Annotated in this window: 104 protein-coding genes, 1 tRNA gene and 3 pseudogenes; 46 read left to right on the forward strand and 62 right to left on the reverse strand. The window is 46.2% G+C overall.

Going from position 1 to position 114,786, the window contains the following annotated elements; translation table 11 throughout:
• Together QUB56_RS06020 and QUB56_RS06025 are read right to left on the reverse strand one after the other, a co-directional pair.
• Positions 1 to 818: EF-hand domain-containing protein (locus QUB56_RS06020; protein WP_332954050.1), on the reverse strand; the 818-nt coding region annotated here is incomplete at its 3' end.
• A 528-nt stretch (positions 819 to 1,346) separates the two neighbouring features.
• Positions 1,347 to 2,624 (reverse strand): HhoA/HhoB/HtrA family serine endopeptidase, encoded by a 1,278-nt coding sequence (locus QUB56_RS06025; protein ID WP_332954052.1) that lies wholly within the window; start codon positions 2,622 to 2,624, stop codon positions 1,347 to 1,349.
• 632 nt (positions 2,625 to 3,256) lie between these two features.
• Between QUB56_RS06025 and QUB56_RS06030 the strand changes: the two genes are divergently transcribed.
• Positions 3,257 to 4,564, forward strand: a complete 1,308-nt coding sequence (locus QUB56_RS06030; RefSeq protein WP_332954053.1) for a hypothetical protein — start codon at positions 3,257 to 3,259, stop codon at positions 4,562 to 4,564.
• A gap of 70 nt (positions 4,565 to 4,634) precedes the next feature.
• Here the strand turns inward: QUB56_RS06030 and QUB56_RS06035 are convergent, their stop codons facing one another.
• Entirely contained in the window at positions 4,635 to 4,808 is a 174-nt protein-coding gene (locus QUB56_RS06035) for a hypothetical protein (protein ID WP_332954055.1), read from the reverse strand.
• Between the two features lie 138 nt (positions 4,809 to 4,946).
• Here QUB56_RS06035 and QUB56_RS06040 point away from each other — a divergent pair, with 138 nt between their 5' ends.
• Positions 4,947 to 5,300, forward strand: a complete 354-nt coding sequence (locus QUB56_RS06040) for a metal-sensitive transcriptional regulator (RefSeq protein ID WP_332954057.1) — start codon at positions 4,947 to 4,949, stop codon at positions 5,298 to 5,300.
• Between the two features lie 402 nt (positions 5,301 to 5,702).
• Here the strand turns inward: QUB56_RS06040 and QUB56_RS06045 are convergent, their stop codons facing one another.
• Positions 5,703 to 6,140, reverse strand: a complete 438-nt coding sequence (locus QUB56_RS06045; RefSeq protein WP_332946063.1) for a helix-turn-helix domain-containing protein — start codon at positions 6,138 to 6,140, stop codon at positions 5,703 to 5,705.
• Between the two features lie 1,534 nt (positions 6,141 to 7,674).
• On the opposite strand from QUB56_RS06045, the gene QUB56_RS06050 reads away from it, so the two are divergent.
• From QUB56_RS06050 to QUB56_RS06065, 4 genes are all read left to right on the forward strand, one after another.
• Positions 7,675 to 8,319: a pentapeptide repeat-containing protein gene (locus tag QUB56_RS06050; protein WP_332954059.1), complete on the forward strand. Its 645-nt coding sequence runs from the start codon at positions 7,675 to 7,677 to the stop codon at positions 8,317 to 8,319.
• A 543-nt stretch (positions 8,320 to 8,862) separates the two neighbouring features.
• Complete coding sequence (locus tag QUB56_RS06055; protein ID WP_332954060.1) at positions 8,863 to 9,642, forward strand: pentapeptide repeat-containing protein; 780 nt, start codon at positions 8,863 to 8,865, stop codon at positions 9,640 to 9,642.
• A 171-nt stretch (positions 9,643 to 9,813) separates the two neighbouring features.
• Complete coding sequence (locus QUB56_RS06060; RefSeq protein WP_332954062.1) at positions 9,814 to 10,962, forward strand: AAA family ATPase; 1,149 nt, start codon at positions 9,814 to 9,816, stop codon at positions 10,960 to 10,962.
• Positions 10,959 to 11,570, forward strand: a complete 612-nt coding sequence (locus QUB56_RS06065; RefSeq protein ID WP_332954063.1) for a DUF4276 family protein — start codon at positions 10,959 to 10,961, stop codon at positions 11,568 to 11,570. The genes QUB56_RS06060 and QUB56_RS06065 overlap by 4 nt, the downstream gene beginning before the upstream one ends.
• 82 nt (positions 11,571 to 11,652) lie before the next feature.
• Here QUB56_RS06065 and QUB56_RS06070 read toward each other — a convergent pair whose 3' ends face one another.
• From QUB56_RS06070 to speB, 12 genes and pseudogenes are all read right to left on the reverse strand, one after another.
• The gene (locus QUB56_RS06070) at positions 11,653 to 14,658 is read right to left on the reverse strand and encodes a GAF domain-containing protein (protein ID WP_332954064.1); all 3,006 of its coding nucleotides are present in this window, start codon (positions 14,656 to 14,658) and stop codon (positions 11,653 to 11,655) included.
• Between the two features lie 371 nt (positions 14,659 to 15,029).
• The gene (locus QUB56_RS06075) at positions 15,030 to 15,482 is read right to left on the reverse strand and encodes an NADAR family protein (RefSeq protein ID WP_332954066.1); all 453 of its coding nucleotides are present in this window, start codon (positions 15,480 to 15,482) and stop codon (positions 15,030 to 15,032) included.
• A gap of 183 nt (positions 15,483 to 15,665) precedes the next feature.
• Entirely contained in the window at positions 15,666 to 17,069 is a 1,404-nt protein-coding gene (locus tag QUB56_RS06080; RefSeq protein WP_445243314.1) for an RNA-guided endonuclease InsQ/TnpB family protein, read from the reverse strand.
• A 203-nt stretch (positions 17,070 to 17,272) separates the two neighbouring features.
• Complete coding sequence (locus tag QUB56_RS06085; RefSeq protein ID WP_445243315.1) at positions 17,273 to 17,623, reverse strand: NAD(P)-binding protein; 351 nt, start codon at positions 17,621 to 17,623, stop codon at positions 17,273 to 17,275.
• 187 nt (positions 17,624 to 17,810) lie between these two features.
• A complete protein-coding gene (gene frr / locus QUB56_RS06090) occupies positions 17,811 to 18,359 on the reverse strand; it encodes a ribosome recycling factor (RefSeq protein ID WP_332954068.1) in 549 nt (182 codons plus the stop codon).
• The gene (gene pyrH / locus QUB56_RS06095) at positions 18,346 to 19,074 is read right to left on the reverse strand and encodes a UMP kinase (protein WP_216670679.1); all 729 of its coding nucleotides are present in this window, start codon (positions 19,072 to 19,074) and stop codon (positions 18,346 to 18,348) included. Before pyrH ends, frr begins: the two co-directional genes overlap by 14 nt.
• Positions 19,075 to 19,290: 216 nt before the next feature.
• Positions 19,291 to 19,689: a peptide-methionine (R)-S-oxide reductase MsrB gene (msrB, locus tag QUB56_RS06100; protein WP_332954070.1), complete on the reverse strand. Its 399-nt coding sequence runs from the start codon at positions 19,687 to 19,689 to the stop codon at positions 19,291 to 19,293.
• 651 nt (positions 19,690 to 20,340) lie between these two features.
• Positions 20,341 to 20,740, reverse strand: a pseudogene (locus QUB56_RS37135) (sulfate/molybdate ABC transporter ATP-binding protein); the annotation flags it as partial.
• Positions 20,741 to 20,974: 234 nt separating this feature from the next.
• Positions 20,975 to 21,607, reverse strand: a pseudogene (modB, locus tag QUB56_RS37140) (molybdate ABC transporter permease subunit); the annotation flags it as partial.
• Positions 21,608 to 21,677: 70 nt separating this feature from the next.
• Positions 21,678 to 22,484, reverse strand: a complete 807-nt coding sequence (gene modA / locus QUB56_RS06110) for a molybdate ABC transporter substrate-binding protein (protein ID WP_332954074.1) — start codon at positions 22,482 to 22,484, stop codon at positions 21,678 to 21,680.
• A gap of 231 nt (positions 22,485 to 22,715) precedes the next feature.
• On the reverse strand, positions 22,716 to 23,270 hold the full coding sequence (locus QUB56_RS06115) for a thioredoxin family protein (RefSeq protein ID WP_332954076.1): 555 nt from the start codon (positions 23,268 to 23,270) through the stop codon (positions 22,716 to 22,718).
• A gap of 131 nt (positions 23,271 to 23,401) precedes the next feature.
• Entirely contained in the window at positions 23,402 to 24,331 is a 930-nt protein-coding gene (gene speB, locus QUB56_RS06120) for an agmatinase (RefSeq protein WP_332954078.1), read from the reverse strand.
• A 271-nt stretch (positions 24,332 to 24,602) separates the two neighbouring features.
• Between speB and QUB56_RS06125 the strand changes: the two genes are divergently transcribed.
• The gene (locus QUB56_RS06125) at positions 24,603 to 25,517 is read left to right on the forward strand and encodes an alpha/beta fold hydrolase (RefSeq protein WP_332954080.1); all 915 of its coding nucleotides are present in this window, start codon (positions 24,603 to 24,605) and stop codon (positions 25,515 to 25,517) included.
• A 193-nt stretch (positions 25,518 to 25,710) separates the two neighbouring features.
• Here QUB56_RS06125 and QUB56_RS06130 read toward each other — a convergent pair whose 3' ends face one another.
• Together QUB56_RS06130 and QUB56_RS06135 are read right to left on the reverse strand one after the other, a co-directional pair.
• A complete protein-coding gene (locus QUB56_RS06130) occupies positions 25,711 to 26,724 on the reverse strand; it encodes a M10 family metallopeptidase C-terminal domain-containing protein (RefSeq protein ID WP_332954082.1) in 1,014 nt (337 codons plus the stop codon).
• 158 nt (positions 26,725 to 26,882) lie between these two features.
• Positions 26,883 to 27,293, reverse strand: a complete 411-nt coding sequence (locus tag QUB56_RS06135) for a hypothetical protein (protein WP_332954083.1) — start codon at positions 27,291 to 27,293, stop codon at positions 26,883 to 26,885.
• Positions 27,294 to 27,436: 143 nt separating this feature from the next.
• On the opposite strand from QUB56_RS06135, the gene QUB56_RS06140 reads away from it, so the two are divergent.
• The 3 genes from QUB56_RS06140 to QUB56_RS06150 all read left to right on the forward strand — a co-directional run bounded on the left by QUB56_RS06140 (position 27,437) and on the right by QUB56_RS06150 (position 30,225).
• Entirely contained in the window at positions 27,437 to 28,120 is a 684-nt protein-coding gene (locus QUB56_RS06140) for a response regulator transcription factor (protein ID WP_332954085.1), read from the forward strand.
• Entirely contained in the window at positions 28,117 to 29,655 is a 1,539-nt protein-coding gene (locus QUB56_RS06145) for an ATP-binding protein (protein WP_332954087.1), read from the forward strand. Before QUB56_RS06140 ends, QUB56_RS06145 begins: the two co-directional genes overlap by 4 nt.
• A 147-nt stretch (positions 29,656 to 29,802) precedes the next feature.
• Positions 29,803 to 30,225 carry a DUF2809 domain-containing protein gene (locus QUB56_RS06150; protein WP_332954089.1) on the forward strand — a complete coding sequence of 141 codons (423 nt, stop codon included), beginning with the start codon at positions 29,803 to 29,805 and terminating at the stop codon, positions 30,223 to 30,225.
• A 154-nt stretch (positions 30,226 to 30,379) separates the two neighbouring features.
• Here QUB56_RS06150 and QUB56_RS06155 read toward each other — a convergent pair whose 3' ends face one another.
• From QUB56_RS06155 to QUB56_RS06165, 3 genes are all read right to left on the reverse strand, one after another.
• Complete coding sequence (locus QUB56_RS06155; RefSeq protein WP_332954091.1) at positions 30,380 to 30,808, reverse strand: DUF202 domain-containing protein; 429 nt, start codon at positions 30,806 to 30,808, stop codon at positions 30,380 to 30,382.
• A gap of 220 nt (positions 30,809 to 31,028) precedes the next feature.
• Positions 31,029 to 32,444, reverse strand: coding sequence for an LCP family protein (locus QUB56_RS06160; protein ID WP_332954094.1), 1,416 nt, complete (start codon positions 32,442 to 32,444; stop codon positions 31,029 to 31,031).
• Positions 32,445 to 32,548: 104 nt separating this feature from the next.
• Positions 32,549 to 32,923 carry a hypothetical protein gene (locus QUB56_RS06165; protein ID WP_332954095.1) on the reverse strand — a complete coding sequence of 125 codons (375 nt, stop codon included), beginning with the start codon at positions 32,921 to 32,923 and terminating at the stop codon, positions 32,549 to 32,551.
• Between the two features lie 244 nt (positions 32,924 to 33,167).
• Between QUB56_RS06165 and rpe the strand changes: the two genes are divergently transcribed.
• Positions 33,168 to 33,869, forward strand: coding sequence for a ribulose-phosphate 3-epimerase (gene rpe / locus QUB56_RS06170; protein WP_332954222.1), 702 nt, complete (start codon positions 33,168 to 33,170; stop codon positions 33,867 to 33,869).
• 752 nt (positions 33,870 to 34,621) lie between these two features.
• Here the strand turns inward: rpe and QUB56_RS06175 are convergent.
• The 6 genes from QUB56_RS06175 to QUB56_RS06200 form a co-directional block, all read right to left on the reverse strand.
• Positions 34,622 to 38,809 carry a DUF4347 domain-containing protein gene (locus QUB56_RS06175; RefSeq protein WP_332954096.1) on the reverse strand — a complete coding sequence of 1,396 codons (4,188 nt, stop codon included), beginning with the start codon at positions 38,807 to 38,809 and terminating at the stop codon, positions 34,622 to 34,624.
• A 310-nt stretch (positions 38,810 to 39,119) separates the two neighbouring features.
• On the reverse strand, positions 39,120 to 39,902 hold the full coding sequence (locus tag QUB56_RS06180; protein WP_332954098.1) for a DsbA family protein: 783 nt from the start codon (positions 39,900 to 39,902) through the stop codon (positions 39,120 to 39,122).
• A gap of 788 nt (positions 39,903 to 40,690) precedes the next feature.
• Positions 40,691 to 41,203 (reverse strand): hypothetical protein, encoded by a 513-nt coding sequence (locus QUB56_RS06185; protein WP_332954100.1) that lies wholly within the window; start codon positions 41,201 to 41,203, stop codon positions 40,691 to 40,693.
• A 116-nt stretch (positions 41,204 to 41,319) separates the two neighbouring features.
• Positions 41,320 to 41,763 carry a hypothetical protein gene (locus QUB56_RS06190; protein ID WP_332954101.1) on the reverse strand — a complete coding sequence of 148 codons (444 nt, stop codon included), beginning with the start codon at positions 41,761 to 41,763 and terminating at the stop codon, positions 41,320 to 41,322.
• A gap of 78 nt (positions 41,764 to 41,841) precedes the next feature.
• Positions 41,842 to 42,024, reverse strand: a complete 183-nt coding sequence (locus QUB56_RS06195; RefSeq protein WP_006632074.1) for a CsbD family protein — start codon at positions 42,022 to 42,024, stop codon at positions 41,842 to 41,844.
• Positions 42,025 to 42,411: 387 nt separating this feature from the next.
• Positions 42,412 to 42,618: a hypothetical protein gene (locus QUB56_RS06200; protein ID WP_332954104.1), complete on the reverse strand. Its 207-nt coding sequence runs from the start codon at positions 42,616 to 42,618 to the stop codon at positions 42,412 to 42,414.
• A gap of 259 nt (positions 42,619 to 42,877) precedes the next feature.
• On the opposite strand from QUB56_RS06200, the gene QUB56_RS06205 reads away from it, so the two are divergent.
• Positions 42,878 to 43,063: a hypothetical protein gene (locus tag QUB56_RS06205; RefSeq protein ID WP_332954106.1), complete on the forward strand. Its 186-nt coding sequence runs from the start codon at positions 42,878 to 42,880 to the stop codon at positions 43,061 to 43,063.
• Positions 43,064 to 43,238: 175 nt separating this feature from the next.
• Positions 43,239 to 46,082 carry an urea ABC transporter substrate-binding protein gene (gene urtA / locus QUB56_RS06210; protein WP_332954108.1) on the forward strand — a complete coding sequence of 948 codons (2,844 nt, stop codon included), beginning with the start codon at positions 43,239 to 43,241 and terminating at the stop codon, positions 46,080 to 46,082.
• A gap of 375 nt (positions 46,083 to 46,457) precedes the next feature.
• On the opposite strand, the gene QUB56_RS06215 is transcribed toward urtA, so the two are convergent.
• Together QUB56_RS06215 and QUB56_RS06220 are read right to left on the reverse strand one after the other, a co-directional pair.
• Complete coding sequence (locus QUB56_RS06215) at positions 46,458 to 47,150, reverse strand: histidine phosphatase family protein (protein ID WP_332954109.1); 693 nt, start codon at positions 47,148 to 47,150, stop codon at positions 46,458 to 46,460.
• A gap of 292 nt (positions 47,151 to 47,442) precedes the next feature.
• The gene (locus QUB56_RS06220; RefSeq protein WP_332954113.1) at positions 47,443 to 47,925 is read right to left on the reverse strand and encodes a hypothetical protein; all 483 of its coding nucleotides are present in this window, start codon (positions 47,923 to 47,925) and stop codon (positions 47,443 to 47,445) included.
• Between the two features lie 180 nt (positions 47,926 to 48,105).
• On the opposite strand from QUB56_RS06220, the gene uvrB reads away from it, so the two are divergent.
• The 4 genes from uvrB to QUB56_RS06240 are packed head-to-tail and all read left to right on the forward strand — an operon-like array spanning position 48,106 to position 51,074.
• The gene (gene uvrB, locus QUB56_RS06225) at positions 48,106 to 50,118 is read left to right on the forward strand and encodes an excinuclease ABC subunit UvrB (protein ID WP_332954115.1); all 2,013 of its coding nucleotides are present in this window, start codon (positions 48,106 to 48,108) and stop codon (positions 50,116 to 50,118) included.
• Between the two features lie 16 nt (positions 50,119 to 50,134).
• On the forward strand, positions 50,135 to 50,338 hold the full coding sequence (locus QUB56_RS06230; protein WP_445243316.1) for a DUF433 domain-containing protein: 204 nt from the start codon (positions 50,135 to 50,137) through the stop codon (positions 50,336 to 50,338).
• Positions 50,335 to 50,679, forward strand: coding sequence for a DUF6883 domain-containing protein (locus tag QUB56_RS06235; protein ID WP_332954117.1), 345 nt, complete (start codon positions 50,335 to 50,337; stop codon positions 50,677 to 50,679). The genes QUB56_RS06230 and QUB56_RS06235 overlap by 4 nt, the downstream gene beginning before the upstream one ends.
• Positions 50,676 to 51,074 carry a DUF2281 domain-containing protein gene (locus QUB56_RS06240; protein WP_332954118.1) on the forward strand — a complete coding sequence of 133 codons (399 nt, stop codon included), beginning with the start codon at positions 50,676 to 50,678 and terminating at the stop codon, positions 51,072 to 51,074. The genes QUB56_RS06235 and QUB56_RS06240 overlap by 4 nt, the downstream gene beginning before the upstream one ends.
• Here QUB56_RS06240 and QUB56_RS06245 read toward each other — a convergent pair.
• The 5 genes from QUB56_RS06245 to QUB56_RS06265 form a co-directional block, all read right to left on the reverse strand.
• Positions 51,071 to 51,751: a DUF433 domain-containing protein gene (locus QUB56_RS06245; protein ID WP_332954119.1), complete on the reverse strand. Its 681-nt coding sequence runs from the start codon at positions 51,749 to 51,751 to the stop codon at positions 51,071 to 51,073. The two genes, QUB56_RS06240 and QUB56_RS06245, sit on opposite strands and share 4 nt — an antisense overlap.
• An 87-nt stretch (positions 51,752 to 51,838) precedes the next feature.
• Positions 51,839 to 52,174: a hypothetical protein gene (locus QUB56_RS06250; protein WP_332954120.1), complete on the reverse strand. Its 336-nt coding sequence runs from the start codon at positions 52,172 to 52,174 to the stop codon at positions 51,839 to 51,841.
• Between the two features lie 586 nt (positions 52,175 to 52,760).
• Positions 52,761 to 53,288 carry a hypothetical protein gene (locus QUB56_RS06255; RefSeq protein WP_332954123.1) on the reverse strand — a complete coding sequence of 176 codons (528 nt, stop codon included), beginning with the start codon at positions 53,286 to 53,288 and terminating at the stop codon, positions 52,761 to 52,763.
• 19 nt (positions 53,289 to 53,307) lie between these two features.
• Entirely contained in the window at positions 53,308 to 53,724 is a 417-nt protein-coding gene (locus QUB56_RS06260; protein WP_332954126.1) for a hypothetical protein, read from the reverse strand.
• Positions 53,725 to 53,828: 104 nt separating this feature from the next.
• Positions 53,829 to 54,866: an NADP(H)-dependent aldo-keto reductase gene (locus QUB56_RS06265; protein ID WP_332954128.1), complete on the reverse strand. Its 1,038-nt coding sequence runs from the start codon at positions 54,864 to 54,866 to the stop codon at positions 53,829 to 53,831.
• 208 nt (positions 54,867 to 55,074) lie between these two features.
• Between QUB56_RS06265 and QUB56_RS06270 the strand changes: the two genes are divergently transcribed.
• From QUB56_RS06270 to QUB56_RS06290, 5 genes are all read left to right on the forward strand, one after another.
• Positions 55,075 to 56,214 (forward strand): DegT/DnrJ/EryC1/StrS family aminotransferase, encoded by a 1,140-nt coding sequence (locus QUB56_RS06270; RefSeq protein ID WP_332954129.1) that lies wholly within the window; start codon positions 55,075 to 55,077, stop codon positions 56,212 to 56,214.
• A 150-nt stretch (positions 56,215 to 56,364) separates the two neighbouring features.
• On the forward strand, positions 56,365 to 57,240 hold the full coding sequence (crtB, locus tag QUB56_RS06275) for a cyanoexosortase B (protein WP_332954228.1): 876 nt from the start codon (positions 56,365 to 56,367) through the stop codon (positions 57,238 to 57,240).
• Positions 57,240 to 57,959: a cyanoexosortase B system-associated protein gene (locus QUB56_RS06280; RefSeq protein WP_332954130.1), complete on the forward strand. Its 720-nt coding sequence runs from the start codon at positions 57,240 to 57,242 to the stop codon at positions 57,957 to 57,959. The genes crtB and QUB56_RS06280 overlap by 1 nt, the downstream gene beginning before the upstream one ends.
• A gap of 129 nt (positions 57,960 to 58,088) precedes the next feature.
• On the forward strand, positions 58,089 to 59,657 hold the full coding sequence (locus QUB56_RS06285) for a polysaccharide biosynthesis/export family protein (RefSeq protein WP_332954131.1): 1,569 nt from the start codon (positions 58,089 to 58,091) through the stop codon (positions 59,655 to 59,657).
• Positions 59,658 to 59,851: 194 nt separating this feature from the next.
• Positions 59,852 to 62,068 (forward strand): AAA family ATPase, encoded by a 2,217-nt coding sequence (locus tag QUB56_RS06290; protein WP_332954133.1) that lies wholly within the window; start codon positions 59,852 to 59,854, stop codon positions 62,066 to 62,068.
• Positions 62,069 to 62,549: 481 nt separating this feature from the next.
• On the opposite strand, the gene QUB56_RS06295 is transcribed toward QUB56_RS06290, so the two are convergent.
• Together QUB56_RS06295 and QUB56_RS06300 are read right to left on the reverse strand one after the other, a co-directional pair.
• A complete protein-coding gene (locus tag QUB56_RS06295) occupies positions 62,550 to 62,825 on the reverse strand; it encodes a hypothetical protein (RefSeq protein WP_332954134.1) in 276 nt (91 codons plus the stop codon).
• Positions 62,815 to 62,988, reverse strand: a complete 174-nt coding sequence (locus QUB56_RS06300; RefSeq protein ID WP_332954136.1) for a hypothetical protein — start codon at positions 62,986 to 62,988, stop codon at positions 62,815 to 62,817. The genes QUB56_RS06295 and QUB56_RS06300 overlap by 11 nt, the downstream gene beginning before the upstream one ends.
• A gap of 623 nt (positions 62,989 to 63,611) precedes the next feature.
• Between QUB56_RS06300 and lpdA the strand changes: the two genes are divergently transcribed.
• Entirely contained in the window at positions 63,612 to 65,048 is a 1,437-nt protein-coding gene (gene lpdA / locus QUB56_RS06305; RefSeq protein ID WP_332954137.1) for a dihydrolipoyl dehydrogenase, read from the forward strand.
• A 185-nt stretch (positions 65,049 to 65,233) separates the two neighbouring features.
• Here lpdA and QUB56_RS06310 read toward each other — a convergent pair whose 3' ends face one another.
• Both QUB56_RS06310 and QUB56_RS06315 read right to left on the reverse strand, forming a co-directional pair.
• Positions 65,234 to 65,623 (reverse strand): HEPN domain-containing protein, encoded by a 390-nt coding sequence (locus tag QUB56_RS06310; RefSeq protein ID WP_332954139.1) that lies wholly within the window; start codon positions 65,621 to 65,623, stop codon positions 65,234 to 65,236.
• A complete protein-coding gene (locus QUB56_RS06315; protein WP_332954140.1) occupies positions 65,620 to 65,946 on the reverse strand; it encodes a nucleotidyltransferase domain-containing protein in 327 nt (108 codons plus the stop codon). Before QUB56_RS06315 ends, QUB56_RS06310 begins: the two co-directional genes overlap by 4 nt.
• An 86-nt stretch (positions 65,947 to 66,032) precedes the next feature.
• Between QUB56_RS06315 and QUB56_RS06320 the strand changes: the two genes are divergently transcribed.
• Together QUB56_RS06320 and QUB56_RS06325 are read left to right on the forward strand one after the other, a co-directional pair.
• Positions 66,033 to 66,356, forward strand: a complete 324-nt coding sequence (locus QUB56_RS06320) for a hypothetical protein (RefSeq protein WP_332954142.1) — start codon at positions 66,033 to 66,035, stop codon at positions 66,354 to 66,356.
• 16 nt (positions 66,357 to 66,372) lie between these two features.
• Positions 66,373 to 66,831, forward strand: a complete 459-nt coding sequence (locus tag QUB56_RS06325) for an SCO4402 family protein (protein ID WP_332954143.1) — start codon at positions 66,373 to 66,375, stop codon at positions 66,829 to 66,831.
• Here the strand turns inward: QUB56_RS06325 and QUB56_RS06330 are convergent.
• The gene (locus QUB56_RS06330) at positions 66,789 to 67,232 is read right to left on the reverse strand and encodes a hypothetical protein (RefSeq protein ID WP_332954145.1); all 444 of its coding nucleotides are present in this window, start codon (positions 67,230 to 67,232) and stop codon (positions 66,789 to 66,791) included. The two genes, QUB56_RS06325 and QUB56_RS06330, sit on opposite strands and share 43 nt — an antisense overlap.
• A 193-nt stretch (positions 67,233 to 67,425) precedes the next feature.
• Positions 67,426 to 68,514 (reverse strand): hypothetical protein, encoded by a 1,089-nt coding sequence (locus tag QUB56_RS06335; RefSeq protein WP_332954146.1) that lies wholly within the window; start codon positions 68,512 to 68,514, stop codon positions 67,426 to 67,428.
• Positions 68,515 to 68,944: 430 nt separating this feature from the next.
• Here QUB56_RS06335 and QUB56_RS06340 point away from each other — a divergent pair, with 430 nt between their 5' ends.
• Complete coding sequence (locus tag QUB56_RS06340) at positions 68,945 to 70,387, forward strand: NB-ARC domain-containing protein (protein WP_332954148.1); 1,443 nt, start codon at positions 68,945 to 68,947, stop codon at positions 70,385 to 70,387.
• Positions 70,388 to 70,638: 251 nt separating this feature from the next.
• On the opposite strand, the gene QUB56_RS06345 is transcribed toward QUB56_RS06340, so the two are convergent.
• The 3 genes from QUB56_RS06345 to QUB56_RS06355 all read right to left on the reverse strand — a co-directional run bounded on the left by QUB56_RS06345 (position 70,639) and on the right by QUB56_RS06355 (position 71,877).
• Positions 70,639 to 70,998 (reverse strand): DUF5615 family PIN-like protein, encoded by a 360-nt coding sequence (locus QUB56_RS06345; protein ID WP_332954149.1) that lies wholly within the window; start codon positions 70,996 to 70,998, stop codon positions 70,639 to 70,641.
• A 2-nt stretch (positions 70,999 to 71,000) separates the two neighbouring features.
• Positions 71,001 to 71,327: a DUF433 domain-containing protein gene (locus QUB56_RS06350; RefSeq protein WP_332954150.1), complete on the reverse strand. Its 327-nt coding sequence runs from the start codon at positions 71,325 to 71,327 to the stop codon at positions 71,001 to 71,003.
• A 157-nt stretch (positions 71,328 to 71,484) separates the two neighbouring features.
• Positions 71,485 to 71,877: a XisI protein gene (locus QUB56_RS06355; protein WP_332954151.1), complete on the reverse strand. Its 393-nt coding sequence runs from the start codon at positions 71,875 to 71,877 to the stop codon at positions 71,485 to 71,487.
• A 99-nt stretch (positions 71,878 to 71,976) separates the two neighbouring features.
• Here QUB56_RS06355 and QUB56_RS06360 point away from each other — a divergent pair, with 99 nt between their 5' ends.
• Positions 71,977 to 72,201 carry a hypothetical protein gene (locus QUB56_RS06360; protein ID WP_332954152.1) on the forward strand — a complete coding sequence of 75 codons (225 nt, stop codon included), beginning with the start codon at positions 71,977 to 71,979 and terminating at the stop codon, positions 72,199 to 72,201.
• 68 nt (positions 72,202 to 72,269) lie between these two features.
• Entirely contained in the window at positions 72,270 to 73,169 is a 900-nt protein-coding gene (gene trpC / locus QUB56_RS06365; RefSeq protein WP_332954153.1) for an indole-3-glycerol phosphate synthase TrpC, read from the forward strand.
• 162 nt (positions 73,170 to 73,331) lie between these two features.
• Here the strand turns inward: trpC and QUB56_RS06370 are convergent, their stop codons facing one another.
• Positions 73,332 to 73,520, reverse strand: coding sequence for a hypothetical protein (locus QUB56_RS06370; protein ID WP_332954154.1), 189 nt, complete (start codon positions 73,518 to 73,520; stop codon positions 73,332 to 73,334).
• Here QUB56_RS06370 and QUB56_RS06375 point away from each other — a divergent pair.
• Together QUB56_RS06375 and QUB56_RS06380 are read left to right on the forward strand one after the other, a co-directional pair.
• On the forward strand, positions 73,519 to 73,764 hold the full coding sequence (locus QUB56_RS06375) for a DUF5340 domain-containing protein (RefSeq protein WP_006632049.1): 246 nt from the start codon (positions 73,519 to 73,521) through the stop codon (positions 73,762 to 73,764). The two genes, QUB56_RS06370 and QUB56_RS06375, sit on opposite strands and share 2 nt — an antisense overlap.
• 74 nt (positions 73,765 to 73,838) lie before the next feature.
• Entirely contained in the window at positions 73,839 to 74,996 is a 1,158-nt protein-coding gene (locus QUB56_RS06380) for an alanine--glyoxylate aminotransferase family protein (protein WP_332954155.1), read from the forward strand.
• A 55-nt stretch (positions 74,997 to 75,051) separates the two neighbouring features.
• Here QUB56_RS06380 and QUB56_RS06385 read toward each other — a convergent pair whose 3' ends face one another.
• The 3 genes from QUB56_RS06385 to QUB56_RS06395 all read right to left on the reverse strand — a co-directional run bounded on the left by QUB56_RS06385 (position 75,052) and on the right by QUB56_RS06395 (position 76,772).
• The gene (locus tag QUB56_RS06385) at positions 75,052 to 75,267 is read right to left on the reverse strand and encodes a DUF2949 domain-containing protein (RefSeq protein ID WP_332954156.1); all 216 of its coding nucleotides are present in this window, start codon (positions 75,265 to 75,267) and stop codon (positions 75,052 to 75,054) included.
• Positions 75,268 to 75,373: 106 nt separating this feature from the next.
• Positions 75,374 to 75,595 carry a hypothetical protein gene (locus QUB56_RS06390; protein WP_332954157.1) on the reverse strand — a complete coding sequence of 74 codons (222 nt, stop codon included), beginning with the start codon at positions 75,593 to 75,595 and terminating at the stop codon, positions 75,374 to 75,376.
• A 664-nt stretch (positions 75,596 to 76,259) separates the two neighbouring features.
• Positions 76,260 to 76,772, reverse strand: a complete 513-nt coding sequence (locus QUB56_RS06395) for a DUF192 domain-containing protein (RefSeq protein WP_332954158.1) — start codon at positions 76,770 to 76,772, stop codon at positions 76,260 to 76,262.
• 239 nt (positions 76,773 to 77,011) lie between these two features.
• On the opposite strand from QUB56_RS06395, the gene QUB56_RS06400 reads away from it, so the two are divergent.
• Complete coding sequence (locus QUB56_RS06400) at positions 77,012 to 78,226, forward strand: RNA-guided endonuclease TnpB family protein (RefSeq protein ID WP_332954160.1); 1,215 nt, start codon at positions 77,012 to 77,014, stop codon at positions 78,224 to 78,226.
• Between the two features lie 110 nt (positions 78,227 to 78,336).
• On the opposite strand, the gene nblR is transcribed toward QUB56_RS06400, so the two are convergent.
• A complete protein-coding gene (gene nblR / locus QUB56_RS06405) occupies positions 78,337 to 79,032 on the reverse strand; it encodes a response regulator transcription factor NblR (RefSeq protein WP_332954162.1) in 696 nt (231 codons plus the stop codon).
• Positions 79,033 to 79,210: 178 nt separating this feature from the next.
• Between nblR and rbsK the strand changes: the two genes are divergently transcribed.
• A complete protein-coding gene (gene rbsK / locus QUB56_RS06410) occupies positions 79,211 to 80,152 on the forward strand; it encodes a ribokinase (RefSeq protein ID WP_332954164.1) in 942 nt (313 codons plus the stop codon).
• Between the two features lie 132 nt (positions 80,153 to 80,284).
• Here rbsK and QUB56_RS06415 read toward each other — a convergent pair whose 3' ends face one another.
• Complete coding sequence (locus tag QUB56_RS06415) at positions 80,285 to 80,599, reverse strand: TRADD-N-associated membrane domain-containing protein (protein ID WP_332954165.1); 315 nt, start codon at positions 80,597 to 80,599, stop codon at positions 80,285 to 80,287.
• 251 nt (positions 80,600 to 80,850) lie between these two features.
• On the opposite strand from QUB56_RS06415, the gene QUB56_RS06420 reads away from it, so the two are divergent.
• Positions 80,851 to 82,011, forward strand: a complete 1,161-nt coding sequence (locus QUB56_RS06420; protein WP_332954167.1) for an ATP-binding protein — start codon at positions 80,851 to 80,853, stop codon at positions 82,009 to 82,011.
• 252 nt (positions 82,012 to 82,263) lie between these two features.
• Complete coding sequence (locus tag QUB56_RS06425) at positions 82,264 to 83,265, forward strand: AAA family ATPase (protein ID WP_332954168.1); 1,002 nt, start codon at positions 82,264 to 82,266, stop codon at positions 83,263 to 83,265.
• 464 nt (positions 83,266 to 83,729) lie between these two features.
• On the opposite strand, the gene QUB56_RS06430 is transcribed toward QUB56_RS06425, so the two are convergent.
• Positions 83,730 to 85,004, reverse strand: a complete 1,275-nt coding sequence (locus QUB56_RS06430) for a ribulose bisphosphate carboxylase small subunit (RefSeq protein WP_332954170.1) — start codon at positions 85,002 to 85,004, stop codon at positions 83,730 to 83,732.
• Between the two features lie 128 nt (positions 85,005 to 85,132).
• On the opposite strand from QUB56_RS06430, the gene QUB56_RS06435 reads away from it, so the two are divergent.
• From QUB56_RS06435 to QUB56_RS06445, 3 genes are all read left to right on the forward strand, one after another.
• The gene (locus tag QUB56_RS06435) at positions 85,133 to 86,404 is read left to right on the forward strand and encodes an aspartate aminotransferase family protein (RefSeq protein WP_332954171.1); all 1,272 of its coding nucleotides are present in this window, start codon (positions 85,133 to 85,135) and stop codon (positions 86,402 to 86,404) included.
• A 625-nt stretch (positions 86,405 to 87,029) separates the two neighbouring features.
• On the forward strand, positions 87,030 to 88,253 hold the full coding sequence (locus QUB56_RS06440; RefSeq protein WP_332954172.1) for a transposase: 1,224 nt from the start codon (positions 87,030 to 87,032) through the stop codon (positions 88,251 to 88,253).
• A 40-nt stretch (positions 88,254 to 88,293) separates the two neighbouring features.
• Positions 88,294 to 91,950 (forward strand): CHAT domain-containing tetratricopeptide repeat protein, encoded by a 3,657-nt coding sequence (locus QUB56_RS06445; RefSeq protein WP_332954173.1) that lies wholly within the window; start codon positions 88,294 to 88,296, stop codon positions 91,948 to 91,950.
• A 333-nt stretch (positions 91,951 to 92,283) separates the two neighbouring features.
• Here QUB56_RS06445 and QUB56_RS06450 read toward each other — a convergent pair whose 3' ends face one another.
• Both QUB56_RS06450 and gltX read right to left on the reverse strand, forming a co-directional pair.
• Positions 92,284 to 92,718, reverse strand: a complete 435-nt coding sequence (locus QUB56_RS06450; protein WP_332954230.1) for a CAAD domain-containing protein — start codon at positions 92,716 to 92,718, stop codon at positions 92,284 to 92,286.
• 405 nt (positions 92,719 to 93,123) lie between these two features.
• A pseudogene (gene gltX / locus QUB56_RS06455) lies at positions 93,124 to 94,548 on the reverse strand (glutamate--tRNA ligase); the annotation flags it as partial.
• Between the two features lie 364 nt (positions 94,549 to 94,912).
• On the opposite strand from gltX, the gene QUB56_RS06460 reads away from it, so the two are divergent.
• Together QUB56_RS06460 and QUB56_RS06465 are read left to right on the forward strand one after the other, a co-directional pair.
• The gene (locus QUB56_RS06460) at positions 94,913 to 95,410 is read left to right on the forward strand and encodes a DUF393 domain-containing protein (protein WP_332954174.1); all 498 of its coding nucleotides are present in this window, start codon (positions 94,913 to 94,915) and stop codon (positions 95,408 to 95,410) included.
• A gap of 97 nt (positions 95,411 to 95,507) precedes the next feature.
• Complete coding sequence (locus QUB56_RS06465; protein ID WP_332954175.1) at positions 95,508 to 95,717, forward strand: hypothetical protein; 210 nt, start codon at positions 95,508 to 95,510, stop codon at positions 95,715 to 95,717.
• A 58-nt stretch (positions 95,718 to 95,775) separates the two neighbouring features.
• On the opposite strand, the gene QUB56_RS06470 is transcribed toward QUB56_RS06465, so the two are convergent.
• From QUB56_RS06470 to QUB56_RS06485, 4 genes are all read right to left on the reverse strand, one after another.
• The gene (locus QUB56_RS06470) at positions 95,776 to 96,438 is read right to left on the reverse strand and encodes a Uma2 family endonuclease (protein ID WP_332954176.1); all 663 of its coding nucleotides are present in this window, start codon (positions 96,436 to 96,438) and stop codon (positions 95,776 to 95,778) included.
• Positions 96,439 to 96,728: 290 nt separating this feature from the next.
• A tRNA-Asp gene (locus tag QUB56_RS06475) sits at positions 96,729 to 96,802 on the reverse strand.
• Positions 96,803 to 96,858: 56 nt separating this feature from the next.
• On the reverse strand, positions 96,859 to 97,941 hold the full coding sequence (locus QUB56_RS06480) for an esterase-like activity of phytase family protein (RefSeq protein WP_332954177.1): 1,083 nt from the start codon (positions 97,939 to 97,941) through the stop codon (positions 96,859 to 96,861).
• Positions 97,942 to 98,074: 133 nt separating this feature from the next.
• Complete coding sequence (locus QUB56_RS06485; protein ID WP_332954178.1) at positions 98,075 to 99,868, reverse strand: TM0106 family RecB-like putative nuclease; 1,794 nt, start codon at positions 99,866 to 99,868, stop codon at positions 98,075 to 98,077.
• A 160-nt stretch (positions 99,869 to 100,028) separates the two neighbouring features.
• On the opposite strand from QUB56_RS06485, the gene QUB56_RS06490 reads away from it, so the two are divergent.
• The 3 genes from QUB56_RS06490 (at position 100,029) to QUB56_RS06500 (ending at position 102,724) form a co-directional block, all read left to right on the forward strand.
• The gene (locus QUB56_RS06490; RefSeq protein WP_332954179.1) at positions 100,029 to 101,276 is read left to right on the forward strand and encodes an aminotransferase class V-fold PLP-dependent enzyme; all 1,248 of its coding nucleotides are present in this window, start codon (positions 100,029 to 100,031) and stop codon (positions 101,274 to 101,276) included.
• A 321-nt stretch (positions 101,277 to 101,597) separates the two neighbouring features.
• The gene (locus QUB56_RS06495) at positions 101,598 to 102,059 is read left to right on the forward strand and encodes a hypothetical protein (RefSeq protein WP_332954180.1); all 462 of its coding nucleotides are present in this window, start codon (positions 101,598 to 101,600) and stop codon (positions 102,057 to 102,059) included.
• A 2-nt stretch (positions 102,060 to 102,061) separates the two neighbouring features.
• Positions 102,062 to 102,724, forward strand: coding sequence for a hypothetical protein (locus QUB56_RS06500; protein WP_332954181.1), 663 nt, complete (start codon positions 102,062 to 102,064; stop codon positions 102,722 to 102,724).
• 41 nt (positions 102,725 to 102,765) lie between these two features.
• Here the strand turns inward: QUB56_RS06500 and QUB56_RS06505 are convergent, their stop codons facing one another.
• The 4 genes from QUB56_RS06505 to QUB56_RS06520 form a co-directional block, all read right to left on the reverse strand.
• Positions 102,766 to 102,963: a DUF433 domain-containing protein gene (locus QUB56_RS06505; RefSeq protein ID WP_332954183.1), complete on the reverse strand. Its 198-nt coding sequence runs from the start codon at positions 102,961 to 102,963 to the stop codon at positions 102,766 to 102,768.
• Between the two features lie 93 nt (positions 102,964 to 103,056).
• A complete protein-coding gene (mazF, locus tag QUB56_RS06510; RefSeq protein WP_332954184.1) occupies positions 103,057 to 103,401 on the reverse strand; it encodes an endoribonuclease MazF in 345 nt (114 codons plus the stop codon).
• Positions 103,398 to 103,640, reverse strand: coding sequence for an AbrB/MazE/SpoVT family DNA-binding domain-containing protein (locus tag QUB56_RS06515; RefSeq protein WP_332954186.1), 243 nt, complete (start codon positions 103,638 to 103,640; stop codon positions 103,398 to 103,400). Before QUB56_RS06515 ends, mazF begins: the two co-directional genes overlap by 4 nt.
• Positions 103,641 to 103,932: 292 nt before the next feature.
• Positions 103,933 to 105,177 carry a ferrochelatase gene (locus tag QUB56_RS06520; protein ID WP_332954187.1) on the reverse strand — a complete coding sequence of 415 codons (1,245 nt, stop codon included), beginning with the start codon at positions 105,175 to 105,177 and terminating at the stop codon, positions 103,933 to 103,935.
• A 579-nt stretch (positions 105,178 to 105,756) separates the two neighbouring features.
• Here QUB56_RS06520 and QUB56_RS06525 point away from each other — a divergent pair.
• The 4 genes from QUB56_RS06525 to QUB56_RS06540 all read left to right on the forward strand — a co-directional run bounded on the left by QUB56_RS06525 (position 105,757) and on the right by QUB56_RS06540 (position 109,869).
• Positions 105,757 to 106,341 carry a hypothetical protein gene (locus QUB56_RS06525; RefSeq protein WP_332954188.1) on the forward strand — a complete coding sequence of 195 codons (585 nt, stop codon included), beginning with the start codon at positions 105,757 to 105,759 and terminating at the stop codon, positions 106,339 to 106,341.
• Positions 106,334 to 107,059: a DUF3120 domain-containing protein gene (locus tag QUB56_RS06530; protein WP_332954189.1), complete on the forward strand. Its 726-nt coding sequence runs from the start codon at positions 106,334 to 106,336 to the stop codon at positions 107,057 to 107,059. The genes QUB56_RS06525 and QUB56_RS06530 overlap by 8 nt, the downstream gene beginning before the upstream one ends.
• A gap of 393 nt (positions 107,060 to 107,452) precedes the next feature.
• Positions 107,453 to 108,301, forward strand: coding sequence for an alpha/beta hydrolase (locus QUB56_RS06535; RefSeq protein WP_332954190.1), 849 nt, complete (start codon positions 107,453 to 107,455; stop codon positions 108,299 to 108,301).
• A gap of 332 nt (positions 108,302 to 108,633) precedes the next feature.
• Positions 108,634 to 109,869 carry a pentapeptide repeat-containing protein gene (locus QUB56_RS06540; protein ID WP_332954192.1) on the forward strand — a complete coding sequence of 412 codons (1,236 nt, stop codon included), beginning with the start codon at positions 108,634 to 108,636 and terminating at the stop codon, positions 109,867 to 109,869.
• Between the two features lie 1,521 nt (positions 109,870 to 111,390).
• On the opposite strand, the gene QUB56_RS06545 is transcribed toward QUB56_RS06540, so the two are convergent.
• Together QUB56_RS06545 and ggt are read right to left on the reverse strand one after the other, a co-directional pair.
• Complete coding sequence (locus QUB56_RS06545) at positions 111,391 to 112,260, reverse strand: choice-of-anchor L family PEP-CTERM protein (RefSeq protein WP_332954194.1); 870 nt, start codon at positions 112,258 to 112,260, stop codon at positions 111,391 to 111,393.
• Positions 112,261 to 112,738: 478 nt separating this feature from the next.
• On the reverse strand, positions 112,739 to 114,466 hold the full coding sequence (gene ggt / locus QUB56_RS06550) for a gamma-glutamyltransferase (protein WP_332954195.1): 1,728 nt from the start codon (positions 114,464 to 114,466) through the stop codon (positions 112,739 to 112,741).
• Between the last annotated feature and the right edge of the window lie 320 nt (positions 114,467 to 114,786).

The raw sequence follows: 114,786 nt of genomic DNA on the forward strand, positions 1-114,786 counted from the left end.
ACGATTCTGTAGGGCAAGTTTCTCACGCGCAGGTGAGTCTCGTGGTTGGCGGAAAAACTCTCGCGGAAGCTGCGGTAGGCTGCCCCTTGGATCAGACGAAACAAACCAATCTGCATCTGCAAGCGGGAAGTACCGCGCTTCTTCTCACCTTGTGGGTGTTGGGCGAGCAGTTCTTTTAGCCGCGCTATTTCTGGATTGCTATCGGTGGGTGCTTCTTGTAGATTAGGTTCAATAGTGGCAGAAGCTGCCTCGTTGACAGCAGTTGCTGTACTTGCGATCGCAGCGGCTGTACTATCTGAAATCTCGGTTGTCTGTCTACTGACAAGCGGAACCGGCGAGTCTTGATATCCTGTTGCGATCTCTGACTCATCGGGTACGAGTTTGCAGAATTCCTTAAAGTCAATTGAGGCATCGCCGTCATGGTCTACCTCTTTGATGATCTCATCGAGTTCTTGGTCTGTCAGCCCAAACTGGCTCATCACGCCGTGCAGCTCGTCTCTGGTGATTTGACCGCTACCGTTTTCATCAAATACACTAAATGCCATTTTGAGACGACTCTGGCGATCGCCTTGCTGGGACACCATCAGCATTTTGAATTCCTCAAAATCGATACTGCCAGACAAGTCTACGTCCACTTCCTTAATCATGTCGCGCAGCTCGGTTTCGTTAGGACTCTGGCCTAGCGATCGCATCACTTGACCGAGTTCTTCTGATGAAATAGCACCGCTGGTGTCCCCGTCAAATACTTTGAACGCTTCCCATAACTTTGCCACCTCTTCTTCAGTTATGGCTTTTTTTTGAAGCTCCACAGAGGTCATCACTAAATTCTCCCTAATTTTTTTCTTGGCTGTCTATTGATTATGACCAATATACTTTAATTTCTGATGACTTACGCAACTGTTACAAACGAGCGTATGACTCTACATACTTGCCAGCGTCATCCCCATGCTTGGGCGTTTTACTCTGTGAATTAAATAGTTAGACAGCCATCCTTATTTAAGTCGCTCAATAGTTTTCTTTGTTGACCTTTGACAGTTGACTATGAGTCGATAAACACAAAAGTGCGCTGAGAGAGCGAAGATACATCTGGTTACCACTTGACTCAACTTTGTAATTCCGAGGAAGCGCGGATTTGATCCCAAGCGGTTGTAGTACGCTCTAGACTGAAGGGCGAGGGCCTTTTACATCAGCATTTGAGTTAAAAGTAGATGCAATATTCGGTCATAGTTGAGTGAATTTAAATCATTTATGATAGCAATCCTATTTCATTTGTGAACAATTTTTATGGGCAGCAGGCGATCGAGTCGAGGGGGGGGTTTTAACGATGTCCCCCCTTCTCCTTCTAGTTAAAAATCCCTCAGTTGAGCAGTTTTAACCGGAACTTCTTTAATCTGGGCACCGCGGCGCACCTTCAGTTGCAGAATTTGACCGATTTTGCTGTTTTCCACCAAATTTTGCAACTGTTCGGGTTCAGTCACTGCCTCGCCGTCAATTTGAACGATGACATCCCCCTTGCGAACCCCTGCTTCCTCAGCAGGCGTATTTGGCACAACTCGCATCACTAACACCCCTTTCACTTCCGGCACAATCAAAGGAGCATTGGGGTCAGAATTATTCTCTCTGGCCATTTCAGGAGTTAAAGCAATCATCTGAATCCCCAAAAACGGATGGCTGACTTGTTCTCCCTTGGCTAACTGCGCGTAGATGGCCTTGGCTTTGTCGATCGGAATCGCAAAGCCAATACCCATTGCGTCGGCTCGAATCGCCGTGTTGATGCCAATCACTTCTCCTCTGCTGTTTAACAGGGGGCCGCCGGAATTGCCGGGATTGATGGCCGCGTCGGTTTGAATGAAATCGAGCCGCTTGTCGGGAATGCCGACGGCTGCACTGGAGCGTTTGAGGGTGCTGATAATGCCCAAGGTGACGGTGTTGTCAAATCCCAGGGGGTTGCCCACGGCGATCGCCCAATCTCCCACTTTCACCGCGTCGGAATCTCCCAAGGTGGCCGTCGGCAGGTTTAATTGCTTGGTATTAATTTTGACAACAGCCAAATCTGTTACTTCGTCAGTACCTTGGACTTCTCCTGGAAATGTCCTGCCGTCGTTTAAGGTGACAGTCACTCGATCGGCTTTGTCAACTACGTGAGCATTGGTTAAAACAATCCCGCTTTTGTCAATAATGAAGCCGGAACCTTGACCGCGCAAGCGTTCTTGTCTGGGGGTCATGCTGCGCAAATCTTCTCCCAAAAATCTGCGGAAAAAGGGGTCTTCCATTAAGGGATCGATGTTGCGGCTGACAGTGCGCTCGGTATCAATGCGAACAACTGCCGGCCCGACTCGATCGACTGCAGCCGTCACAAAACTGCCCGTATCCGCCGGGAGTTCCGGGCCGCGCAGCGCTAACAGTTGCGGATTCGGGGGGGTGGCTGGGGAACTCTGGAACTGTACTTTCGGCAGGGCTGTTTTGAGCTGTTCCCGAAAGTTTGGCGAGGACTTGATGTCAGTGGCAGAAGCTGGTGCAGGGCTTATTGTCCAAGCATTTAGGGCGATCGTAATTGCTAAAATTAGGGTTAACAGGCGAACTGCGATTCGGGGTGCGGGGCGAGAAAATTTGAACAGTCTCATAGTGTCGCTCTTTGTCAAGCTGAGTTAATTGGGTGCAGGTGTTGTCGCAGGGATTGAATATTCGATCGCGAGCTAGCTCCTAAACATATTTTAATAATCAAACGTAGGTTGAGCAAAGCGAGACTCACCATTCTAAGCTAATAAGATGGGTAAAACCTCAACCGCGTCTACAAGTCATGTAAAGCAAGACTTTCAAATACCTATAATATAGCGGTTCTCAAATGTGGTGAGGTCTGCCCTATGCCCTATGCCAGTGGGTCCTATGCCCCTGGGTCAGATAGTACCTCATCTTACTGAGAAAGGCTATATTTTACGATCGCTCGCTGACCTATACCTTCGGTTCCGATAAGACCGGGGCTAACAGATAATGGGTAAAGTAAGAGTTAGAATAGATTGTCTCTTTAAATTTTAAGCTAAGTTGGTATTAAATTTTAGTTGTTATTGAGGTGCATCTTTCTACTTGACAATCGAATTTCAAAGGTGGTACAAGCCCCCCGATTTATCCGTGGAATCAATCCCACATCTAAAATCTAAAATCCTCAAGAAAGAGCATTTATCCGTGGCGTCAATCTAAAATCTAAAATCTAAAATCTAAAATCGATTGACCAGCCAATTTAAAATAGGCAAAAACTATGAAACCTTATGAACCCAGCAACAAAGTGACGAGTAACGGGCTTAAATGGCTGTTGCTATCCTCGGTGATTGGTGGTCTTGCTATAGGCGGACTTACACATCTGATCTCTTTATCAGTAGCTTACCTGATTGTTGTCTTTCCCTTTGCCATGGGATTTACAGGGGGTAAAGTAATGGTTGTAGCAATCCGCCAAGGAAAGGTAAGAAATCCGGCGATCGCCACCCTTTTTGGGCTACTAACTGGACTGCTCATGTATGGAGCGCTGCATGGTGCAGGATACTGGCAGTTTAAGCAGTCGGTTTCCGAGCAAATAACAAAAGAACTGGAGGCGGCAAGTGGCAACCAATCCAACAATATTATCGATACCTTCCTGCAAGAAAAAACAGGCTCTAAAGGTTTTGTGGGATATTTAAAGCACAATGCCCAGCAAGGAGTAAGTATCGGTCGCTTAAACGCTACAGAAACCACCAATTTGGGTGAGACGGGTACTTGGATTTACTGGCTGATTGAGTTGGCGATAATCGATGTTACGATCGGTGCGATCGCCTACTCTACTGCTAAAAACCCTTTCTGCGAAAACGGGGACCAGTGGTATAAACGCCCGGAACATATTGGCATTGTCAATCCCCAATGCTCTGAAAATTTCTTGAATCTGCTTCAAAACGATCGATTCGGTGAAGCTGGAAAATTGCTCGACCCCTTACAAGGAATCCATCCTGCTAATTTGGAAGTTTACGTGCAACGCTGTCCGTGCTGTAAGTTCAGCGATCCGATCTTGACTGTAAGTTCTATTTCTAAGGATCTCAACGGCAACCCGAAACTGAAGCAAGTCGCCCAGGGCGTGCTTTCTCTTAGCCAGTACAATAAATTCCACGAGGCAGTGACTCAAAACCTTCCCAGGAGTGGAGAACCAAATGCAGTTCCTACTAATGATGATGAAGAAATCAGTCTAGCGCAGCAAGAGCGTTCTAGTATATCCGCCCGCGATCGCTTCGAGTCTCACGATCTGACTGCATCGGCTCAAGCAAAGCTCGTCGAACAACTCTCGCGCTACCCTCTTGTCAAGGAAGCCTATCTGGTACGCAAAACCCTGCAATACTTCCCTGAAAAGCCCTTCTACGTTTTAGGGATTATACGTCGTCGCGGATTCATCGAATCAGAAGAGGCAGAACCCAACTTGCTAAAGAAACTTATGACTGAACTAGCTTTGCCTAACCAAACATGGGTTATTTGCCTGAACAAGGATCGAGCGATGACCAAAATACTTCAGCAAACCGCAGGCCAAGCCATTTATCGGAAAAAATAAGCGGTCAAGTTGGGAAAACGAACGACGAGGCCAGAAACCGGGTTTCTGCGTCGCTCTCGAACCGTAGAAACTAGGATGAGGTAAAGTCGTTCGATCGCACTTCTGAACGGACTGGTTCAGCAAAGCCATGGACAAGCAATGCTGGCGGCGAGTCCCTGGCAACAGTGATATAGTACAAATGTCCGCACATATTAAAATCCACATTTTGCACCATTTGCAAGCCCAGGCTTTCGGGCTTTTCCACAAAAACTCAATTTTCTTGCGGGCAGGACTCTTCTAACCCGCCCTTAAAAAGCCGATCGAGCGCGGTGCCAGCTACCAGTTAAAACCTACTCGAAAATATTCTGAATTCAAACTTTTAAAAATTTCCCTCGTAACCCCAATGATTATATCTGATACTTCTACTGACAAATCCTTGCCCTCAAATTCCCACCACCATCACGGCGATAAATCAGCCCACCCTCACCATCACGATGAAGAATCGATGCGACGGCTGGTCAATCGCTTGTCTCGGATTGAGGGACACGTCCGCGGCATTAAAACAATGGTCCAAGAAAACCGTCCCTGTCCCGAAGTCCTCGTGCAAGTTGCTGCGGTTCGAGGAGCGCTCGATCGCGTAGCGAGAATAATTCTTGACGAACATTTAAGTGAGTGCATCGCCCGAGCCGCGAAAGAAGGCAATATTGATACGGAAATAGAAGAGTTGAAAGCGGCTTTGGATCGGTTTTTACCTTAGCCGTTGCCAATTTTTAAATCGATATAACACAACCTGCAAATTAGACAAAACTTGCAAGTTATGATTTCTGGCGCCTTTTTTAAGCATCTTTCACAAACAGGGGAAAAGCGTCAAATTTTCTCTCCCTCACCCCAATCATCGCAACATCTAATTTACAGCAGATTGCAGGTTTATGAAGTACACCCGCCTATCGCTTAATCCCAGGGACACTCTTGCCCGGCCGTGTCTAAAGCTGCTTCATAAACCAGGGATACGCTGTATATGCTTCGCAGTTTATGAGAGCGAGTGTTGTTCAAAAAGAATGAGTCAGGTTTATCGTGACGAAGAAACTCCTCAAAAGCTTCAAAAGCTGACTGCAAACCATTAGATAATCGGGGATTAATCCGACTTGGTATGAAGTGTCTAGACTTTCGTCAGCTTGGCTTTTAGGTGGTATCTGACTGTTGCGTAAACGGCTTTATAGGAAGCCTCAATGTTGTATTCCTGCTGCAACCACTCTTGAATTTCTCCATAGCTTTTAAAGCCTTTCTGAGGGTCGCTGAGGCGCATTGCCAAACTAGCGCGGGCCAGAGGAGGAATGGCCGGCTTGCGGCCGCCGCTGTGCTTTGTTTCGAGGAGTCCTTCGAGTCCGTAAGAGCGGTACTTTCTCAGCCACCGCTGCACTGTAATGCGGTTTACCCCGATCGTCATTGCCAATTCTTTAACTGTCTTAACATGACAAATTTTGAACAGGTAAAGTGCTTGAATTTTTTGAAAGCCGCTTGCTGTTTTTTGTTCAGTTAACAGGTTTTTTAGTTCTTCACTTGTCTCTGTGATGCTAAGTTTACATACTCCAGCCATGTCAATTTCCTCACGATTCGCGTTCTACAATACCTTTGTTTGACAAGGGAGCAAAATCCGCTCCTCTCCTAAATGCTCGGCTTTTGTTTGCCATGAAGCAATACAAAAGCGCTCTCATTAAACTTTTTCATTCCTGGACGCACTCTGACGATCAGAAACCCGATTATTTTAACCTGGAGCAAGGGTTGCAACGAAGTTTTTGGGAAAAAAACCAGGTTTATGGGTCAGTTTTTTATTTGATGGACAAGGGTCATTGCTAATATTGATAGCCGTTAACCGCTCGACTGTAACATTAGCTGGCATAGGTGACTTTTAAGGAATACCATTTATTCTCTTATTGTTAAATATCTAGCATGGTTTTCCTGGTATTTATTGGTAATTTTTACGAACGTATGGGCGATTTTTAGTCATAAAAAAATTCGGTAAGTGTGAAACGAGGGTCCCTGCATTGGGCCCGCCCGATAAACGACGCGGGCGGTTTCAACCGCCGTGAATTTTTGCATTACACGGGGATTGCTAGAAAAGGTGTAATGAATGTAATGCACTTTCACTCTTGACAATTACCATGGAGAATGGAGCAACCCGCTCACGCACAATCTTTGTTCTTTCGAGCCTAATTGAGAGGGGTGATGTTAGCTTGCGCCAAAGTCTACGGCCGGTACTCTCTCTAGGAGACTGATTTAACCCCATAAATCTGTTTAATCCTAGATTTCGCGATTCCAGGAACTAGGTGAGCATTCCTGGGTAGGTCTTAAACTCTTACCGTTAACGTAGTACCCAAGTTATTGAGTCTGGTCAACTGTGGTTTAAGTCAAAGGCCCGAAGCGAGCGTGTCTTTAGACCTGGGTCGTGGACTAGGTGGTAGCAAACAGGCTTGGTCTTTACACCAGCGAGCGCTTTTTTATACAGACATTCCCTACTCACAGAAGTGAATTTCTGGCTTTCGCTGTGCCAGAAATCCTGATACATCAACACTCTCATCAGCCGCAGCGGGTAGCGCCGAGTGACGTTGCAACCGACATTCACAGCAAGCGGGCAAGTATCTGTGAAACTACTTGGTTTATCGTCAGTTGAGTAAAACACGCTGAGGATGGCATTGTCAATTTTCCAGCATTACAGTACCACTATCGGCTATTTTTTCCCGCTTACTGTGATCGAAAAGGTGGTTTCTCTGTGATACTACTAACATGACTTAGTGATCGTGGTCACACTAATACTCAGTAAGTTCAACTACTCACAAAAAGTTATGACTTCGATCGCACTTTCCACCTAAAATCTTGGGAATTTAGTGAGGAAGTGCGATCGAAATTGTTGTTAAATTTTTAAATGTGAATTTTTAACCGAGGGGAAAAGAGAATGCAGTTTTGTCCTTAACCCTTCCCAAACAATCTAATTTATACTCAAACCTTGCAGATTGAGGGAAGTCTCGCGCTGGGTGTGAATCTTTCAGAACCTAAAATCTAAAATGGCAGAAAATCCGGTGCAACAAGCTTACTGACAGTATTCTTCATTTAAAAGGTGTAGAGAAGCCACAATGAACGTTGACGAACTGCTGAAGCTATACGCAATAGGAGAAAGAAATTTTAGCGGGGTCTACCTGCACGAGGTGTACCTCTACGACGCAGAATTGATTGGAGCCAATCTGTATGAAGCCGACCTGATTGGAGCCAATCTCAGCAAAGCGAAACTCAATAGAGTCAACTTTGGCAAAGCCAACTTGTGCAAGACAAATTTGAGCAAAGCCGACTTAGGTGGAGCGGATCTCACAGAAGCACTTTTAGCTGAAGCTAACTTGCATAGAGCTGAGTTGATGGGAGCGAACCTCAGCAAAGCAGACTTGAGCGGAGCTTCTCTGATACAAGCAACTTTAATTGGAGCCAACATATCTCGGGCAATACTCTCCCGTGCAGACTTGCACGGAGTAAATCTTTACGGAGTAAATTTGCGTAGGGCGGTGCTCACAGAATGCGATTTAATTGGGGCAAACTTGAGCAAAGTAGACCTTAGCGGAGCCGACTTAATGGGGGCGAGCCTAATTAGGGCAGACTTGACAGAAGCGATTTTAAGTGCGTCAGACTTAAGCGGCGCAAACCTGTTGGGAGCAAACCTTACAAAAGTCAACCTGAGCGGAGTATATCTTAAAGGGACAACGATGCCTGACGGCACGATCCACGACTAATTTATCAGAAGATTGGGTTTAAAACCCCGTCCTTGTAGGGCGGCTTTTTCCATTTTTAAGTAAAATAACACCTCCATCTCAACAAATGAATATGGTAGAATAAGCAGATCGGACAAGATTTAAAAACCTACCCCCGGACTGGGGGAAAGTCAACGGCCAAAACATTCACTCTTGAGATATGACTACACACCTATGTGCTTTCCGTGGTCAGCCTGGGAACCCTATTACTAGGGATATTAAGATCGAAATGTCTTAAGAATCCTCGTGCCTTCAGGGCGAGGAGTGTCAAGTATTAAATTTTATGGTTTGCCAGAACCGCGCCTAAAGGGTAATGAGCTTTTCGTTACCCTAATTTATTGGCAGCGAAAGGTTTATTTGACACTAAAGTAAAGCCGATCGCTTCAATGTAGGGTGCTTATGGGGCGCATAACCCCTACATACGGCGAGCGAAAGGATTTGTTGATTAACTCGTGTTATGGTGATTTTTAATTGCTTCGATAAAAGCTATTTTAGAATTAATATTTTGGATTTGGGACGGTTAAAATGAAACTCAGAATCCTCGCTGCTGCAACGCTGCTGCTAAGCGCGATCGCCCCGATCGCTCCTGCACCCGCCGAGAACATCCAACACACGCAACAATTACTAGCCACCCGAGAGTGCCCCAACTGCGACCTCAGCAGTGCAGGCTTAGTTTTAGCCAATTTAACAGGAGCCAATCTCAAAGGTGCTGACTTGAGGTTGGCTAACCTCAGCCGAGCCAACCTCACCGGGGCTGACCTCAGCGGTGCCAACCTCAGCGGCACCAGCCTGTTTGGCGTCAACCTGACGGGGGCAAACCTCAGCGGTGCGAACCTCAGCGGTGCTGACTTGAGAAGTGCCTATCTCAGCGGCGCCAATTTGCTCAACGCGAATTTAACTAACGCGCAACTGCTCGGAGTTAGAGGAATGCCAAGTAATATCGGCACCGCTGAAGACTTCTACCGGTTGGGAGTGCTGGAAGCTCAAGCGGGAAACTACAGAAACGCCATTGATTATTACAATCAAGCCCTGAATCAGAAATCGGATTTAGCCGCCGTTTATTTTGCGCGCAGTATGTCTCGCGCTGACTTGGGAGACTTCGCCGGCGCGGCTCAAGACGCTGCAAGAGCAAACCAACTCTTTGCCGCTCAAGGAAATCCCCAAGGTCAGGAATTGTCAAAGCAGTTAGCCGAAGCAATTGTAGCGCGCCAAAAGCCTACGGAACCCCGCACGGGCGGCGGTGGCAACTTTATGAGTCTTCTGGGCTCGATCGGTTCTGTTCTGGTGAAGTTGATCTTGCCTTAAAGACTTGTAAACGGCCTGCTCCAACGACTTTTCATGCTGCGCCAACCCAAGCGATGCAGAGCGTTTCATACACCCCTCTGGCTTTACTAAAACCTTAATCTCTGTAAGGCAGGTATACTTAGCCTAGTCTCGATATGTGTCTAGGCTAGTTTCACTATTTAAAGACGGAATATGAATAGATTTGAAAATATATCAGTAAGGGGTTTTAGGCGTTTTCAAAATATTGAGCTTGAGATGAGAAATCTCATCGTCATGATTGGTGCCAACGGAGCAGGAAAAACTTCTTTTTTAGATGTTATTTCAATACTAGCCGCTTCAGCAAGTGGAAATTTACAGAATTTATTGCAACTTAAAGGCGGCTTGAATGAAATTTTGACGAGAGGTAAAGTACAAGAACTTGAAATAAAAATTTCAATGCAAGTGCCAAAGGAACAACCTTTGAAGTACAGCTTAACATTGTCACCCAAAGGTTTATCTTATGAAGTTAGAGACGAATCTTTAACACAGCAGAGAAATCCCAACCGAGCTGAACAATTCAAGTATATTGAATCACAAGGTTTGGATATTAAATATTCTCAAGAAGAAAGCAGAGGATTTGTAAGACCGAGTTGGGAGCACAATCCTCTTGAAACATCGCTTTCTCAAGTTCCTAAAATGTATCGCGAACCTGAGAACCTGAGAAAGAGCCTTGCTTCTTGCACATATTATGGAGCACTCGATGTTTCAGAGAAAAGTCCAATCCGTCTACCTCAAGCAATGCGCCCTGCAAAATTGCCGGGAGCCAGCGGTGAAAACCTGGTTTCCTGTCTTTATGACCTTCGGGAGACCGATCGCGACCGTTTTGAAATGGTTGAAAATATCATTTCTGCTGCCTTTCCAGATTTCGAGCGATTAAACTTTCCTCCGGTTGCCGCAGGGATTATGTCTATGACTTGGACAGATAGAAATTTTCCTCAGCCTTTCTATGTCCATGAGTTATCAGAGGGAACGCTGCGTTTCCTCTGGTTGGTTGCCCTGCTTCAAAGTCAAACTTTAACAACCGTCACGTTGCTAGATGAACCAGAAGTTAGCCTGCATCCCGAACTCTTAAGACACTTAGTTTATCTAATGAGAGAAGCTTCAAAACACACTCAACTGATAGTTGCAACACACTCAGATAGACTCATCAGATTTCTTAAGCCAAGCGAAGTTTTGGTCTGTGACCTAGAAGAAGGTGAGGCAAAAATGACGTGGGGTGACACTTTTAATCTGGATAAATGGTTAGAAGATTACAGTCTTGACCAGCTTTGGGCAATGAATATAATGGGTGGCCGCCCATGAAAATTGCTATTTTGGTTGAAGGTGCTACTGAAATGGCATTTAGAGAGAAGCTTCGTGAGTTTCTGCAAAGCCGTTTACAAAAAATGCCCAAACTCCGCTTTATACCACAAGATGGTGGAATTCCCAAGGAAAGGGACCTCAAGCGTCTTGTTGAAAATCTCCTCGATAATGATGGCTATGATGCTGTAATTGCACTTACAGACGTTTATACGGGAAAGCAGCACTTTAAAGATGCCAATGATGCTAAAGAGAAAAGGATGACATGGGTAGATAACAACCCACAATTCTATCCTCACACAGCATCACATGATTTTGAAGCATGGCTTCTTCCCTACTGGACTACTATCCAGAAGCTAGCGAAACACAACCTTTCTGCTCCTAGCGGTTCGGGTTCGCCTGAAACAGTGAATCATCAAAAGCCACCTTCCTATTGGATTAAGGAAATTTTTAGAACAGGAAAATGCAGAAAAGACTATGACAAAGTGAGTGATGGAAAGGCTATTTTGAAAAACAACGATTTGATGATTGCGATTGAAGCTTGTCCAGAGCTAAAAGCTTTTGTGTATCGAATTATATCTCTCTGCAATGAAGAGAAAATAATTCCTTGACGTAAAACCCGCTCGCGGTTAATTACCCGAATTATCAAAGAAGTCGGGTATCTGGGTGTCTTGTTTTTTTAGGTTGTTCTACTTAATTCAGCGGAATCTCGATCCAGAATTCTGTACCCTGACCAGGTAGAGAAACACATTTCAGTACCCCTTGGTGTTTCTCAACTACAATTTGGTAACTGATAGACAGCCCTAAACCCGTGCCCTGACCGACGGGTTTAGTAGTAAAAAACGGATTAAATATGTGAGATATTAACTCTTTGGGGATGCCGTGACCGTTGTCGGCAATGCAAATTCCGACAGTTTTTTCATCGATTAATTGGGTGCGAATCCGAATGCAAGGGTATGGGAAATCAGGAATCAAAAACTCGGTGCTTCCATTTATCTCTACTGGCTCGATAGCCGATTTTTGGGATATTGAATATGTCGCTGCTGCACTTACCCCGAGGGAGGAGGCATTCATAACTCGCTCTCTTTTTCCCATTTCTAGGGCGTCAACGGCATTGCCGATCAGATTCATAAATACCTGATTGAGCGAGCTGGCATAGCATTCTACTAAGGGCAAATTGCCGTATTCTTTGATGATTTTCACCGTGTCGCGATCGGACTGGGCTTTGATCCGGTGCTGCAAAATCAACAGGGTACTCTCGATGCCTTCGTGAATGTCTACGCCTTTCTTTTGAGCTTGATCGCTTCTGGAAAAATTGCGCAAAGATACAACTAACTGGCGGATGCGCTCTACTCCGATTTTCATGGAACCCAAAATTTTGGGCAAATCTTCGGTAAGGAATTCGATGTCGATTTCTTCGGAACACTCGCGAATTTCTGGGTGGGGATTGGGGTAGTGCTGGCGGTAGAGTTCCACCAAGCAGAGCAAATCTTTGGTGTATTCGCTGGCGTGGGACAGATTGCCGTAGATAAAGTTAACGGGGTTATTGATTTCGTGGGCGACTCCTGCCACCAGTTGTCCGAGAGTGGACATTTTCTCGGTTTGAATGAGTTGGGCTTGGGTATTGTGCAGTTCTATGATGGTTTTAGCTAGCTGTTCGGCTTTTACTCGATCGGCAGTTGCTGCATTGAGACTTTCTTGATAAAGTTCTGCTTGGTGAATGGCGATCGCGGCTTGAGCCGCTAAATGTTGCAGCAATTCCTGTTCTGCCGTTTGCCAAACTCTCGGCCCGGAACACTCATGGGCAATCAGCAACCCCCACAATTGGGAATCTTTGCCCATCAGGGGCACAATTAAACTTCCTCTCACCTGCAAATCTTCCAAAAATTCGCGGTGAGAGGGTGTTAAATCATCAGTATAAATATCATTAATTGCTCGCACCCGTCCGGATCGATAAAAGGAGTCTGAGCCTTCGACAAAGAATGCTTGTGGGGTTTTGATACCTAAAATTGACTGCCACTGGCCGCAAACAGCTTCGACAACTACCTCGCCCTGTTTGCCTGGGGCAAATTGGTAGATTACCGTGCGATCGGTATCCAACAAAACTCTGACTTCTCGCACAATAGTTTGCAGTATGATTTTCAAATCCAAGGTGCTGCGAATCTGGTCTCTAACTCGCGTCAATACTTGAGCAAAGTCCAAGGATTTTTGCAATTGGGCGGTGCGTTCTTGAACTTGGCGCTCCAAGTTGGCATTTAGGGCTTGCACTTCTTTATAAAGAACGTACTGCCCAATTGCCGCACAAAATTGGCTGCCTATAGCTAAAGCTTGCTCGATCTCCTCCCACTTCCACTCCGGCGACTGACCTTTTTTGATTTCTCGCCAGACTTCAAAGGATTGTCTGGGAAGCCTTTGTGCAGCGCTGCTATCAAAGCGCCCCGCCCACATTTTTTCGGTATCAATTTCATTGCGAAAAATGGTTAAACAGCCGATTACTTGTTGTTGGTAGTGGATCGGAATTACCAGCAAACCCCTAATTTTAGTAGCTTGGAAACCTGGAACTAAGACTCTAAATAGAGGTTCTTTGTATAAGTCTGTAATTATCCAAAGTGGAAATTGAGAATTATTAATAATTGGTAATGTGAAAATTTCTTCGGTATTTTTGAATCCTTTGGTTAGCCATTGCTGCCAGAGGGGATGAGCTTCGATCTCCTTGACTATTTCCCAGTCTGGAAGGGTCGGTTGTTCTCCTGTGGCGAACAGTTCAAAGGTAGCATCAGTTTGGGCCTTGGCTATGGAAAATGCTCGATCGATCTTGGGAACCGATAACTTTTCACCGTTGATGTTCGGGGGATTGAGATAGAGTCTGCCGCCGCTGCCGCCCAAAGCGGTGACGGTGGCTTCTAAACCTTGTTGCAGTTGAATGTTGGCGTGACCGTACAACAGGGCTGCTATGCGGCTCACGGTAGCTTCCCGGGCGGCTTGAGAGCGGGTTTGTTGGAGGAGGAGGGCGTGGGCGATAGCGCTAGACAATTGATCTGATACTAGCTGAACTACTTCTAAATCTGCTGGTGAAATATTGAGGGGGGTAGAGTGGTGAGACACTAACAGCCCCCACAGTTCGATGTGAATTTTTTGATTGTTTCCTGGATCGTATCGAGTCACGCACGTCGGGGCATCGCAGATATGTGTTTTGCTGTTTTGGGACGCGCTGCTGCGGTGCAAAATCGGCACGACTAAGGAAGATTGCACTCCCATGGCCATCAGGTAAGCTGTGTGGCAAGCATCGAGTTGACGGTACTGGATCTCTTGATTTACTAAAGGTTGACCGGTGTCTGCAGCATCGAGGGGACTCAGGACGATCGTCCCGGAGTTAACATCTATGATTGTCCGCTGGCGCATACTCACATACATCTCTCTGGCGCGCGCGGGAATGTCGTCTGCTGGAAAGTGCAGTCCTTTCAAGGAAGGGAGACGGTTGTTATTAATTGACTCAGCAACAACTTCTCCACTCCCGTCGGCACTAAACCTGTAAATCTTAATGCGATCTGTTTTCAAAAAAGACCGCACTTCGGCTACCGTACTGGTTAAAATATCTTCTAATTCTAGAGATTGGCGGATGCGTTCAGTTATCCGCCGCACCAAAACTTCTCTGTCTAGTTTATGATGTAATTCTTGCGTACTTTCTGTGAATTGCATAAATCTCCTTTTGTAATTAAACAATGATAATAAGAAGTTTTGATGTGCTGTTGGAGCGATCGCACTCAGGCTGAATCAGCCTGAGTTTTGAACTCAACCGATCTGTACAGTTAATCTGTGGCGCACTGGTGAGAGACTACGGGGTATCACATTTGGCGCGCTGGGGTAAGGAAAATCTGCGATCGCGCCGCTTGAGTCCTTGCCTTCAACCTGCAGAGCGACTTAAGCAAATAATAATTATTATTTTAATCCTCTTATAAATTTCTCGCAATATTAAACTCTTACTATCAAAATTATTGATTGTTAGGATAACTTGACATTTGTTGTATAACTTCATATAATGATAATTAACGAAAGAATTTTAGTTTCTATCAGGGTGCAAGGCGCTGACGAATTTCCTGACGCACGCTCATCAGAATTTTACCCAAATGATTTTGACCGGTTCGGTCGCAGCCGCACCCCCAGTAGTAATCGGTTGGCGAATCCTCGACAATCACTTGCTCCCCTGTGGCGAGGAGAATAGCTTGAATGTCTGTATGAGCGAGAAACTTAGTTAAAACTGCTTCGCGCATAATAGGAATTTTCACTGCTTCCCAATCAGCGCGAATCCGGTGGTTCGGATCGCGACCTAATTTGGCGGCTTCTTGAGGAGTCGGTACGGCTCGAATTGTCGCCACTAATCTTTCATCAGTGCTGACAAATTTTTGGGCTTGATAGTAATGTTCCACAGTCAACCAATCTTGACCGTGCAGACTAATCTCGTGGAGTGAAAAATTGGAAAAGCAGCCGTAAGGCTCCTCTACTTTATAAAAATAAATTATCATTAGATTTGAGATTTTATATTTTACAGGATTTAGGTAGAATGTAATTATTCAGGGTGCGCCTCAAGCACCTTACCGCGCTCTTAGTAACGTGTCAAACCACTTTTTGCCTCCCGGAGTATTTGAGATTGATTCTTTGACACTCTCAGGCCTAAAGCCACGCTCGATTCTTAAGATTTTGCAACCTTAATATCCTGAATTTTCAGGTTCCCTTGCCTCACCACGTTTGTTCTGTGAGCGTGGTGATACCTTTTGGGCGTTTGAGTGTCTAGCACTCGGTTCCGCACAGTCCGCACCTACCATTTCCGATGCTCTATCTCTGATGGTTTTTGCAGCGCCAATATCGGCGTGTGAGCTGTGACCCCATTGAGTACAAATGAATTTTTCGTTGTCTCGATTTGACTTGTCAATGTGTTTACATTTCCTGCATTCTTGGCTAGAGTATTTGGGATTAACTTTAATCACAATCTTTCCTTGCTTCGCAGCAAGATACTCATTTTTTAAAGTTAACTTACCCCAACTTGAATCAGAGATTGCGCGATTCAAACCTTTTTTACGAGATTGTCCATTCTTAAGAAATCGTTTTTTTTCGTCAACTTTTACTTTGCATCGACGAATCATCCCAGAGATGTTTAAGTCCTCTAGGGCGATCGCATCAATATTTCTGGATGCAATTTGATTGGCAACTTTCCACTGGTAAGCATCACGCTTATTGGTTGCTTTTTGATGCAAACATCCAACTCTTATTGCCGCTTTCTGGCGAGTTTTACTACCTTTAACTTTACGGTTAACCCGTCGCTGTCTAAATTTTAAGAGTCCCTTGAACTTCTTGCTAGTTCCAAATTTGGGGTTTTCAATTTGAGTCCCATCGTATAGATGAACCAGTTTTATAATCCCTAGATCGCATCCAATAATTTTATTGACTTCACTCAGAGGTTTAACACTTGAATTGGGAACTTCTTTGTCCTCAATTTTAATTGATACATACCAGCCATTTTGCCTTTTCCGAACAGTAGGGGCTTTGATGACATACCCATCGGGAATAGGGCGAGAATTGTAAAAGCGCATCCATCCCACTTTGGGCAAGTAGATTTTACTGCCTTGTATTTTTACGCCCATGACGCAAGTAAAGGATGTAAAATTACTGCGTTTTTTAAACTTGGGAAACCCACGACCTTCAAAAAAGTTTTTGTAGGCAACATCTAACCGTTTAACATTTTGTTGCAGAACGGTTGAATCTATTCCAGCATACCAAGGGCGAGATGCTTTCAAACTTGGTAATGCCGTGATTTGAAGATCGCTGGCACTGCGTCTGGGATTTTTGTTTTTCCCTTCCTTGTCTACTTTTGAATCTTTCCAAGGTTCGCCACTTGCTCCATTTTTGCTAACAAAGCAAGTTAGCGGTGAAACTTCACTACAAGTCTTGATCTCGCAGTAACCGCCTTGGATAAACTGCTGATTATATTGGGTAATTCTGTGGTTTAGACACCAATTATAGTGGCTTCTCAACATATCTACCCAAACAGACATTTTTAAGAATTGTGTTTGATTAGGACGTAACTTGTAGACATAGTTTGTTAGCAATCTCACTCACCTCCTTGTGTATATTTTAAGGTCTTTCGCCGCCTTTAAATATTAAGAATTAAGAAAAATTCACGGGGGATTAAAATCCCCCGTGTCGCTTACATCTCAGGGCTAAAGCCACGCTTGTTTTCCGCTTTCCGACTATTTTTTATAAGGAATTGGGATTTAAGAATATTCCTTCTTCCCTCGGACTTCGTTCTAAAAGGGTATCAGCTTTTTAAGGGCGCGGTTAGCGATATCGGCATAACGCAGTTCGCCGCACAAAATTTTGCGGCTCGACTCAGTAGCAATCGGCAATTTGATGCCCACGGCGAATTTATCTCAACTTTCACCGGGTCTTGCATTTTCCAGGTGTAGGTAATTTTGTTAGCTTTCAGAGAAATAGCGGGCGTCCGGTCAAAATCGAGCAATTGGGCGATCGCCCCTGAAACGCCGCCGCCAGGTTTATTGCGAAGCAGAGACGCTTTTTCTAGAACCAAAACAGAACGTCCCTGCTTTGCGCGGTGATAACCTGCTGTGCTACCTGCCGGGCCTGCACCAACAATCATGCCATCAAACATTTTTGGTTATGGGTAATTGGTTATGGGGAACAGGGAACTAGTAAGTGGTAATTGCTAACTCTTGAAGTGTTAAATCTTGAGTTTTTAACTCATAAATCACAACTCATCGAGCGTCTGGGCGTTGTTAGCGGCCTGCTCTGGGCAATCTCAAAACTATTCTTATTCCCCATGCCAAATTTCCCATTCCCTAAACTGTCGTGATATCTTTCTCTTTCGCTGCCAGAACTTCTTCTATTTTGGCAATGTACTTGTCCGTCAGCTTTTGAATTTTATCTTGCAAGTCCCGCGATTCATCTTTAGAGATATCGCTGCTTTTTTCCTGCTTGCGAATCGAGTCAACGGCATCGCGGCGGATATTGCGAATTGCAACTTTACCTTCTTCAGCAAACTTACCGGCCATTTTGACAAATTCTTGGCGTCTGTCGCTCGTCAGCGGCGGAATGTTCAAGCGAATAACTGAACCGTCATTGTTAGGCACGAGTCCTACATCTGACAGGGAAATCGCTTTTTCGATCGAGTTGAGTGCTGTGCGATCGAACGGTTGAACGGTGATCGTAGTCGCATCCGGCGTGCCGATATTGGCAAGGGATTTGATTGGAGTTGGAGAGCCGTAGTAGTCTACCATGACTCGATCGAGGAGGGAGGCGTTTGCCCGTCCCGTCCGAATAGTATTAAAAGACCGTTGAGTAGCCTCAACTGCCTTTTGCATATGATCTTCTGCATCAGCTAACTTCACAAAAACCTCCGACAAGGGTTCCAATAGATTCTCCCATTACAGCTCGGTAGATGTTGCCCGACACCGAGAGGTCAAATACCATAATAGGAATATTATTTTCTTTGCAAAGGGCGATCGCGGTACTGTCCATCACCCGCAAGTCTTGATTCAAGACGTGTCCGTAGGTGAGGGTTTGATACCTGCGCGCGTTGGGGTTGAGGTGGGGGTCAGAATCGTACACCCCATCTACCTTAGTAGCTTTAAAAATCACCTCTGCATCAATTTCAGCCGCCCGCAGAGCGGCTGTTGTATCCGTAGTAAAAAAAGGATTGCCAGAACCGGCACCAAAAATCACTACTCGTTTTTTTTCGAGGTGGCGAATCGCCCGCCGCCGGATGTAGGGTTCAGCTACTTCTTGCATGGCGATCGCCGATTGCACCCTGGTTGGCACTCCTACTTGTTCCAGGGCATCCTGCAAAGTGATAGCATTCATCACCGTAGCAATCATGCCCACATAATCAGCCGTTGCCCGATCCATCCCTGCCGAAGCAGCTTTCACCCCGCGAAAAATGTTGCCGCCACCGACAACAATAGCGATTTGAATACCTTCGGACACGACTTTGGCTACTTCCTGGGCGATCGACTGAACGACTATCGGATCGATGCCGTAGCCCAAGCTGCCCATCAGCGCTTCACCGCTGAGCTTCAGCAAAACTCGCTGATAAACCATCCCCATGCCGCCACTATTTTTTTACTCTGTTTGCCTCCACCATAAGATACCAGTACAGGTGCATTTTGAACATCAATTGCCCGGAACAGGCATCCGGCTTGTGCTGCAAGAGAATTTGTTTCTGGCGACGGGGCGGAGGTTGGTGAACCGGCCCTCCTAGCCTGTTCCACAACCGGATTAATTTTTTGTGGGGTGGGTACTCTTAGGGGGCCCCTAAAAGACTCAATCCTTGGGAACGAAATTAAGAGCAGCAGAATTCATGCAGTAACGCTGACCGGTCGGTTTGGGCCCGTCGTTAAATACGTGACCGAGATGAGAGTCACAGACAGCACACAGTACCTCCGTGCGGCGCATGAACAAGGTGTTATCCGGCTCACACTTGACATTTTCTTCGCTAACGGGAGCGTAGAAACTCGGCCAACCGGTACCGGAATCGAACTTTGTTTCAGATTTAAATAGCTCTGTGCCGCAGCAAATGCACTTATAAATTCCGGTTTTTTTGTTGTCGTGATATTCGCCGCTAAAAGCTCTTTCTGTCCCTTTTTTGCGGGTGACTTTGAACTGTTCTGGGGTGAGGAGCTGCTTCCATTCTTCTTCGGTTTTTTGAACTTTTTGAGTCATGATTTGATGTTGTGTTAAGATGTATTTAGCTGTTGAGTGTTGGCGGTTAACTGTTAACTGTTGAGTGTTGGCGGTTAACGGTATATTGCTAGTTAACTCATGCCTCCATTAATATTAACCTAATTGGCTCGATCTGAACATACCAGGGAAAAGGATTGTCCTTCATAGCCCTCCACTTTTCCTTAAAAACTTCCGCTTGCAAGTGATAATCTTGGGAATGATTGGGAGGCGAGTGCAATTTGAGATATAATGTCACCCGGTGCGGAGTTTCCACAGTGGAGGCGATCCAACAAGCAAAAGTATTTTCGCGATCGCACCCGCTAACAAAACTCAGTTGATGAGCCCGAATTCCCACAGAAACTAGAGATTTGGGAATTGGTTCGACTACAGTCAGAGTACAGCCCCAGTCGATCGCCTCGACGACAGTTACGGAGATCGGTTTAGCTGCAGAGAAATTCTTACAGCCAGTCAACAGGGCAACAGTGAAATTGCCAGGGCGATCGAAAATGTTCTCTTTGGTATCAAAGGCGATCGGCCTTCCCTCGGCCAACACCAACAGATTTTTGCACACCCGGTAAACTTCCTCTAAATTGTGGCTGACAAACAAAGTAATTCCCCGATAATTAACCAGAGTCTGCATTAACTCCCGTTCCAGTTGACTGCGCAAGTGAGTGTCCAAAGCAGAAAACGGTTCGTCTAACAGCAGCAAATCAGGAGAAGGGGCGATCGCCCTCGCCAAAGCCACCCGCTGCTGTTGGCCCCCCGAAAGTTCGTGCGGGTAGCAGTTTTCCAGTCCCGACATTTGCACCGAAATTAGTTGTTCTTTTACCCGAAGTTTTTGCTCGCCATCAGATAAATGCTGCAAGCCAAACGCAATATTTTGAGCAACACTCAGGTGAGGAAACAAAGCATAGTTTTGGAACAAAAAACCGATGCGGCGGTCCTTAGAAGGTACATTAATGCCCTGTGCTGAGTCAAATAAAACCTTGCCGTTGACTGCAATTTTACCGCTGCTGGGAGTTTCCAAACCAGCGATGCAGCGCAGAGTCATGCTTTTGCCGGAACCCGATGCGCCCAAAATTCCCAGGACCTCCGGACCGATATCGAAGCCAACATCCAAGACCAAGCCCGAGAGAGGTTTAAAAATGTTTAAACAAAGTCCGCTTTCCGGTTGTTTTGTTGTGGACTTTGTGGTAAAACAAGAGGCAGCTTTGGGAAAATTAGATTCCTGTTTTTGGCTCGAATTTAGTTGGGGCGATATCCTTTGTAAATCACTCCAAAAATTAACAGCAGTTAACACGCTCAAAGAAAGACTAAGAATAATCAAAACCCAAATAGCAGCTTGCCTCATATCCCCTGCTTCCACAGCAAAATAAATTGCCATCGGGATAGTTTGAGTTTGTCCGGGAATGTTCCCCGCTAACATCAGCGTCGCGCCGAACTCACCCAAAGCGCGAGCAAATGCCAGAATAGTTCCTGCTAAAATTCCCGGCCATGCTAGCGGCAACATAATTCGCCAAAATACTTGCCACTCCGACGCTCCCAAAGTGCGAGCAGCGTTGAGAAGATTGGCATCAATTTGCTCAAAAGCTCCCAAAGCAGTTTTGTACATGAGGGGAAAGGATACAACTGTGGCAGTAATTGCGGCCGCTTGCCAAGTGAAAATTATAGTTAAGTCGAATTGTAGCAATAATTGACCGATCGCCCCATTTCTCCCAAACAGCAGCAGCAGCAAAAACCCCACTACTGTCGGCGGCAAAACTAAGGGAGAAATGAAAATCCCTTCAATCAAAGCTTTACCTCTAATGCGAGTTAAAAGCATCCACCGAGCAGCGGCTATTCCCATAAAAAAGGTAATAAATGTCGCAATAGCCGAGGATTTTAGAGATATCCAGAGCGGAGAAAAATCAAATTCCATCTATAAATACATCCGCGTTAATCAGCGCTTATCTGCCATCATCAGCGGTAAAAAATCCCTAATTAGTTAGTTATCGCACCATGCCAAATCCGTATTTCTGAAATACTATTTTAGCCCGCTCGCCCGCTAAAAACTCAACAAACGCTTTACCATCAGCAGGATTGCGGCTGCTTTTCATAACTGCTAGGGGATAAACTATTGGCGAGTGCAAATTTGTCGCAGCCGTGGCGCGTACCGCGACTTTTGGCGATGCTTTGGCATCAGTCGCATAAACTATGCCAGCATCAGCGTTACCGCTTTCGACGAATGTCAGCACTTGGCGGACGTTATTTCCTAGCACTAATTTTGGTAAAACTTGCTGCCACAATCCCAGCTTACTTAGCATTTCCTGAGCATATTGTCCGACAGGTACGCTCTTGGGTTCGCCGATCGCAATTTTCTTAATTCTGGCCTCGGTCAACTGTTTAAAATCGCTCAAAACTAAGCCATTTTTAGGAGTAATCAAAACCAGGCGATTTGTCAGCAAATTCCGGCGCGTCTCGTTAAGGAGCAAATTAGCTTGCTGCAAAGCATCCATTTGTTTGGTAGCGGCGCTCAAGAATACATCTACCGGGGCTCCTTGCTGAATTTGCTGCTCTAGAGCACCGGAAGCACCAAAATTATAAGTAATAGTCACATTGGGATTGCTGCCTTGATAAACAGTCTTGATTTTTGCTAAGGCTGGCGACAGACTGATAGCAGCAGATACAGTTAAAGACGTGCGCTGCACGGTCGCGACTGGAGAAACGCTCTGAAATAAGTTCCAACCAATCAGCAGTGCTAGCGCCGCGATGGCTGCGAAAATCAAATTGAGAATGGGTGTATTTTTTAAGTTCACCGAAAATAGTTTTGAATTTTAATTTTGAGTTACTCCGAAACCACTATAAAACTATCTTCTTCTCTTTCTTGCTTTGCGCCGCTTCGCTTACGCGCGGCTTCGCCTAACGCGTCGAAAGCGGTTCGTTAACAGAACTTAGGCGCTACTTAAAGCGAGAAGGTGCGCAGTGCGCACCTACATAATTAGTCCAGGATTATCATCTTCTAAGGACTGATGACTCCTGACTAATGACTACGATCGCCACTTGATAGAACAGCCGATGGCCTCTGTACTCGAAGGCTCTACGGGTTCGCTTTTGAGCAATTGGTCGATCGCACTCCGCAGATAAGACACCGCCACCGCCGGATCGTCGGCGTTGTCGTCAATTAAACCTTTATAGCGCAATCTGCCGTCTTGGTCTAACAAAAAAACCTCCGGCGTTTTAGAAGCCCCAAAACTTTCAGCCACATCTTGAGCAACATCTCGGATGTACGGGAAGTTGAGTTGATTGTTGGCTGCAAAAATTTTCATGTTCTCAAAACTATCGTCGGGATACTGGTTTGGATCGTTTGCATTAATCCCGATTAAAGTAACATCTCGATCTTGAAAATCTGCTTGAAGTTCTTTCATACGATTGAGATACAAATGCACGTAAGGGCAATGATTGCACATAAATATCACCGCAATCGCCCGAAATTTTTCTAAATATCGAGATAAATGGTGAACGTCTTCGTCAACTCCCGGCAGTTCAAAATCGGGAGCATAGCCGTTAATGGGAGTGCCTGTTGTTTCCATTAGTAAACTCATTTTTTGAGGAGGTGAAGAGCAGTTTTGCAAGCATGAAAGATGAAACTGTCAGTGCGAATAAAATTGGCTGTTTTTTGCTTTAGCTTAATTTTAGCCTTGCCAACAGCCTATTTTGATTCGTACTGCGCGATTTATCCCTCGTCTGGCTTTAGCCAACCTTGAGCCAGAGCTTGATATCCAATAAGTTTGTATGCTAATTTGGCAGCGGTAAATTCTGAGACTACAGAATCTAGAACAGGTGCTAATTCCATAATGTCACACCCGATTACTTCGTAGGACTCAAAGATGCGGCGCAAAAATCCGGTGAGGGAATACCAATTTAACCCGCCCGGTTCGGGTGTGCCCACCCCTGGAATTAAAGTCGGATCGATGCCGTCTAAGTCTATAGTCAAAAATACTCGCCCCGTTGTGATGCTGGCAATTGCCCGATCGGCCCAATCCGGTTGAGTAGCGATTTCCCTAGCTCGAATCACGTTTAGCTGTTTTGCTTTAATCAAGTCTGCTTCTTCTTTGCAGATAGCGCGAATCCCGATTTGCAGTGTCGGTAAGCCCATATCTACAATACGCCGCATCACGCAGGCGTGGTTGTGGATCGAGCCTTCGTACTCGTGCCGCAAGTCGCCGTGGGCGTCGATTTGCACGACTGTGAAAGGTTCATCCGGGTATGCTTGGCGATAACCTTCGACAACCCCTGCAGTGATGCTGTGTTCGCCTCCGAGGGAGATGACAAACTTATTTTCCGTAACTAGCTGGTGGACCGAGGCTTGGGTGACTCGCAGCATTTCTGAGGATGAAACCCGTTGACTGTTGCGAGTATCGGCGATCGGCTCTTTTGTATAAATTCCGACATCGTAGCAAACTTCGGAATCTAGTTCTTCGTCGTAGCACTCGAGTTGATGAGAAGCTTCTAGAAGTTTCGCCGGTCCGTTTTCGCACCCCCGGCGGTAAGTGGTGGTAGCTTCGTAGGGAATTGGTAAGATTACTACTTTGGCGGTGTCGTAGTCTGGTACAATTTCAGACCCCAGAAACGGTACGACGGCAGTGGAAACGATCGTTGGCATAAGGGAAATTTCAATAAGGCAAAGAAGTCAGCATCTTTAATCCTGACATAATATCGGCTCTAACTGCAAAGTCAGAACGAATAAGGAAGAAGGAAGAGAAATTAACCGCAGAGAGCGCGCTCGGGCGCTGAGGTTCGAGGGAAAAAAGGCTATTGATTTATGTCCTAGCGGTTACCTCGAATTGCGATACGGTTTTTAGTAATGACTTGAGTCCTTTGCAGCCTTGCATTCATCTAAAATCTAAAATCTAAAATCTAAAATCTAAAATCCCATGACATCTTCTACTCCCACTCCGTCAACAGTTGCTGCACCTCAAACTTGGTTGTGGAAAGGCTTTCCGATTTGCTACCAGGCTGCGGGTTCCCAGGGGCCTGCGGTGGTGTTTGTCCACGGTTTTGGTGCGTCTTGGGGCCACTGGCGCAAGAATTTGCCGGCGCTGGCTGCTGATTGCCGCTGTTATGCGATCGACCTCATCGGTTTTGGCGGTTCTGCTAAACCCCAGCCCAAGCTTGAAATTGACTATACTTTTGAAACTTGGGGACAGCTAATTGCTGATTTTTGTCGGGAAGTTGCGGGCGGACCGGCTTTTTTGGTGGGAAATTCGATCGGCTGTGTGGCAATTATGCAAGCGGCTGTGGATTTTCCCGACATTGCTGAGGGCGTCATTTTACTCAATTGTTCCCTGCGCTTGCTGCACGATCGCAAACGCGCCGAATTGCCTTGGTATCGCAGTTTTGGAGCCCCCCTCGCACAAAAAATTTTAAATGTCAAGTGGATAAGTCAATTATTTTTTAAACAATTAGCAACGCCAAAAACAGTAAAAAAAGTGCTTTTGCAAGCTTATCACCGTCCTGAATCTGTCACCGACGAACTCGTAAATATGCTGCTGGAACCTGCCAAAGACAGCGGCGCAGTAGAAGTATTTGTGGCATTTATCAGTTATTCTCAAGGGCCGCTACCGGAGGATTTGTTGCCGCGTCTGAGCTGTCGGGCTTTGATTTTGTGGGGCACGGACGACCCTTGGGAGCCGATCGCTTTGGGGCGAGAATTAGCAAAGTTTCCGGCTGTTGAAAAGTTTATTCCTTTGGAGGGAGTGGGCCATTGTCCCCAGGATGAAGCGCCGGAATTGGTCAATCCTATTTTACTCGATTGGATTAAAGAGCGATCGGCTTTTGCGGAAAATTAGTGCTTTTGCTCCTTTCATCTGCGTGAATCTGCGTCTATCCATTGTCATCTGCGGTTACCAAATTCTCTTTTTTAACCGCAGATGGGGGCAGATAAACACAGATTCACGCAGATGATTTATATCAATTTCGGTTGCAACATCGGGGATTGACTGTTGACTGGATTTTACTATTCCGATGCTACCGAAATTGATATTACACGAATATGAAACTATCAGGGGTAAACTGACCTTGAATGACAGCTATTTGATCGGATGTACCAGCCAAATTGATGGAGTTACCCACAATATTGTAGTTGGAAAGGCTGCCACGTAACTGAATTCGATCGATTCCTTGTTGAAAATCTTGAATCGATGCAAATCCTGTTCCACTATAGTATGTCTTGGTGGCATCACCGAGCACGAAAATATCTCTACCTCGACCCCCAATCAGCACATCCGTTTCATTGCTTCCCGGTGTAGCACTCAATGGATTTACTCCAATTAGGGTATCATTGCCACGCAAACCAGAGAGTGTATCGTTACCATCTCCTCCTACTAAAGTATTGTTTTGGATGTTTCCGGTAAGGACATCTACATTGGGAGTACCTGTGACATTAAGGAAATTCTCTACAGTCAAATTCAGGGTCCCGATACCGGGTAGATTGTTAACCGCTAAACGATTCTGCGACAAATCCACATTTATAGACGCTGTGCCGCTACCTGTAGAAGCATCGATGGTATTAATCTGTCCTAAAGGAGCAATTATTTGTTCTATATTTTGCAGGGTATCTGTACCTGCTGCGCCTTTATCTACAATACCTCGAGCTTTAATGGTAATGCCATTGCCGAGGGAAAGATAGCTGATTGTGTCTGTGCCTGTTCCTCCATTTATGCTATCTGTGCCGCTACTGCCTAGGATGAAGTTATCTAAACTATCTCCGGTAATATTGTCGTTTCCTGCTGTGGTGCTGATACTGTTAGCTGGCTGAGGGGGTTGAGTTTGGTTTTGGGGAGGTAGAGCAGAAATGGTAAGTTGTGCGCCTTGGTTTTGGGGAGGTGGATTGCCCGGTACTCCTTGATTTTGGGGAGGAAGATTGCCCGGTGCGCCTTGATTTTGCCCTGGTGGATTGCCCGGTATTCTTTGATTTTGGGGAGTATTTCCCGGTGCGCCTTGATTTTGAGGAGGATTGCCCGGTGCATTGATTGAATTAGGAAATAGTGGGGGCATGGTGTAATTACCTCGATGAGTTTTATAAGTTTGATTCAGTTGTCAGGCTAAAGGAATTAATTCTCGATCGCCCTTTGAGTTGGTCGCTACAATCATTAAGCTGGTTCAAGATGGCATTTATCCACGTGCTAGGATTACAGTTTTGTAATGGGGAGAAATTAGGGTTTTTCGGAATTTTGAGGTAGATTACGATCGCCGGGTGGACGCGGTGGAATGCCCAAAAGTTGAATCAACTCTGCTTCGGTGACTCCCAACTTTTTCGCCGCACCGGGAATATCTAAAGGAGGACCCGGCGGTGGGCTGGGCGGGCGATTATTTTCACTTGGTGGTTCGGGCGGTTTGGCGGGTAGCCCCAAAGCTTCGATTAACTCGGCTTCGGTGACTCCTAATTGTTTGGCAGCAGCGGCAAAATCTATACGGGGCGGGTGTCTGCGCTCTTGGCTGGGTTCGGGTTGGCTCTGGGCTAGTACAGTATTAGAATTAGCTGTAGTCCGATCGGGAAAAGTCAAGCTGCTAAACCCCAGCAGCAAGGCTGTAGCAGGTAGTGCGAGCAGTGAAGCAATTTTCATGAGAGTTACGATCGCTAATCCAAAAATGTTGACAGCTGAATTAAACTCCCAAAACATTACCTGCCACACTGCGGATGGATTACAGTTTTGTAATTTAAGTAAATCTATGATGGCGGTATAATCGCAACCGAATCGGTAAATCTATGAATGTTCTATACATTGAAGATGAAGAAAAAATCGCTAATTTTGTTTGTATCGGCTTGAAAGAACAAGGTTTTGTTGTGGATTATTGCGATAATGGCAATGAGGGCTATGGGCGGGCGATGGATAATCAATACGATGCGATCGTCCTGGATATTGTATTGCCGGGAAAAGATGGATTATCTATTCTCAAACATCTGCGAAAGGCTGGACGCAATGTACCCGTGATTTTATTAACTGCTCGCAATGAACTAGACGATCGCATTGAAGGGTTACATCTCGGTGCTGATGACTATTTGGCTAAACCGTTTTTTGTTGAGGAGTTAGTTGCTCGGATTTATGCTGTGGTGCGGCGTGCTGCGGGCGATCGGCAAAATATTCTGAGCGTTGGCCCAGTTAAGCTCGATCGCATTCTCCGAGAAGTTACTTGCGATCGCCATGCGGTAGAACTTACAACTCGCGAGTTTAATCTGTTGGAATATCTAATGCGATCGCCTGGCCGGGTACTCACCCGCACGCAAATCCTCGAACATATCTGGGGTTATGATTTTAATCCGAATACGAATGTGGTAGATGTATGTATTCAACGCATTCGCAAGAAAATTGAACCGATCGGCGGTACAGGATGGATTGAGAGCGTGCGCGGCGTTGGCTATCGGTTTCGCAAACCAGATTCCCCATCGTGAAATTGCAATCTTTTCGCTTTCGCATTGCTCTATCATCTGCTGTTCTAGCAAGTATTGCTCTCATTGGCTTTAGTATTGTTTCGTGGTGGTTGATTTACGATGCTAAGGTCAAGCGTCTTGATGCTGAAATCAAGAATCAGTTAGTCCAATCTACCCGCCCGCAATCGACTCAATGGGATGTTTATAATGATTCTTTGCCATCAGTTTTGGGCATGAATGATGGAAAAACAACCGTGGCTTTGCTGGTGACTGACAGAGATGGTAATTTGCTCTACCGATCGAGCCAGTGGCAAGATGGGATTGATGCCAATTCACTATGGCGATCGCTGCCGCAACCCCCTCCCGATCTTCCCAGAATACCTTTTCAATTAGAACCTCCCCCTCCACCACCTCCACCCTATCTACTACCTCCCCATCGATCCGATTCATTGTCACCGAGAGAAAGAAGACCCCCGCGCGATCGGCTTCCTCAATTCGATCGACCGCATTTTCCTCGAGTTTTCAAAGCTAAACTAGCAACCCAGCGTACTAGCACGGCAGTTTGGCGTGTGGGCGCGACTCATTCTCCTCAGACTCAAATAGCAATCGCTGTTAACTTACAAGCGATCGATCGGGAAATGGCATCGATTCGCAATATCTTTCTATTTTCTATTCCCGTAGTGCTTTTACTCGTGGCCAGTGGAGCTTGGGTCATATCGCGGAGTATGCTATACCCAATTGGGCGACTCACGATGGCTATTCGCAATGTTACGGTACAAGGGCTAGATCGGCGCGTCCCTGTCGGATCAACGGATATAGAGTTTGTAGAATTAATTTTTGTGTTCAATCAAATGTTAGAACGTCTGGAGCGAAGTTTTAAACAAGCTTCTCGTTTTAGTGGAGATGCTGCCCACGAGTTAAAGACTCCGCTGGCAATTTTGCAAGGCCAACTAGAACGGGCTTTGCATCAAGTGGAATCGGGTTCTGAGGCGCAGCAAACCCTGAGTAATTTATTGGATGAAGTGCGCCGTTTGAGTGAAATTACCCGTAAACTTCTCTTACTTTCTCTAGCCGATGCCGGACGTATGGGTTTACATTTGGTTGAGGTGAATATGTCGGCTTTGCTATCGGAAATTGCCGAAGATATGGAGCTGCTAGCACCGCATTTAGATGTGCAAATGGCAATTAATCCCAATTTATATATCAAGGGCGATCGCGATTTGCTGGTGCAGGTTGTGCAAAATCTGGTTGGTAATGCGATTAAATATAATTTACCGAAGGGTTGGCTCAGGTTACAGGCTAACTGTCAGGGAAAAAAAGTAATTGTGAAAATTGTCAATAGTTCTCACGATATTTCTTTGAGCGAGCGCGATCGCATTTTTGAGCGCTTCCATCGCGGCGACTCGACTCAGATCCAAAAAATAGAAGGATCGGGATTGGGGCTAAGCTTAGCAAGGGAAATCGCACGGGCCCACGGCGGCGACATCCAACTAGATGCTGCAATACTTGGTCAAACAGCATTTATACTGAGTTTACCTGTGGGCGATCGCGATTAACCTTATAGTAGTGAAGCAGGACGAGTTATCTTAGCTAAGACTTTGGCTAATTCTGATTTTAAAGTTAGCAGTATTGAAGATGACATTTACTGCTGAGGTTTATCACTTCAACCTGTGACAACAAATGCGTGATTGTCCCCGGAATCAATGACTTCCCCAATTTCTCCCGATCGCCGTTTTTTCAAATATCGAGTTGCTCTGCTAATCAGCATTACTGTCATTATCCCTGTAGGTTATGTAGTGAGATTTTCTCGCGGCCCTGCACCGGAATGGTTCAACGACTTTTTTGGGAGCATAGCCTATGAGGTATTTTGGATTTTGCTGGTAGTTCTGATCTTGCCGCGATTTTCGCAAGTTAAGGCGGCTGTAGCTGTGTGTCTAGCTACTTGCGGAGTAGAGTTTCTCCAACTGTGGACACCTCCGTTTTTACAAGCAATGCGAGCTACTTTACCCGGAAGGCTGATTTTGGGAAATCACTTTACTTGGTCAGATTTTATCTCTTATTTTGTGGGGAGTTTTTTAGGTTGGTTGTGGGTGCGATGGCTTCATTTCACTTGCTTCCGCTTGTAAGTTGTACTGCATTTAAATTGTATATTTCGATGACCAGAGCAAAAGTCAAATGCTCTCCCCATCAGCTCCTCGAACGCGTTAGACAATGTAGATGCACAAAAGCTTAATGATATGGTTGGGGTTATTTTCACTTTAGCTAAGCGATCGGGTTAACTTAGAATTGAGAGTTTTTAGGAGTTGAAGTGGGAGCTATATTTCCGCGCTCTCGCCATAGCAACAACGGAATGCTTAAGGTTCCTAAAATCATCACAACTCCCGTCAGAATCCAAACGAGCACGCGATTGGGGCGATAATCACCTCGCTCAATTTGCCAGAAAACTCGATTATAACGCCATGCTGCTAAGGCAATGACCGCAATGCCAAAAACGACCATACTCAGCCCTAAAGTTTCCGAGTTGAAGAAGGGAGGGGCGGAAACTTCTTTCTGAGTCACTGTAGCTTGAAATTGACGGAGAAATAAACTGAACCGAGAGATTGCCAACCCAAAACCAATTAAAGCCAGTGAAGTTCGCAACCATGCAAGAAACGTGCGTTCATTTGCTTGATGTTCTCGCTGTCGGTCTATTTTAGGACTGTTGTTCATCAACCCTACCTTTATAAAATATCTTAAAATTTCCCTCGTTGATTATGGTTTCAGTTCTGATTGCGGAGGGAAGTATCGGTATGGCGATCGTGATTCATTATCACCAAAAAAGATAGTATCAGTAAATCGACAAAAAAGCGATCGCCTCCATCTCTACCCACAGAAAAGAAGAGGACACAGCATTGCTGTGTCCCTACAAATACTGCGGTTAAAACCCAGTTTAAAAAGACTTAAAGTCCCCGCGAGACAGATTTTTTTTGCTCAGCCAATCCTGACCCAATCTGATTGTCACGTCCGACTGCAAAGAACCGGTACTCTCAACCAGCACATCCCCAAAACCCAAAAACTGCCGAATCGCTTCAGCACCTTTAACATCGCCGTCTTGAGCTACTACAGTAGTTACCTCCAGCGGTTCGGGCCAAGCTTTATAAACCTGAACATTCCGATAGCCAGCGCGAGTCAGAGTATTGACAAAATCTTCAACAGCCGATGGATCTCCGGTACTATCTTGAATCGCCACCTTCAGAAAAGTCGCATCAACATTTTCAATTTGCCAAGTATTTTGGCCGAAGTCAAAATGTTTCGCCACCAGAGTTTCGATGCCATTTTGGTCTGGCAACCAAAAACTAGCCTTGTAATCCTTAGAATCGCTGAATCTGCCGGGAACCATCAACATCTGCACGCTAGCGCGATCGGTTTTAGTAGCAAAACCAGCCAAAGCCACCAATTCTTCTATACTCAAATTTGTGTCAAGGTGAGACTGAATCACCGATAAAATCTTCGGTAGTCGAGACAGTAAACCTATATTAACTTCTTGTTCCACAAAAGCCCGCATCAACAATTGTTGCCGCTGCACCCGCCCGATATCCCCCAAATCGTCGTGCCGGTAAAGCAAATATTGCACGATTTGTTCGCCGTTGAGGTTCTGCTTGCCAGCCTTTAAATCTATATATAAATGCTGGCTTTCATCGGTATACTTCATGTCTTTAGGGACATTAATAGTAATGCCACCAAGTGCATCTACCAAGCTTTTTATGCCTTGAATATTGACTGTGACATACCGGTCAATTCCCACGCCGCCTAAGAGTCCGCTGACTGATTTGGCTGACGAAGCCGGGCCGCCGTAGTAATTGGCTTCGTTGATTTTCACGACACCCCTGCCTTCAACATAGGTGCGGGTGTCTCGCGGAATGGAAAGCACGCTTAACTTTTTATTTTGAGGGTCAAATCTAACCAACAGCATGGTATCGGTTAACCCTTTGAAAGAGTTTTGCCAGACATCGTATCCCTGCTCCTTATCGGGATGGCCGTCGAGGTCTGAACTGAGAACTTTAAGTCCTAAAACTAAAATATTAACTGGGCGAGTCAGCTCCGGCATCTTCATGCTGAGCTTTGCCATGTCGCCTTGAGAAAATACCGCCGCTTCTTCAGGGCTCAACTTTTGTTGCTGAAGTGGCGTTGTGGAAAGGGAGACGGCTAGCAACGCTCCGGCTGTAGCTGAGAGCATGGCTACTCCAGCCAAACCAAAACCAAAACCCAGCCAACGGCCTCGATGGGGCTGGTTCGATTTTTTGGTTGAAGGTTGAGCAGTTGATTGTTGGATAGGGTCTTGATTAGGAATTTTTTGAGCTGGCACTGGCTTCCTCACACACAACAAAAATAAAAAAGATAATGGCAATATGTAGTATCAAGCTGAAGACGCACTCAATCAAGAGGGTAGGGGCTTAAAAGAACCCTAAATTATGATAAATGTTTGCCCACCACTTGCTCGGCTACGCGGCTAATTCCGGGCAACCATAGCGGTTGACGCTTCCAGAGGCGAACCATCAGTCCCACAGCAACGATGAAATAGCTGGTTGTTAGCAGGCTACTCATTAATAACATGGGAAGTGTCGGAGATTCCGCAGAAATCGCTCCAGCTTCTAAAAGAATATGTCCTAAGAGCCAACTAAAAGCAAGGGCAATTGCCAAGCGGCTGACGGCTTTGCGTTCGGGGCTGCCCTGACGACGGTAAAGAGTCCACAGGGCGGGGAAAAAGCCGATGACTGGGATCATTAATACAAACAGACTTGCACGATCGAGTTCAGGATTGTCTAAGGGATCTCTATTTTTCATAATTCGCTACTCAAAATTTGCAGAAGGTCAGATTTTGCACAAAAGTTATTAGTTGGACGTAAAATTTATATCCTAAACCAAAATTGGGATAGCAGGGCTGGTGCGATCGCAAAACTTGTCTGTCAGAGGCAAAATTTTGCGGCACTCCGCCGAGGGCGATCGAGCGTTGGCAACTTTTCGGCCCGGAGAGCCGTATTTTGATAAACTGGATACAGCACAGGACACAGGAGAACAGACGCAAGCCATGACCCAATCCCAAAAACCGATCGTTATTGCTCCATCCATATTATCAGCCGATTTTAGCCGTCTCGGAGAAGAGATTCAGGCTGTCGATCGAGCTGGGGCTGACTGGATTCACGTAGATGTGATGGACGGTCGCTTTGTTCCTAATATTACTATCGGGCCGCTGATTGTTGAGGCAATTCGCCCTGTTACTAGCAAGGTGATCGATGTCCACTTGATGATTGTGGAGCCGGAGAAGTACGTGGAAGACTTCGCTAAGGCTGGTGCTGACATTATTTCGGTTCACGCCGAGCATAATGCTTCGCCTCACTTGCACCGCACCCTCGGCCAAATTCGGGAATTGGGCAAGCAAGCTGGTGTAGTTCTTAATCCTTCGACGCCGCTGGAGTTGATCGAGTACGTGCTGGAACTTTGCGATTTGGTGCTGATTATGAGCGTGAATCCCGGCTTTGGCGGTCAAAGTTTTATCCCGGCGGTGCTCCCGAAAATTCGCCAGTTGCGCAAAATGTGCGACGACAAGGGCCTCGATCCTTGGATTGAGGTGGATGGCGGTTTGAAGGGGAACAATACTTGGCAAGTTCTGGAAGCGGGCGCAAATGCGATCGTGGCTGGTTCTGCTGTGTTTAAGGCCAATGATTACGCAGCGGCGATCGAGGGTATCCGCCACAGCAAGCGTCCGACTCCAGAGTTGGCTGCAGTCTAATCAAAAATTCGATCGTGTCCGGCGAATTACCCACAATCAAAGTGGTTTGTAGTGAGGACTTTAGTCCTTATTGGCTCAAAGATTTAAGAAAAAACTGAACCTCACTACAAACTTATGATGGTTAGATCGCCGGACTTAATAATTGACACTCTCCGTGCACTCATCAGCGGGGATTCTTGGTTCTGGCGACACACCTTAAAACTAGCTATCCTTACGGCAATACTTAAACCAAATACCCGTTCGATTGAACCAAGTATCGAGCCTAATTTAGTTAGTCCCAGAGGATTTTATCTCCCCAAGCGTTCGAGAATTACTTCTTTTGTTCCCGTATGCCCTACGGTACGGTTTAATTTCCAAAAGTTTACTTTTCTGGTTTTAGCTTACGTTAGTTAGCCTAGCTGTTTTTTTCGTAGTTTTCGCCACCCACTAACTATTATTATTTCCCGACCAGTCGTTTGAGCTTGGTGTCTCATGTGTATCGGCGGTTATTCTACCTGTAGTAGACTGTCATTATACTCTATTTTTAATAAAATACAGTGAAATTTGAAAAATAAATATTTAAGTGAGTAAACGCTTATAAGGTAGGCAATTAATTAAAGCCGTCCTATTAAGAAGGGGCTTTAGACCCAATTTCTTGGTAAGCCGATCTAGTTCAGAGAAAATTAAATTTTGAAAAAGGCGATCGTATATTTTGAGTCATATCAAGTCCGATGCAAGATACAATCGGACTTGATATCATTTGGTTGAAATACTTACAGGATTGCAAAATCTGCAACATTAATCAGCCCTGTTGACACATTGCTGAGAGTTGCTAACAGTTGACCAGAATCGGTAACTCGGATCGAAGTAGAATTATTTTCTACAGTAATGCTCAGTTGCGAGAAACTTAAACCGCCTGTCAAGCCGATCGTATCGCGACCATCTTGAAAGTCTAAAATAGTCTCGCGGCCGTTGTCGATACCTAAGATAAATCGATCGTCCCCAGTACCTCCGATCAAAGTATCATTCCCCTCATCTCCAAATAACCAATCCTCCCCAGCACTACCCAGTAAACTGTCTTCATCCTTGCCGCCATAAAGAGTATCGTTTCCAGCATCACCGTTGACGGTATCGGAACCTTCATTCCCAAACAACAAATCGTTGCCCAAACCACCACACATTTGGTCTTGACCGCCAGCGGAGCCGATCGCCAGAGGGCTGCCAATATCCCCGTACATAGTATCTTCTCCGTCGGCACCACAGAGAGTATCGCTGCCCTCATCCCCAAACAGCACGTCGTTGCCCAAGTCTCCCAGGGCCAAATCATCACCCTTGCCGCCACGCACTGTATCGTTGCCATTACCGCCAGAAAGGGAATCTTCGGCTTCTTGCCCGTTGAGGTAATCATCGCCACTGAGGCCAAATAGCAAATCGCGACCTGTAGAATCGATGTCTAAAGGGTTAAGATTACCACCGTATAAGGTGTCGTTACCCTCATCGCCAATTAAAGTATCGCTCTGTTTGTCTCCCAAAATTATGTCGTCATCTTTGCCACCGTAAGCAACATCTTCATTCTCGCCCCCAAAAATTAAATCATCTTTAGCACCCCCGTTGAGGTAATCATCGCCCTCATTGCCAAACAGCACGTCGCTATCTTTGGCAGAGGGAAGAATGGTTAGATTTCCTAGATCGATGCCGAGGTAAGATCCGCCATAAATATTGTCATTGCCAGTAAAGCCAATCTCCAAGTCGTTACCATTTAAGCCGTCGATATTGTCATTGCTAATCGAACCCTCCAGAATGTCGTCGCTTTCTGTACCGTTGGTGGTGCTATTTGTTTGGTTGGGGCCGCGAATAGCAGTCTGGCTGGGAAAGGTTATCTGCTTGCAAATGCAATCTTCGTCTTGAGTTTCCGTTGGAGTCGCCGTCGGAGTTTCCGTTGGAGTTTCCGTTGGAGTTGGAGTCGGCGTTGGAGTTTCCGTTGGAGTCGGCGTTTCCGTTGGAGTCGGAGTTGGAGTTGTTGGCGGAGTTGTTGGCGGAGTTGGAGTCGGAGTTGGAGTCGGCGTTTCCGTTGGAGTCGGAGTTGGAGTCGGAGTTGGAGTCGGCGTTTCCGTTGGAGTCGGTGTCGGTGTCGGTGTCGGCGTTTCCGTTGGAGTCGGAGTTGGAGTCGGAGTTGGAGTCGGAGTTTCCGTTGGAGTTGGAGTTGGAGTTGGAGTCGGAGTTGGAGTCGGCGTTTCCGTTGGAGTCGGAGTTGGAGTTGGAGTTGGAGTTGGAGTTGGAGTTGGAGCTGGAGTTGGAGTTGTTGTCGGCGTTGGAGCTGGAGTTGGAGCTGGAGCTGGAGTTTTTGTCGGCGTTGGAGCTGGAGTTGGAGCTGGAGTTGTTGTCGGCGTTGGAGCTGGAGTTGGAGCTGGAGTTGGTGACACAAAATCGTCATTTACGATCGTAGCAGTGGCCGTGCTGGTGGTGATAGTCGAACTTTCCGGCGCTGCGGTCAAATTTGGGTTGCTGAGGGTGACGGTAATTGTCTCGTCAGGTTCAACTGCGGTTTCGCCCAAGACATCCACAGCAATAGTTTTAGTTGTTTCGTTGGCGGCAAAGGCGATCGTCCCTGTGGCGGTAGTAGCCCCGGCAGCATTGATATTATTGTAGTCTGCGCCGTTGCTCGCGGTACCAGCGATCGCATAATTTACTGTACTCGCTACCCCCGTGCCACCGCTGCGAGTAACGGTGAAGGTGACAAGTTTAGTGCCGGAATTGCCTTCAAGTAAGGAACCTGTGGCTGGATTTGTGAGTGCGATCGCATAAGCAATCGAGTCATTGGCTGCAATAGTCACCGTAGCATTGCTGCTGGCCGGTGCGATCGCATAATTCCCATTTGCCAAGTTCAGTCGCAGCGTTTCTGCCAACTCCGGTATAGCGTCATCAACCGGAGTCAGAATCACATCCACAAAGCTTTGCCCGTTGGGAATAGTGACGGGAAAGGTACTGCCCAGATTGTAGTCAGCAGCAACAGCGGTACTGCTGCCATCAATGGCGAGATTCACCGTCAAATTACCGACTGTGCTATCACTGCGGCTAAGGCGGAAAGTGCCTGTGTCGATCGGGTTTTCCGAGGCTGAATTATCGAACGCGGTGATGCTAACAATCTGCTGTACTTCCACAGCGCCGATGTCAACAGCACTGCCAGAAGGCCGAGTTAAGCCGCGCTGATCCGTAGCAGGTGCGATCGCGCTATTACCCCTGTCAAGAGCAGGGCTTCCAGGGAGTAAGACGTGTGTCTGCGTGGGGCCGCCGTTATTTGCCAGCGCTGCTAGCCCAGGAGTTGGGTTAACAATGTCGCTGCCCGTGCCAAGCGTACCCGTGTTGCCCGTCAGGCTGCCGATCAGATTGTTGTTATTCCCGGTAATGTTGCCTGAAACGTCGGGCTGGATAGTTCCTGCTGCGGTCGAAGCATCTAAGTTACCGGCGATGATGGTATTTCTGAGGGCGATCGTACTAGATTCGGTGAATATGCCACCGCCATTGTCAATGAAGCCGTTGTTGGCGTCTGAGTCGGCCGTGTTATTGGTGATGGTGCTGTTAGCGATCGTTCCCGTAGTACCGCTCCACCAAATAGCACCGCCTTTTTGTACGGCCGTGTTGCCCGAAAGCGTACTGTTAGTGATGTTGAGAGTGCCGTTGCTGTAGATTGCGCCACCTCCGGAAAAAGAACCTGTTGCATCACTTGCTTTGTTGCCGGAGAAAGTGGTGCTAGCGATGGTAAGCGCACCTTCGTTATAAATGCCGCCGCCACCTTGGACCGTCACCTCATTGTTGGTGATACTGCTATTAGTAATGCTGAGTTGGTTCTGGTTTCTGATGCCTGCGCCGCCGAACGCAGTCGCCTTGTTATTGCTGATGATACTGCTGTCAATTGTCCCCAGAGTATTATTGAATATCGCCCCGCCACCGCCCGCTGTATTCAGGGAATTGAAGGTGCTGCCAGTAACGGTCATTTGAATCCCGCTATTGTAGATGGCACCGCCTGCGTTGGCTTGGTTGTTTTGAAAAGTACAGTTGGCGACTGTCAAAGTGCCTTCGTTGAAGATGCCGCCGCCGTTGGCACCTGGGATCTTCCCCCCTGATATAGTCGCGCCGGAGATGCTGAAGGTATTGCCGCCAAGGACGTGAAACACCCGATCGTTCCAATCTGCAGCAGTGTTGATAGTTGTGTTACCAGTGCCTGCACCCGTAATAGTGAGGTTTTTGGTAATGTCGAGGTCGCCAGTCGCGCCCAAGTCTTCGTTCACACCAGCAAGAGTCAGCGTGAAAGTACCCGTCGGCAGATTGATGGTGTCGCCTGTGGCAGAGTAACGAATCGCTTCCCGCAAAGAGATGCCAGCACCTCCGCCCAAAATGCCGTTATCTTCATCGGTGGTAGTCGTGACGTTGATGGTAGCTAAAACGCGATCGTAACTGGCGATCGCATCAAGGGTGAATGCCAAAGGTGTCTCAATCGAACCAATTGTTACTTCTAAATCCCAGTCACCGCCTAAGAAAGCACTTCCTGTCAGGTTTTTGGAAGCAGCGATGTCTGCACCTGTGAGTTGATTGAGGCGTTGCAAGAACGATCGTCCGGCTATCGGTGGGGCGATTTCTGCCGCCACGTTGCAACCGTACAGGAGGATATCGGCTGACGGGGCTAAAGCCTTTTTCCACTGCTGAAGTCGATCGGCATATTCGTCTAGGTTGTCAGAATTTAGCTGAATTGACCCCAGTTGCAAATTTCCAGGCCCGCCGTGAGAAACAATGTGGACAGCGGAAATATCCGTGTAGCTAGCTAATAACTCTGTAATTTGCTCGACTCCATCCCCCGCCCGATCCAGTATAAAAATCTCTTTCCTTGGTTCGGCGCTTGGTGCAAGGCTTTGGTAATCTTCAACGGTTGGGTCAATGAAAACTATTTGCGTAATTTTTTCCACGATCGATTTTCCTCCTAGATGCAAGGGAAATGGAGCTTAAAAGCCGCGATCGTCTTGCCAAAAGAATTCAAATTAGTATTGATAAATAATCATTTGAATCCACTAGCTAGGTTTGGGAAAGCTTGTAAAAGGCAAGATATAATCCTTAAGTCCTAAGCAGCTTAAAGTCTTAATAAGACAACACAAGGAGCAAATTTGTTCCCCGTCGTAAAAATTCGTCAGTAAATATAGCGATCGACCCGATCGCGCATTCGAGCCCCGACTTCTTTAAGAAATCGGGGCTCCGTTCTGTTTTTTCAGGTGGGCTTTCTTATTTGGAGATACTAGCGAGAATGCTTTCCATCTCAGAAAGCTCGATCGCCCCGGAGAAAGTTTGACCGTTGATAATAAAGAAGGGAGTCCCTTGAATGCCCAGTTGTTGAGCGAGTTGCACGTCTTTCTCAATAGCGGCTTCGGCAGCGGGGCTGTTGCGATCGGTGTTGAATTTATCTAATTTTAGATTGAGCTTTTGGGCGATGGATGCGTACAATGGTTCGCCTAACTGTTTCTGCCCTTCAAACAAACCGCTGTAATATTCCCAGAATTTGCCCTGCTGTTGAGCAGCCCAAGCTGCTTTAGCTGCTGGCAGCGCTTGAGGGTGAATTGAAGTCAAGGGAAAATGCTTGTAAGCTAAAGTAACTTTATCCTGGTGTTTTGCCATAAACTGCTTGACAGTATCGTAAGCGCGCGCGCAAAACGGACATTGAAAGTCAGAGAATTCTAAAAGTACAATCTGCTGCGAAGCCGATCCCGTGCTGGGAGAATCCCCGATCGCAGATTTGGGATTACTTTTCATCTCCTTCAAAAATGATTCCTGCGCTGCTTTGAGAGACTGCTGCTGCTGTTGCTGGTACGCTTGTACCGAATCTAAAATTGCTTGGGGGTTTTCGCGGATAATCTGCAAGACTTGCTCTTTCAACTTGGGATCGACTGAATTGCCAGCCGCTGACTGGGCGGGGGAACAACCGATAAATACAAGGCAACCTGCCAGCAGTGCAGCCAAGCAGAAGGCTTGCTGGCTGCGGAGTTTTCGCCAAATAGTGGATAGGTTCATCTTTTTTTTGTCATTCACTGCAACACTTAATCGTACATTTAATTTGGCGGAGTGTCAGGTATACCGAAGTTTAAGGTTGTGCCGCTATTTTTAGCTGCGACCAATAATTAGTCCTTGGCGATCGGTAATTCCTAGTCGGTAATAGGTAATGGGTGTTAATCACCCCAACAGCTACGAACCCAATAATTAAGATTTAAAGCATCGGAATTTAATATAATATTATTTCCCCTCGCAGGACCGCAATCAAAAAGGTTTGTAATCAGGACTTGAGTTTTCCAACAGCCAGTCGATTTTAGATTTTAGATTTTAGATTTAAAAATTGACTCCACAGATGAATCTGGGAGCGGGAAATTAGGTTTAAAATTTTTCGCTTATCAACAGTCAATCGATTTTAGATTTTAGATTTTAGATTTTAGATTGAACTGGTCCCGAGGTCGAGCCTCGCTATGCGATATAAGCGAGGAAGAGCCTCAATTGCGGAGGAAAATTCGAGGCACAGCCTCCTTTCTCTGCGTTATCAGGTAGAGCCTGGAAGTCAAACAACACAGTCATCAGTCATCAGTCATCAGTCATCAGTCATCAGTCATCAGTCATCAGTCAACAGTCAACAGTCAACAGTCATCAGTCAACAGTCAACAGAATTTTATGAGGACTCAAGTCCTCACTACAAAGGCGAGAGCGGTTATTTTACGGGACTAGATATAAAAGATAATAGGGCGATCGCCCGGGCGATCGTCCTTTTATTTGCTGCAGGTATTATCAGCTTTTCGGCTTTTCTGAATCCGAGACTATTTGCGGTTGTTGAGCCATTTAGCAGCAACTATTCCCAAAATACCCGCAACAACTGGATTGCCCAAAAACTTCATCAAACTCGGCTGTTCAGCCAGCACTTCTCGGAAAATATCCGGGTGAGTGTGATAGGTAAACGAGGCCAGCTTGGTAACATCGTCAGCATTCATGCGGCTAGCGTGGTGCGTAGAAAGTCCTAGCTGCTTTTCCAATTTGCGATCGTCCAATCCTCTCTTGCCCAAATGCTTGAAGAATTCCCGCGCCACGTCGTCACGTTCGTTTGGCTTAATTTGGGCGATCGCCTTTTGCAATTCCGGTTCCAACTGAGCCGGCGGGAGGGAGTCGTGATTCAGGGAACGCCCGAATAATTGTTTGCGCTGATCCGGCGAAGTTCTCTGAGCAAAATCGTCAAAATTTTCGTACTCTTCACCCGTTGTCTCGGGCATCATTTCTCGGTTTCCCTGGGCCAAATCCTTCATGATTTGACTCTTATAATTATCGCTGCTACTCATGGTAACTCTCTTCCAATCTACACAACTGTTCCGTCTCTACTTGAGATTTTTTTCCCTTCTAAAAACTGCGGAATATTAAACCGTCGCGCGGCTTTAATTTAAGCTTTCTAACCAGGTCAAGACTTGTATTCAATTTGATTTGATTGCTGGTCGTACTTAGCCGTCAAAATCAGTTTTTTGTCAGGAGCGTAAACCAAAACACTTACATCCTGATTTGGGAAATTGCGGTGAAAACCTTGTGCTAAAGATTTTGCCAAATCTTTCACTTCTGTAGGGCGAACTTGCGGGGTAATTACAACTCCCAATTTATTATTGTCGCGCACGTAAGCATCCTGAACCAGGCCCTGAGCCGTCAATGTTACCCATTTACCAAAATCTTCACCTGCGGCGGTATTGCCACGTTCTAGCTGCGCGTAATTACTCTGACTGCCACCAATTGCTACAGGTACATTACTAGGTTTTTGGGCTGAAACGCTGGGCGCGCAGGCAGTAGTAACGACCAGCATTAATACCAATAGTACGCCTGCAATTATTTTTCGGCTCTGCTGCAATAAACTCACCTTTTTTTCCTCCGTTCAGAAAACATTTGGAATACTTGAAAGGGTCAGGTTGCTCGACCCTCTCAATTAGTATTAGGCTTAGTCTAGTTTCTTTTTGAGCTCATCTTTTACATCCTCGATCGCGTGACCCGCTTCAGCTTTTGCCTGCTTGGCTTTGCCTTCTGCTTTATCCTTCGGGTCGCCAGTAACATTGCCTAGGGCTTCTTGAGCAGCGCCTGCGATGTTGTTGCCAGTTGCCTTTGCTCTATCTTCAGTGCTCATGGGTTTCTCCCTATCTGTATCTAATCAGACATTTTTTACTTAATAAACTCATCATAGGAAACTAGGAGCTGCGTTGCACTCTACCTCTAGGAATAAGAAATGAAGAAAAAATGAAGATGGCAGATGGAAAAGTTATTTTTCACTCTGGGACGGACTGCGACTTTCATACTTACCGGATTTTTTTACCGTTTTTGCTGGCTGCAATGAAGTATTTCTGTGAAAAAACTGGTGGATGGTCATCCCTGCGTTCCAGGCAGTTTTTTTAACACCAAAAATAATTTAAAATTATAAATTTTTATTTAATTCTGCTTTCTACCTTGTGCCTTCAAAAGGCGAGTGTGGGCAAGACCGCATCTTACCCACACCCTCAAAAAAATCCTATTAGTTTTAATCAACCTTCTGATGACATTCTGTATCTACTTTCTGCTGAAGTTCTGCTTTCAACTGTTCAACAGCCCGCATAGTTTGCTCGTCTTTTTGTTTGTGATCGCCGAGGGCTTTTTCTGTTTCCTCTGCCAGCAATGCTTCCTTTGATTTTGGTAGGCTTACTTGATTCTCGCTGCCAGTGTGGGTCGCGTTTTCTTCAATACTCATTTGTCTTGACGCTCATTGTTGGTTAAATTTAGTTTTAACACGGCTAGTTAGAAGCTAACCTTATACTTATAATAACGCCAATAACGAAGCCTTTCCTCTGCCTGAAGATAGATAGGAACTGGGCAATATTTATTACTTTTAAAGTAAGAGAAATTAGGGAGACTTCCATCGGCAGGGATAAAGATAGGGCAAAGGAAGAGGGGGAGAGGGGGAGAGAGGGAGAGGAGGGGAGAGGAAGAAGCCCGGATTTCGACTTGTTATGGCTTTAAAACTTGCCTCTTGCTTGCCCTCAATTTCTCAATTGTCAAAAACCTACCCTGGAGAGGGAGAGCGGGGGGGAGAATTTTTCTGCGGCGCGATCGCAAGAAGTACCTTCAGTCGTTTGTTTGACAAGGCTGTTTCGACATCGGTAAAAGATGAAGAAAGAAATAGACGACAGGTTTAGTGCAGACTTAAGTCAGATGTAGCAGTTTAACCGTTAAAATCAACAGGGTGCAGCAATTTCCAGGTTTTGTGGCGATCGGGTTAAATAATCTGCTAAACAAGAGTTAACCTCAAGGCTAACTTCCTACAGGATCGAACTAAAAATTCTGTTATTAGTAAAAATTACCTAAAACCCTATGGGCGCAAGGAGCAGTAACCCCCTCGAAGCAGCAGGCCCGATTCGCGAGCCGATCAAAATAGGCGTGCTGCATTCACTGACGGGCACGATGTCCATCAGCGAAATTTCTGTAAAAGATGCGACGCTGTTGGCTGTTGAGGAAATTAATGCGGCGGGAGGGGTACTCGGACGCCCCTTGGAAGCCGTTATAGAAGATGGAGCTAGCGATTTGCAGACTTTTGCTCAAAAAGCTAAGCAATTGCTCCTAGAAGCTCAGGTGGCGGTGGTATTTGGCTGTTGGACTTCGGCGAGCCGCAAAGCTGTACAGCCGGCTTTCGAGCACAACAGCGGGTTGCTGTTCTATCCGGTGCAGTATGAAGGGCTAGAACAGTGTCGGAATATTTTCTACACTGGTGCTGCCCCGAACCAACAGATTGTGCCTGGGGTAAATTACTTGCTGGCACAGGGGAAACGGAAAATTTTCCTGTTGGGTTCGGACTATATCTTTCCCCGGACGGCAAATCAGATTGTGAAAGCTCAACTGGCGGCACTGGGGGGAGAGTTGGCGGGGGAAGTGTATCTGCCGCTCGGTTCTAAGGAAGTGGGCGAGGCGATCGCTGATATCTTAGCAGTGAAACCGGATGCTATTCTCAACACTCTCAACGGCGACAGCAATGTGGCTTTTTTCCTTCATCTGCGGGAAACTGGCTTGAAACCCGAGGATTTGCCGGTGATGTCGGTCAGCGTAGCAGAAGAGGAAGTGCGGACGATCGGGCCGTCCAATATTGCCGGACATTTGGTGGTTTGGAACTATTTTCAAACGGTGGATACACCGGAAAATCGTAAATTTGTCAAGGCTTATAAAGCTAGATACGGGCAAGATCGAGTCACGGATGACCCGATCGAAGCTGCTTATTTGGGCGTTTACCTGTGGAAGCAAGCAGTAGAAAAAGCTGGTTCGACAGATGTTGTTAAAGTCAGGGCGGCTGCTAAAAATATTGAGTTTGCAGCGCCCTCGGGCAAGGTAAAAATAGATGCCCAAACGCAGCATACCTGGAAAACAGTGCGGATTGGTAAGGTGAGGTTGGACGGTCAAATTGAGGAGATTTGGAATTCGGGCGCACCGGTGCGGCCAGATCCTTTTCTCAAGAGCTATCCTTGGGCGGCGGCTCTTGCTCCGAGGCGGATGTCTCTGGGAACAGGGGCTTCTTTGATCGGGCTGTTTGTCATCTCGGTAGTGATAACTTGGATGGCGGTGGGAGCCGGGTGGATGGGTTCTGTGGAGATGAAGAACTATTTGCTGACAATAGACGCTGCCTCAGATCCGGCGGCGGGGGTTTCTGAGGCAGCAATCGCGATGCTAGTGCAGCAAACTCTGGCAGTGGTAAGCCGCACTCAGCACTGGCTGCTGGGGGCTTTGGTTTTGAGTGCGATCGCGGGGATAGTGGGTTTTGTGTCGGTGTCGGCAATTATTCGGAATCTCGGTTTGCTGCGGGAAACTGCTGAACTGATGGCAAGCGGTGATTTGACGGCTCGATCGCCTGTTGTTTCTAATGACGCGATCGGGGTGCTATCTTCTACTCTCAATACAATGGCTCAGCAAATTAGCAGTTTGCTCAGCGGTTTGGAAGTACGGCAGCGGCAGCTAGAGGAACGATCGGCCGAATTGGAAGTCACCAAGAATGCTGCCGAAGCTGCCAACCGGGCGAAAAGCTCATTTTTGGCAAATATGACTCACGAGTTGCGGACGCCCTTGAATGCGATTATCGGCTACAGCGAGCTGCTGCAAGAAGAGGCTCTGGAACTCGGCGAAGAAGAGTTTGTGATGGATTTGGCAAGCATTAATATCGCAGGCAAGCAGTTGCTCAACATTATTAGTGACATCCTGGATATTTCTAAAATTGAAGCAGGAAAGATGACTCTTTTCTTGGAGACTTTTGAGGTGTTGAATTTGATCGAGCAGGTTGTCGCTACTGTTCAACCCATGGTAGGGAAAAATGGCAACACTTTGATCGTCAATTGCGATCGCAATATTGGCACGATCTACGCTGATTTGTCGAAGTTGCGCCAAGCGCTGTTGAATTTGGTGAGCAATGCTGCTAAGTTTACCGATCGAGGCAAAATTACGATTAATGTTTGGAAGGAACAAGGGGAAGTTTGGCCTCTCGACAATTCCGAAGATTTCTCGGCAGCTCGTTCTCAGTGTCAAATGCCTTCGATCGTGTTTCAAGTCACCGATACCGGCATCGGCATGACTGAGGATCAGGTGTCGAGGCTGTTCGGAGCTTTCGCCCAAGCGGACGATTCTACTACCCGCAGATACGGCGGCACCGGTTTGGGGCTGACAATTAGCCGGAAGTTTTGCCAGATGATGGGCGGGGACATTACGCTTGAGAGCAAGTTTGATTGCGGTTCTACTTTTACGATCAGGTTGCCGGTGGTGGTGGAAAGCCAGAAAGAAGAAAAAGAGGTGCGATCGAAAGGGCTGGATCTGCCCGCTGATGCTACAGTCTTAGTGATTGACGACGATCCAGACGCGCGGGATTTGATGACCCGCTGCTTGTCGAAACAGGGATTTAGGGTGCGATCGTCGGCTTGCGGTGAAGGGGGGCTGCTGTTGGCTAAGCAGTTGCAGCCAGACGCGATTATTCTGGACGTGATGATGCCGAGTATGGACGGCTGGGCGGTGCTGTCGGCGTTGAAAGCCGATCCGGATTTAGCTGATATTCCGGTGATTATGATAACTTTTTTGGACGACAAAAATCATGGTTTGAAATTGGGAGCGGCGGAGTATTTGAGGAAGCCTTTGGACTACAAGCGTTTTGCTGCTTTATTGAGCAAATATCAGAGTCTCGGGAAGTAGTTATCAAAAATTTGGGTTTAAAACCCTGTCCTTCTAGGACGGCTTTAATTTCTTAAAACTTCTTTCAAAAAGTCCAGTAAGTTCCTATATTTGTCATATACTATAAAAGCCAAGGTTGAATTCCTTTACCATCGTCAAACAGTAATCATATCAATTATGGTTACACGAGCAATATCTGGTTGACTGTTAACTGTTGGCTATTGACTAAAATTATGCTTTCGGGCTTTGCTGAATCACGGTATGAAAATAGAGAAGTTGGAAATTCCGAGGATGTTCTGACGCGCTTGTGTCATTTTTTGTAGATGGAGTCGTTCATACCATAAATCAGCAACGCCTCTCTGGCGTTGGTTGGGCCATGGTTCCAGTGAATGTAGGTTACGAGGGTTGATCGCCTGCATCACTCGCCACAGTTGCATCGGGTGCTAGCGATTCTAGCTCTGGTGGCAGATGATTGGTGATGAAGGAACTCCAATGAGGTATCCCACCTGAATCAAATTCCATCTGCAAAATTGACGCATTCGGTACTGGAAAGCCTCGCGAAAATCCCAAAAGCCGATTCATGGCAACGCCATCAATTACCGTTGGGTTAGCCAAAATCTGCCACAGCATTGCTTTGATAAAAAATCCATGTGAAAAGACAACTACAAAACCGGATTGTTGTTGTAACTGGTTGAGGAAAGTTCGGACTCGTTCCATCAGTTGGACCAAGGATTCGGCGTTGGGTCCATCGACATATTCAGGGTCGCAGCGGTCCCAGTAAGCTTTGCTCAAAGGTTTGCGAGCCTGGGTTGTGGTTGGTTGGTCGAGCTGTAGGCCCAGATAGGTAAATTCCTGAACTTGCCAAACCTCAACGGGTGTATGTGGAAATTGTTCAATCAATGGTTGAGCAGTGAGTTGTGTTCTCAGATAAGGTGAAGTCACAATCAAGTCTGGAGTTTGTTGAACGGCGGTTGGAATACATTTTGATTGTCGATCGCCCAATTCACTTAAGGCATTTTCATGGGGCCCAATAGTTGCCAACCCTGCATTGGATTGACTTTGACCGTGACGAATAATCCAAATAGACACAGTTTGATATTCCCTCTCATTTACGGTAAAAATCACTTCTAGGGTGTTGCTGAATCACGGGATGAAAATAGATAAGTTGGAAGTTCCGAAGATGTTCTGACGCGCTTGTTTCATTTTTTGCAGATTGAGTTCTACCATAAATCAGCAACGGTGATTGTTAAAATTGGCAGGGTTAAATAAATCACTTGAGACGATTCAATTGGTCGAGTGCATTCCCCAAGAAATTCTGTAAAAATGTTTCATTAGTCATTAGTTAACAGCGAAAGACTAATAACTAATGACCAATGACTAATTAATCTAAGAAGCCCATTAATGTCGAGCTATCGTCAATTTCGTTTGAGGCAATAGGGCGGTTTCCTCCCATTGTGGAGTAAACTTCATCAATGTGCAGATTGCTGATGGCAATAGGGCGGGCACCGGACATACTGAACATTTCGCTGACTTGCATGGCGCTAGAGCCGATCGGGCGATTGCCGAGTGTAGCAACCACTTCAAAGTCGCTGGATTCGACCGGGCGATTGCCTACAATGCCGTAGGTTTCGCTGATGTGCAGGGTGCTAATGCCGATCGGGCGGTCCCCCGAGATCGAGACGATCTCGCTGATGGTAAAATCGTCTGGCCCCACGGGGCGGTTGTCATGCAGGTGTGGCGGCTGATAAAGTTGAATTCCTGTTGCTTTGGCATCCGTGGGTTCTGTCGCTTGGCTTTTGGAACCTCCTTTGCCGCGGCGGGCGATCGCTTTGCCTTTGCCTGTACCTGTGCTCCTCGTATCCATAATTCTTTTCCTCGTTTATTGCTGTTGATTGCTGGGTTCGGACAACTGCTTTTGTGAGCTTTCTGCTTTCTATTTCGGCCGATAATTAAAATAATATTACAAACTCTAACTATTTTCTTAAAGAAATTGCCGAAGCTCGGCATTTTTGTTAAGATTTATGGGTAATAGCTACATTTTCCTATGGTAACTGCGGCAGCATCTTTTCAATTGCAAGCGCCCTTCCAGCCCACAGGCGACCAACCGCTAGCGATCGAGCAACTCGTCAAAGGCATCGAAGCGGGCGATCGATTTCAAACCTTACTCGGCGCCACAGGTACGGGCAAAACCTTCTCCATTGCCTCGGTGATTGAAAAAGTTGGCAGACCGACCTTAGTCCTAGCACACAACAAAACCCTGGCAGCCCAACTGTGTAACGAACTGCGAAATTTTTTCCCGAACAATGCAGTCGAATACTTTGTCAGTTATTACGACTACTACCAACCTGAAGCATACATCGCCGTCACGGATACTTTCATTGAGAAGACGGCAGCAATTAACGACGAGATAGATATGCTGCGGCACTCAGCGACGCGATCGCTCTTTGAACGCCGCGACGTAATTGTAGTTGCTTCAATTAGCTGCATCTACGGTTTGGGAATGCCCGCAGAATACCTGAAAGCATCTATCCCTTTGCGAGTAGGAATGCAAGTCAACCAGCGGCAAGTTTTGCGAGATTTAGTGAACGTCCAATACAGCCGCAACGATATAGATTTAGGCAGAGGCAAATTTCGCGTCAAAGGCGATGTTTTGGAAATCGGCCCCGCTTACGAAGATAGAATTATTCGCGTTGAATTCTTCGGCGACGAAATCGATGCGATTCGCTACGTTGACCCGGTAACAGGTAAAATCCTGCAAAGTTCAACGGCTTTAAATATCTATCCAGCGCGCCACTTTGTCACTGCAGAAGATAAATTAGAGGCAGCTTGCCAAGGAATAGAACTCGAATTAGAAGACCGACTGGCAGAATTTGAAAAAGAGGGTAAACTATTAGAAGCTCAGCGGTTGGAACAGCGCACGCGCTACGATTTGGAAATGCTGCGCGAGGTGGGTTACTGCAACGGAGTAGAGAATTATTCGCGGCATTTAGCTGGGAGAAAGGCCGGGGAACCGCCAGAATGTTTGATTGATTATTTCCCCAAAGATTGGATGTTAGTGATAGATGAATCTCACGTCACAGTGCCGCAAATTCGGGGGATGTACAACGGCGACCAAGCTCGCAAAAAAGTATTGATCGAACACGGTTTTCGCTTGCCGAGCGCGGCAGATAACCGCCCTTTAAAAGCCGAGGAATTCTGGGCAAAAGAGAATCAGTGCATCTTTGTTTCTGCAACGCCTGGGGATTGGGAAATGGAGCTATCTGAAGGCAGAGTTGCAGAGCAAGTTATTCGCCCTACCGGAGTAATAGACCCGACAATTTTTGTGCGCCCGACGCAAGGACAAATTGATGATTTGTTGGGGGAAGTGAAGGAGAGAGTAAGTCGGGACGAGCGAGTGTTGGTGACGACTTTAACGAAGCGGATGGCGGAAGATTTAACCGAATATTTGCAGGAAAGGGCGATTAGAGTGCGGTATTTGCACTCGGAAATTCAGTCGATTCAACGCATCGAAATTATCCAAGATTTGCAGGATGGTAAGTTTGATGTGTTGGTTGGTGTTAACTTGCTGCGGGAAGGTTTGGATTTGCCGGAAGTTTCGCTGGTGGTAATTTTGGATGCGGATAAAGAGGGGTTTTTGCGCTCGGGACGTTCGTTGATTCAAACGATTGGAAGGGCGGCGCGGCACGTTCAGGGACAGGCTATTCTGTACGCGGATAATTTGACGGATAGTATGGTTAAGGCGATCGACGAAACGGACCGGCGCCGGGGGATTCAGCTAGCGTACAATAAGATGCACGGGATTACGCCGCAGCCGATCGCGAAAAAGCGATCGAGCAATGCGATTTTGGCATTTTTGGATGTGTCGCGCAAGCTGAATTCTCAGCAGTTGGAGGAGGTTTACGAACAGGTAAACGAGTTATCTTTGGATGAGATTCCTCAGTTAATCGGGCGGTTGGAAGCGCAGATGAAGGCGGCGGCTAAGAAGTTGGAGTTTGAGGAGGCGGGTAAATTGCGCGATCGGATCAAGCATTTGCGGGATAAGCTATTGGGACATTAAGGAAGAGTGGGAGGATATGATGTTCGCTCGCATTACCTTCGATCCAAAAATTATGGGAGGAAGAGCTTGCATTCGAGGAATGCGAATTACTGTGTCTTTGGTAGTGAGTTTAGTAGCAAATGGGATGAGTGTAAAGGAAATCTTGGCAGCTTATCCCTATTTGGAAGCTGAGGATATTAAGGCTAGTCTCCAGTATCAACTCTCAACCTCAATGCTATGAATGCACCCACTCGTTTAGAGTTTCCCATTGCTAAGGCGCAATATCTCTTTAGCAGTGCCACGGAAGCAGGAGTAGGCGGAGATAAGCAGAAATTCTGGCGGGAGGTGATGGGGTTTGAGTCACCGGAGGAGATTCGAGACGCAATTATAGCCCAAATCTCGCTAGAATTGTTACAGCCAGTCGCACAGAATGCCTATGGAAAACGCTACCAAGCTATTATTTTAGTTACAGGGCGATCGGGGGTATCTTGGCAAATACGTACAGGCTGGATTGTTTTATCTGGTGAAGATATTGCTAGATTTGTTACCGCATTTCCTCAACGCTTTGGGAGACAGCAATGAGCAAATTTCAGTTATTGGATGCAGTGACTTTAACCGAAGGAGTCGCCCTCGCTGATGGCGAGATTGCACCGCCACAAACAGCCGGGACAATTGTTGAGGTTTTCAAGAACGGTGAAGCTTATTTAGTAGAATTATTTGGGGGATGGGTGAAAGCAGAAGTTGGCGGGGATTTTGTGCCTGCAACTGAGGATGAACCGGGCGCATTTATGGAAACGATTGGTGTTGAAACAGTTTATCCGCATCAGTTGCAATTAGTAAAATCTGCTGATGAAATGATGGGAGTTCGAGAGCGTTTACAGTCTGTTTTGGATAATTTATCTGACGAGTTAGTGGCTGAAGTTTGCGATTTTGCGGAGTTTTTGCAGGAAAAACAGCAAAAAGTGCGATCGCATTAGGTAGCTGACTCACAAATTTTCTCTACCTTTTTATTGCCAAGGTCGCTCGGGTTTGTTTCTTGAATCCGCCACGCAGCATAGGCTAGAACTTCTTTAAAGTCTTCTTCTTCAAGTTCTGGATAAGTTTGGCGTATTTCTGCTGTCGAATAGTGAGACGCCATCATTGAGATGATAGTTTCAACAGTTATGGGTAAGTTGCGAATGCAAGGTTTTCCCGCCATGAATTGTGAATCGGAGGTAATTCTAGTAAATTGCTGGATATCTTCTTTGCTATTCGTTGCACTTTCATTGTCCAGAATTACCATTCCAACTCCCGGAATAAAACGCACAGGCTTTGTGCCTTCGAGGGGGTCTACATCTCCCCAATCATAGGGGGGAATTTCATTATCGACGAGGTAAAGTTGACGCCAAGGCGATTTTGCCAATGCTTCCTCGGAAACGTCAGGAAAAAATATTAGCACTTCTGCGATACTAACTGGAAAACCATTGAGTTTGCTCAAGCCATCTATAATGGCGGCTAGGACGGATAAGTCTAGATGGTTGAGGTTTTCTGCTTTTTCGATCAGTTGGTATACGGTTTCAGGATTGAGTGTTTCGCCGACAGCTTCGACTAAGTTTTCGGGGGTGAAACCTCGACATTTTAAGTATTCGGCTAGTTGTAAGCGAATTGTACTCATGGGTTTAGTTGAGAAAGATTTTAGGGTGAAGTGCGATCGCCCTTTACCATTGTCCTATTTTTTGGATGGGAAGGGCGATCGGACTTTTTACCAGATTCCTAGCCTTTGGGCTGATTCGCGATCGTCACAATCTGCATTTGATGAACCATCGTTATCCCAGGCATTAGGCTGCCAATCACGTTCGCGACATTGTTTTTTACAAAATTCTAGCTCTTGTTGCCGTTCCAGGTCTTTTTGCTCAAAGGATTTTATAGTTTTATCCTTTGCTTCGTTTTCCTCAAGCAGACGGCGGTACGCTTCCGCCAAAGCGCGGTACGACTCCGCCAAAGCACGGTTCGACTCGGCTAAAGCAGAGAGGGTTTTCTTAGTCTGCCGAAGGTTGGTGTACAACGACTCGCATTGTGGAGTATAATTATGGGACATATATTTCAAAAGTTACGTTAACTTGTGGTGGTCTGAAGTTGAGATGTCAAACCACCGTGAGTTTGCTAGCTAAAGCAAGGCCTCTGTCTGAATCGTTACTTCAGCCGGGCCTTTTCCGTATCAGATATGATTTGCTATTGCAAAAACTACAAGACATTAAAGCGTTGTCTTTCTTACACTTGACAATGTGAGGAAGTTTTGTTTGAGCTTGTATTTTAAGAATTTAACATTCGCTCGGTGAATTGTCAAGCGAAAAATAAGACCGTTTGTTTTCTTTATTACGGAGATTTAAACATCCGATTGCCGACATTCGATGCCGATTTAATCTAATACGCTTGAATAACCGCATATACGGGGCTATGGGTAAAGTGGATGCCAACTCAACTCAATTTGCCGACATCCGATGCCGCTTTAATCTAATAGGCTTGAATAGCGCAGTCTACCGGGCTATGGTAAAATGGATGCCACAATCAACCTAAATCTCTATTAAGAATTGAAACCTGAGTGAATTGATTGCGGGCAGATAGGGCAAGGGTTTCAGAAATATTAAAAAAAGACCGATCGCCCAAAACACCACCCGAACCAACTACTTGCCTAATACCACAGCATCCGTACTGCTAGCAAAAGCCGGACGAATAAATTCCTCCTTCTCTTCCAGCGTGATGTAACCCTTATCTACAGCTAGCTGCATCACTTCCTCAAGAAAACCTCTCAGCGCATCTAATACTTGAGTGCGATCGAACTCAAAATGCTTTTCCCAGCCAGAAGTTCCAAACTTTCTCAAAGTACAGCTAATGCGATCGTCTGTGGGTACTAACTTGATAGTTAGCGTACAACTTTCAGCAAAATCTATTTCTATTGGCTTACCTTGTGACAGTTTCCTAATTTGTTCAGGCAGATTATCGTCCAAAATCATACAGATATCAGGATCTAAAAATACCTGTATTCTCTCATCACCTATTTCTAGTAAAACTCTATGATCGTACTCAAAACAAAAACGCCGGATAGCCATTTCAAAATGAGTAAGTTCTCCCAATGGATCTTCAGGAGGATCTGCGTAATTTTCTAAAAAACGTTCTCCTAATTGAAAATTAAACTTTTGACTGTTATTCATACTCGCTCCTCCTATGTAATTATGAAAAATTTGAACTCTTTACTACAGGATAACCGTACTTCAATGTGCCGTCAGGCTTTCTTTTTATTTTCGCGCAAGTAACACTCTCGGTTATCGTTCCATCAGGATGGTAAACTCTACCGATGGCACGTTGAAAATCAATGATATATTTACCGGAATATTTGGGTATCAATTTCTCGGCATTTACCCAATCATCAGGATTTAACCACTGTCCTTGATCCTTGTTGGTGCTTGTCGATCTTCCCATAAGTTCATGGGGTTTAAGTTGGGGGCCGTGATGACGAGCAATATGGTCGTAAGCTTTTATTGATTTAGGATTGTTCCATTGGGGTTCTGTTCCTCTACCTCTCCATTCACAGCCGCTGCCAACTTCTACGCTTGAGTCTATTATATCCTGTTCTATAATTTCTGCCACTTTGGTATTTTTTTTATTGGTACAACATACATAATATAAAAAAGTGGTAAGTTGGGCGAAGTGAAACGTAGGGTTCGTTACCTCAACCCAACCTACTAATAAACTTACGGTGTCGGATTCGGATACTTAGCGTGTACCGCATTGATTTCCGCTACGATCTCCTTATCCAAATTCACCTCCAAACTACCAATATTTTCTTCCAACTGTTCGAGACTTGTTGCACCGATAATTGTGCTAGTTACAAACCAGCGCGATCGCACATACGCCAAAGCCATCTGCGCCGGACTTATCCCATGTTTCCCCGCAATCTCAACATACGCTTTCACCGCATCATTCAGATTAGTTTTATCGTAACGCTGACCAAATCCAGCGAATAAAGCCAACCTAGAATTTTCGGGAATTCCATTCAAGTATTTACCCGTTAACAGCCCAAACCCCAAAGGACTGTAAGCCATCAATCCCACATTCTTAAAACGGCAAGTTTCTGCTAAATTTAGGTGAAACGTCCGATTGGTCAAACTGAAAGCATTCTGAATCGAAACAACCTTCGGCAAACCGTGTTTTTGGGCCAACGTGCAAAACTCGCAAACTCCCCAAGGCGTCTCATTACTCAAACCCAAATAGCGGATTTTCCCAGCTTTAATTAAATCACCAAATACCTCTAACTGTTCCAAAATCGGCACTGTTTCGCGTTCTTGGGCGATGTCGTAATCCGGCGCGCCAAATAAGGGCACGTAGCGATCGGGCCAGTGGATCTGATAGAGGTCGATGTAGTCAGTTTGCAAGCGCTTCAGGCTGTCATTCAGGGCTTTTTCGACATTTGGGCGATCGATCTGATTTTTCCCTTCCCGAATCCACTTGAATCGAGTGCTTCTGCCCGTCACTTTAGTCGCTATAATGACTTTATCCCGCTGCTGATTCGCCAACCATTCGCCGATATATTCCTCTGTTTTTCCCTGAGTTTCCCGTTTTCCAGGGACGGGATACATTTCTGCCGTATCGATAAAGTTGATTCCTCTATCGATCGCCAAATCGAGCTGCTGGGCTGCTTCTGCAACGGTGTTCTGCTGGCCGTAAGTCATCGTACCCAAACAAATTTCAGATACTGATAAGTCGCTGTCGCCGAGTTTTTTGTATTCCATGATTGCGATTGGTTGCTGCAAAATTCTCTAATTCTATATTACTTAAAAAAAACCTTTAGTTGCTGAATACTAAAAAAGTAAGTGAAGGGCTGCTATTTGGTAAAAGATCTCCCTTTTCTCTCTTTTACTCTGCGCCCTCTGCGGTTAAAAAATTTTAAAAGCTATTTGCCCTTAAATGTTAGTATAAAAAATTATGCCCCGAGAGTTTATGAGTAACCGCCCGCCCAAAGTTCCGTTTGTAAATTTCTCCCTGCAACACCAACCAATCCAATCCCAAATAGCAGAAGCAATTAGAAAAATTATCCAGGAAGGAGACTTTATTTTAGGCCAAGCACTCGCGGAATTTGAAACAGCATTTGCAGCAGCTTCTGGAGTAAAATACGGCGTAGGAGTGGCTTGCGGAACAGATGCGATCGCTCTGGGACTCCAAGCTTGCGGCATTAATCCGGGCGACGAAATTATCATACCCGCTAACACTTTTATCGCCACCGCGATCGCCGTCCTCCAAGCCAAAGCTATACCTATTCTTGTAGATTGCGACCCGGAAACCGCCCTGATTGACCTCACAGCAGCCTCCACAGCAGTTACCTCGAAAACTAAAGCAATTATTCCCGTACACCTCTACGGTCAAATGGTATCGCCCGGGCAGCTTTTAGATTTTGCGAACCGCCACGATTTAATCATATTTGAAGATGCCGCCCAAGCGCACTTAGGCCACAGAGAAGGATACCGCGCGGGTTCCATTGGTAAAGCAGCAGCATTCAGCTTTTATCCCAGCAAAAACCTCGGTTCTTTTGGCGACGGCGGGATGTTAATTACTAACGATGCAAAGGTTGCAGACAAAATGCGAACTCTCCGCAATTACGGAGCACTGAGTAAATATTTACACACAGACATCGGGACAAACAGCCGTCTCGACAATTTGCAAGCCGCCGTGCTCAACGTTAAATTGCCTTACTTAGAAAAATGGAATCGCGATCGCACCGCCGCCGCCCAATACTACGATACTCTACTAGAACCCCTGAAACACAAAGGCATTGTACCGATCGCCAACCACAGTAACAGCGGTCACATTTATCACCTCTATGTAATCCAGATTACTGAGAAAAGCTCGCTCGACCGCAACACCCTTCAGGAAAAACTCGCCCAACACGGCATTCAAACAGGTATACACTATCCCGTACCTTGTCACCTGCAACCCGCCTACCAAAACTTAGGCAATCGGGGCGACTTCCCCCACGCAGAAACCCTGTGCCAACAAATTTTATCATTGCCAATTTATCCCGGATTGAGCAATACTCAGATTGAGGAGGTAGTTGGGGCGATCGCACTATCATTGAATTGCTAATTGTTCATCAAATTTATGCTGCAAGTATTTCAAGCAGTAGGGTGCGGTTCTCAAAGCGTTTTTGTGGAGAATTAACAAATCTTTAACTCACAGTTCAAAACCGCTTTCGCGTTGCGAATCCAGCGCGGCCATCTCAAAACTTCTCAAACCATGCACATCCAGCGCAGAATTCGCATTGTTTTCAAGCGATACCTCCTGGGGGAAGGTATCACGGTACTCCTTGTGCTGCTGTACGCCCCCCTGCTAGTACACTGGTACGACGGCTGGTTGAACAAAAACATCAGCCTCGAACACGAATATTTCAGCCACGGACTAATTGGTTTGCCCTACTCCGCTTATATTGCTTGGACGAACCGAAAGTGCTGGCGCCGCTTGCCCAACTCACCGCATCCTTTGGGAGGCTTTTTGCTGGTACTAGGGACGCTTTTTTATCTGAGTCGCTTGAGCGACTTAGTAAATTTATCCCTGCCAGTAATGCTAGCCAGTATTTGCTTATCTTTAAAAGGAATTCCCGGCTTGCAATTGCAGGCGACGCCGCTTTTATTCGTATTTCTTGCCTCACCAAACCACATTCCTTACCTCATAGAACCCTACGCCTTGCCGTTGCAGCGCTTCATTGCTGAAACATCAGGCTTGATATTAGTTAATGTTGGTCTCAACGTGAGAGTGGAAGAAATTTATCTGTACGTAAACGATCGCATTGTAGAAGTTGCTCCGCACTGTGCAGGCTTTAAAATGCTGTTTACCAGTCTTTACGTCAGCTTAATTCTGCTGGATTGGACGGGAGTTTGGAGTTCCCGCAAAAGAAGCATTTTGTTTTTACTGAGTACATCTATTATTAGCATTAGTTCCAACATTTTCCGCAACACTTTGCTAACTTACTTTCACGGAACCGACAGAGAAGGGCTTTTTACTTGGCTGCACGCCGGATGGGGCGGAGACTTGTATTCTGCTTGTATACTAGGCTTATTGGTGCTTCTCCTCAACGGTGTAGAAAAGTATTTCCCAAGCCAGTCTGGCAATTAATGAAACAGATGATTTCAGCACGGAAATTACTGCGGCGGTATCAATTATCTAAAATTATGGTACTGGTATTTTTGCTGGTATTGGTTGGGGCAGTAGCAATTCCCGGCTACGCGACGGGAAGGTGGCCTTGGACAAACCCGCCACCACTTGCCAACCTCAATCAATTAAGAAGTTTGCGCCAAAAGGGGATGATAATTCCCGGATGGGAGGTGAGCCGCGTCCAGAATAACGTCCAAATTGGCGGTCACAGATGGTTAGTTGAAGAAATTAAAAACGATCGAACAATTGCCCTTTTATTGCTGTTGCCTCAAAATAGCCCCAAAAACCAGCCCCAACTAGAATGGCTAGATATCGATGGATTTCATCGGTGGCAAACAGATTCTCATCGCACTTTGAGGTTTACAGTTAAATTAGGGTCAATACCTGACCAGCCACCGCCTACGGTCGAGGCCCGGTTTTTCCGAAGCTGGACTCCCCAACAAACTTTTGCTGTCCTGCAGTGGTACGCTTGGCCTAACGGGGGTTCTCCAACAACCAGCCGCTGGTTTTGGGAAGACAGTATTGCTAGACTGTGGAACCGCCGCGCCTCTTGGGTCGCTGTCAGTATCATCGTTCCCATTCAACCGCAGGGCGACATTAAAATAGCTCAACCATTGCTCGAATCTCTCGGCAAAATTGTTCAGGCTAAATTAATTGCAGAAACTTTTCGGTTTGAGTAAGTAGGTAGGTGCAAATAAATCGGGCTACGGGGTGGGCGGGTTTTGCCACAATAAACTGCCTCTTAGTAAATATCCGGCTTGAACCCGCCGCTACAATATCTTATTGTTTTTTCGCGCCGCTTTACTGAGATGAAACTTAAAATTCAGCTAATTATTCAAAATATTTGTGTTTTTAATTCTCCCAAAATGCAAGTAAAATCCACAATTAAAAATCGCGTCGCTGTTTTTTTAGCAGGCTTGTATTCAACTGCTTGGACTCTATCTTTTGCTGCTGTATTCTGGGGCTTTAACAGCAAAAATTTTTCGGAAACGGCTTTAGCTCAATCTGTTGTTCCAAGAGACGATCGGCTCGTGCTACCACCGCCACCGCCGCCTGCCAATTTCAACCAGGAAATTAACCCAGCTTTTCGGAATCGGCCCTACCGCCTGGGCCCGGGAGACCAGATTTCTATTCAAGTTCAGCGCTTCCCAGAGCTAAATTTTACAGGTCCAATCAGCCCTGAAGGGGTAATTGTACTGCCGCTAATCGGAACAGTAAATGTGCGCGGTCTCACAGTCGAAGAATCACAGCAGCGCCTCCGGGAGCGATTTTCCCAATTTATCAAAAATCCTCAAGTCTCGGCTGCTTTGCTGCTTGGGCGCCCTGTAGTGGTGACGGTGACGGGGGAAGTGGCGAGACCGGGTTTTTATCCGCTGCAAACCCCTCAGCTTCCGGCGGCTCTGGCGGCTGCTGCTGGGACTACTCCGGAGGCCGAACTGCGGGCGGTGCGGGTGCGGCGGACTCTGCCTTCCGGTGCTGTCGCCGAGCAAATTGTTGATATTTTGACGCCGCTGCAAACTGGTATTGCTGGGCCGGATTTGCGTTTGGAAGATGGAGATGCGATCGTCGTACCGTATAAACAGGTTATGCCCGTGAGCAAGTCCGATCGAGATTTAGCATCTAGGTACAGCCTAGCTGCTGCCGCTGTCCCCGTCCAAATCACTGTCACCGGAGAAGTCAGCAAACCTGGTTTTTACACGCTTCCGGCGGGTTCTGGTCTAATTTCGGCTGCTTTGGCGGTTGCGGGGGGAGTCACGGGAAAAGCCGATTTGCGGGCGGTGCGAGTGCGACGGACTACGGTGGACGGTTCGTCGGTGGAGGAACCAATCGACCTCTACACTCCCCTAGCAAAGGCTAACGATTTGTTCGATTTTCCTTTGGCATCGGGAGATGTGATTGTCATCCCGGAATTGGATCCTACTACCAAAAACCTAGACTATGACAAAGCTCTGGTGGCGCGGTCTACCCTGATTAAGCCCAGGATCTACGTTCGAGTTTTGAGTTACGCTAGTGGTGGTTTGACCTCGTTCTACCTAGAAAATGGCAGCAAGTTTTTGGATGCTCTCAACAACTTGCCTGTTAACCTTGCTGACTTGCGGAAAATAGCCCTGATTCGGTTCGACGAAAAGCAAGGTAGAGCAATCAACCGTTCGATAGATGCTAAAGCTGCTTTGGAGGGTAATGTTTCTCAGAACCCGATGCTCGAAGATAATGATGTAATTGTGATTGGTAGGAATCTGGTTGAGCGCATTGGTTATGTAATCAATACTTTTACTCGACCCTTCCGCGATTCTTTGGGATTTATTCTGTTCTTTGAGCAGTTAAGAAATGGGGTGACAAATCTGTTCGGGCCGTCACCTAATAATAATGGTAGGTAGTTATACCATTTTTGATTGGCGATTTTCGATTGGTAATGACTTATGACTACCAGGGTGGAAAGCTTGCTTAAAGTTGCATTATTTTACTGGCAGCAGTAGTTATTAGTCATTAGTCATGAGTGATGAGTTATGAATGATCTTTAAAAATTAGCAAGCTAACATCTAAAATCTAAAATCTAAAATCTAAAATCGTCATGACTTTATCCGTTGTTAAACGTTATTTAATTGCTTTCGACCAATACAAGTGGGTGGGACTGGCTACTCTCGCGGTGACTGTGGGCGTGTCCGGAGTAGTGGCTTTGCAGCCAACTCCGCCGCCAGTTTACGTTGCAGCAGGTACGCTGGCCTACCGCAGACCGAGCGTGATTTTTTCATCGACTACTACTAAAATTCAACAGGAAGGACAAGAAATAACTAAAGATATGCTGCTGGATAGAAGGGTGGTTGAAGCAGCAGCGAAAAAAGTAAAGGTTTCTGCTAAAAAGCTGGCAGCAAACGTCCAGGTAAAGATGCCCAGTAAAAATAATGAGGGCAGCGGTTTGATTCAAGTATTGTACAAAAATGCCGATCGCAAAAAAGCAGAAGCGGTACTAGAGGCGCTGATGAAGGAAATGGTGGCCCGCAGCCACACTATTAATACTTCTAGACTGCGAGAAACGATCGCCCAAATTAACCAGCGCTTGCCGAAAGTAACTCAGGAACTCAGAGACACGGAAGCACAACTTGAAGCCTACGAAAAACGAGAAGCAACTTCAATTTTAGCAGCTCAGAGTGGTGTACTGCCGCAAGCGATTACCAACAGCCAACAGCAGCAGCGGCAACTCCGCGTGCAGTTGGGAGGAATTGAAGCTCAAATTAACAGTTTGCAGGAGCGTTTGGGATTGAATGTGGATCAAGCTTACGTCGCTCAAGCACTCTCTGCCGATCCAATTATTGCGCAACTGCGAGTGCAATTGTTTTCGCTCGAATCTCAGCTCAAAATTCTCCGCAGCGACTTGCAGGAGGAACACCCAAAGATTGTAGAATTGGTCAAACAAAAACAAGTTTTTGAGCAGCAGTTGCAGGAGCGACAGTCGGAGGTGCTCGGCGGTAACGGGGTGGCGGCTCCGCTCAGAAGTGCCGATCGAATTCGGGTAGACTCTTCTTTAGACCCGGTCAGACAGCAGTTAGCTCAAAGTTTGATTGCTTTGCAAACCCAGCGGGATACTGTGCAGCAGCAACTCAAAGGAATCGAAAAAACTGAACAAGAATTGCGGCGGGAACACGCGACAATCCCCAACAAGCAGTTAGAACAAGCGCGGTTGGCCCAGCAAGTGGCGCTGAAAAAATCTCTCTACGATAAGATGCAGTCGGCTTTGGTAGATGCTCAGGCGGCGGTAGCTGAGACAACAGGAAGTTTGGCAATCGCCCAACTTCCCAAAACAGATGACGTTGAGTCAAACAAGAGAGGTTTGATCGTGATGCTGGCGGTGGGGGGATTTGTGGGATTGCTGCTGGGCGGCGGGTTGATATTTTTGTTGGGGATGCTCAACGGCAAGTTTTACAGTTGGGAAGAAGTGCGGGCGGCTTTGGTGGAAAAAGAGGTGCCGATACTGGGAGTTTTGCCTCAAGTGACGGTGTTTGATTCCTACGGGGATCAAATGCCGCTCGTCCTGGAGGCAAATTCTCCCTATTTGGAATTTTACGAGCGGTTGCGCAGTAATTTGCGCCGGATCGGGGACAAACCGGTGAAGGTGGTGCTGCTGACTTCGGCGACTCGTTTGGAGGGGAAAACTTTTAGCGCTTACAATTTGGCCATTGCGTCGGCTCGATCGGGTAAGCGGACTTTGTTAATTGAAGCAGATTTGCGATCGGCTTCTAATGTTGAATCTTTGAAAATCGCCGCTGATCCTCTGGCGGCGGTGGAACCTTTGCACTATTACGGCAATATCAGCGAGTGCGTCCTTTTGGTTCCAGAGGTAGAGAACCTATACGTCGTGCCGAGTCCGGGCTTTTTGCTGCAGGCCTCTGCGGTACTCGAATCGAGCGAAATGCGGAGATTGTTTGAGGATGTGCGCAACCGCTTTGATTTTGTGGTTGTGGATTCTCCGGCGTTGAGCGAGTGCAACGACGCCCTGACGCTGGAACCGTACACGGACGGTATGATTTTGGTAGCGCGGCCTGGTTACACTTTGTCTAGTATGTTGTCTGAGGCTGCCGATCAGTTGCTGGAATCTGACGAGGAGGAGTCCCATAAATCTGGGCTGCAGTTGTTGGGAGCGATTATTAACGGTGCTGATATTGCGGTGAAGTTCCGCAACCATATTGATGAATTGGAGTTGCCTTTGAGTGCGATTGACGATCGGGCGATCGAAGTGGGAGCGAGGCAATTACCGCAGCAGTCAAAGCCTAAAAACAAGGCTATTAAATAGTAAATTGAGCTAATTTATGTGCCTTGATTCTTCTAAAGCAATCCTCAACCCAATGTGAATATTTTGTAGGTGCAACCTAAGCAGCTTAAGCCGAAAGCACCGTTAACAGGCAGTCGATTTTAGATTTTAGATTTTAGATTTTAGAATCGACTCCAGAAATGAACCTGGGAGGCTGAACTTTGGTCTAACATTTTGCGCTCGGGGCGGCTCCTGTCTTCAAGCAAGTATCAGTTTTTGGGCGAGTTCAACACTCAACAGCCAGTCGATTTTAGATTTTAGATTTTAGATTTTAGATTGAAAAATTGACTCCACAGATGAATCTGGGAGCTGGAAATTAGGTGTAAAATTTTTCGCTTGTCAACAGTCATCCGTCAACAGTCATCCGTCAACAGTCAACAGTCAACCGTCAACAGTCAACCGTTAACAGTCATCAGTCAACAGTCAACCGTTAACAGTCATTACTTGAAAATGTGTCATCGCACTATTGATTGGATTCCGGGCGTTTCTGGCGTTTGCTCTGGATAAACTGTTCCAAATCGGCGATCGCATCTTCAAAATCCGCCAAATTAATTTTCGCAGGTCTAGCCTGCTTCGGCGGACTCGAAGACTGACTCGAAGGCTTAGCTTGAGGCGGCCGAGACTGAGGTTCTGCCGCTGGACTGCTGCTCGATTCTATATAATCAAACAATTCATCCAGGGACTGAAAAAATGATTGAGCCGAGGCCCGGCGTAAATTTTTCTGGTCGTCATCTATCATAAGCCACTCCATAGACTCTAAAAGTTGCCAACAAACTCTGCCCGCCTCCGGCGCGTGCAGACATGAAAACCCGACTAAAACAAGCAGGCGGACACACTTTAACCGGATGGTGGAATGCCTGCTGCTGAACTTGCTGTCCCAATATAAAAGCTGCTGCGCGCATTGGCAGCCTTTAAAGTATATTTAACTTTACACCCGCCTACTGAGTGATGTGAGACTTGGTGCAGACCCTGCTCAAAATTATCGGAAAATTGGCTTTGAAACCCCGTCCTTTTAGGACGGCTTTACATTAATTTGAATCCCCGGACGGGGTGGAGGGGTACGGTTGCCCCTCCGTCGGGATATGGTTGTCCCGTTCTCCTTTCGGAGTAAAGTTAGCACGCGCCTTTGTTTTAAGAGCTTGTTAGGCCCAAAGCACTATCTCAGTGACCTTAAGATTGTTTAACTCTCAGCGACAGAGCTCTTGACTAGCTACGCATCCGCCTGGTGTCGTGACTCAAAAAACGTAGTCCGCGAAGGACTTAAGCTGGTCAGGATGGCTTTCTAGATTTCTCTTTCAAGCCTTATGCCTTTAGGCTAAGGTTCCTGACTGACTCTGAAAAAATCTTAGTTACGCCTCTTTCGTTGTCTAATTAACCCTAGTCTAGTCGAGAATAAGGAGACAGGACTTGCGCAACTATTACCGCTGTTCAAGGGTTGCGATGGCAACGCGCCAGCTCGAAAGGACGGACATACGGTGTTTTTTGCTTGAGTCCTAAGATTTCACAGGCATTAGGAGATTTTAAGGTGACTCAGGGATTTGATTACGATTTAGCAATTATCGGCGCTGGGGTGGGCGGACACGGGGCGGCCATACACGCGGTTAGCTGCGGGCTGAAAGTGGCAATTATCGAAGCGGGCGATATGGGGGGGACTTGCGTCAACCGCGGCTGCATTCCCTCTAAGGCGCTGTTGGCGGCTTCCGGACGGGTGCGAGATTTGCGGAATGCCCACCACCTCAAGACTTTGGGAATTCAATTGGGGAGTGTGGATTTCGATCGCGGGGCGATCGCGAATCACGCTAACACTATTGTTAGCAAACTTCGCGGCGACTTGACCAACAGCCTCAAACGTTTGGGCGTCGATACTATCCAAGGTTGGGGCAAAATCGCCGGTTCTCAAAAAATTACGATCGAAACCGATAAAGGCGAGAAAACTATTACTGCCAAGGATATTATTCTCGCTCCCGGTTCGGTTCCCTTCGTCCCCCCCGGGATAGAAATTGACGGCAAAACTGTATTTACCAGCGACGATGCTGTGAGGTTGGAATCGCTGCCGAAGTGGATCGCAATTATTGGCAGTGGCTATATCGGTTTGGAGTTTTCGGATATTTACACGGCCTTGGGCTGCGAAATTACGATGATTGAAGCTCTAGACCAATTGATGCCGACTTTTGACCCGGATATTGCTAAGTTGGCAGAACGAGTGTTAATTGCACCGCGCGATATTGAAACAAAGGTTGGGTTGTTGGCTAAGAAGATTATTCCCGGTTCGCCGGTAATTATTGAATTAGCTGATTTCAAAACTAAGGAAGTTGTGGAAGTTTTGGAAGTTGATGCTTGTTTGGTAGCAACTGGTCGGGTTCCGGTGAGCAAGAATTTGGGGTTAGAAACTGTTGGCGTGGAAACGATGCGCGGTTATATCCCTGTTAACGATAAGATGCAGGTTTTGGCGGCGGGAGAACCGGTGCAAAATTTGTGGGCGATCGGCGATGTTAACGGCAAGATGATGTTAGCGCATTCTGCGTCTGCTCAGGGAATTGCCGCAGTAGAAAATATTTGTGGCCGTCCCCGCGAAGTTGACTATTTGAGTATCCCGGCGGCGGCTTTTACTCACCCGGAAATTAGCTATGTGGGGATGACGGAACCTGCGGCGAAGGAGTTGGGGAAAGCTGAAGGGTTTGAGGTAGCTTCTGTCAAGACTTATTTTAAGGGAAATTCTAAGGCTATTGCTGAAGGGGAAACCGACGGTACGGCTAAGGTGATTTTCCGGAAAGATACTGGGGAGTTGTTGGGAGTTCACATTTTCGGTTTGCACGCTTCGGATTTGATTCAGGAGGCGGCAAATGCGATCGCCCAGCGCGATTCTGTGAACAATTTAGCATTCCGAGTGCACACTCACCCGACGCTTTCGGAAGTGTTGGATGAGGCGTTTAAACGGGCGGCTGGAGCGGGTAGTCATTAATCTGTAGGGGCGGTGCTCTTGTTTTACAGTCTTGGACGCACTCCACGCAAAGAAACCGGGTTTTTTACCTAATCTGTGGGTGGGAACGAAATATTTTCGTAAAAAACCCGGTTTCTCGCCCCCGCGTAAGTGCTATTTTTAGATACCCGACTTTTTCAAGAAGTCGGGTATCTGGGTATTCTATTTTATGGCGGCGGTAGAGTGCCGATCGCATTTTGGGCTAATTCTAGAAATTGCTCGCCGCAGTTAAGTTGCTCCGCAGCTTGCTCGACAGTGACAGTATCAAGTCCCCCGTAATCCCCACTATTTCGCAAGTCTTGAGCATCAATTAAGAATCGGTGAAACTCAGCAGGAACTCTTCCTGTCCGGGCAAATTCTCGGCCGAAAGCTCCAATTACTGCGGCATGACTGGAAAATGACATTCCTTCGCCCTCTAAAAATGCCTCAGCAATATAAAACATGGCGTAATAAGCGCGGGATGCTGCATAGTCTGGGAAACCATTATTTAGTAATAGCTTTGCCGCCGATAGACTTTGACGAGCTTTCATGAGTAAGTCTAATTGTTCGGGTTTCATAAAGCTATTCCCTCTTTACGAATGTTCCTCAATAAAGGCCCGTTGTAATGTATAAATCGCTGTTCGTCCATAAACAGACAGCTAATGACTTCATCATTTTGGAGCGACAAATCGGCTCGGATGTGGCTGGTTCTTTTAATTTCTTCGCCTGGGTTTACTTGCCCTTTGAGGACGACTAAAATATCAATGTCAGAGTCGGGGCGTGCATCGCCTCTGGCTTGGGAGCCGTAGAGTACCATTTTGGTGAGGCGATCGCCGTACAGTTGCTCGAAGTGCGATCGTAACTGAGTTAGGATAGTCTTGAGTTTATCGTTAATACTCATATTAGTGATAAATTATTTAAGGTCGATATATCCTCTGTGCTAAAATTGCTGTCTAGGAACAGGATTAAGCATAAACCAGGTGCGAGGTGATTTCAAGTCAAGATTGGACATTTCCAGAAGCAGCCAGCCAGAAAATACCCGAATCCTGGGGCGATGCACAGCCAAACAAAAAGAAACCAGGTTGGCGGTGGCGAGATCCAACCAATCAGGGAAATGGTGTAAGGATTGACAAAGGGGATGCAGATAGCAGTTTTCCTTCTCAGCAGGTAGACCACGTTATTCTTAGAAAAGACGGTCAAGTTATCGGTAAAAATGGTCAACCCATCGCAGGTAGCATCAAAAATAGTCCCACAGAAGCTCACATCCCTTTAGATAAATGGTTGCAGTGGCAAACCTGGTACGCACCTTAGTAAAGGAGAAAGTTGTATGGTAAAGTATCCGAAAATGAGAGAGGAGTTATTAGAAACTCTCCGAAGTTTGGCAGATAGAGAATATCAACATAAAGCTTGGCTAGAGAGCGATTATCCGCCCGGTATTGAGTGCGACAGTTTTGATGAGGCGGTTCATTTTCTTTACGACGATACAGTGCTGGCAGAAAACCCAAAGGCGGCAATCGGAGTAATTATTGAAGATGAAAAAGAAGCCCGTTTGATCTCAGCAGTTTGTCAGGCTATAGACTTAGTTTTTGAGGCGTTGGGGACAGGAGTTTCTGATGAGGAATATATTAAATCTTCTGAGTGGACAAGCGTAGTTGAGGCGGCATCGAGAGCGTTGCAGGCGATGAAATTCAATCGCAGGAAGCGGTTAAGGGTTAAGTTAAAGTGCGATTCCCGACGGGATAGCTACCCTTCACGCACTTTAGGCAGAATGCTGCAATGTGGCTGAATTTTGGCAACAACAAAAGGGGATTCGATATCGATCGACCAGTTTTCATCAATAACTTTGAGATTGGCATCTAAAATTAGAGTCAGTTCGCCAATTTCATCATCGCCATCATCGCTAACCAGGTTGTTTTCGCCCGCAGATAAATCGGCTTTGAGTAAAAATTTAAGTTTAATCCAGTGAGAAGTCGGATGGTTGTTTAGGATATTTGTGCCGAGCGATCGGCTGATTAACTCAGCACAAATGGGATGAATGAAAGCTATTTGTTCATAAAACTTATTGCTATCCCAATAACCGCGTATTTTGTAATTGCAGGATTCTAGATATTGCGTTGCGAGGAGACTTATATGAATAGGTTTTAAGATTTTAGCAAGTTCATCCCAATTATTGGGTAGAGATTCCATTGGGTTGTGTGAGATCGGGATTCTTTGATTATACCAAAGAGCGATCGCACTTCAATCATATAAGGGCGATCGCTCTTTCAGCAGCTAAGTCAATTCTCAGAAATACCCGAGCAACATAGCCTGTGCCTAGCATTTTCCGGTCGTGGATTTAAAAGACTACTGGGGTTTAACTGCATTGTTCCTTTGGCATGACTTACTTATAATTTAATCTCTCTCGCCTTTCGGCTTTATGGATGGAATCATCTTCTGTCCACAATGGTTCTGGCTGTAAGTCGGGAATCTTAGCAAACTGCCTTAAAACTGATTCGTTACCTGTAAATGTATAAATCTGTTGAGCTATCACTTTGCAGCAACTTTCAGGATAAAGAAATACCTGTCTTTCGCTAAAACGAATTACATACCAGTCATGCTGTTGAAAAAAGTAGTTACGGTTATCGTCTTGACCTATACAATGAGTGGGTCTCAACGGAGAATTGTTAGGATATGGGCGTGGGGTGTATGGTTCATCTATTTCAATATCTATTGAAAACCAGTTGTTTTCAGGCTCAACATAGGCAAAATCTGGTGTGTAATACACTACCTTTTTTAAGATGAATATTTTATCATCACCAAAATAGTTCCTGAGCAGGTTAGGAAATCGACAATTGTCAGGGTATTCTGTGAATCCTCTTTTGTTTTCTGCTGGTTCTATGTCAAACTTTTGGGGTTTAAGTGATAAAAATGCTTGTTGACAAGCCTCCATCCTCCAATCACTGACTTTTTGGGGAGTTCGTAAGTTTTCAACTTCCTGTTGGTAGATTCTTTCTAAGTTTTGCTTTTGACGTTCCCATTCAGCAAGCAACTCCTTATGTTTAATTGTCTCTTGATGTATGGATTGTTCCCAGTCTTTAATAATTTTAGGATAACTATTTCGTTTTTCCTGGTAAGCTGCTAGTTCTTCCCGATATTGGCTAAGTCTGATAGGATAGCTTTCAACCTGGGTATAACCAAACCAAAACACTCCTAATGTTAACATTATAAAAAAAGTCCATCCGGCTCCAATGCTATTACTAGCACTACCAACTAAGGCACTGATTATAGATACTCCTAGTTCAGCAAGAAATAATGGAATTAATTTTATCCTGACAGGAGGTGATTCAATAAAAACTTCTGGTTCTTCTGGCTTAGGTAGTAGTTGAAGTATTGGCGGAGGAAAAACTTTAGGTGGTTCTGGTACTGGAGGTAAGCTTGCCAAAGCTTTCTCAATAGAAAGTGGATACAAAATCACTGGGTAAGTATTCATAAATGTTATAAATTTAAACTAGAGCGATAGCAATCATCTAAAGAAACATTATTTTTGTTGAAATAATCTGTATACCAGTCGAATAAGGTAGGCTAATATCGAGAATAAGCCAACTTTTAAGGACATATATTCGATGGCTTGACGTTACACAACAACACCATACCAATCGTCACTGGTAGGCAAAGCCCCAAAATTAATAGCCTTACTTTTATGTTATTTATGTTGAAAAAAAAACTTAATAAATGCCTGATGTAAATATTATTTTTTCGTAATTCTTCCGTTTTGTACAGTCGGTAAAAGTCGGAACTCGTAGGGAATTTTAATATTTATTTTAGCTTATTAAGTCGGATAAAGCCGGATAAAGTAGGTTAGACCAGAAAAAGTCGGATAAAGTAGGATATAGTAGGTAAAACTCCTACACCACCGACCTATGGACGTTCAAGAAGTCTTAAAACTTGCCGACGACCTAGTTTTTATCAATACGGGAAAACACTTAGACAATCTGCAAGAGGTGATACTGCGGGGAACTTTACAAGGTCAGAAATACTCAAAAATAGCAGAGGAATCTCACTGTAGTGAAGGTCACATTAAAGATATTGCCTCTGCATTATGGAAGCTACTATCAGAAGTATTAGGCGAAGAAGTCAATAAAGCAAATTTGAGAGTCAGATTGGAACAAGTAAAATTATCAAATCTCTGGAACTTCAATAAAGATTTTGTACACATTGGTAACGTCAATTTCTGTGAAAATAATTCACACTCCCCAAAAGTTCCCAATTCACCAACCGATGAAGAACCTCTAAACAAAGGCAACACTGAACCAAAATTGCGTCAATTCTTAGCTGAAATGCCTAAGTCTGGCATTTTTTACGATCGCACATCCGAACTCACCACCCTCAAACAGTGGATTCTACACGAAAACACCCGCCTACTCGCCATACACGGCATAGTCGGCATTGGCAAAACCGCACTCGCCACACAACTTGTCGAACAAATCAAACATGAATTTGATTTCGTCATCTGGCGAAGTATCGCCACACCTCCACCCCTGCCAATACTTCAAACAAGTATAATTAAATTCTTCTGTAGGGGCGGTGCCCCCGTGCCCGCCCCAAATGCCGACGGCGTGGTTGTCCCAGAGAATGGGGCAACCACGGGGGGATTGCCCCTACTGAACTACTTGCAAAAATACCGCTGTCTGCTGATACTCGATGACGTACAAATGGTAAATAGCAGCGGACAACTCGCTGGCAATTACCAACCTGGATATGAAGATTACGGCACACTATTCAGACAGGTAGGAGAATTATTTCACAACAGTTGCTTAGTGTTGCTCAGTTCCGAAAAACCCAGAGAAATCGCCGCATTAGAAGGCAAAAATCAACCAGTTCGCTCATTACAACTCAATGGTTTAGGTGCGGGCGCGGGGGAAATCCTTAGAGAAAAAGGTTTAGCTGAACATGAAAAATGGTCAGAACTAATTGAACAATACAGAGGCAATCCCTTGTGGTTAAAAATAGTTGCTACAATGATTCAAGATTTGTTTAACGGCAGCCTATCGGAATTTTTGTCGGATGATACACTATTTTTAGGTGATTTAGAATCTTTACTGCATCAGCCATTTAATCGTTTATCCGAGTCAGAAAAACAGGTAATGTCATGGCTAGCCAGTGAAACCGCGCCAGTTTCCCTCTCAAAAGTGCCAGAGAATCTGCAATTATCTCGATCGCAATTTTTGAAAGTGATGCAATCCTTGGGACGGCGTTCATTAGTTGAAAAAATCCAGGAGGGCGATCGCACATTTTTCACCCTCGATCCGGTACTAAAAGAGTATGTCAAAACTAACTATTTTAACCCCAACTCTGACTCATAAAAAATTATATTATCGTCAAGTGAATTATCGGGAACTGAGAAATGTGCGATCGACCTTTTGGTAAAATGTGGGAATGCGCGATCGACCTTTGTTTATTAAATTGGCTTTTCAGTCCTCTTTTAGAGGACTTTTGCTATGAGACGGGGTTTTCCACCTCCGGCGGACTTGCTTAGCGAAGGGATTTTGGCTGCCCAAAAGTGCGATTCCCTACGGGATAGCTACGCTCGCGCGCACTTATTCCACATCATTCTTTAATAGGGAATCCAATCTAACTTATCGATCCATTCTTCAGATTCAGTAGTTTCCCAAATAAAATTAATTGTTTCTGCCCATCTGCCGATACTTCCACTTGGACGCACCCAAACTAATCCCCAAATTTGTCCCCCTGCAGCCCAATGTTCCTCCAAATGTCCGGGAATACTTTTGCGGTTATCCGTCACTAATAGTCGTTTCGATGATTCCAAATAAAGGAGAATCTCTGGATCTAAAGTTCCGAATGGCGGTGCATTTGAATCACCCACCCGCAAAATATCTATCTCCGGTTGAAGTTTTAAAACAGCACTTTTGAGCTTAGGTGGCAAATTTTCATCGAGTAAAAAACGAATTTTCACGCTTAGTTAAGCAACTCCTGTTCTCGCTGTGCTTTGATTGCTCTCAAACGCAATGCTAGAGGAGATGGATTAGCCAACGATTCCTGATAGCGTTCTTCCCGCCACTTCGCCAGGCGCAACATATAAGCATCCATCTGCTTGCGATTGTGCAGATAATAAGTTAGCGTCGCGTAAATTTTCTCTAAATTCAAACTTGGTAATTCTTCCAGAATTTGGTCGGGCGAATATCCATCCAAGTAATATTTAATTACGTCGTCGATGCCGATCCGATGTCCTTTGATGCGGATATCATCGGGGTCGAGAAATTCAAAATAGTCTTCTAATTGCATCGGTTTATCTCCGAATACTTAGTTAACGGCATTTTATCATAAATTGAAAAGGGCGATCGACCTTATATAATAAAAACTGGTTGCGATCGCCCTTTATCCCCCTATCATGCTTCAAATCCGTCGCCGTCCCCCCAGCACCTCCGTCTCCTTAGTCTACTTAGGCTGACTGCATAGCCGCAGATTCAGCAACACTCTCTTCATCTTTGCCACTCAAACCAGTTCCAAATTCAGTATATTGCCGCACATTAGGATGGCGAAAACCGAGTACAATATCTTCTTTAGGAATACCTGCTGCCAGTAAATCGGTAGCCACTCCTTCTTCGGTATCATCATATTGAATCCAGATTTTACCGTCGATTAAATTGATGTGAATTGGTGTAGCGTGAAGGTAATTGTCATCATTCCAACCAATATCCAAAACTAAGTATCCTCCTCGATCGTCATCAAATATCAGTTGAGAATGATAGCCGTCAGGTAGAGTATTGCGGAAATTAGCGTGTTCCTGAAGTATGGTTTTGATAATTTCTGGGTATTTAAATCGTGTATCCATTGAAGTATTGCCTCATTTTTTTATCAAAAAAAATCACTTTTACGAGCTGATTTTTTAATAAAACTTGTCCTAATTATATGGTAAATACGCTATTAAAAATTGGTTGAGAAATTGCTCGATCGCGACTTATGCACTCCCACGCCTAGAAACCGGGTTTTTTACGAGGTTAAAGGCATTAACGCAGAATTGTCGGGAAAAAACCCGGTTTCTGCCTCACTCATCCTCCCAAGAAACCGGGTTTTTTACGAGGTTAAAGGCATTAACGCAGAATTGTCGGAAAAAACCCGGTTTCTGCCTAAGCCCGATCGTCCTCCCAAGCAGTAATGGTAGAATAAAGGGCGATCGTAACGACAACTTAAAATCTGTAGCGATCGCCCTTTATCCCCCCTATCATGCTTCAAATCCGCCGCCGTCCCCCCAGCACATCAGTCTCCGTCCTCTACCTCAGCTACCAAATCGCCGTACCCGACGCCGAACCCCAGCACATCCTCGAAGAAATCGTCTGGGAAAAAGAAGCTGAAGTGGCCCAAAAGCGCGATCGCACCCCCTTAGCCGATCTTCACAAAAAACTCCCGTTTGCACCGCCCATCCGCGACTTCCTCGGCGCCCTTAAAAACGGTAAAACCACACCCGCTATCATCGCCGAAGTTAAAAAAGCTTCCCCCAGCAAAGGCGTAATTCGCGAAGATTTCGACCCGGTGGCGATCGCCCTAGCTTACCAACAAAACGGTGCTAGCTGCATCTCCGTACTCACCGATGAAAAGTTCTTTCAAGGCAGCTTCGACAACCTCGCTAAAATCCGGGCGGCCGTCGATTTACCCTTACTTTGCAAAGAGTTTATTATCTATCCCTACCAAATTTATCTAGCCCGGATTCACGGCGCGGATGCTGTATTGTTAATCGCAGCCATTCTATCTGACAAAGACTTACAATACTTTGTAAAAATTGTCAAGACATTGGGCATGACAGCTTTAATAGAAGTTCACACTCTCGAAGAACTCGATCGAGTATTAACCCTAGAAGGCGTTAACCTGATCGGCATCAACAACCGCAACCTAGAAGACTTTTCCGTCAGCCTAGAAACTACCGGTCAACTATTAGCCGATCGACAAACCGCAATCCAAGCAAAAGGTATCCTCATCGTCAGCGAGTCAGGAATCCACACTCCCGACGACCTAACTCAAGTTGCCAGCGCCGGCGCCGAAGCCGTCCTCATCGGCGAATCTCTAGTCAAACAGCCGGATCCAGGGGCCGCTTTAGCCTCCCTTGTCGAAGCCCATCCGGGTCTGTGAAAGGCGAGACCGCTTGACAAACCACCCTTAATTCTGATAAAAAATGATTGAGTAGGTAAATAATGAGAATTTCTAGCCTGCATCGACTCAAGCGCTACTGTAAAAAAAAATAGCACTCAAAGCTACATTGCATAGAAATATTTTGCCAGAAAGCAATTAAATCTATTCTCTAAGCCTGTCGATCGCCAAATTTAGCGTTTCCAACGCACCCAGCCCCGAAAATTCGATCGGCAAAGCAGGGGTTATTGTACGGTTAGAACACAAATAAACAATCGGGCATCTAATGTTCACCTGTGATGCCTCATGCAATTGCAATGGGGTGTCGGTTCGCTGAGGTATGTTAGCTTTCATGGAGCCAATCCCCCTTCCTTCGTACATTCATTATGAATTGCTACTTCAATTGTTAGAACGCAAAACGATGTTTGCTGTCAGTCCCCAGTCGCCGCAGCAGCAACAAGTTCACCAACTTATTATTACATTGCGCAAAGCCCTTGCCATTCAAAAGCAATTAGAACAAAGCTGCGAGCGATCGAACTTAGCGGTAGAACACCGCTGGTCTCTAAATGAAATTAACCAGAAGGGAGTTAAAAGTTAAAAAAACTTAGAGTAGCGACGTATCGTATTTGATTTATTCTATATAACTCCCACAGAAAAACTTAGGACAATATTATGGACAACAAATTAATGCTGATGATTCCCGGCCCGACGCCGGTGCCTGAAGCGGCATTGTTAGCGATGGCAAAACACCCGATGGGCCACCGCAGCAAGGAATTTGACGCGATTTTTGCAGAATGTACCGAAAACCTCAAATGGTTGCACCAAACTAGCAGCGACGTGCTGAGTTTAACCGTTTCCGGTACCGGCGCGATGGAAGCTGGAATAATTAATTTCCTGAGTGCGGGCGATCGAGTTTTAGTGGGCACGAACGGCAAATTTGGCGAACGCTGGGCTGAAGTCGCCGAAGCTTACGGTTTAAACGCCGAAATTATTAAAGCCGAGTGGGGCCAACCTTTAGACCCCGAAAACTTCCGCGAAAAACTCGAAGCAGATACACAGAAGCAAATCAAAGCTGTCATCATTACCCACTCGGAAACCTCCACCGGCGTCCTCAACGACCTCGAAACCATCAACCGCCACGTTAAAGCACACGGCGAAGCTTTAATTATGGTGGATGCTGTCACCAGTTTAGGTGCTGTCAATATTCCGATGGACGCTTGGGGAATCGATGTCATTGCTTCGGGTTCTCAGAAAGCTTACATGATTCCCCCAGGTTTGGGTTTTGTCGCCGTCAGTCCCAAAGCTTGGGAGGCTTACAAAACTGCGAAACTGCCCCGCTATTATTTAGATTTGGGCAAATACCGCAAAGAAGCTGCCAAAAATACGACTCCTTTTACTCCACCGGTCAATATGTTTTTTGGGCTGCAAGTAACATTGCAGATGATGAAAGCCGAAGGATTAGAAAACGTTTTCGCGCGGCACAAACGGTTGATGACAACTACTCGCGCTGCTGTAAAAGCTTTAGGTTTGCCTTTGTTGGCCGCTGACGATGCCGCCAGCCCTGCGATTACCTCGGTTATGCCACCAGAATCCGTAGATGCTCAAAAAGTGCGGACTTTGATGAAAAAAAGATTTGACATTGCTCTCGCCGACGGACAAGACCATTTGAAAGGTAAAATCTTCCGAATCGGCCATTTGGGCTTTGTGTCCGATCGCGATATCCTAGCAGCAATTTCCTCTTTAGAAGCGGTGTTGCGAGAATTGGGTCATGAAGGCTATACTCCGGGTGCCGGCGTTGCCGCTGCTGCCAAATTCTTGGCTGAATCCTAATCTCAGTTGTTAAAGGATTTTAGATTTTGGATTTTCTCTAAAATCTAAAATCCTTTTAATATGCTTCGGATAACCAATCAAAGATTTTATCCAACTGTTCGAGAGTGACTAAACCGTATTGCCACAGAACCATCGGCAAGGAATCCGGATCTTTATCGCGCTGGCGCTGTTTGTCACCGCCACCACGTTCGGCGACAGCAATTGACGCTGGAGAAATTGCCAAATCTTCTTGTAAAAATCGAATTAATCGAGTGTATCTAGCCGGTGCCATCTGATTTCACCTCTTTGTATAGGACACCATTTTCTAATGGGAACCTGATTTTTTTGATTAGTAATAAGCCAGTTTTAAATCTGTCTGGTAACCGTCGATAACGGTTTTAACAGTATTGGCGGTTGAAAGTGCCAAACGTAATTCTCAGTGCGACTGTAAAGCAAACCTTTCCCAAAAAGCGAAAGGTTTTGCACTTTTGCTGATGCCAGCCCGATCGACTGGCGATCGCGATCGAATCTAAACTGAATACTTCGGCATCTTTGCAGCGCGAATCGAAATAAATTCTGCTACCTAAAACTAATAAACCAGGTTCAGACTTTAACTTCATCTGCCAAAATGCAGAATCCGCAAATCTACTTCAAAATTGGTTAGATATTTCGATCGAACCCCTACCTGCTACCCTTCGTTAACTTAGCCAATTAACGTGGCTCCTAGAATTTTACTTCAAATAGGTTTAGTAGATTTAGCTCGAACTTCAGAAGTTCCAGAAAATTTCTTTTCGTGCTGCTACCTCTTGAGGCTGAGTATCGTCTCTCAGGATTGGTAACGAGTCGCTGACTCGTCTCATACCCGCGACCAACAATCCACAGCTTCCGCAAACAAGCTCAAGCCCAGACTCAGTAAGATTGACATCCTAGCAAATCTTTTGGTGTCTGTACTGCATCTTACATTAATAATTTAACAGATTTAATCAATTTTTGTAAAGTTTCTAAATTTTCTCGGGGATTCCGAAGGCAGGCGGATCTCTGGGCGATGGAAACCGGGGGATTATGTCTGTGTTCGGGTTTTACTGGAACAACGCTTCGGACATTTTTTGATTGCCAACCGTAGAATAAGGGTTTCAGACTACAACCTAAAAACTTAGTCCGCTGAGGCAGGTTGACCGAAGAAACCCGGTTTCTAGGAAATTTTGGGTTTAGTAATGAGAAATATGGGAAAAACCTGCTTTCTAGCCCCCATGGGCGAGGGAACTGAAACTGTCGGAAGTTTTACTAGAAAAACTCGATTTTAATACGATCGCCCACTTTGACACCGAGTTCAGCAGCTCGCCCGCCCCGGAGTTCAATAACTCGATCGACAGCAGTATCGGGCCCGTAGGTAGGACAAGGATCGGCAGTACAAGGAGGTGCAGAAAGTTCGAGCGCCTTAACTACCCCATCCCGCAGGAAAATCATATCCAGAGAAATTTTGCAATTTTTCATCCAAAAATTGACCTCTCGCGCCGGTTTAAACTCAAACAGCATTCCTCTGTCATCCGGCAAAGAAGTTCTGTACATTAAACCCATAGCCTGCTGTTCGACTGTTTTCGCGACTTCGAGTTGGATTGGGCGATCGGCTATCCGAGCTCTAGCAGAAACAGGCAGCACTTGACCCGATGTTGTAGCCGTTGGAGACTGCGAGGTCAAAATACCAGTAGCACCAGTATCTGCGACAGGTAAAGTCGGCGAACATCCCAGCAAAAATAGAATTACCCCAATACCGAGCAAATTAGTTAAATAACTCATAATGATTTTAGATTTTAGATTTTAGATTTTAGCTGAAACAGCAGAAGCTTCACACCTACCCTTCGGGAGGTGTTGAGATGAATGCGAGTGAGATGAGGAGTCCCACCCCAACCAAAACCGACTTTTCGACGCTCTTCGGTTGCCCAGGGGTGGGTGACGAGACGAACAAAATCCCTTACACTAACCAAAGCTTTTTGTTATGCTGTTCTTAGAGCAATTCAAGAAGCAATCTAAGTCTCGTGTTAAAAGCTGTTAAAGTCCGAATCTATCCAACAGAAGCCCAGCAAGTGCATCTTGCTAAGGCTTTCGGTTGTGTGCGTTGGGTCTGGAATCAGTCTTTACACATAATGACTTCGACCTATCAAGAAACTGGGAAGGGCGTTACAGCCATGACCCTGAAGAAATCTATACCTCTATGGAAAGCTGAGTTTGAATGGTTGTCAGAGTGTTACTCGCAGTGCCTTCAACAGTCAGTTTTAAATCTCGGCGTAGCTTTTGGGAATTTCTTTGATGGTCGAGCAATGTATCCCACATTCAAAAAACGCCAAGGGAAACAATCTATTCACTACCCTCAAAATGTCAAAGTCTTTGGTCCAAGTGAGATTAAATTCCCTGGTAATTTGGGCACTGTCAGAGCCAAGGTTCATCGAGATATCAACGGGAAAGTCAAGACCGTAACTGTCTCGAAGAACCCTGATGGTAGATACTTTGCTTCGATGCTTGTAGATGATGGTGTTGCTCTGCCAGAGTCCAGTGCTGACGGCGATGTCATTGGGATAGATCTGGGTCTAACCGATTTTGCGGTTACATCGAACGGCTCTAAGTATCAACACCCTAGAGCTACCAAAAAACACGAACGAAATCTTAAACGCAAGCAGAAAAAGCTGGATCGCAAAACTGATAAAACGACTAACAATCGACGACAGGCGAAGCTGGCTGTTGCCAAGGTTCATTCAAAAATTAAAAGAGTCCGCGAGGATTTTCTACATAAACTATCGCGCAAGATAGTGGACGAAAACCAAGTCATAGTAGTGGAAAATCTGGCAGTAAGAAACATGGTGAAAAACCATTGCCTAGCCAAAGCAATATCTGATGCTGGCTGGGAGATGTTCTGCACTATGCTCAAGTACAAAGCAGAAATGGTGGGCAAGGTTTATCTAGAAATAGGTCGATTTTTTGCATCAACTCATCTTTGCTCAAGTACGTTGAAATCACTGCCAAAGATGGATTTATCTGTGCGTGAATTCGACTGTCCACACTGTGGCAAGCGGCACCATAGAGACATTAACGCCGCGATCAATATCAAAAATGAAGGCTTGCGCGTATTGACGTTGGGAACCAGCGTTATTGCTCCTGAAGGCTATGTAAGACCAAAACAGTATGGGCGCAAGTCTACTACTGCGGAGGCTATGGTTGTTGAAGGGAGAAGCCCAAACTCTACCCGCTTCGGGTGAGTGTGTGGTAGTTCACATTGGCAATTGGTAATTGGACATTGGAACTAGCCAACAGTCAACAGTCAACACTCAACAGTCAACAGTCAACACTCAACACTCAACAGACTGCTTCAAGCTTCGCGCATCACATAGCCAACACCGCGCACCGTCTGAATCAAGCGCTTTTCGCCCTCATCTTCAATCTTAATCCGCAGATAGCGGATGTAAACCTCAATCACATTCGACTCGCCCAGAAAGTCGTAACCCCAAACATTTTCCAGAATTTGTTCCCGAGTCAAAACCTCCCGGGGATGTTCCATCAAATACTTTAGCAGCTCAAATTCCTTCATCGTCAGGTCGATCGCCCGTCCATTGCGCAGGGCCCGCCTAGAGGCCAAATCCAAAACTAAATCGCCAAACCTCAATTGTTCGTTGCTGGTGTTATCGGGCTGCAAATACAAGCGCACCAACTGCAAAAACTCCTCAGTGCGGTATGGTTTGAGAAAATAATCATCCGCGCCAGCTTCTAGACAAGCTACGCGATCGTCAACTGTATCACGACCGATCAATAACAGCACCGGCACCCGATTGCCCATACTTCTGAGGTTAGAACACAGTGACAGCCCCGACTCAGGACCAAGTATCCGGTCAATTACAATCAAAGCTGGCTGCAATTGACGGACTAACTGTTGGCCGGTGGCGGTATTAGAAGCCACTACCGGTTCGTAGCCGGAGGATTTTAAGTCGAGACTCAAGTGTCCGGCGAGAACTTCGTCTGTTTCAACTAGCAGGACACAGGGATTGCGATCGAGAGTAATTGCAGCCATTGAATTGACCGGTGAAGACTATAACTGTTCTAGCACGTTTGAGGCTTGTTGGCAGTTGACAGTTGACAGTTGACAGTTGGCTGTTGGTTATTTGTGATTAGTTATTTGTTAGTTCCCATGCCCAATTCGAGCGTGCCTCGATGCCCTATGCCCAATTCGCAATTCGCAATTTGAATCTATGACCATCATCGTATTTGGCAGTATCAACATCGACCTAGCAGCAAAAACTCCCCGGTTGCCGCAACCAGGGGAAACTATCATCGGTAGCAATTTTTTCACGGCCGGCGGCGGCAAAGGAGCAAATCAAGCCGTCGCGGCCGCCCGTCTCGGCACTTCTACCCACATCATCGGCCGCGTCGGTAACGATAAATTTGCTGAAGAATTATTGACTAATTTACAATCTTATGGTTTAAGTACAGACAATGTATTAATCGACCAAAACACTCATTCAGGTGTGGCAATTATCGCGGTAGACGAGACAGGCCAAAATAATATTATTGTGATTCCGGGGGCGAATAACAATGTCGGTGAAGCAGATATAGAACGTCTCAAAAAAGTGTTGACAGGAGCTACATCTTTGCTGTTACAGTTAGAAATTCCCCTGGAAGTTGTCCAAGAAGCTGCGAAAGCTGCTCGTCAAGCGGGGGTGCGAGTTATTCTCGATCCAGCACCGGCTAGGGCGGATTTGCCGTTAGCGGAGCCCTCGAAGAGGATCGAACTTTATCCGCTAATTGACATTATGACGCCGAATGAAGTGGAAGCGGGCCAGTTGGTCGGTTTTCGGGTGAATGACACGGAAACCGCGATTGTGGCTGCCAAACAGTTGCAGGAGCGCGGTGTCAAGAATGTTATTGTCAAATTGGGCGATCGCGGGGCTGTTGCTGTTACGGCGGATGAAACGTTTTTTGTACCGGCTTTTGCTGTGGAGGCGATCGACACTGTGGCCGCTGGCGATGCTTTTAACGGCGGGTTGGCCTCGGCATTAGATGCCGGTCTGTCCTTGTCAGAGGCGGTGCGGTGGGGCGCAGCAGCGGGCGCTCTGTGCACAACTAAAAGGGGTGCTCAAGGTGCTATGCCCGATCGGGCAACTTTTGATAAATTTTTGCAGAATTTAACTTGAATTTGTCAGGTGCGCGTTAGTTGAATTTGTCAAGTGCGGAATGCGCGCCCTACTTTGACTTGTAAAGCGCGCGTTAGTTGAATTGGTAATTTGTCAGGTGCGGAAGGCGCACCCTACTTTAACTATTTTTGTTTAATCGTTGTCTTTGAATTCTTTGGCTAGGCGATCGAGTCTGTCGTTAGTTTCTTTTGTAAACTTGAGTAACCTAACGCTGACAATATTTAATGTTAATCCGCCAGCGGTGACAACTGAGCCTTCTGTGACTTTTCCAGAAAACAACAGTACGATGACTAAAATACTGATAGAGGCGTTTACTATTTTTAACCCAATAGTCACGTTAAAACTGAATTTAGCTTGACGCAAACGTTCTTGAATGACATCTCGCTCCATTTCTGGGTAATCATCAGAACGGAATGGTGGGTTGGAATTGGACTTATTAAGAAGCATTTCCTTTCTTTTAACTCTATAATGTCTATCTTCCACCTACTGAAACAGCTTTGGGACGATTCTGAAGACGATAGGCAGGAACTTTGTAGATTTTGAGTAATTAACTTTGCCATCTCAGTTCCCGCTAGCTTTTCAGCTTGGGAGGCTGAGATCCGAGCAAACTTGGTTTACTGGCTTAAGTTCATATAAACTATTACTATCTTCCTTAAGTTCGGGAATATCGTCACCCGAACGTTAAACTTCGCCAATTTATGAATTCACGGACGCAGCAGCGCGATCGCGGTTTGATACTGACCCCCAAAGGATGGCAGAAGCTTCAGGCTGAGATAGATCGGTTGGGTATAACCAGCGAAAGATACGTCGTCCGTAAGATCCATGAAAAAATTCAACTTGAGCTCAACGGCGAAACGTTACATCGTGATACAGTCAGGAGGATAGTGCGCGGTGAAAGAGTCCAAAAAAGCTCTCTTGAAGTTGTTTTTAAGGCGCTTCGGCTAAAACTGGAGGAGGGTGACTGGGATTTTGCTCCTAAAAATCAACTGCAAAATGCAGAAGATAGCGAAACTTCCTGGTTTGTAATTGGCACTCCCATCACCCATCCGCGCTACTTTTTTGGGCGGAAGAAGGAACTAAAACGCCTATTCGACTTACTGAAACGCCGTCCCCTGCCAAATGCTGCCATTATCGGCAAGAGCCACAGTGGCAAGACTTCTTTGCTGGAATACTTGAAAAATATTACCACCACCCCAACAGCACAGTTGCGTCCCGGTCAAAAATCTGACTGGTTGCCCTCTCCAGAAAACTATCGCTGGATTTTCGTAGATTTTCAAGGTCCGCGACGGCAGAGTCGGGAAGAGTTGCTGCGCTACATTTTAGAATGCCTAAAAATGTCAGTTCCCAGCCCTTGCGACTTAGAGGGATTTAGGGATGCGGTTAGCAGTAATTTACGTCAGCCTACAGTCATCTTATTTGATGAAATTGGTGTAGGTTTACAGCGCTGTCCCGAATTAGATGATGAGTTTTGGGAGAGTTTGCGCTCTTTGCAAAGAGAAACCAATGGGAATTTAGGGTTTGTCTTGGCAACTCCAGAATCGCCGAGCGAATTAGCGCGTAGGACCGGACATAGTTCGCCTTTTTTCACTATCTTTGGATATACCGCAAATCTGGGGGCTTTGACTGAAGCTGAAGCGCGCGAGTTCATAGCCAGTTTGCCCAGGCCTTTTCCGGCTGAGGATGTCGAGTGGATTTTGACTCAAAGTAAATGCTGGCCTCTGCTGCTGCAAATCCTTTGTCAAGAACGATTATTTAGTCTGGAAGATGAGGAAATGGGGGATGATTGGCAGGAAGAAGGGTTAAAACAGATGCAGTCCTTCGCTCATTTATTTGATCATTTATTAGAGCTACTTTTCTAGCGATCGTTATATTTATGGAACTACTCAAAATTAAGTACGTAAAGCAATTCGATCGCAAGCCCTCGCATTTATCTGTGGGATCAATCTAAAATCTAAAATCTAAAATCTAAAATCGGATGACCTCACCAAACGTGCCGCCCAACGCCTACACCGATTCACCAGAACAGCATCCCAACCTGATGCTGGGTAGCCTGCAACTGCTGTTCTGGCTTTTCTTTCATCCCTCGGCTTGGCAAAATCATCTCAAGCGTATTGACCCTGCAATTACTTCTAGACCGCCGCCGCCCTCCTTTGTTACTCTACGGTCAGCGGCGCATGGGCAAAACATCCCTCCTCAACAACCTGGGACGCTTGCTACCCAGCACTATCATTCCCATGTTTGTAGACTTACAAGGGCCAGTTGCATCGGCAAGCAATTATGCTAGTTTCCTATACAATATCGCCCGGAGTATGGCAAACTCAGCCCAGCGCCAAAGTGCGTTAACTCTCCCATCTCTTGACCGCGAAACACTGGAAGATGACCCTTTCACCCGCTTTGATGAATGGCTGGACGAAGTAGAACAAGCGCTACAACAAAATATTGCCCTGCTTGCCTTGGATGAATTCGAGGCGCTAGATAATGCCATCACAAAAGGACGCTTTGATGAGGAGGATGTTCTGGGAATGTTGCGTCACCTGATTCAACATCGTCCCCGCTTCAAAGTGCTGCTAGCTGGTTCCCATACAATAGAAGAATTTCAGCGTTGGGCTAGCTATTTAATCAATGTCCAAGTCGTTCATATCAGCTACCTGAAACAACCCGAAGCGCGCCAATTAATTGAGCAACCAGTCAAAGATTTTACCCTGCGTTACGAACCCAATGCGGTCGATCGAGTTTTGCAACTCACCCGCTGTCACCCTTTCCTAATCCAACTCCTCTGCGCTGAAATTATCGCACTAAAAAACGAGCAAGATCCATCTATCCGCCGACTGGCAACTTTAGCCGATGTCGAAGCCGCAATCCCAGAGGCTTTAAGTGTTGGCAGTTTCTTTTTTGCCGATATTCAAAGCAATCAAGCAGATGCAGCAGGATTAGCTATTTTGCAGTTTTTGGCAGCACGAGGAGAAGGGGCAACAGTCAGCCGACAAACTATGTGGCAACACTTTCCCGATAAATCCGATGCTCTCAATTTACTTCTGCAGCGCGAATTGATTGAGGAAGTTAGTGAGGGCTACCGTTTCCAAGTAGAATTAATTCGCCGCTGGTTTGCATGATCTCTGTCTGTCCAGTAGTCTGCGGCGAGAGTAAGAAGATATTGCCTGTAGGGACACAACAGTGTTCATTGGTGCCAACTTAACGTTAAACCGATAGTCCGACAGTCCGACAGGGGTTGAAACCCCTGCCTCAAAGCTAAAGTCCTCTCAAGAGGACTGAGAATAAAAATTTTTAAACTCATTAGTCCTCTTCAGAGGACTTTAGCTATTAGACAGGGAATTCATTCCCTACGTTAAACCGATAGTCCGACAGGGGTTGAAACCCCTGCCTCAAAGCTAAAGTCCTCTTAAGAGGACTGAAAAGAAAAATTTTTAAACTCATTAGTCCTCTTCAGAGGACTTTAGCTATTAGACAGGGAATTCATTCCCTGGCGGACTGGCGGACTACCGGGTGGGCCAACTGACAGCTTAATTTGACACCTATGAACACTGTTGTGTCCTTCATAACTTTAACTACTTTAGCTTTAACCCTGCGGCCGCTGAATAATTGTTTCAACTACCCGCCGCTTGACTTTTGGATCGATACCAATCAGCCGCACGTATTCACCGCCGTGTTCCGCCAAACAAGTTTCTAAAGATGCAACCACATCTTTTTCCTGTGCAGTTTGAATCGTGGCGCAACTTTGCCAAGAACCAGTTTTAAATCGGCGATTATCTGCATATTCCATGCCAATTCTGCAGCCTCTTGCTAACAACTGCTTTACTTGTTCCAATACCTCGGAACTCAGCCGCGCCGCATGACCGTTACCACTTTCAGAACTTGGCTCGACGTAAGCTTTATAATATTTGGATGACGGGTCGTTTAATTGACTTTGCGTTGGCGCAGCAGCAGCATTGGGGGTTCCTTGAACGTTAAACAGCCGCGATTGGTTGTATTCATCTACTAAGCGCATTTCCTGAATCCGCTTTTGTTGGCCCACCATCAAACTGCCCATTTCTATTAAATGAGCGAGGCTGAAATCCGGGTTCGGAAAATCGGGCGCTGCTTCCACACTGTTTACCAAACGCTTGGAAACTCGCTCGATTCCTACTTGGTGAATGAATTCGCGGATTTGTTCGTCGTAAATGCGCGATCGCAAAGCGCTAAAAAAGTCGATCGCCTGATCGGGAAAATTATCAACCAACCCGACAATCTCAGTTTTCGACAATTTGTCAGACTCAAAAATTCCCCCAACAATCCCAATTTTATCATCCCGGCTCGGTTCCCAATAATACTTTTCCATCCGCCCGTCGCGAATCAGCGGCGCGTACAGCGTAGAAAAATCATTTCCCGTGACAATAATCGGCACTCGGTGCAGCGGCGTGCTGTCATAACTTCCCGGTAACTGCACATTAGTTGGATTATCAGCAATATTCATCAGAGTGGCATTGACCATCTGAGTATTGACAGTATATTGAGTAGTCGTATCGAACCTGCCAGCACCGGCATCCAAATCGTTAATAAAAATTGCGCACATCTCGCCGCGCACGCGAATTTGCTCTGCAGCTTCCCGGTAGCGCAAGCGAATTAAACGCGCCGGATCTCCTGCATCCGGGCTTTCTAATTCGCCGCCAGATATCATCACCGGTTCAAAGCCCATCCGCCGAAAAACCAGTTCGGTTTGAAAAGTTTTGCCTTCTCCTTTGCGGCCGTGAATTCCTAAAATTAAGGGGACTCTTACTCCGGGCAAATTTAAAAAATTTTTAGTGACGTGCACCGCAACGCGATCGAGAAATTCAGGAGAAATGTAATAACTCATCAGTAGATTGGCCAGGGATTAATTGCTGTTACTGTTATCATTTTATGACAAAACTAACAGCCTGCACCGCTAACCGGGATTTTTACCGTACAATCTAGGTCTACATATTATGTGTTAAGGAGCGATTCGTGAGTCCAGACACCTTACTAAAAGAACCAAGCGTGCAAGCCGAAGCCAGTTTGTTCAGTTCTGAGGGCTTCGACAGCTATGTAATGACAACTTACGGGCGTTTTGCGATCGCCCTAGAACGGGGCCTCGGCTGCCGCGTTTGGGATACCGAGGGCCGCGAATATCTCGATTTTGTGGCCGGTATTGCTACCTGCACTCTGGGACACGCCCACCCGGCCATGATTGCAGCGGTAACTAAGCAAATGCAGACCCTGCACCACGTTTCTAACCTTTATTATATCCCCCTACAGGGCGAGCTGGCGAAGTGGCTTGTAGACCATTCTTGCGCGGACAGAGCCTTCTTTTGCAACTCCGGCGCAGAAGCTAATGAAGCGGCAATTAAACTCGCCCGCAAGTACGCCCACGAAAAATTAAATATCTCGAATCCGACAATCATTACCGCCGTTGCGAGTTTCCACGGCCGGACTTTGGCGACAATTACGGCCACGGGACAGCCTAAATACCAGAAGGGTTTTAGCCCCTTGGTGCCGGGATTTCACTATGTGCCCTACAACGATATTAGTGCGATCGAAACGGCGATCGAGCAACTCGACAAAGATGAACGCCAAGTAGCTGCAATTATGCTGGAAGCCCTGCAAGGTGAAGGCGGAGTTCGCCCGGGAGATATCGCCTACTTCCAGCGCATTCGGGAAATTTGCGACGAAAAAGGCATTTTGCTGATTCTCGACGAAGTGCAAGTCGGGATGGGACGCAGCGGCAAATACTGGGGCTACGAAAACCTCGGCATTGAACCGGATATCTTTACCTCTGCCAAAGGATTGGGCGGCGGTATCCCGATCGGCGCTATGCTGTGCAAATCTTCCTGCGATGTATTTGAACCGGGAAGTCACGCCAGCACTTTCGGCGGCAATCCTTTTGCTTGCGCTGTAGCTTTGTGCGTGTGCCAAACTTTAGAACGGGAAAACCTTCTAGAAAACGTGCAGCAGCGCGGGGAACAGTTGAAAGCAGGGCTCAACAAGTTGGCGGCCGCATATCCGCATTTAATTGCTGAGGTGCGCGGCTGGGGTTTGATTGTCGGGATGGAATTGCACGCTGATATCGAACTTACATCCGCTGATATTGTCAAATCTGCCATCGCCGCAGGAGTTTTGTTGGTTCCAGCAGGACCGAAAGTCCTGAGGTTTGTCCCGCCGCTGATTGTCACCGCCGCTGAAGTCGATCGAGCTCTGCAGGCAGTGGAGTCAGCCTTGCGTTCTCAGGCGGTACAGTAAAATCTACTGACTTGCTTTTTGTTAGCTGTAGCGTTGAAACTCGCGCAATATCCTAGATAACTCACTTAGGCCAGGACACACTCTTCCTCAGAAACCGGGTTTCTTTCGAGATTTATCGTTACTAAACCCAAAAGTTTCGCAGAAACCCGCTTTCTTTCGAGATTTCTCCTTACTAAACCCAAGAGTTTCGCAGAAACCGGGTTTCTTAGCGTAAGTCCGATCCGAGTAAAAGTAAACCCGTCCCGCTGCAAGTATGTCGGGGCGGGTTTGTCAAATTTAGAACTGTCTGTGAAACCGGCCCCGACAGACTGACGGGGCCTTTAACCGGGATTTTACTAAGGATCGACTCGCCAAATAATACTATTAGCGATTGTAGGTGCTAGTTTCGCTATCTGCGTGTCTGTTGGGACTGGTGAATCCTGGTTTAACTATTTCGCCCCCTTCCCACTAAACCTAGTACCCTTATAGTCGGAAGGGCGGGTGACGACGATTGCATCTTTGAGCAATTTTTGGGACAGCTTTCAAGAGAGGAAAGATGTAATCCTCGTCACTAAATTTTTCCGTAAAATTTTGCTCGTCAACTGTATATTGTGAGAGAATAGAAGAAGCAAGGAGGTGATGTTGAGTGCTACACAAGGCTATCCAAGTTCGTTTGTATTCTACCCAAAATCAAAAAATACAATTAGCTCGCACTTTTGGTGGTGCAGGTTGGTCGTGTAATTATAATCTAAATAAATTAATTGAAATTTATAAAAAAACTGGTAAAAAAATGGGCTGCGCCGCCCTCAACACACTTTTACCTGGTCTCGAAAAATCAGGTATAAGTGCATGGTTAGATAAGTATTACAGCCAATTTTTGCGAGCTAATACGCTCACATCAACCACTGCATACACAAAAAATATTGATAAAAATGCTGGCTTTACTGAGTTCAAATTACAGCATAAAAAACAGTCAGTTAAGCATCATCAAAATGTTAAAATTGTAGAGGGCAATGTAAAAAAAACCCGCAAGCTGAGAATAGGCAAACCAAAAATCCAGAGCTCAATTGAGGGTAAATCCCCGACAGTAATTATTAGTAATAATTCTTCAGGGAAATCTCTGATATCTATACTGACTGAAATTGAGGGTGAGAACCAGACAAAAAAAGAAGGTAGAATTTATGGCATTGATTTAGGAGTGAAACACTTTGCTATTGTCACCGAGTGCGAAAAAAAATCTAAATATGACAATGCCAAGCATTTTGCCAAGCACGAGAAGAACTTGAAGCGCCAGCAGCAAAAGTTAACGCCCCAGCCGAGAAAAAGTAATTCTAGTTACAAATATACAAAAGTTATTCCCAAGGTAGACGAACGGGTTAAGAATTCGCGGCAAGATTTTTTACATAAACTTAGCTATAAGTTAGGGAGCGATCGCCTCGCGGTCATAGTAGACAACCTTCAGGTCTTGGGCATGGTTCGCAATCAAGATTGGGCGAAAGCCTTATATGATAAGGGTTTGGGAAAATACCCCCACTTTTTAGCCAACAAGTGGGAACGCAAAGGCGGGAACATAGTTGAGGTTGATAGATGGTTTCCCAGTTCCAAACTCTGTTCTAATTGTTTCCATCAAAGGACCCAGATGCCATTAGATATCAGGGAATGGCCTTGTCCTCACTGTGGTACAGATCGTAATCAGCAGGGGAATGCAGCGATAAATATCAGAGCAGAAGGTATCAGAATACTAAAGACGGAAGGTTCAGCCGTCTCTGCTTTAGGAGGCGAGGTAAGACCAAAGCTGGCACAAAAGTCTAAGCTTCTGCCCTCGCCTATGAGTACACAAGCCCCTAATATATTCGGTACTCCGATTTAGCGGTGGGTAGTTCACTTGGTTGCACGGAAGCAGCGCTCCTATGGTTAATAGTTTGGCGGAATGCACGATGGACGAAAAGCGTCGCAAAACTGATGTTAATATGCTCCAAACGCTGCTGGAAAATCCTGTGGACTCAGGAATAGATTTGATTTTGAGGACAAACCCAAAGTCGATAGACTTTGGGTTCATGCAAACGCTTTATTTGGAAGAGCCGGCACTGACGCGAGAAAGTTTGCTCAAAGCGGCAAAATTTTTCCAAAAGGCGATCGCACCCTTAGCATCTGCAAAGAACACTTCTAATTTGCCCGGAACCGGGACAGCATATCTGACTTTTTTAGCAGAAGTATTGCAGGCAGTTGCGCGCAGCGCAGATTCGCAGCACCTGTACACGTTGCTGAGACACAATTTAGATAAACTCGATCATAATTTCGCACAACTGCTGCGCGGATGGGCAACTTTGGTGCTTTCGGCTGCCAAAGAATCGGAAACTAGGCGCATTGCAGCCCTGATTGGCAATCTGAGCAATAAAATTGGGCGGTTTCCCCTCGGCAGCAAGGCCAATAACTTGGAAATCGAAATAGCCGGTTACGAAACAGTTGCTAAGGTGTTTACCCGCAAAGACTTTCCCCAAGAATGGGCGATGTTGCAAAACAATCTGGGCAACGCTTACAGCGATCGCCCCAAAGGTGATAAAGCTCAAAATATGGAACAGGCGATCGCTTGCTTTGAAAATGCCTTGCAAGTACGTACTCCCGAAAAGTACCCGGAACAGTGGGCGACGCTGCAAAACAATCTGGGCAACGCTTACAGCGAGCGCCTCAAAGGAGATCCGGCAGACAATCTAGAACAGGCGATCGCCTGCTATCAAAACGCGCTGCGAGTTCGCACGCGCGAAACTTTCGGGGAAGAGTGGGCGAGCACTCAAAACAATCTCGGCCGTGCTTACAGCCGCCGGCTGCAGGGCGACAAAGCCCAAAATCTGGAACTGGCAGTCGCTTGCTACCACAATGCTTTGCAAGTCTACAACCGCAAGCGGTTTCCCCGGCGCTGGGCCACGACTCAAAATAATTTGGCAAATGCTTACTGCGAGTTCCTGCGGGGCAACCGAGCCGAAAATCTAGAATACGCGGTCAACTGCTATCAGAGAGCTTTGCAAGTGCGGACTCGGGAAGCTTTTCCGCTACAGTGGGCGACGACTCAAAGGAATTTGGGGCGGGTGTTTGTCGATCGCATCAAAGGCGATCCGGTGGAAAATGTGGAAATGGCGATCGCCTGCTATCAAAATGCTTTACAAGTCTATACCCGCATCAAATTTCCCGAAGCTTGGGCTTCGATCCAAACTTACCTCGGTAGGATCTACAGTCGGCGGGTGAAAGGGGAAAAAGCTGAAAATATCGAAATGGCGATCGCGTGCTATCAAAATGCTTTGCTCTTTTGCAACCGCCAAAAATCTCCCGAACGCTGGGCAATGCTGTGTGCGTACCTCGGCCGCGCTTTCTGCGAACACCTGAAAGGGGAAAAAAACCGCAACCTCAAAAGCGCGATCGCCTGCTATCAAAATGCCACCCAAGTCTACACCAGGGAGGGAGCTCCCAACCGCTGGGCAATGCTGCAAATTTATCTCGGTAGGGCTTATTCCCAAGTGACAGAAACGGAAAACTTGTCCCACATGGAAAGCGCGATCCGCTGCTATCACAGCGCCTGCCAAGTCTACACTCGCGAAACCCATCCCCACCGCTGGGCTGAAATTTTATTTTATTTGGGTCAAGCTTACCGAGTTCGAGGCGACTTGCTTCGCGCCTACGGGGTTTTTACTGCTGCTGTCGATACTGTGGAATTCTTGCGCTCCGAACCCGAGGTTGATACAGTCGATTGGGGCGATCAGACGAGTACCCCAAAAGTTAAATTAACTCGCACCTGGGCTGCACTCTATAAATGCCTGGTGCAAGTTTGCCTGGAACTCGGCGCCAGCCTTCCCGAATATTTCGCTAAGGCTCTGGAATACGCCGAACGCCACAAAAATCGGAATTTAGTAGAACTGCTGGTTAAATGCCAATTGACTCCGAAAGCCGAAATTTCTGCAGCGGTGCGAAGCGAGTTGGAGTCGCTGCAACAGGAAATAGCGGGGGAACAGCGGCACCAAGAAGAGCGAGAACCCCAGCCCAACCCTACCTTGATTCCTGAGGGCGATACCCAAGGTTTGAACAGCGGTTATCTGCTGCCGAACTCGGACTTGATGCACTTAAATCAATTGTGGCGCCAGTTTGATGGGTTGATCGCTCGGGAGGTGCAGGCAAACGACCCTTTCTTCAGCCTAGCTCGCAAAGTTCAACCCATCGCTTTTGACCAAATTCGCCAATTGTTGCCTGATGCCAATTGCGCTGCTGTGGTGTGGGCGAGTTTGGGGGAGTTGCTGGTCGCTTTTGTGGTGGTCAAGGGTGCACTATATCCCGCCGTTCACCAGTGTTCGTCGCAAAATGCTTTGGCTGCCGAAAGTTGGGCCCAGGAGTACCTCAGCGCTTATTCCGAACAAAAAGGTCGCTGGATCAATCATCTCCCGTCTCGCCTCAAACGCTTGGCCTCGCTGCTGGAAATCGATCGAGTGGTGGCGCTGATTCCGGAGAATTGCGATCGGCTGATTTTTGTGCCGCACCGATTTTTGCACGCTTTGCCCCTCCACGCTTTGCCTCTGGGGGTGAGAGACGGATTTGATGACGGCAGGGGAATTTGGAGGACTGGGTGGAGCGATCGCAGCGGTTTTGATGTGGAGGGGTACGCTGGTTCGGATTTTTCTCAAGGTTCGGCATTTGGCGACGTTCCAGCGCCTGCTAATTATTTGATCGATCGATTTGCTGGAGGAATTCGCTATGCTCCTAGCTGTCAGCTATTGCTGTTTAGACAAAGTGCGCGCGCTGCAGCTCTTGGTCGGTACAGACCCCGTTTGGAACACCTTTTGGCAGTTCCAACTTTCACCAGGGATTCGTTTTACAGCAACATGGAAATCGCCAATATTTCTCAGTATTTTCCTAGTGCAGAACTTCGGCGCCAGAAGCCAGCAATTAAAGAGGCTTTTTCTCGAGGAATGTCTGCTAATAAGGGGGATTCGCCTCAAGAAATAGGGCAGTTGCAGCAGAAAAAATGCGCTCACTTTGCTTGTTTGAGTTTGCTTAATTTGGGTTGGCCGCTGAAATCCGCAGTGTTTTTGAGAAATGATGTTCTGAGTTTGGAGGAAATTTTTAATCTTGATTTGCGGCAATATTTTTTAGTTACCTTATCGGCTTGCGAAATTGCCCCCGGCCCTGTAAGCGTTGCTGGAGGAGATTTTGTCGGTTTGTCGGCGGGTTTGTTGTATGCTGGCACGTCTAGTGTGGTCAGCAGTCTTTGGAAGGTGAACGATGTTTCTACGCTGCTGCTGACTAGCAAGTTTTATGAAAATCTCGCACGGTTTCCTCGGTTGCAGGTGGGAGATGTGGCTCGCGCGCTGGCGGATGCTCAAAGGTGGCTGCGGAATTTGACAGGCGAGGAATTGGAGGTGTTGCTGGCGGATTTTCAACCTCAAATTTCGCATATGTTCGATCGGCTTTCTCACAGTTCTCGCGTTATTGCTGAGGCTTCTTTGCAGCAAATTCGCAACCGCAAACCCTATCCTTTTTCTAATCCCTATCACTGGGCGGCTTTTACCGCTGCTGGGGTTTAGTCATCAGTCATTAGTCATTAGTCATATCAAATCTGTTAATCGGAATTATTCCTATCTCTCTTCTTTTCATCTGCGTGAATCAGCGTCCATCCATTGTCATCTGCGGTTTACATTCTCTTTTTTCCACCGCAGATGAGGGCAGATAAACACAGATTAACGCAGATGAATTAGATCGAGTCCGGTCGCACCATCCCTGATTGTTAACTGTTGACTGGATTTTACTATTCCTATGCTACCGGAATTGATATCATTAGTCCTTTAAAAACCCGACACTGACAACATATTTAAAATTGTCAGTATCGGGCACAAATTCAACAAATTACCAGCAAAAGTTTAGGACTTTTTGCCGAAAACCTGTTCTTTCAAAGCTTGAATTTCTTCACCTAATTGTTGCCGGTTGGACGAGCGCAGCAAATAACGGTAGACAAACCACACGGTGTATCCGATACCAATTAGCTCGAATGTGGGTGCTAGCAGGGGGATGTCGTTGAGTTCGTCTATTACGCCCAAAAGCACTTTCAAAGAGATAATCGAGGCTAAAATTACACCTACAACAGTCAGGGGACTTTTGTACTGCTCGTAAAAGCTGCCGATGTAAGCGGGAAACTCGGACAAAATTGAGATAATTTGTTCTTTGATCTGCTGGGTCTGACTTGGCGGTTCGTCGGTAATTATGACTTTTGTGGTACCGCTTGAACTGTCTCCTTCATTTCCGGCAGGAATTTCGGTGATGATAACGGTTGTTTCTGGTTCGTTTGATGAAGTCATTTCTCCACTCGCAATAGTTTTTTGCTGGTTGGCTGCAGGTATTTCAACTGCTGCTGCGGCTGTTTCAACTGCCGAAATATCGACTGCTGAAACTTCTGTCCCGACTGTTTCGGTAGCCGATATTTCGACTGCTGAAACCTCGGTTCCGGGTGTTTCCACAGGCGATATTTCGACTGCTGAAACCTCGGTTCCGGGTGTTTCCACAGGCGATATTTCGACTGTTTCCACAGGCGATATTTCTACTGCTGTCACCTCGGGCGCTGCTGTTTCAACAGTAGGTGTTTGGACGGCTGGCTGTTCTTTAGCAGAAGTTTCGGCGACTGTTTCTGCGTTTGGTGGTTCTAGGGTAGGAGTTTCGGCCGCGACACCAACCGCAGGCAAATTCAAGTTGCTAATGGCATCAAGCAAGCGGGTTTTAGCCGTCCCCCGCTGGTGAAGGATTACCCAAGATTCTATCAGGTCGGGGCCGTGCATTGCACCTGTCAGAGCGGCTCTGAGCGATCGCATAATTAGCCCTTTGTTAAGATTTTTCTCTTTACTGAGCTTTTTAGTGATTTTCTGAGCTTCCGCTGATGTCAGGGAGGAATGAGTTTCCATCGCTTCTACCACTGCTTGTAAAGCCTCTGCAGCCCCTCGTTGCTGCAACTGTGCGAGTGCTTCTTCTTCATATTCCACCGTGGTGGAGAAGAACAACTTGCACATATCCACAGCATCGGTTAAGCGAACGAGACTCGGACCGATTAAAGCAGCTATTTGTTCGAGCCAAGGGCGGTCTGCCTCGGAGTCAAACTCATAACCGCCTTTCTGCCACCAATAAGGTATCAGCAAATCTGTCAATTGCGGCACTGGCATTTTGTGCAGGTATTGACTGTTAAGCCAATTGAGTTTATCCCAATCAAATTTGGCACCGGCCTTGTTGACTCTATCGAAGGTAAATACTGCTGCTGCTTCGGAGAGTGTAAATATTTCTTGCTTTGAGTCCGGGGGAGTCCAGCCCAGCAAAGTCATGTAATTAACTAGAGCTTCGGGGACGTAACCCATATCTTTGAAGTCAGAAATCGAGGTTACGCCGTCGCGTTTAGAAAGTTTTTGCCCGATCGAGTTTAAAATCAATGGCGTGTGGGCAAATTCTGGGATTTTCGCGCCTAAAGCTTCGTAGAGCAATATTTGTTTCGGAGTATTGCCGATGTGATCTTCGCCGCGGATGACGTGGGTGATGCCCATGTCGATGTCATCGACAACTACTGCGAGGTTGTAGAGGGGTTGGCCGATGACGCCGCCGCTGGATGCACGGGCAATTACCATATCGCCGCCGAGGTCGCTACCTTTCCAGGTTACGGTGCCGCGTACCGTGTCGTTCCAAGATATGGTGCGATCGTCGTCGATGATAAACCGAATTACAGCTTGCCGCCCTTCGGCTTCAAAAGCTTCTCGCTGTTCGGGAGTCAGGTTGCGGTGGCGGTTGTCGTAGCGGGGGGCCTGTTTTTTGGCTTTTTGTGCTTCCCGCATTTGGTCTAGTTCTTGGGCCGTGGTGTAGCAGCGGTAGGCAAGTCCTTTGTCTAGCAGGGTTTGGACCCATTGGCGGTATATCTCCAGACGCTCGGACTGAAAACTCGGGCCTTCGTCCCAGTTCAGACCCAGCCAGGTGAGTCCTTCGAGGATGTTATCTGTGTATTCGCTTTTAGAACGTTCTACATCTGTGTCTTCTACCCGCAGGATGAATTTACCGTCTTGGTTGCGGGCAAACAGCCAGTTGAATACGGCGGTTCTGGCGGTACCGATGTGTAGGTTTCCGGTGGGACTGGGGGCTAGACGGACTCTGACATTCATGTAGATTTTTGCTTTGAGATTGGGGGCGATTTGCTGGTTGGGCGAATTGCTGAGGTTTAAGACTTCAAATTTTATTATATTTTGTTGCCGACTTAATAGTTGTGCTTGGCAGGTGCTTTGCCTCGAATTGCTTGATAATAGCCAATCCTCTTCGAGGGCTTTCCGAAGGCTCGCGAAAGTCTCCGGCAAGGCAGCAGAAGGCATCTTGATGATATTAGCATTGCGGGCGGCCTAGACTGGATTCACCTTTGGGACTATTTTTCACAGCACAAATAAGCTTTAGGAGTACCCAAGGCGCACCTGACAACTATTTATCCTTGTAAAATGTTTGTGTGCGATCGACGACATTAAAAAATATTTCCCTATGTCTGCTGCTAAAACTGAGTTTTCCGAATCTGTTGCGCCCTCACCCGAGTCTGCTGCGCCTGCTTGGCAGATTGAGTTGCTGTACGACGGTGAATGTCCTCTGTGCGTGCGGGAGGTTAATTTCTTGAAAAAACGCGACGCGGGGCGAGGTTTAGTGTCGTTTGTGGATATCGCGGATGATGGCTACAACCCCCAGGCCCACGGCGGCATCGACTACGAAACGGCGATGGGGCGGATTCACGCGATTTTACCCGACGGTACGACGGTGAAAAATGTGGAGGTTTTTCGCCGCACCTACGAGATTTTAGGGATGGGATGGGTTTATGCTGTGACTAAGTTACCAGCGATCGGGGCGATCGCCAATTGGCTGTACGGAATTTGGGCCGACTGGCGGCTGAAGCTGACGGGAAGGCCGGATTTAGCAACAATTATGAGCTCGCGAACTGTGCGGATCGAGTGCGAAAGTCAGGGCCGCTGCCAACCCAACTCGAAATGAGTCATATTTAATAAGTGCGATCGGTCTCTTAGAAGATGTCAGCAGAAACAGACTGCAACTAACCTTAAAGATGGACTACTATTAAAGGTCAAAAAAAATGCAAGATGTAGGCTATACAGTCTTCATGGGCTTCGGCGGTCTCTGGGTACTCATGGGAATTGCCGCTGTGATTTTCTTGTTCAAATCGGACGGTCAAAAACTTAGGTTTGGCAAATGGGGATTGCTAGTTGCTATTCCGATCCTCGTGCCCATTGTCCTGGTTTTGACATATCAGATAGCCCGACCGTTTATTATTCCACACCTTTGAGCGCTGCTGGGAGTCGATCGTCCGTGGGAGAAAGGAATTAGTTAAATTAAGTTTAGTGTTATTGCTCATTGTCGGGCGATCGCAACTGCTCGCTCGCCCATTGACGCAAAGACCGAATTATGGCATTGTCATCTTGAGTTTCTGCCATCTGCAAAAATTGATTGAGCATTGCTACAGAAAGGATGGGAAATGTCGGACTGCGATCGCAGGTAATATATTCCCGATTTTGCAATTGATAAATTTGTACAGTTTGTCCCCGATACCGCCAAACTTCAGGGATTTCTAGCTGTGTGTAAACTACAAATCGATTAGAAGAAGGACTGGTAATATCAACTTCAATTACCAAGTCTGGGGGAGGAGCAGTTGAGATGTCAAGCCTTCTCCCTAGAATGCGATCGACATTTTGGATATAAAAACATGAATCTGGTTCTGCACCTTGTTCTAAATCTTCACGGTTGAGAGTCGTCGAACCAAATCCCTTAATCTTCAAGTCCAACTCCTCAGTCAAAGCTGTAACAATCCGTTTGAGCAAACAGTTAATAGTTTCATGCAAGTCAGATGGCATGATAATTTCTAAGACCCCTTGAGAATATGAAAATCGCGAGGATCTCTTGTCTCCCGCTTCTGCTAATAAGCTTTCGTAAGTCTGCCAACTGATATTAGATAATACTACCCGTTGTGTAGTTTTTTCCGGTGAGGGGTTAATGGTTGTAACGGTCATATTTTCCCGCTCCTTAATCATGTCTGGCTATATAAATATCATAAGATTCGCAGTCATATCATGTCCGATCGATTGACCATAATATCCCGACCGGGCGGGTTTTTGAGATTGGAGATTGTTGGCAGATATTGTTGGCTCACGGGCCCCTACCTGAGGTCGGGTAATCGACCGGACATGATATCAGGAGTTTAGTCCTTTTTTATCCACAGGAGGACTGAAGTCCTGACTACAAAAGAACTCAATTTAGAAATAGATTTATGAAAGGTTTAAACTTTCTATTTACGAGAGAACGGGACAGACGGGGCTCGAACCCGCAACTTCCGCCGTGACAGGGCGGTGCTCTAACCAATTGAACTACTGTCCCTCGTTTTGCCGTTTTTTCAGGCACAATTTCTATTATGCCTATAACTTCACCTTTTGTCAAGAGGTTTTTTGAACTTTTATTTGAAAGCCCAAAATCTGAGTCTCTTGCAGGGGACTGAAGTTGTTGTCGCTCACCAAAATCAGACCTCTGCTAGCATCCGCCAGGGCGGGGCCAAATGTCAACCCCTCAATGTTGTCTAGGGGAATTTTCAGCGTTTCCAAATCCAGCAGCAGGCGTTTTTGAGCGGGAGAAACCTCGCTGAGACGGCTTTTGAGGCTTTCGAGTGCATCAATACGATCGCTCTTTGCCAGAGAAATCTCAAAAATTCTGATAGTTGTGCCAGTTTCCAGGGAGAAAGCACGCTCTAAACTCAGCAAGCGGTTATCGTCGATCGCCACCAAATCCACTAAACCGTTGCTAGTTAATTTTCCCACAGGATTCGCACCAGCCGGTAGCGGTTCGGTGATGTAGAGAAACGATGCTTCTGGATTGCCGCTCACCGCATCGTAGCGCAAAATCCGGCACGGGCTGCCGGTTTCCAGGGAAACTACGGCGCCATCTTGAACCAAGGCGTTTTCGGTAGCTGTAAATAGGTATTTGCGATCGAGCGTTAAACTTAAACTTTCAAATGATAGATTGTTGCGGATGCCTTTAGTTCCCTTGTCGTCGGGCAAAAATAGGTCAGGAATTGGCAGCGTTTTCAGGAGTTTACCATCGAGGGAGAACTCTTTGATAAAAGGATTTATTTGGCGATCGACATCTCCCTCAGAAGAAACAAACACGCTATTGCCAGTAAAAGCTATCCCTTCCGGATCTAAACTTAATTCAGGAAAACCTTTACCGTTTTCATCTAATAAAGTAGTAACACCAGTAAAAGTAACTTGCTTTTTTTCCAGTTTACCAGATTCCAAGTTGATTTTGAGAGTATAGAAGCGCGCCGGAGCCTTACTGCTGCGGTCATCAGAAATGGCATAATAAACTTGTTTCTCGGCATCATAAGTAATGCCCGAAAGTCCGCCAATTTCCGTCCCCTGAAACGGAGAACCTGTAGGAAATATTGCTCTGCCGATAAAAACTATTTTCGTAACAGCGAAAGATTGAGCTGACTGGTTTACCCAAATAGCAACAGTTGCTGCCATCAAAAAACAGACAATAAATATAGTTGCTTTTCCTAGCTTTCGCATTTTACCAATAAATACATTATTACCTATCTTCCTCTTCCCCTTCTTCCTTCGCGCCCTTCGCGTCTTCGCGGTTCATTAAATCTAAAAATCACGGCTCATGATTTAGCAAAAAATTAGTCAACCAATCTTTAACCACATAAGTAGCACGACAGTCGTCCTCATTGTAGCGGACGATCGCCTCCAAGAGCGAGCGATCGCCAGTTCTGAGCCAATCCTCGTACCAGCAGACGCACTGAGCACCATTAGCCTTAGCATCTCGCCAGTCAAAACCCAGCCAGCGGGCAATTGGTTTGAGTGCATAACTTTCCACCGGCATAATCGCCTTTTGCGTCACTTGTTTGTGAATATCTACAAACCGTTTCAGCACGGGTTTCCACAAATAAGCTGGAGTATTGTAAAGTTTAGCCAGTCGCTTAAAAGTCTTGACTTCATAGTCGCAAAAGTGGAAAATCGGAGCAATAGGATAAGCCCACATTAATTCTAAAAATTGCTGCCAGATTGCACCTTCCTCTGCTGCTGATTCTGCTAAAAAACCGTGGAATTTTTCCGTATTGTTGGATCGGTCAACGACTAAGACTCCGTGGAGGTAATCCAAGTTTAACTCGGGTTCTGCTTCAATGTCAAAGTAGAGTTCGATTGGGGCGATCGGCAAAAAGACTGATTGTGAATAGGGAATTGGTTTCTTGCGGAGAATTGGCGCAGGTATAGAAGATGTCGCAGGTTTGTTTTCTCGAATTCTTACTTTCTCAACTGCGATGTCATTCAAGATATTGTCTACAATATCTGGTACGATTTCAGAGGAGTTAAGTTCTTCCGAATTTTCACTTCTACGTTCTTCTCGATCGTCAATCCCTGTATCCGTGTCAAAATCCGTGTCGTGCCTTCCTTCTTCGTTCTTCCTTCTTCCTTCTTCCCGCAACAGCGGTTGATTTAGCAAGTGGGATTGAGCTTGCTGCACCACATCAAAAGCAACTCTGTCCGGGAATTCGGGATACTCAGAAAGCTGTTCGGAACTAGCATTAGCGAGAGCTTCAACCTCAGTAATTTTGAGAGTTTTCAGTCTAGCATAGCGGCTGGCAGTAACTCCCGGCAATAAGGAAAGATGTTTAATAGATGCGGCTTCGGCGTGACAGAGAGTATACCAACCGCAAAGATTGCACTTTTGCCGGGAAATGAACACCTCTGGTTTATCCCCATTTTCTATCATCTGAATGCAATCATCTAAAATCTCGAACATCTGAGGAGTTCGCTGGCCGAGATTCACCGAGCACAGCCCTTTTTTTCGCAGCATCAGCCATGCAGTCTCGGGCCTTGTTTCCTGCACGGAAGATAAAACTTGGGCGTGAAAAGCTGCGATAATTTGATACTCTAGTTTTGGTCGCTTGCTAAGCCAAATATCCGCAGTAATATAACTCCAATCGCCAAATTTTGATTGTCCCGGCTGTTTGATTAATAAATGGGGACGGCCGATCAGGGTAATGTTTGAAGAGGGAAGATTGGAGGATGAAAAATGAATGGGAGTTTCGGGGATTTCGCCAAATTCGGGGAAATATTGACGGTCAATTCCTACCAGAGAAGTTGTTGCGGCGTTGGTTTTGCCGAATTCGCCCTGGATCAGAACTCCTCGGTAAATGCGATCGACCCCTTGCTGCATTAAACTCAACGTAGCGGCCGCACCGGCTTCCCAATCCCCTCTAGGATAATATGGTTGTTCGTAAGTCTCGTGTTCCAAAGCTTGCTGCTGGTATGCGGCGCTGTCGCGCATCAGTTTCAGCAGAAAGTCGCTGGGGGGGTCTTGTTGTTTCCAGTCTCCGCAGGTGTCTAAAAATGCTCGGAGATGGCACCGCTGATAGGAAAGTAGCAGTTTGTCAGTTATTAACATTTAGTATTCGCAAGGCATAGAATAATTAGAAGGAAAGCCTGATAGGGATTTTGACAGGGATACAGGGATTGATTATTTAGCTTGAGGCACAAGTCAAAGGATAGAAAGTTCACACCATCAGTTATTCAATATTAACGCTATCAATAATTCGCCAGAAAAAATGACAAAGGACAATCACCGGCAACAATTCCCAGCTTTGGCCAATAAAGCTTATTTTAACTACGGCGGACAAGGACCGCTGCCTGAGCCTGCTTTAGACGCGATTTATCAGGCTTACAAACGGGTGCAGCTTGGAGGACCGTTTTCGGGGGAGGTGGGGGCTTGGGTGGTTCAGGAGGCGATGCTGACGCGACGTGCGATCGCATCTGAGTTGACGGTACCTCCTCAAACCATCGCCCTAACTGAAGATGTCACCGTCGGCTGCAATATTGCGCTGTGGGGCATTGACTGGAAAGCAGGGGACCATTTGCTGCTTTCTGACTGCGAACACCACGGTATTGTAGCTAGTGTAATGGAACTTCAGCGCCGTTTCAACATTGAGGTTTCGGTTTGTCCGTTGGCGGCTACTTTGAATGAGGGCGATCCGGTGGCGGTGATTGCTGATAGTTTGCGGCCCAATACTCGCTTGTTAGTTATCAGTCACATTTTGTGGAATACTGGCCAAGTTTTGCCTCTGGCTGAGATTGTGAAAGTGTGTCATGAACCCCCCCTAACCCCCCCTTGTCAAGGGGGGGGACAAGAGGAGTTTTCCCGGGTTCAAGGGGATGAACAAGAGGGTTTGCCTGCAAATAAGCACAAAGTTAGAGTGTTAGTTGATGCGGCTCAATCTGTGGGGGTTTTGCCTTTAAATTTGATTGAATCGGGGGTTGACTTTTATGCTTTTACTGGTCACAAATGGTGGTGCGGCCCGGAAGGTTTGGGGGGGCTTTATGTGAGTGCTGAAGCTTTGGCAGATTTGCATCCGGTGTTTATCGGTTGGCGGGGAATTGTGACGGATTCTAATGCTAAGGTCCTTGGCTGGAAGTCGGGATCGCAGCGCTATGAAATTGCGACTTCGGCTTATCCTTTGTATGCGGGTTTGCGGAGTGCGATCGCCCTGCAACATGAATGGGGTACGATCGAGGAAAGGTATGCAGAAATTTGCCGTTTGAGTAAATATCTTTGGGAGCGTTTGTCGGAACTTCCCAATGTGGAATGTTTGCGAAAATCTGCGCCGGAAGCGGGTTTGGTTTCGTTTCGATTAATTAATGGGATGCCGCACAAAAAGCTTGTGGATTTGTTGGAAAAACAGGGAATTATGGTAAGGACTATTCTTAATCCTGATTGTGTGCGGGCTTGTGTTCACTATTTTACAACTGAGGCGGAGATTGATAAGTTGGTTGGCGCGATCGCCATTCAATTAGTATAGCCGGGGCGGGTTTATTTATAGTCCTGGACGCCCGGGTAGTCAGAAACCTACCTGGTTTTTGCCCAGAAGACGCGTTACAGCCGCAGAAACGGCCAAAAACCCGGTTTCGAGGAGTTGGAGTGCGTAAATCCTGTCCTATTATTTTAAGCTAGGATTTACAACCCGTTGTTTTTTCGTTGGGTTTACCTTAGGATATGGTAAGCAGGTTAAACTATGCCGACTATAAATAAAAAAATTAGGTTGCGAATATTTTAAGCTAGGATTTACAACCCGTTGTTTTTTCGTTGGGTTTACCTTAGGATATGGTAAGGAGGTTAAACTATGCAGATTACAAATAAAAAAGAATTTAGGTTGCGAAGCGGTGAAAACTGGACATCGTCTGAGAAGTTCCGTTTGCACGGCGCCGAAGCACTCAGTTCTATCGGCAATGGTGCGATCGCTACCCTCCAAACAAAAACAGGACAGTACCGCATTATTGAGGAACGTGACTTTCAAGAAATGTATGGACTAGCGCGTGATGTTGAGCGGCTAAGGGGAGGATTGCGTGTCGTCATCTTGGCTGTGCGTGCGGCAAAAAAACACCCCGATCCAGAGAATCTTAATCTACTTGCTGAAGCGGTTGCTATGCTGGGAGACTTGCCTGAGCTTCCTACCCGCAATAGCTTCGATCGATTAGTTCCAGAGAATTTCGACTTGGATGAGGATGATGAAGTGATGCTTGACCCTGAGGAAATTGAGCGTCCTCTGCAATCTGAGAATGCGATCGACAATAGGATAGATTGATTGTGATGGCTGTAGCAAATAATGAGCCTAACAATCTGGAAACTCTTGAAAATCAGCTACGCGCACTTTCTCACGACGATCAAGTTCTCACAATTATTCAGGACTTTGCCGATCAACTTGGTAAGACAAAAGACCGTCAGAAAGTTTTCGGAGCAAAGGGAGCGCTGGTGCCTCAGCCAATTGAATATCAGGATATGTTAGCAAGAGGTCTGGTTGGGGACGATGAAGATGCCTTCGCCCTTTTGCAGGGAGATATTGTTAGTAGTGATGCTGGCTACTTCTTGGGAGAGCGTATTACTAACATGAAATTTGCTATCGCAAGCTCAACCTGTGACCTTGTTCAGGGCCGCCGCAATTATGCCTCACTGCTGCGATTGCAACCAATTTTTTCTGACGCTCCTGATGCAAAGCAACTCCTCAGTGAAATGCTAAAGTTCAAATCCACTAAGCGAATGTATCTTCCACCATTACCAGGGGACTCTAGCAATGTACTGGGCAATGCTGTAGTATTTGATGGGGTTATACAGATACGCCTTGATGATTTGCTGTTAGCGACACGGCACGCCAGCCTAACTCTTGTCGGGTGGAGGATATTTGGTTCTCTTGTTCGGACAATTATGGTGCGAGCAGGTGCTAGTGAAACAGAAATGAGATCGAAAGCCTAACGGCAAAGTGGAACCATCGCCGATCGATGCTACTGCTCATTCTAGACATTGGCAGCTTCGATAATTCGCTCAGCGGCAATAGATGCGTCTATTTCCTGAGAGTGGGTCGCATAAAAAGCGAAGACATCGTTCACTTGAGCTTCACTTAAATCATACTCAATGGCAATTTGGTTTGGCGAAAAACCCCATTTCAGGGCTGCAACTACTACTGTTTGCACGCGCAACCGAGTGCCGCGCAAAACGGGTACGAGTTCGCCGCTAGCGCCCCGTACATAGGTAATTTCAGGAAAAGTGCGATGTCTGATTTATGCAGCCCCGTGAACTTCATGCTTTTACAATAACAACGGCTCTATTTTAGCTTGTACCTCTTCAATTACATCTTGAGATACCGACTCAACCAATCGAATACCGCGAGCTTTCCAGTCTAAACACTTAATTTGATCGGCAAGAATTACTCCCTGAACTTTTAATCCAGTGGGTAGGATAACTTCAAAAGGATACCCTTTTTGTTGTTTTGTAATCGGCATAAATAGGGCTAAGGAGCTTTTCTCATTGTAGGAACGAGGTGACAGCACAAAAGCAGGTCTAAGTCCTTTTTGCTCGTGTCCCTTAGTTGGGTCAAAGTCTAAATAAACGATATCGCCTCGACTCGGAAGGTAGGGATTTGATTGTGTCACCAAACTTCGTTCCCTACAGCAACTCCAGTATCAATTTCAGTATGAACATTCTCTGGCGTCATTGCCTCGATGAGCTCCTCAAGCGAATACCGCCGACGAGTTATCGGCTCGATGGTCAGTTTGCCATCTATCAAGACAAGCTTCACTTCAGAACCCTCAGCCAAGTTAATCTCTTTAGCTAAATGCTGTGGAATCCGAACAGCTAGACTGTTTCCCCACTTTGCGATCGTCGCAACCATAGCTTGAACCTCTAGCTAGTGATATCACTCTGAGGAATTTACCCTTTCGCAGAGGATGTATATACAGAGTATCTACAGTCTAGCGACTCAGCGGATGTTTGACAAGCACAGAAAATCTGATAAAAAAGCAAATCGCCCTTTCTCTAAAACAAGCAAAGGCCGCTCAACCTTTTCGCCCAAATTTCTACCTACGCACCCCAACAAAAGAAACCGGGTTTTTCACTAAATCTGCCCTTTCAACGCAGTATCTTCGCAAAAAACCCGGTTTCTGAGCTCTCAGGCCCAAGTCCTATTAGTGAGTGTGCCCGTGCCCGCCATGAGAATGACCGTGCCCGCCATGAGAATGTCCGCGATCACCATGAGAATGCCCACCGTGATTGTGTCCGTGATCGCCATGAGAATGACCATGATCGCCGTGAGAATGGCTGTGCTCGCGGTGCGCGGCAGCCAAACTCGGATTAACAGCAACCGCAGTTTCACTCAACAACGCTTCAATCTGCGGATTTGCCCACTCTGCCGCCATTTTCAGAAACTCTGGATGGTCATTTACGCAAGGCAATTTGCGGTAAGTAACTCCTTGACGCTGTTTCTGCAAAGACTCAATAATGTGGTCTACATCTAACAATGTTTCGTGATTTTCTGTCGCAAATCCGATCGGCATAAACACGATCGCAGTTGCACCCAGATCGATCAAATTCTTCGCAGCCAACGTCGCATCCGGCTGCGTCCATTCAATCAGCGGCGTGTCGTGGTTCAGCCAACCCACGGAAATCAAAGGATAGCGATACATCAAACGTTCGCGCACGCGATCGTACAAAGCTTGACTTTCCACAATACCCGAAGTAAAGCCCTTCGCCTTGTGCGGACAACCGTGATTCATCAGCACAATCCCAATCTGAGAAGGCAAATGCGCTACAGCTAAATCGTTCTTAATTTCCTCTTCAACCAAACGCGCCATCAAATCGATGTAAGCAGGTTCATCGTAAAAAGAAGGAATGTAGCGCTGTCCTTTTACCCAATGTTCCTTACCATCAAAGGTTTGTGCTAAAGCTTTATTCACCTGTTCGACTGCAATGCCGCTGGTGAAAACAGAATCAACTACCAACAGCGGGTAAATCAGAATTTTGTCAAATCCTTCTGCTTTAATTTGCGGAATTACTTGTTCCGGCAAAAACGGCGCACAAAAGTTAAAAGCTTTGAACACTTTTACTTTATCGCCCCATTTCTCCTGTAAATTCTTTTCAATCCCGGCGCGCTGCTGTTCAAAAATTGCATTGTGCGGCGAAACGAATTGACCGTGTTGGTGACTCCACTCGTGCAAGTCAAAGATTGCTAAAATCTTCGCCAGCGGCGGATAAATCCAAAGCGGTACTGGCGCAAATTTTGCCGTAAGCAAATTTAAAGCTTGTTCGTTGTAGTTGGCAAAATCGTCGTAGCTTTCGACTTCGCCGTAACCCATCAGCAATACAGCAACGCGATCGTTACTTGCGGGTGCTGCAGATGTTTTGAAATCGATTTTTTCTGGAGAAGCAACCACTTTGTATTCCTCAATTTTATTTATTCTAAGATATCCAGGCAGGATGAAGGGTGAATCTGAGATTTTTCATTTTTTGCGATCGCACGACTGACGTGCGCGGGGCTGATTCCCGGTTTCTGCGCCCATACTTCCCGGTCAAACCTCTTATTTATCCTAGAAAGCGGATTGATGAGCATCAGTCCTAAGTCGGTTTTTTGTCCCTGACCCGAAATTCGTAGGGCAGCTAAGCTGGCAGGCCTCTAATTTTCACAATCCTGTTTCTTTAAGCTTTTGTGGGGTCAGCTTCGAGGCCGCCGGAAAAGTTAAATCTAAATACAGAACAGCTTAAAACTAGAATCAGCCTTTGCTAAGCTTGACAGGGGATGGGGCGGGGGGGGATAACTTTCATGTTTTCTTAAGACTCCCTCACCTTGCCTCTGATTAAAGCGGTTTGGAGCGTTCCCAGCTTTTAACTTAGGGGGATACTCTTCAAACTAGACTCTATTATAAGTTTAACACCCTATCCCCTGGGGTAGTATATGATATAGTAGCTATATGATAAAGTTATGTTGCGAACTATATTAACTTTCTTGACGAACTATGAGACTGGTAATTTGCCCCGGAGTCCACGAACCAAAGCTAACCGACTGTTTCCTGACGGGACTTTCGGGGCTTTGGGGACTGGCAGCCGATCGCCAAAACCAGCAAATAGTCGAGCCTGTCAAGATTTTTCCCGCTCATAAATATCCGCCTTTTTCAGCTCTTGACATATTGCACTTTGTGTGTAGCGAAGAGTTGGCAGGAGAAAGTCTAGTATTTGTCAGCTTTTCGGCAGGAGTAGCCGGGGCGATCGGGGCGGCTCTTCTGTGGCAGCAACTCGGCGGCAAAGTCGGGGCATTTTTTGCCTTAGACGGTTGGGGAGTACCTCTGATGGGCAATTTTCCCATCCACCGAATCAGCCACGATCGCTTTACGCACTGGAGTTCGGCAATTCTCGGCGGCGGTGGAGAAAGCTTTTATGCAGATCCGCCGATCGAACATTTGGATTTATGGCGAACTCCCCAAACTGCAAAAGGCTGGCACGTGGGCCAAACCGCCGCCGGCATTGAGACTGTCGCACCCACAACCGCAGCAAAATTTTTAGTCCACCTATTGAAACAATACGGAGTCAAATCAGTTGTTTAATCTTAATTTAGTATCCTCTGCGATCGCACCTATTGCCACCATCGCCGGCCTCGACAATTCTGTCACTTCAGGCACAACAAATAGCATCAAACAGTGGTTAATATTTAGCGCCTCAGCATTTTTAGTCTCAATTCCAGTCTTCGTGCAAGCACCGTTGGTTCGCTTATATCCAACCATCAGTTTGCTATCAACTATCCCCTGGTTTGTTCTGAGTTTAATTCTAATTTTCCGCCCCAAAACACAACTTTGGGGGGATTTATTATTAGGATTTGCCGGATGCTGGCTGGCAGGTTCTATCTATTGGGGGTGGTTTAGATGGGAACCAATTTTACATCTACCTATAGAAGCAATTGGCTTGCCTTTTGCTATTTGGTGCTTGGGCAAATCTTGGGGAAAAGTTGGCGGCTATTTTTATTTAGGTTCTCTATTGGGTACTGCCATTACTGATTTATATTTTTACTTGACTGGGTTGATGCCCTACTGGCGCCAAGTGATGCACGCGGAACCGGAATTAGCTATGCCGATTTTTCAAAGTGCGATCGGTCAAATTGAAACTCCTTGGGGTATAGGTTGCGCTCTTGTTTTAATCGCTGTGTTGCTAACAGTCGGTTTGCTGAGTTTGCGCGGCACGCAACTGCACTGGCGCGCGTTTAGCGGTGCGGTGTTAAGCACGCTTTTGGTAGATGGTTTATTTTGGCTGGCTGCTTCTGCGGCTTGAGATTTACGATCGATACTATGTTGGTAATTTTTGACCGCAGATGTGGGCGGATTGACGCAGATTAACGCAGATTTTTTGAGAGATTTAGTCTTGAGATTCCCGATTTATTAAGGAAGTCGGGAATTTGGGTATTTGGGGCGCGGTGTTAATCACGCTTTTGGTAGATGGTTTATTGTGGCTGGCTGCTTCTGTGGCTTGAGATTTATGATTCGATCCTATGTTGGTAATTTTTGACCGCAGATGTGGGCGGATTGACGCGGATTAACGCAGATTTTTTGAGAGATTTAGTCTTGAGATTCCCGATTTATTAAAGAAGTCGGGAATTTGGGTATTTACTGAACAATTATGAGTTAAAATCTAAAATCTAAAATCTCAGAATCTAAAGTCAATATCATGTCTTTCATTTCAATTCGCGGTGTACAACATTATTACGAGTGGATAACGGCAGATAACTGTGCTGGGCCGTGCGGCAAACCAGTGATGGTATTTCTCCACGGCTGGGCGGGCTCGGCGCGTTACTGGGAAAGCACGGCACGGGCTATTGCTGATGATTTTGATTGTTTGCTTTATGATATGAGAGGTTTTGGCCGATCGCCTTTGCCAAAAGAGCCTCCTGAGTCCAGCTACGAACTCGAAACCTACGCCCGCGACTTAGCTGAATTATTAGAAGCTCTGAATTTAAGCCGCGTCTTTCTCAATGCTCACTCCACAGGTGCATCAATTGCTACTTTATTTCTCAACCTTTACCCCGAAAAAGTAGAAAAAGCAATTCTCACTTGCAGCGGGATTTTTGAATACGATGAGAAAGCCTTTACAACTTTTCACAAATTTGGTGGCTATGTGGTAAAATTTAGGCCGTCTTGGCTGGCATCGATCCCTTTTGCCGATCGGCTATTTATGGCTCGGTTTTTGCGCCGTTCTCTTCCCAGAGAGGTCAGTCTGGGGTTTCTCAAGGATTTTTTAATGGCAGACGAGGAAGCTGCTATAGGTACAATGGTGACGGCCGTCAGCAAAAGAGCAGCCGAGGAAATGCCCCAAGAATTTGCACGGCTGAGTGTTCCCACACTGCTTGTGGCCGGAGAATTCGATCAAATTATCCCCGCCATCATGGGAGAGCAAGCCGCCTCCCTCAGCAAAAAAGTAGAATTTGTTATAATTCCTAATACGGCTCACTTTCCGATGCTGGAGGATGCCGCAACATATTTGCAGCTAATTCGAGACTTTTTGCCAGCAGCGGCTTAGCTGAGTTATTGTTCATCTAATGTACGATCGGACAAGCAAGCTTTGACCCCGCTCAAAAACGGATACAAGCCCCCGACACTCGTCGTGATCCGGCCAAAATTTTAGACTCTTGTTCAAGCTCCCAGATTCATCTGTGGAGTGAATCTAAAATGGTTCGACAGAGCGCGACTCGACGGCTCGACAGAGCGCGACTCGACGGCTCGACAGAGCGCTCGCCGAATGTCTCACGCCCCCGTCTCACGCCCCCGTCTCAAATCTCAAATCGACTGACAGCGGCTTTTACTCGGATCTTAATTTTTAATTCCTAATTTCTTAAAGCGAAAGGTGGTACAATGAACGACCTCGACCAATACTATAAAGTGCTGGAACTGTTGCCGGGAGCTTCCAGAGAAGAAATTAGCCAAGCCTACAAGGATTTAGCGTTCATTTGGCACCCCGATCGCATCCCCAAAGACAATCCCCGACTACTACAGAAAGCTGAAGAAAAGATTAAGGAAATTAATCAAGCTCGCGAACGATTGCGATCGATTCAACCAAGAGGTCAGAATCAGAACGTTCAGCAAAAACATACTCAGCACAGAAACACCCAGCAACAAAATACTCAGTACCGAAACACCCAGCAACAAAACACCCAGCAACAAAATACTCAGTACCGGAACACCCAGCAACAAAATACCCAGCACAAATATACTCAGCAACAAAACACCCAGCAACAAAATACCCAGCACAAATATACTCAGCAACAAAACACCCAGCAACAAAATACCCAGCACAAACACACTCAGCACCAAAACACCCAGCAACAAAACACTCAGCACAAACACACTCAGTACCAAAACACCCCGCAACAAAACACTCAGTACCAAAACACCCAGCAACAAAATACTCAGCAACAAAATACTCAGTACCAAAACACTCAGTACCAAAACACTCAGACACAAAACACTCAGTACCAAAACAATCAGACACAAAACACTCAGTACCAAAACAATCAGTACAGAAATACTCAGTATCCAAATACCCAACACCAAAACACCCAGCCACCGCCGGCAAACCCACAAGCACCCCGCTACTCTTCTGAAACCTCTCCAGGAAAATATGCTGGCAATTATGCTGGAAATCCTTCAGGGCCCTATTCAGATGCGTCCCGCTACCAATCGTCGCCGCAGCCATCTCAGTCTTACCGCCAAGCTGGGCCGCAAGCTCCCGATTTGAGCGGTTCTAACTTCAAAGGAGCTTCCTTAAAAGAAAGGGATTTTTCAGGGAGAAACTTGAGCAATGCAAACCTGAGTGAAGCCGACTTAAGCGATGCTTTTCTACACAACGTCAACCTCACAGGCGCGAATTTGCACAAAGCAAACTTGTTCAGGGCCAATTTGTTAGGAGCTTGTTTGATCAATGCCAACTTGAGAGAAACCAACTTAATCGGAGCCGATTTGAGCGGTGCAGACTTGAGCGGTGCGGACTTAACAGGAGCGAAAATCGGTTACGGCGATCGAGTTATGGTAAAACTCACCCGAACTACATTAACAGGTACAATCTTACCCGACGGTACGGTTCACGAGTGACGTACTGCTAGACACTCTGCTCAGCAGTTCCACATTTAAAGGGTGCATCTCAATGAAAGCAAATATGTCTGTATGGGCGAAGCATTCCCGCAGTAAATATGAGCTTCTAACCAATAAATCTATCGGCCGTCAGGCTTCGCTCCTGCTTTCATTGAGATGCACCCCCTTTAAATTCCACGCTTCAGCATTACCTTTATGCTTCAATACGGTTCAGTTAGGGTTCTTATCGGAATTTTATCTCACATATTTATGAGACATACAGACCTCTTTTAGGGGTCAGATTGTGCTGATCTGAACCCTATCGATCTATAACTCGATGGGATGACATTTTATCAGCCCTAGTTACTGCTCCATAACTTTTGAGAATTGGGATAAAAAGCGGTATCGGCAAGATGCACGATATTTGTGAGACTCAGCCAAAACTCTGGCGCGGGTGGGATAAGTTAGGTAATTTGTGGCAGCCGATCGCCTGACTAGACTGTCGCCCCGTCAGCAAAGGCCTTTTAACTCGCTTTATTGTAGAAATGAACTACTGTATTGACCAACCAAAAGTATGACGTAGTGGCGTAATTTTCAAACTGGATCATGCCTTAGCTGAACTCATCGAAATATATCACCTCTGAGAAATTAAGATTCGCTTATATGGGACAAAGAAACGGTTTTTTTTAGAAGTGATTACGGATAAATTAGACGAAATTCATAATATTTATGAGCGATTTAGAGTAAAAAAAGATTGCCTGTAATTGCTTCCTGTGTAAAAATAGCCAAAATCCTCATTTTTACGATCTGGATAAATTACGACAACGAATTGCTAAAAACGAACAAAATATTGAAGGTGACAAACCACCTGATATTGAAGTTGATTTTCTCAGCTTAAGAGATGATAGGAGCGGAAGAGAAAAGTTGAGCTAAAAAGAGAAATAAAAAAGCAGAAGCAAGGAATATTTATCCTATCTCTGGCTCACCAGTTCAAATCAATCAAGGAGGAGGTGCTATCGAAGAAAATCCAAAACCTATTAAAGTCAAAAGTGCTTGGGCGAATGGCTCATTTAATCTATTTGTCTTTGTGGTGGCGGTAGGCGGAATTGGCTTTTTAGGTAGGACAGGAATGATCTTTCCCGGCTTTCTGTGTAGTAGTGATTGGTGGAGTTTTACTTGTTCCGATCATTCGTGCATTACAACATACGCAGGATAAACGCTTACAAGAGGAAAGTTTCTTATAATTAATGAAAATGGCGAGCCGTCGATTACCGTTAATTGGTAATATGTTAGGCAAGGCTTTGAATCCGAGCGATAATTCCCAGGATTCTGAAAATGCTGAGCACTAAAGTCCTCACTATGAACCCATAGCGGTTACGATCGCGATCGCACAAACCGAGTTTTTTTACCCGGTTCAAGGGCTACAATAAAGTCTTTTGGCTTATCAAAACCCCTTTCTGCCTCGAACACGGTTAATCGAGCTTCATATTACAGCAACCGTTTTGGCAGTTGCTCTTTTTTCCATCGGACTTCCGTTATTAATTACTTCCGGCGAGCGCGCAACTTTCGTCCAGCAGCCAGCATAGCGCCTCCCGCCATCAAACCCCCCACAGTCATCGGTTCGGGAACCGGCTCAGAGTCTATCTCAGGGTCTATAGTTCCCACATTGCCTTGAATAAATACAGCAGAATCATAGCTGCCATCCTGCACATCTCGAATGCGGATGGTGAGAACATTCGTCTGATTTTGATTGAGCAAACCCTCAAAACCTAAAACTTTAGTATAACCGTCCAGCTTAAGGATGTTAGCAGCAAGACCTGTGACACTTGGGTTGTTAATATAGTCTGGGTGATCTGTAGAGCGATCGCCTGAATTTGGAACAAGATTATTAATCGTAACTGTTTGTCCGTCGGTCAATTTGGCCAAATTACTGCCGTTGAGCAGCAGTTCAAAACTGTCATTAAATTCAGTACCGCCGTACTCAAGAAACTCCTCCGAACCAAATACATATTTAAAGAACAACTTTTCAGCCGTAGAGTCAGCAAAAAAGCTGAGGTTTAGCTCACTCAAATCCCCCTCTTCACCCAAGGGTCCAAAGTCCGTGCTTAAATCGCTGTTGCCTGTAGATTTCAGATTCTGGCCCGGTAGATCGGTGACTTTACCAGTGCTCATAACAACCCCTGACGTCAAACCGAAGGGGTCATCAGTGAAAAGACCAAAAGCCTCCTCATTACCCCTAATTGAAAGAGAAAAATTACTCAAGCCGGATGTATTAGTTCCCAACAAATTATTTTTTAAAGTATGAATGTTATTAGTTGCCCCTACCGAAAATGCCATTGCTGGGGCTGCCAACAAGCTCATAGCAGTAGTTAATGTAGCAGTTAATGCAGCTATTTTCTGAGTAATTATCATGATTTTGTCTGGAAAAATATCAGCCTGGTTCAATGCACAACTTTATTTTTACATTATATAACAATCAATGTCTAGGGTCTTTACAAGAACTTTACATTTAAGTTAATTTATGCTTGTTGTGTGAAGTTTTTTGGTAATTATTCGGAGTTAGTCTGCCAATAAACTTTACCGCAAAAATACGGATGCAAAAATATACGTACACTGGCTAATAATTTCAGGACTTAGGCACTGGAGACCAAAGCAACCGGGTTTTGATACCGTTGACGATCGCCAACATGACTAATGACTAATGACTAATGACTGATGACTGATGACCCCAAAAATGGATTCAAGCCCCCGACTCCTGTCGTGGAGAGATAAAAATTTTAGACTCTTGTTCCAGCTCCCAGATTCATCTGTAGAGTAAATCTAAAATCGTCGAGTCGCCTTGATATTGCCCCCGTCTCAAATCTAAAATCTCTAATCGACTAACTGATGACTAAAACCCCCTTGCTTCTCCTTCCCCGCGCCGATCGGCAGCCCCTTCCAACCAACCATCCGCAGTCAGGACGATCGCATTGGCATTACCCCAGCCGTCACTTTCCACAATCTGGTGTCCCCGCCGCCGCAACTCCGAAAGCGTCGCAGCCTCAAAACCTCCCCGTTCCACCATCAGGCGATCGGGCTGCCACTGATGATGCACCCGAGGTGCAGACACAGCATCGCCGACATTCATGTCGTAAACCAACACATTAAGCACAATTTGCAGCACCGTGGTAATGATCGTGCTGCCTCCGGGAGCCCCCGCAGCGAGGCGAAATTTGCCATTTTCTGTCACGATGACTGGCGTCATGCTCGATAAAGGAGTCTTCCCGGGGGCGATCGAATTTGCCTCCCCCCCCACCAAACCAAACAAATTCGGCACTCCCGGCGCCGCTGCAAAATCATCCATCTCGTTGTTGAGCAAAATTCCCGTACCCGCCGCCACGACTCCGCCCCCAAAACCGCCATTCACCGTAAACGTTAAGGATACAACATTGCGCTGTTTGTCAACTACCGTGAGGTGGGTAGTTTCGGGAGACTCCCACACAAAGTGGCTCAAAGTTTCAGCGTCAACAGCTTTTACCTCCCCCGAAGGTGTTGCTTTTGACATTTGGATTTGCGATCGTCTCAATTGGCCATAATTGCTGCTAGTCAGAGCTTCGATCGGTACACTCACAAAATCCGGGTCGCCCAAATACTGTGCCCGGTCAGCATAAGCAATCCTCATGCTCTCCGCGAGTAAATGTAGCGTATCTGGACTTTGCCTTCCCCACCTCTTGAGATCGGTATCTCCCAGAATATTTAAGATTTGCAACAAATGAACGCCGCCGGAAGAAGGAGGCGACATCGCGCAAATTTCGTAAGTGCGAAATTTGCCACAAACCGGATTTCGCCAAATCGGCGTATAGTTTTTCAAATCTTCGAGAGTGATAATGCCGCCGTTTTTAGCCATGTCGGCGGCGATCGCCCGCGCAATGTCCCCGGTATAAAAACTTTGCGGATTTTCAGCAATCTGTCGCAAGGTCCGTGCCAAATCCCGCTGCACCAAAAGCTCCCCCGGCTGGTATGGAATGCCACCACGAGTAAAAACCTCCCGCGCCGCCCGGTTTTTTTTGAGCGCATCCTGTCGTCGCCGGGCAGCCGTGGTAAACCGCGAACTTACCGGAAAGCCATTTTCAGCCAGGGCGATCGCCGGCGCCACCACCTGCGCCCAAGGCAACTTACCATACTCGCGGTGCACCGTATAAAGTCCAGCAACAGTGCCCGGAATCCCCGCCGCCAAATGCCCGTCCAGACTTGCCCTTTGGCGCACCTTGCCTTGCTTGTCGAGATACATATCCCGCGCTGCCCTTCTAGCAGCTCGTTCGCGGAAATCCAAGGCTTGCACAGTCCCCGTTTCGGCCCGCCGCATCAGCAAAAAACCCCCGCCGCCGATACCCGCCGAAAAAGGCTCCACCACCGAAATCGCCAAAGCCGTAGCAGCCGCCGCGTCCACTGCATTGCCTCCCTGTTGCAGCAGGGCCAGCCCCGCAGCGCTCGCGAGAGGGTGAGCCGAAACTGCCATCCCCTGTTTGCTGCGCTGCTGCTGCAAGTTGGGCTGTAGCTGCTGCTGGCAGGCGCCGCAAACCAAGACTGTTAGGAAAAAAGTATAGATTCGCACTTTACCGATTAACTTTGAAAACATTTTTCCCCCGGTTTGAAAAATCACACTAAAAATTGAATAACATCCTTCTAAATGCATAGATGAAATTTTACTTCGGATAAGAATACTTAAATAGCGCCAATTTACTATTCACATGAGTCCGATAACTTTGTTAAATACACTACGCACTAAGTTCAATTGTCGGAAATGGGTCGAGGAACCACACTAAAAATTGAATAACATCCTTCTAAATGCATAGATAAAATTTTACTTCGGATAAGAATCCTTAAATAGCGCCAATTTACTATTCACATGAGTCCGATAACTTTGTTAAATACACTACGCACTAAGTTCAATTGTCG

The sequence above is a fragment of the Microcoleus sp. AR_TQ3_B6 genome (assembly GCF_036702785.1).
GTDB lineage: Bacteria > Cyanobacteriota > Cyanobacteriia > Cyanobacteriales > Microcoleaceae > Microcoleus.

Excerpts from the sequence above, each read along its gene's own strand:
- QUB56_RS06025 (WP_332954052.1), bottom strand. The coding sequence starts at position 2,624 with ATGAGACTGTTCAAATTTTCTCGCCCCGCACCCCGAATCGCAGTTCGC.
- QUB56_RS06030 (WP_332954053.1), top strand. The coding sequence starts at position 3,257 with ATGAAACCTTATGAACCCAGCAACAAAGTGACGAGTAACGGGCTTAAA.
- QUB56_RS06040 (WP_332954057.1), top strand. The coding sequence starts at position 4,947 with ATGATTATATCTGATACTTCTACTGACAAATCCTTGCCCTCAAATTCC.
- QUB56_RS06045 (WP_332946063.1), bottom strand. The coding sequence starts at position 6,140 with ATGGCTGGAGTATGTAAACTTAGCATCACAGAGACAAGTGAAGAACTA.
- QUB56_RS06050 (WP_332954059.1), top strand. The coding sequence starts at position 7,675 with ATGAACGTTGACGAACTGCTGAAGCTATACGCAATAGGAGAAAGAAAT.
- QUB56_RS06055 (WP_332954060.1), top strand. The coding sequence starts at position 8,863 with ATGAAACTCAGAATCCTCGCTGCTGCAACGCTGCTGCTAAGCGCGATC.
- QUB56_RS06060 (WP_332954062.1), top strand. The coding sequence starts at position 9,814 with ATGAATAGATTTGAAAATATATCAGTAAGGGGTTTTAGGCGTTTTCAA.
- QUB56_RS06065 (WP_332954063.1), top strand. The coding sequence starts at position 10,959 with ATGAAAATTGCTATTTTGGTTGAAGGTGCTACTGAAATGGCATTTAGA.
- QUB56_RS06070 (WP_332954064.1), bottom strand. The coding sequence starts at position 14,658 with ATGCAATTCACAGAAAGTACGCAAGAATTACATCATAAACTAGACAGA.
- QUB56_RS06075 (WP_332954066.1), bottom strand. The coding sequence starts at position 15,482 with ATGATAATTTATTTTTATAAAGTAGAGGAGCCTTACGGCTGCTTTTCC.
- QUB56_RS06085 (WP_445243315.1), bottom strand. The coding sequence starts at position 17,623 with ATGTTTGATGGCATGATTGTTGGTGCAGGCCCGGCAGGTAGCACAGCA.
- pyrH (WP_216670679.1), bottom strand. The coding sequence starts at position 19,074 with ATGGGGATGGTTTATCAGCGAGTTTTGCTGAAGCTCAGCGGTGAAGCG.
- msrB (WP_332954070.1), bottom strand. The coding sequence starts at position 19,689 with ATGACTCAAAAAGTTCAAAAAACCGAAGAAGAATGGAAGCAGCTCCTC.
- QUB56_RS06115 (WP_332954076.1), bottom strand. The coding sequence starts at position 23,270 with ATGAGTTTACTAATGGAAACAACAGGCACTCCCATTAACGGCTATGCT.
- speB (WP_332954078.1), bottom strand. The coding sequence starts at position 24,331 with ATGCCAACGATCGTTTCCACTGCCGTCGTACCGTTTCTGGGGTCTGAA.
- QUB56_RS06125 (WP_332954080.1), top strand. The coding sequence starts at position 24,603 with ATGACATCTTCTACTCCCACTCCGTCAACAGTTGCTGCACCTCAAACT.
- QUB56_RS06130 (WP_332954082.1), bottom strand. The coding sequence starts at position 26,724 with ATGCCCCCACTATTTCCTAATTCAATCAATGCACCGGGCAATCCTCCT.
- QUB56_RS06135 (WP_332954083.1), bottom strand. The coding sequence starts at position 27,293 with ATGAAAATTGCTTCACTGCTCGCACTACCTGCTACAGCCTTGCTGCTG.
- QUB56_RS06140 (WP_332954085.1), top strand. The coding sequence starts at position 27,437 with ATGAATGTTCTATACATTGAAGATGAAGAAAAAATCGCTAATTTTGTT.
- QUB56_RS06150 (WP_332954089.1), top strand. The coding sequence starts at position 29,803 with ATGACTTCCCCAATTTCTCCCGATCGCCGTTTTTTCAAATATCGAGTT.
- QUB56_RS06155 (WP_332954091.1), bottom strand. The coding sequence starts at position 30,808 with ATGAACAACAGTCCTAAAATAGACCGACAGCGAGAACATCAAGCAAAT.
- QUB56_RS06165 (WP_332954095.1), bottom strand. The coding sequence starts at position 32,923 with ATGAAAAATAGAGATCCCTTAGACAATCCTGAACTCGATCGTGCAAGT.
- rpe (WP_332954222.1), top strand. The coding sequence starts at position 33,168 with ATGACCCAATCCCAAAAACCGATCGTTATTGCTCCATCCATATTATCA.
- QUB56_RS06180 (WP_332954098.1), bottom strand. The coding sequence starts at position 39,902 with ATGAACCTATCCACTATTTGGCGAAAACTCCGCAGCCAGCAAGCCTTC.
- QUB56_RS06185 (WP_332954100.1), bottom strand. The coding sequence starts at position 41,203 with ATGAGTAGCAGCGATAATTATAAGAGTCAAATCATGAAGGATTTGGCC.
- QUB56_RS06195 (WP_006632074.1), bottom strand. The coding sequence starts at position 42,024 with ATGAGCACTGAAGATAGAGCAAAGGCAACTGGCAACAACATCGCAGGC.
- QUB56_RS06200 (WP_332954104.1), bottom strand. The coding sequence starts at position 42,618 with ATGAGTATTGAAGAAAACGCGACCCACACTGGCAGCGAGAATCAAGTA.
- QUB56_RS06205 (WP_332954106.1), top strand. The coding sequence starts at position 42,878 with ATGGCTTTAAAACTTGCCTCTTGCTTGCCCTCAATTTCTCAATTGTCA.
- urtA (WP_332954108.1), top strand. The coding sequence starts at position 43,239 with ATGGGCGCAAGGAGCAGTAACCCCCTCGAAGCAGCAGGCCCGATTCGC.
- QUB56_RS06220 (WP_332954113.1), bottom strand. The coding sequence starts at position 47,925 with ATGGATACGAGGAGCACAGGTACAGGCAAAGGCAAAGCGATCGCCCGC.
- uvrB (WP_332954115.1), top strand. The coding sequence starts at position 48,106 with ATGGTAACTGCGGCAGCATCTTTTCAATTGCAAGCGCCCTTCCAGCCC.
- QUB56_RS06230 (WP_445243316.1), top strand. The coding sequence starts at position 50,135 with ATGATGTTCGCTCGCATTACCTTCGATCCAAAAATTATGGGAGGAAGA.
- QUB56_RS06235 (WP_332954117.1), top strand. The coding sequence starts at position 50,335 with ATGAATGCACCCACTCGTTTAGAGTTTCCCATTGCTAAGGCGCAATAT.
- QUB56_RS06240 (WP_332954118.1), top strand. The coding sequence starts at position 50,676 with ATGAGCAAATTTCAGTTATTGGATGCAGTGACTTTAACCGAAGGAGTC.
- QUB56_RS06245 (WP_332954119.1), bottom strand. The coding sequence starts at position 51,751 with ATGAGTACAATTCGCTTACAACTAGCCGAATACTTAAAATGTCGAGGT.
- QUB56_RS06250 (WP_332954120.1), bottom strand. The coding sequence starts at position 52,174 with ATGTCCCATAATTATACTCCACAATGCGAGTCGTTGTACACCAACCTT.
- QUB56_RS06255 (WP_332954123.1), bottom strand. The coding sequence starts at position 53,288 with ATGAATAACAGTCAAAAGTTTAATTTTCAATTAGGAGAACGTTTTTTA.
- QUB56_RS06265 (WP_332954128.1), bottom strand. The coding sequence starts at position 54,866 with ATGGAATACAAAAAACTCGGCGACAGCGACTTATCAGTATCTGAAATT.
- QUB56_RS06270 (WP_332954129.1), top strand. The coding sequence starts at position 55,075 with ATGAGTAACCGCCCGCCCAAAGTTCCGTTTGTAAATTTCTCCCTGCAA.
- crtB (WP_332954228.1), top strand. The coding sequence starts at position 56,365 with ATGCACATCCAGCGCAGAATTCGCATTGTTTTCAAGCGATACCTCCTG.
- QUB56_RS06280 (WP_332954130.1), top strand. The coding sequence starts at position 57,240 with ATGAAACAGATGATTTCAGCACGGAAATTACTGCGGCGGTATCAATTA.
- QUB56_RS06285 (WP_332954131.1), top strand. The coding sequence starts at position 58,089 with ATGAAACTTAAAATTCAGCTAATTATTCAAAATATTTGTGTTTTTAAT.
- QUB56_RS06290 (WP_332954133.1), top strand. The coding sequence starts at position 59,852 with ATGACTTTATCCGTTGTTAAACGTTATTTAATTGCTTTCGACCAATAC.
- QUB56_RS06295 (WP_332954134.1), bottom strand. The coding sequence starts at position 62,825 with ATGATAGATGACGACCAGAAAAATTTACGCCGGGCCTCGGCTCAATCA.
- QUB56_RS06300 (WP_332954136.1), bottom strand. The coding sequence starts at position 62,988 with ATGCGCGCAGCAGCTTTTATATTGGGACAGCAAGTTCAGCAGCAGGCA.
- QUB56_RS06310 (WP_332954139.1), bottom strand. The coding sequence starts at position 65,623 with ATGAAACCCGAACAATTAGACTTACTCATGAAAGCTCGTCAAAGTCTA.
- QUB56_RS06315 (WP_332954140.1), bottom strand. The coding sequence starts at position 65,946 with ATGAGTATTAACGATAAACTCAAGACTATCCTAACTCAGTTACGATCG.
- QUB56_RS06325 (WP_332954143.1), top strand. The coding sequence starts at position 66,373 with ATGGTAAAGTATCCGAAAATGAGAGAGGAGTTATTAGAAACTCTCCGA.
- QUB56_RS06330 (WP_332954145.1), bottom strand. The coding sequence starts at position 67,232 with ATGGAATCTCTACCCAATAATTGGGATGAACTTGCTAAAATCTTAAAA.
- QUB56_RS06335 (WP_332954146.1), bottom strand. The coding sequence starts at position 68,514 with ATGAATACTTACCCAGTGATTTTGTATCCACTTTCTATTGAGAAAGCT.
- QUB56_RS06340 (WP_332954148.1), top strand. The coding sequence starts at position 68,945 with ATGGACGTTCAAGAAGTCTTAAAACTTGCCGACGACCTAGTTTTTATC.
- QUB56_RS06350 (WP_332954150.1), bottom strand. The coding sequence starts at position 71,327 with ATGCAATTAGAAGACTATTTTGAATTTCTCGACCCCGATGATATCCGC.
- QUB56_RS06355 (WP_332954151.1), bottom strand. The coding sequence starts at position 71,877 with ATGGATACACGATTTAAATACCCAGAAATTATCAAAACCATACTTCAG.
- trpC (WP_332954153.1), top strand. The coding sequence starts at position 72,270 with ATGCTTCAAATCCGCCGCCGTCCCCCCAGCACATCAGTCTCCGTCCTC.
- QUB56_RS06375 (WP_006632049.1), top strand. The coding sequence starts at position 73,519 with ATGGAGCCAATCCCCCTTCCTTCGTACATTCATTATGAATTGCTACTT.
- QUB56_RS06370 (WP_332954154.1), bottom strand. The coding sequence starts at position 73,520 with ATGAAAGCTAACATACCTCAGCGAACCGACACCCCATTGCAATTGCAT.
- QUB56_RS06380 (WP_332954155.1), top strand. The coding sequence starts at position 73,839 with ATGGACAACAAATTAATGCTGATGATTCCCGGCCCGACGCCGGTGCCT.
- QUB56_RS06385 (WP_332954156.1), bottom strand. The coding sequence starts at position 75,267 with ATGGCACCGGCTAGATACACTCGATTAATTCGATTTTTACAAGAAGAT.
- QUB56_RS06390 (WP_332954157.1), bottom strand. The coding sequence starts at position 75,595 with ATGAAGTTAAAGTCTGAACCTGGTTTATTAGTTTTAGGTAGCAGAATT.
- QUB56_RS06395 (WP_332954158.1), bottom strand. The coding sequence starts at position 76,772 with ATGAGTTATTTAACTAATTTGCTCGGTATTGGGGTAATTCTATTTTTG.
- nblR (WP_332954162.1), bottom strand. The coding sequence starts at position 79,032 with ATGGCTGCAATTACTCTCGATCGCAATCCCTGTGTCCTGCTAGTTGAA.
- rbsK (WP_332954164.1), top strand. The coding sequence starts at position 79,211 with ATGACCATCATCGTATTTGGCAGTATCAACATCGACCTAGCAGCAAAA.
- QUB56_RS06415 (WP_332954165.1), bottom strand. The coding sequence starts at position 80,599 with ATGCTTCTTAATAAGTCCAATTCCAACCCACCATTCCGTTCTGATGAT.
- QUB56_RS06420 (WP_332954167.1), top strand. The coding sequence starts at position 80,851 with ATGAATTCACGGACGCAGCAGCGCGATCGCGGTTTGATACTGACCCCC.
- QUB56_RS06430 (WP_332954170.1), bottom strand. The coding sequence starts at position 85,004 with ATGAGTTATTACATTTCTCCTGAATTTCTCGATCGCGTTGCGGTGCAC.
- QUB56_RS06445 (WP_332954173.1), top strand. The coding sequence starts at position 88,294 with ATGGTTAATAGTTTGGCGGAATGCACGATGGACGAAAAGCGTCGCAAA.
- QUB56_RS06450 (WP_332954230.1), bottom strand. The coding sequence starts at position 92,718 with ATGACTTCATCAAACGAACCAGAAACAACCGTTATCATCACCGAAATT.
- QUB56_RS06460 (WP_332954174.1), top strand. The coding sequence starts at position 94,913 with ATGTCTGCTGCTAAAACTGAGTTTTCCGAATCTGTTGCGCCCTCACCC.
- QUB56_RS06465 (WP_332954175.1), top strand. The coding sequence starts at position 95,508 with ATGCAAGATGTAGGCTATACAGTCTTCATGGGCTTCGGCGGTCTCTGG.
- QUB56_RS06470 (WP_332954176.1), bottom strand. The coding sequence starts at position 96,438 with ATGACCGTTACAACCATTAACCCCTCACCGGAAAAAACTACACAACGG.
- QUB56_RS06480 (WP_332954177.1), bottom strand. The coding sequence starts at position 97,941 with ATGGCAGCAACTGTTGCTATTTGGGTAAACCAGTCAGCTCAATCTTTC.
- QUB56_RS06485 (WP_332954178.1), bottom strand. The coding sequence starts at position 99,868 with ATGTTAATAACTGACAAACTGCTACTTTCCTATCAGCGGTGCCATCTC.
- QUB56_RS06490 (WP_332954179.1), top strand. The coding sequence starts at position 100,029 with ATGACAAAGGACAATCACCGGCAACAATTCCCAGCTTTGGCCAATAAA.
- QUB56_RS06495 (WP_332954180.1), top strand. The coding sequence starts at position 101,598 with ATGCAGATTACAAATAAAAAAGAATTTAGGTTGCGAAGCGGTGAAAAC.
- QUB56_RS06515 (WP_332954186.1), bottom strand. The coding sequence starts at position 103,640 with ATGGTTGCGACGATCGCAAAGTGGGGAAACAGTCTAGCTGTTCGGATT.
- QUB56_RS06525 (WP_332954188.1), top strand. The coding sequence starts at position 105,757 with ATGAGACTGGTAATTTGCCCCGGAGTCCACGAACCAAAGCTAACCGAC.
- QUB56_RS06535 (WP_332954190.1), top strand. The coding sequence starts at position 107,453 with ATGTCTTTCATTTCAATTCGCGGTGTACAACATTATTACGAGTGGATA.
- QUB56_RS06540 (WP_332954192.1), top strand. The coding sequence starts at position 108,634 with ATGAACGACCTCGACCAATACTATAAAGTGCTGGAACTGTTGCCGGGA.
- QUB56_RS06545 (WP_332954194.1), bottom strand. The coding sequence starts at position 112,260 with ATGATAATTACTCAGAAAATAGCTGCATTAACTGCTACATTAACTACT.
- ggt (WP_332954195.1), bottom strand. The coding sequence starts at position 114,466 with ATGTTTTCAAAGTTAATCGGTAAAGTGCGAATCTATACTTTTTTCCTA.